Source organism: Aeromonas sp. s11, assembly GCF_040907945.1.
Lineage (GTDB): Bacteria > Pseudomonadota > Gammaproteobacteria > Enterobacterales > Aeromonadaceae > Aeromonas > Aeromonas veronii.
In genome coordinates, this window is the sequence record NZ_JBFOCU010000019.1 from 1 (window position 1) to 111,690 (window position 111,690).

The 111,690-nt window shown below is 59.8% G+C and carries 115 protein-coding genes, 1 tRNA gene and 2 pseudogenes (1 of these 118 only partly in view); 44 read left to right on the top strand and 74 right to left on the bottom strand.

Features of this window, described 5'->3' with window-relative positions:
- Positions 1-227: 227 nt before the first annotated feature.
- Positions 228-320, top strand: a pseudogene (locus AB5Y84_RS03750) (gamma carbonic anhydrase family protein); the annotation flags it as partial.
- Between the two features lie 250 nt (positions 321-570).
- On the opposite strand, the gene rplQ reads toward AB5Y84_RS03750, so the two are convergent.
- From rplQ to rpsJ, 28 genes are all read right to left on the bottom strand, one after another.
- The gene (gene rplQ, locus AB5Y84_RS03755) at positions 571-954 is read right to left on the bottom strand and encodes a 50S ribosomal protein L17 (RefSeq protein ID WP_005307999.1); all 384 of its coding nucleotides are present in this window, start codon (positions 952-954) and stop codon (positions 571-573) included.
- 43 nt (positions 955-997) lie between these two features.
- Positions 998-1,987: a DNA-directed RNA polymerase subunit alpha gene (rpoA, locus tag AB5Y84_RS03760; RefSeq protein ID WP_005307997.1), complete on the bottom strand. Its 990-nt coding sequence runs from the start codon at positions 1,985-1,987 to the stop codon at positions 998-1,000.
- A gap of 25 nt (positions 1,988-2,012) precedes the next feature.
- Positions 2,013-2,633, bottom strand: a complete 621-nt coding sequence (rpsD, locus tag AB5Y84_RS03765; RefSeq protein WP_005340600.1) for a 30S ribosomal protein S4 — start codon at positions 2,631-2,633, stop codon at positions 2,013-2,015.
- A 39-nt stretch (positions 2,634-2,672) separates the two neighbouring features.
- Positions 2,673-3,062 (bottom strand): 30S ribosomal protein S11, encoded by a 390-nt coding sequence (rpsK, locus tag AB5Y84_RS03770; protein ID WP_005307993.1) that lies wholly within the window; start codon positions 3,060-3,062, stop codon positions 2,673-2,675.
- Between the two features lie 14 nt (positions 3,063-3,076).
- The gene (gene rpsM / locus AB5Y84_RS03775; RefSeq protein ID WP_005307991.1) at positions 3,077-3,433 is read right to left on the bottom strand and encodes a 30S ribosomal protein S13; all 357 of its coding nucleotides are present in this window, start codon (positions 3,431-3,433) and stop codon (positions 3,077-3,079) included.
- A 139-nt stretch (positions 3,434-3,572) separates the two neighbouring features.
- Complete coding sequence (rpmJ, locus tag AB5Y84_RS03780; RefSeq protein ID WP_005319705.1) at positions 3,573-3,686, bottom strand: 50S ribosomal protein L36; 114 nt, start codon at positions 3,684-3,686, stop codon at positions 3,573-3,575.
- Positions 3,687-3,713: 27 nt separating this feature from the next.
- Positions 3,714-5,042, bottom strand: coding sequence for a preprotein translocase subunit SecY (secY, locus tag AB5Y84_RS03785; protein WP_005340602.1), 1,329 nt, complete (start codon positions 5,040-5,042; stop codon positions 3,714-3,716).
- An 8-nt stretch (positions 5,043-5,050) separates the two neighbouring features.
- The gene (gene rplO, locus AB5Y84_RS03790; RefSeq protein WP_005340604.1) at positions 5,051-5,488 is read right to left on the bottom strand and encodes a 50S ribosomal protein L15; all 438 of its coding nucleotides are present in this window, start codon (positions 5,486-5,488) and stop codon (positions 5,051-5,053) included.
- 2 nt (positions 5,489-5,490) lie between these two features.
- Entirely contained in the window at positions 5,491-5,670 is a 180-nt protein-coding gene (gene rpmD / locus AB5Y84_RS03795) for a 50S ribosomal protein L30 (protein WP_005307985.1), read from the bottom strand.
- Positions 5,671-5,676: 6 nt separating this feature from the next.
- Positions 5,677-6,177, bottom strand: a complete 501-nt coding sequence (gene rpsE / locus AB5Y84_RS03800; protein WP_005340605.1) for a 30S ribosomal protein S5 — start codon at positions 6,175-6,177, stop codon at positions 5,677-5,679.
- 14 nt (positions 6,178-6,191) lie between these two features.
- On the bottom strand, positions 6,192-6,545 hold the full coding sequence (gene rplR / locus AB5Y84_RS03805) for a 50S ribosomal protein L18 (protein WP_005340606.1): 354 nt from the start codon (positions 6,543-6,545) through the stop codon (positions 6,192-6,194).
- Positions 6,546-6,554: 9 nt separating this feature from the next.
- The gene (rplF, locus tag AB5Y84_RS03810; RefSeq protein WP_005340607.1) at positions 6,555-7,088 is read right to left on the bottom strand and encodes a 50S ribosomal protein L6; all 534 of its coding nucleotides are present in this window, start codon (positions 7,086-7,088) and stop codon (positions 6,555-6,557) included.
- 13 nt (positions 7,089-7,101) lie between these two features.
- On the bottom strand, positions 7,102-7,494 hold the full coding sequence (gene rpsH / locus AB5Y84_RS03815) for a 30S ribosomal protein S8 (protein WP_005307980.1): 393 nt from the start codon (positions 7,492-7,494) through the stop codon (positions 7,102-7,104).
- 21 nt (positions 7,495-7,515) lie between these two features.
- Positions 7,516-7,821 carry a 30S ribosomal protein S14 gene (gene rpsN / locus AB5Y84_RS03820; protein ID WP_005340609.1) on the bottom strand — a complete coding sequence of 102 codons (306 nt, stop codon included), beginning with the start codon at positions 7,819-7,821 and terminating at the stop codon, positions 7,516-7,518.
- Positions 7,822-7,831: 10 nt separating this feature from the next.
- Positions 7,832-8,371, bottom strand: a complete 540-nt coding sequence (gene rplE, locus AB5Y84_RS03825; RefSeq protein WP_005331162.1) for a 50S ribosomal protein L5 — start codon at positions 8,369-8,371, stop codon at positions 7,832-7,834.
- Between the two features lie 13 nt (positions 8,372-8,384).
- Positions 8,385-8,702, bottom strand: a complete 318-nt coding sequence (gene rplX, locus AB5Y84_RS03830) for a 50S ribosomal protein L24 (protein ID WP_005307977.1) — start codon at positions 8,700-8,702, stop codon at positions 8,385-8,387.
- Between the two features lie 11 nt (positions 8,703-8,713).
- Positions 8,714-9,082 carry a 50S ribosomal protein L14 gene (rplN, locus tag AB5Y84_RS03835; RefSeq protein ID WP_368176412.1) on the bottom strand — a complete coding sequence of 123 codons (369 nt, stop codon included), beginning with the start codon at positions 9,080-9,082 and terminating at the stop codon, positions 8,714-8,716.
- A 147-nt stretch (positions 9,083-9,229) separates the two neighbouring features.
- Complete coding sequence (gene rpsQ / locus AB5Y84_RS03840) at positions 9,230-9,478, bottom strand: 30S ribosomal protein S17 (RefSeq protein WP_005307966.1); 249 nt, start codon at positions 9,476-9,478, stop codon at positions 9,230-9,232.
- Positions 9,478-9,669 carry a 50S ribosomal protein L29 gene (rpmC, locus tag AB5Y84_RS03845; RefSeq protein WP_005307965.1) on the bottom strand — a complete coding sequence of 64 codons (192 nt, stop codon included), beginning with the start codon at positions 9,667-9,669 and terminating at the stop codon, positions 9,478-9,480. The genes rpsQ and rpmC overlap by 1 nt, the downstream gene beginning before the upstream one ends.
- On the bottom strand, positions 9,669-10,082 hold the full coding sequence (rplP, locus tag AB5Y84_RS03850) for a 50S ribosomal protein L16 (RefSeq protein WP_005340612.1): 414 nt from the start codon (positions 10,080-10,082) through the stop codon (positions 9,669-9,671). Before rplP ends, rpmC begins: the two co-directional genes overlap by 1 nt.
- 13 nt (positions 10,083-10,095) lie before the next feature.
- Complete coding sequence (rpsC, locus tag AB5Y84_RS03855; protein WP_005307962.1) at positions 10,096-10,809, bottom strand: 30S ribosomal protein S3; 714 nt, start codon at positions 10,807-10,809, stop codon at positions 10,096-10,098.
- Between the two features lie 3 nt (positions 10,810-10,812).
- Positions 10,813-11,157 (bottom strand): 50S ribosomal protein L22, encoded by a 345-nt coding sequence (gene rplV, locus AB5Y84_RS03860; RefSeq protein WP_005319741.1) that lies wholly within the window; start codon positions 11,155-11,157, stop codon positions 10,813-10,815.
- Between the two features lie 10 nt (positions 11,158-11,167).
- Positions 11,168-11,446 carry a 30S ribosomal protein S19 gene (gene rpsS, locus AB5Y84_RS03865; RefSeq protein ID WP_005307960.1) on the bottom strand — a complete coding sequence of 93 codons (279 nt, stop codon included), beginning with the start codon at positions 11,444-11,446 and terminating at the stop codon, positions 11,168-11,170.
- A gap of 22 nt (positions 11,447-11,468) precedes the next feature.
- Positions 11,469-12,290 (bottom strand): 50S ribosomal protein L2, encoded by an 822-nt coding sequence (rplB, locus tag AB5Y84_RS03870; RefSeq protein ID WP_005340614.1) that lies wholly within the window; start codon positions 12,288-12,290, stop codon positions 11,469-11,471.
- A gap of 15 nt (positions 12,291-12,305) precedes the next feature.
- Positions 12,306-12,605: a 50S ribosomal protein L23 gene (gene rplW / locus AB5Y84_RS03875; RefSeq protein WP_342690021.1), complete on the bottom strand. Its 300-nt coding sequence runs from the start codon at positions 12,603-12,605 to the stop codon at positions 12,306-12,308.
- Positions 12,605-13,210 (bottom strand): 50S ribosomal protein L4, encoded by a 606-nt coding sequence (gene rplD / locus AB5Y84_RS03880; protein ID WP_005340616.1) that lies wholly within the window; start codon positions 13,208-13,210, stop codon positions 12,605-12,607. The genes rplW and rplD overlap by 1 nt, the downstream gene beginning before the upstream one ends.
- Before the next feature lie 17 nt (positions 13,211-13,227).
- The gene (rplC, locus tag AB5Y84_RS03885; protein ID WP_005340620.1) at positions 13,228-13,860 is read right to left on the bottom strand and encodes a 50S ribosomal protein L3; all 633 of its coding nucleotides are present in this window, start codon (positions 13,858-13,860) and stop codon (positions 13,228-13,230) included.
- Positions 13,861-13,882: 22 nt separating this feature from the next.
- A complete protein-coding gene (gene rpsJ, locus AB5Y84_RS03890; RefSeq protein ID WP_005307944.1) occupies positions 13,883-14,194 on the bottom strand; it encodes a 30S ribosomal protein S10 in 312 nt (103 codons plus the stop codon).
- Positions 14,195-14,550: 356 nt separating this feature from the next.
- Here rpsJ and AB5Y84_RS03895 point away from each other — a divergent pair, with 356 nt between their 5' ends.
- The gene (locus AB5Y84_RS03895; RefSeq protein WP_368176413.1) at positions 14,551-15,465 is read left to right on the top strand and encodes a DMT family transporter; all 915 of its coding nucleotides are present in this window, start codon (positions 14,551-14,553) and stop codon (positions 15,463-15,465) included.
- 37 nt (positions 15,466-15,502) lie between these two features.
- Here the strand turns inward: AB5Y84_RS03895 and envZ are convergent, their stop codons facing one another.
- Both envZ and ompR read right to left on the bottom strand, forming a co-directional pair.
- Positions 15,503-16,813, bottom strand: coding sequence for a two-component system sensor histidine kinase EnvZ (gene envZ / locus AB5Y84_RS03900; protein ID WP_368176414.1), 1,311 nt, complete (start codon positions 16,811-16,813; stop codon positions 15,503-15,505).
- Positions 16,810-17,532 (bottom strand): two-component system response regulator OmpR, encoded by a 723-nt coding sequence (gene ompR, locus AB5Y84_RS03905; protein ID WP_005340625.1) that lies wholly within the window; start codon positions 17,530-17,532, stop codon positions 16,810-16,812. Before ompR ends, envZ begins: the two co-directional genes overlap by 4 nt.
- Before the next feature lie 248 nt (positions 17,533-17,780).
- Here ompR and greB point away from each other — a divergent pair, with 248 nt between their 5' ends.
- Together greB and AB5Y84_RS03915 are read left to right on the top strand one after the other, a co-directional pair.
- Complete coding sequence (gene greB / locus AB5Y84_RS03910; RefSeq protein ID WP_042081654.1) at positions 17,781-18,254, top strand: transcription elongation factor GreB; 474 nt, start codon at positions 17,781-17,783, stop codon at positions 18,252-18,254.
- Between the two features lie 201 nt (positions 18,255-18,455).
- Positions 18,456-20,765: a Tex family protein gene (locus AB5Y84_RS03915; protein ID WP_368176415.1), complete on the top strand. Its 2,310-nt coding sequence runs from the start codon at positions 18,456-18,458 to the stop codon at positions 20,763-20,765.
- A gap of 70 nt (positions 20,766-20,835) precedes the next feature.
- Here the strand turns inward: AB5Y84_RS03915 and AB5Y84_RS03920 are convergent, their stop codons facing one another.
- From AB5Y84_RS03920 to bioH, 4 genes are all read right to left on the bottom strand, one after another.
- Entirely contained in the window at positions 20,836-21,114 is a 279-nt protein-coding gene (locus AB5Y84_RS03920) for a hypothetical protein (RefSeq protein WP_005355353.1), read from the bottom strand.
- Between the two features lie 85 nt (positions 21,115-21,199).
- Positions 21,200-21,967, bottom strand: coding sequence for a putative metalloprotease CJM1_0395 family protein (locus AB5Y84_RS03925; RefSeq protein ID WP_368176416.1), 768 nt, complete (start codon positions 21,965-21,967; stop codon positions 21,200-21,202).
- Position 21,968: 1 nt separating this feature from the next.
- A complete protein-coding gene (locus AB5Y84_RS03930; RefSeq protein ID WP_005340632.1) occupies positions 21,969-22,202 on the bottom strand; it encodes a flagellar basal body rod C-terminal domain-containing protein in 234 nt (77 codons plus the stop codon).
- A 71-nt stretch (positions 22,203-22,273) separates the two neighbouring features.
- Positions 22,274-23,038: a pimeloyl-ACP methyl ester esterase BioH gene (gene bioH, locus AB5Y84_RS03935; RefSeq protein ID WP_368176417.1), complete on the bottom strand. Its 765-nt coding sequence runs from the start codon at positions 23,036-23,038 to the stop codon at positions 22,274-22,276.
- 38 nt (positions 23,039-23,076) lie between these two features.
- Between bioH and AB5Y84_RS03940 the strand changes: the two genes are divergently transcribed.
- Together AB5Y84_RS03940 and nfuA are read left to right on the top strand one after the other, a co-directional pair.
- Positions 23,077-23,805, top strand: a complete 729-nt coding sequence (locus AB5Y84_RS03940) for a ComF family protein (protein WP_368176418.1) — start codon at positions 23,077-23,079, stop codon at positions 23,803-23,805.
- A gap of 80 nt (positions 23,806-23,885) precedes the next feature.
- Positions 23,886-24,464: a Fe-S biogenesis protein NfuA gene (gene nfuA, locus AB5Y84_RS03945; RefSeq protein WP_005340636.1), complete on the top strand. Its 579-nt coding sequence runs from the start codon at positions 23,886-23,888 to the stop codon at positions 24,462-24,464.
- A gap of 69 nt (positions 24,465-24,533) precedes the next feature.
- Here the strand turns inward: nfuA and gpsA are convergent, their stop codons facing one another.
- From gpsA to AB5Y84_RS03960, 3 genes are read right to left on the bottom strand one after another with little or no spacing between them, the layout of a single operon-like run.
- Positions 24,534-25,538, bottom strand: a complete 1,005-nt coding sequence (gpsA, locus tag AB5Y84_RS03950) for an NAD(P)H-dependent glycerol-3-phosphate dehydrogenase (RefSeq protein ID WP_368176419.1) — start codon at positions 25,536-25,538, stop codon at positions 24,534-24,536.
- Positions 25,539-25,540: 2 nt separating this feature from the next.
- Positions 25,541-26,011 (bottom strand): protein-export chaperone SecB, encoded by a 471-nt coding sequence (gene secB / locus AB5Y84_RS03955; RefSeq protein ID WP_005340639.1) that lies wholly within the window; start codon positions 26,009-26,011, stop codon positions 25,541-25,543.
- 50 nt (positions 26,012-26,061) lie between these two features.
- A complete protein-coding gene (locus AB5Y84_RS03960; RefSeq protein ID WP_005340640.1) occupies positions 26,062-26,493 on the bottom strand; it encodes a rhodanese-like domain-containing protein in 432 nt (143 codons plus the stop codon).
- A gap of 246 nt (positions 26,494-26,739) precedes the next feature.
- On the opposite strand from AB5Y84_RS03960, the gene gpmM reads away from it, so the two are divergent.
- Both gpmM and envC read left to right on the top strand, forming a co-directional pair.
- A complete protein-coding gene (gene gpmM, locus AB5Y84_RS03965) occupies positions 26,740-28,269 on the top strand; it encodes a 2,3-bisphosphoglycerate-independent phosphoglycerate mutase (RefSeq protein WP_005356867.1) in 1,530 nt (509 codons plus the stop codon).
- 9 nt (positions 28,270-28,278) lie between these two features.
- Complete coding sequence (gene envC, locus AB5Y84_RS03970) at positions 28,279-29,631, top strand: murein hydrolase activator EnvC (protein ID WP_120416376.1); 1,353 nt, start codon at positions 28,279-28,281, stop codon at positions 29,629-29,631.
- A 131-nt stretch (positions 29,632-29,762) separates the two neighbouring features.
- On the opposite strand, the gene AB5Y84_RS03975 is transcribed toward envC, so the two are convergent.
- On the bottom strand, positions 29,763-30,413 hold the full coding sequence (locus AB5Y84_RS03975; RefSeq protein WP_368176420.1) for a Qnr family pentapeptide repeat protein: 651 nt from the start codon (positions 30,411-30,413) through the stop codon (positions 29,763-29,765).
- Positions 30,414-30,502: 89 nt separating this feature from the next.
- Between AB5Y84_RS03975 and AB5Y84_RS03980 the strand changes: the two genes are divergently transcribed.
- Positions 30,503-31,510, top strand: a complete 1,008-nt coding sequence (locus AB5Y84_RS03980) for a substrate-binding domain-containing protein (protein WP_076493932.1) — start codon at positions 30,503-30,505, stop codon at positions 31,508-31,510.
- Positions 31,511-31,594: 84 nt separating this feature from the next.
- On the opposite strand, the gene AB5Y84_RS03985 is transcribed toward AB5Y84_RS03980, so the two are convergent.
- From AB5Y84_RS03985 to AB5Y84_RS03995, 3 genes are read right to left on the bottom strand one after another with little or no spacing between them, the layout of a single operon-like run.
- A complete protein-coding gene (locus AB5Y84_RS03985) occupies positions 31,595-32,236 on the bottom strand; it encodes a bifunctional 4-hydroxy-2-oxoglutarate aldolase/2-dehydro-3-deoxy-phosphogluconate aldolase (RefSeq protein ID WP_005342660.1) in 642 nt (213 codons plus the stop codon).
- A 9-nt stretch (positions 32,237-32,245) separates the two neighbouring features.
- Positions 32,246-34,042 carry a phosphogluconate dehydratase gene (gene edd, locus AB5Y84_RS03990; RefSeq protein WP_021230776.1) on the bottom strand — a complete coding sequence of 599 codons (1,797 nt, stop codon included), beginning with the start codon at positions 34,040-34,042 and terminating at the stop codon, positions 32,246-32,248.
- Positions 34,039-34,548 (bottom strand): gluconokinase, encoded by a 510-nt coding sequence (locus AB5Y84_RS03995; RefSeq protein WP_005340649.1) that lies wholly within the window; start codon positions 34,546-34,548, stop codon positions 34,039-34,041. Before AB5Y84_RS03995 ends, edd begins: the two co-directional genes overlap by 4 nt.
- 245 nt (positions 34,549-34,793) lie before the next feature.
- On the opposite strand from AB5Y84_RS03995, the gene gntU reads away from it, so the two are divergent.
- The 4 genes from gntU (at position 34,794) to AB5Y84_RS04015 (ending at position 42,155) form a co-directional block, all read left to right on the top strand.
- Positions 34,794-36,134: a gluconate transporter gene (gntU, locus tag AB5Y84_RS04000; RefSeq protein WP_005355418.1), complete on the top strand. Its 1,341-nt coding sequence runs from the start codon at positions 34,794-34,796 to the stop codon at positions 36,132-36,134.
- Positions 36,135-36,284: 150 nt separating this feature from the next.
- Positions 36,285-37,634, top strand: a complete 1,350-nt coding sequence (gene pssA, locus AB5Y84_RS04005) for a CDP-diacylglycerol--serine O-phosphatidyltransferase (protein ID WP_005342654.1) — start codon at positions 36,285-36,287, stop codon at positions 37,632-37,634.
- 190 nt (positions 37,635-37,824) lie between these two features.
- The gene (recG, locus tag AB5Y84_RS04010) at positions 37,825-39,894 is read left to right on the top strand and encodes an ATP-dependent DNA helicase RecG (protein WP_368176421.1); all 2,070 of its coding nucleotides are present in this window, start codon (positions 37,825-37,827) and stop codon (positions 39,892-39,894) included.
- Between the two features lie 143 nt (positions 39,895-40,037).
- Positions 40,038-42,155 (top strand): AsmA family protein, encoded by a 2,118-nt coding sequence (locus AB5Y84_RS04015; protein ID WP_368176422.1) that lies wholly within the window; start codon positions 40,038-40,040, stop codon positions 42,153-42,155.
- A gap of 54 nt (positions 42,156-42,209) precedes the next feature.
- Here the strand turns inward: AB5Y84_RS04015 and AB5Y84_RS04020 are convergent, their stop codons facing one another.
- Positions 42,210-43,118 carry a bifunctional GNAT family N-acetyltransferase/hotdog fold thioesterase gene (locus AB5Y84_RS04020; protein WP_042081677.1) on the bottom strand — a complete coding sequence of 303 codons (909 nt, stop codon included), beginning with the start codon at positions 43,116-43,118 and terminating at the stop codon, positions 42,210-42,212.
- 51 nt (positions 43,119-43,169) lie between these two features.
- Between AB5Y84_RS04020 and AB5Y84_RS04025 the strand changes: the two genes are divergently transcribed.
- Entirely contained in the window at positions 43,170-43,850 is a 681-nt protein-coding gene (locus AB5Y84_RS04025) for a spermidine synthase (RefSeq protein WP_005340660.1), read from the top strand.
- Here AB5Y84_RS04025 and dtd read toward each other — a convergent pair.
- The 5 genes from dtd to AB5Y84_RS04050 form a co-directional block, all read right to left on the bottom strand.
- Entirely contained in the window at positions 43,839-44,276 is a 438-nt protein-coding gene (dtd, locus tag AB5Y84_RS04030) for a D-aminoacyl-tRNA deacylase (protein WP_005340662.1), read from the bottom strand. The genes AB5Y84_RS04025 and dtd overlap by 12 nt on opposite strands.
- Before the next feature lie 86 nt (positions 44,277-44,362).
- Positions 44,363-45,235 carry a virulence factor BrkB family protein gene (locus AB5Y84_RS04035; protein WP_005340664.1) on the bottom strand — a complete coding sequence of 291 codons (873 nt, stop codon included), beginning with the start codon at positions 45,233-45,235 and terminating at the stop codon, positions 44,363-44,365.
- A 176-nt stretch (positions 45,236-45,411) separates the two neighbouring features.
- Entirely contained in the window at positions 45,412-46,653 is a 1,242-nt protein-coding gene (locus AB5Y84_RS04040) for a malic enzyme-like NAD(P)-binding protein (RefSeq protein ID WP_139399975.1), read from the bottom strand.
- 254 nt (positions 46,654-46,907) lie between these two features.
- On the bottom strand, positions 46,908-48,134 hold the full coding sequence (locus AB5Y84_RS04045) for an aromatic amino acid transporter (protein ID WP_100652317.1): 1,227 nt from the start codon (positions 48,132-48,134) through the stop codon (positions 46,908-46,910).
- Positions 48,135-48,303: 169 nt separating this feature from the next.
- Positions 48,304-49,737 carry a DUF2867 domain-containing protein gene (locus tag AB5Y84_RS04050; protein WP_368176423.1) on the bottom strand — a complete coding sequence of 478 codons (1,434 nt, stop codon included), beginning with the start codon at positions 49,735-49,737 and terminating at the stop codon, positions 48,304-48,306.
- A gap of 310 nt (positions 49,738-50,047) precedes the next feature.
- Here AB5Y84_RS04050 and AB5Y84_RS04055 point away from each other — a divergent pair.
- Positions 50,048-51,108 (top strand): annotated as a pseudogene (locus AB5Y84_RS04055) (hypothetical protein).
- Between the two features lie 61 nt (positions 51,109-51,169).
- Here AB5Y84_RS04055 and priA read toward each other — a convergent pair.
- On the bottom strand, positions 51,170-53,377 hold the full coding sequence (gene priA / locus AB5Y84_RS04060; RefSeq protein WP_368176424.1) for a primosomal protein N': 2,208 nt from the start codon (positions 53,375-53,377) through the stop codon (positions 51,170-51,172).
- 147 nt (positions 53,378-53,524) lie between these two features.
- Here priA and rpmE point away from each other — a divergent pair, with 147 nt between their 5' ends.
- Entirely contained in the window at positions 53,525-53,740 is a 216-nt protein-coding gene (rpmE, locus tag AB5Y84_RS04065) for a 50S ribosomal protein L31 (protein ID WP_005340673.1), read from the top strand.
- A 100-nt stretch (positions 53,741-53,840) separates the two neighbouring features.
- On the opposite strand, the gene AB5Y84_RS04070 is transcribed toward rpmE, so the two are convergent.
- Positions 53,841-54,491 carry a chromophore lyase CpcT/CpeT gene (locus AB5Y84_RS04070; RefSeq protein WP_069527634.1) on the bottom strand — a complete coding sequence of 217 codons (651 nt, stop codon included), beginning with the start codon at positions 54,489-54,491 and terminating at the stop codon, positions 53,841-53,843.
- Between the two features lie 122 nt (positions 54,492-54,613).
- Positions 54,614-56,467: a methyl-accepting chemotaxis protein gene (locus AB5Y84_RS04075; RefSeq protein ID WP_103250823.1), complete on the bottom strand. Its 1,854-nt coding sequence runs from the start codon at positions 56,465-56,467 to the stop codon at positions 54,614-54,616.
- Positions 56,468-56,613: 146 nt separating this feature from the next.
- On the opposite strand from AB5Y84_RS04075, the gene rraA reads away from it, so the two are divergent.
- Positions 56,614-57,099, top strand: coding sequence for a ribonuclease E activity regulator RraA (gene rraA, locus AB5Y84_RS04080; protein ID WP_005340678.1), 486 nt, complete (start codon positions 56,614-56,616; stop codon positions 57,097-57,099).
- Positions 57,100-57,369: 270 nt separating this feature from the next.
- Here the strand turns inward: rraA and AB5Y84_RS04085 are convergent, their stop codons facing one another.
- The 3 genes from AB5Y84_RS04085 to AB5Y84_RS04095 form a co-directional block, all read right to left on the bottom strand.
- Positions 57,370-58,044, bottom strand: coding sequence for a 7-cyano-7-deazaguanine/7-aminomethyl-7-deazaguanine transporter (locus AB5Y84_RS04085; protein WP_005340680.1), 675 nt, complete (start codon positions 58,042-58,044; stop codon positions 57,370-57,372).
- A 159-nt stretch (positions 58,045-58,203) separates the two neighbouring features.
- On the bottom strand, positions 58,204-58,491 hold the full coding sequence (locus tag AB5Y84_RS04090; RefSeq protein WP_103250825.1) for a DUF3630 family protein: 288 nt from the start codon (positions 58,489-58,491) through the stop codon (positions 58,204-58,206).
- Between the two features lie 10 nt (positions 58,492-58,501).
- Positions 58,502-59,929, bottom strand: coding sequence for a YdiU family protein (locus AB5Y84_RS04095; protein ID WP_368176425.1), 1,428 nt, complete (start codon positions 59,927-59,929; stop codon positions 58,502-58,504).
- Positions 59,930-60,034: 105 nt separating this feature from the next.
- Between AB5Y84_RS04095 and AB5Y84_RS04100 the strand changes: the two genes are divergently transcribed.
- Positions 60,035-60,337 (top strand): cytochrome c, encoded by a 303-nt coding sequence (locus tag AB5Y84_RS04100; RefSeq protein ID WP_005340687.1) that lies wholly within the window; start codon positions 60,035-60,037, stop codon positions 60,335-60,337.
- A 67-nt stretch (positions 60,338-60,404) separates the two neighbouring features.
- Here AB5Y84_RS04100 and recQ read toward each other — a convergent pair whose 3' ends face one another.
- Entirely contained in the window at positions 60,405-62,240 is a 1,836-nt protein-coding gene (gene recQ, locus AB5Y84_RS04105) for an ATP-dependent DNA helicase RecQ (RefSeq protein ID WP_368176426.1), read from the bottom strand.
- Positions 62,241-62,373: 133 nt separating this feature from the next.
- On the opposite strand from recQ, the gene AB5Y84_RS04110 reads away from it, so the two are divergent.
- Positions 62,374-62,838 (top strand): thioesterase family protein, encoded by a 465-nt coding sequence (locus AB5Y84_RS04110; RefSeq protein WP_005355465.1) that lies wholly within the window; start codon positions 62,374-62,376, stop codon positions 62,836-62,838.
- A 124-nt stretch (positions 62,839-62,962) separates the two neighbouring features.
- Entirely contained in the window at positions 62,963-63,490 is a 528-nt protein-coding gene (locus tag AB5Y84_RS04115; protein WP_005356927.1) for a hypothetical protein, read from the top strand.
- Between the two features lie 259 nt (positions 63,491-63,749).
- On the opposite strand, the gene AB5Y84_RS04120 is transcribed toward AB5Y84_RS04115, so the two are convergent.
- From AB5Y84_RS04120 to AB5Y84_RS04160, 9 genes are all read right to left on the bottom strand, one after another.
- Positions 63,750-63,826: transfer RNA gene (locus tag AB5Y84_RS04120), tRNA-Pro, on the bottom strand.
- Between the two features lie 155 nt (positions 63,827-63,981).
- Positions 63,982-64,686: an MOSC domain-containing protein gene (locus AB5Y84_RS04125; protein WP_368176427.1), complete on the bottom strand. Its 705-nt coding sequence runs from the start codon at positions 64,684-64,686 to the stop codon at positions 63,982-63,984.
- A 45-nt stretch (positions 64,687-64,731) separates the two neighbouring features.
- Positions 64,732-65,574 carry an ABC transporter permease subunit gene (locus AB5Y84_RS04130; RefSeq protein ID WP_031227712.1) on the bottom strand — a complete coding sequence of 281 codons (843 nt, stop codon included), beginning with the start codon at positions 65,572-65,574 and terminating at the stop codon, positions 64,732-64,734.
- Positions 65,574-66,479, bottom strand: coding sequence for an ABC transporter permease subunit (locus AB5Y84_RS04135; RefSeq protein WP_005340703.1), 906 nt, complete (start codon positions 66,477-66,479; stop codon positions 65,574-65,576). The genes AB5Y84_RS04130 and AB5Y84_RS04135 overlap by 1 nt, the downstream gene beginning before the upstream one ends.
- On the bottom strand, positions 66,476-67,630 hold the full coding sequence (potA, locus tag AB5Y84_RS04140) for a polyamine ABC transporter ATP-binding protein (RefSeq protein WP_005340704.1): 1,155 nt from the start codon (positions 67,628-67,630) through the stop codon (positions 66,476-66,478). The genes AB5Y84_RS04135 and potA overlap by 4 nt, the downstream gene beginning before the upstream one ends.
- A gap of 78 nt (positions 67,631-67,708) precedes the next feature.
- Positions 67,709-68,794, bottom strand: a complete 1,086-nt coding sequence (locus AB5Y84_RS04145) for a polyamine ABC transporter substrate-binding protein (RefSeq protein WP_139463422.1) — start codon at positions 68,792-68,794, stop codon at positions 67,709-67,711.
- Positions 68,795-68,913: 119 nt separating this feature from the next.
- Positions 68,914-70,011 carry an extracellular solute-binding protein gene (locus AB5Y84_RS04150; RefSeq protein WP_368176444.1) on the bottom strand — a complete coding sequence of 366 codons (1,098 nt, stop codon included), beginning with the start codon at positions 70,009-70,011 and terminating at the stop codon, positions 68,914-68,916.
- Between the two features lie 53 nt (positions 70,012-70,064).
- A complete protein-coding gene (locus AB5Y84_RS04155; protein ID WP_058056392.1) occupies positions 70,065-71,426 on the bottom strand; it encodes an aspartate aminotransferase family protein in 1,362 nt (453 codons plus the stop codon).
- A 186-nt stretch (positions 71,427-71,612) separates the two neighbouring features.
- Positions 71,613-72,944 (bottom strand): glutamine synthetase family protein, encoded by a 1,332-nt coding sequence (locus AB5Y84_RS04160; RefSeq protein WP_013723370.1) that lies wholly within the window; start codon positions 72,942-72,944, stop codon positions 71,613-71,615.
- A 480-nt stretch (positions 72,945-73,424) separates the two neighbouring features.
- On the opposite strand from AB5Y84_RS04160, the gene AB5Y84_RS04165 reads away from it, so the two are divergent.
- From AB5Y84_RS04165 to malZ, 9 genes are all read left to right on the top strand, one after another.
- Positions 73,425-73,811, top strand: a complete 387-nt coding sequence (locus AB5Y84_RS04165) for a TraR/DksA C4-type zinc finger protein (RefSeq protein WP_005356952.1) — start codon at positions 73,425-73,427, stop codon at positions 73,809-73,811.
- A gap of 147 nt (positions 73,812-73,958) precedes the next feature.
- Positions 73,959-74,816, top strand: a complete 858-nt coding sequence (locus AB5Y84_RS04170) for a hypothetical protein (RefSeq protein ID WP_368176428.1) — start codon at positions 73,959-73,961, stop codon at positions 74,814-74,816.
- A 62-nt stretch (positions 74,817-74,878) separates the two neighbouring features.
- Complete coding sequence (locus AB5Y84_RS04175) at positions 74,879-75,325, top strand: DUF962 domain-containing protein (RefSeq protein WP_201944202.1); 447 nt, start codon at positions 74,879-74,881, stop codon at positions 75,323-75,325.
- A gap of 26 nt (positions 75,326-75,351) precedes the next feature.
- Entirely contained in the window at positions 75,352-75,846 is a 495-nt protein-coding gene (locus tag AB5Y84_RS04180; RefSeq protein WP_005355485.1) for a CreA family protein, read from the top strand.
- Between the two features lie 74 nt (positions 75,847-75,920).
- On the top strand, positions 75,921-76,910 hold the full coding sequence (locus tag AB5Y84_RS04185; RefSeq protein ID WP_005340720.1) for a 2-hydroxyacid dehydrogenase: 990 nt from the start codon (positions 75,921-75,923) through the stop codon (positions 76,908-76,910).
- A 92-nt stretch (positions 76,911-77,002) separates the two neighbouring features.
- Positions 77,003-78,364: a molecular chaperone gene (gene yegD, locus AB5Y84_RS04190; RefSeq protein ID WP_103250831.1), complete on the top strand. Its 1,362-nt coding sequence runs from the start codon at positions 77,003-77,005 to the stop codon at positions 78,362-78,364.
- 165 nt (positions 78,365-78,529) lie between these two features.
- On the top strand, positions 78,530-78,946 hold the full coding sequence (locus tag AB5Y84_RS04195) for an META domain-containing protein (protein ID WP_005340725.1): 417 nt from the start codon (positions 78,530-78,532) through the stop codon (positions 78,944-78,946).
- Between the two features lie 88 nt (positions 78,947-79,034).
- Positions 79,035-79,865 carry an HDOD domain-containing protein gene (locus AB5Y84_RS04200; protein ID WP_005355498.1) on the top strand — a complete coding sequence of 277 codons (831 nt, stop codon included), beginning with the start codon at positions 79,035-79,037 and terminating at the stop codon, positions 79,863-79,865.
- Between the two features lie 5 nt (positions 79,866-79,870).
- Positions 79,871-81,700: a maltodextrin glucosidase gene (gene malZ / locus AB5Y84_RS04205; protein ID WP_368176429.1), complete on the top strand. Its 1,830-nt coding sequence runs from the start codon at positions 79,871-79,873 to the stop codon at positions 81,698-81,700.
- A gap of 100 nt (positions 81,701-81,800) precedes the next feature.
- On the opposite strand, the gene AB5Y84_RS04210 is transcribed toward malZ, so the two are convergent.
- Both AB5Y84_RS04210 and AB5Y84_RS04215 read right to left on the bottom strand, forming a co-directional pair.
- Entirely contained in the window at positions 81,801-82,334 is a 534-nt protein-coding gene (locus tag AB5Y84_RS04210) for an ATP--cob(I)alamin adenosyltransferase (RefSeq protein WP_101530434.1), read from the bottom strand.
- Between the two features lie 89 nt (positions 82,335-82,423).
- A complete protein-coding gene (locus AB5Y84_RS04215; RefSeq protein WP_368176430.1) occupies positions 82,424-83,566 on the bottom strand; it encodes a DUF5610 domain-containing protein in 1,143 nt (380 codons plus the stop codon).
- A gap of 170 nt (positions 83,567-83,736) precedes the next feature.
- On the opposite strand from AB5Y84_RS04215, the gene trmA reads away from it, so the two are divergent.
- Complete coding sequence (gene trmA / locus AB5Y84_RS04220; protein ID WP_201954183.1) at positions 83,737-84,870, top strand: tRNA (uridine(54)-C5)-methyltransferase TrmA; 1,134 nt, start codon at positions 83,737-83,739, stop codon at positions 84,868-84,870.
- Positions 84,871-84,937: 67 nt separating this feature from the next.
- Here trmA and AB5Y84_RS04225 read toward each other — a convergent pair whose 3' ends face one another.
- The 6 genes from AB5Y84_RS04225 to AB5Y84_RS04250 form a co-directional block, all read right to left on the bottom strand.
- A complete protein-coding gene (locus AB5Y84_RS04225; protein ID WP_368176431.1) occupies positions 84,938-86,671 on the bottom strand; it encodes a methyl-accepting chemotaxis protein in 1,734 nt (577 codons plus the stop codon).
- A gap of 51 nt (positions 86,672-86,722) precedes the next feature.
- Positions 86,723-87,733 (bottom strand): galactose/methyl galactoside ABC transporter permease MglC, encoded by a 1,011-nt coding sequence (mglC, locus tag AB5Y84_RS04230; protein ID WP_005342585.1) that lies wholly within the window; start codon positions 87,731-87,733, stop codon positions 86,723-86,725.
- Positions 87,734-87,749: 16 nt separating this feature from the next.
- Positions 87,750-89,270, bottom strand: coding sequence for a galactose/methyl galactoside ABC transporter ATP-binding protein MglA (mglA, locus tag AB5Y84_RS04235; RefSeq protein WP_368176432.1), 1,521 nt, complete (start codon positions 89,268-89,270; stop codon positions 87,750-87,752).
- A gap of 53 nt (positions 89,271-89,323) precedes the next feature.
- Complete coding sequence (gene mglB / locus AB5Y84_RS04240; protein WP_005340747.1) at positions 89,324-90,310, bottom strand: galactose/glucose ABC transporter substrate-binding protein MglB; 987 nt, start codon at positions 90,308-90,310, stop codon at positions 89,324-89,326.
- Between the two features lie 276 nt (positions 90,311-90,586).
- Positions 90,587-93,646, bottom strand: a complete 3,060-nt coding sequence (locus tag AB5Y84_RS04245; RefSeq protein WP_368176433.1) for a beta-galactosidase — start codon at positions 93,644-93,646, stop codon at positions 90,587-90,589.
- 189 nt (positions 93,647-93,835) lie between these two features.
- Complete coding sequence (locus tag AB5Y84_RS04250) at positions 93,836-94,843, bottom strand: substrate-binding domain-containing protein (RefSeq protein ID WP_042081762.1); 1,008 nt, start codon at positions 94,841-94,843, stop codon at positions 93,836-93,838.
- A 202-nt stretch (positions 94,844-95,045) separates the two neighbouring features.
- Here AB5Y84_RS04250 and galE point away from each other — a divergent pair, with 202 nt between their 5' ends.
- The 5 genes from galE (at position 95,046) to bacA (ending at position 100,240) form a co-directional block, all read left to right on the top strand.
- Positions 95,046-96,059: a UDP-glucose 4-epimerase GalE gene (gene galE, locus AB5Y84_RS04255; RefSeq protein WP_368176434.1), complete on the top strand. Its 1,014-nt coding sequence runs from the start codon at positions 95,046-95,048 to the stop codon at positions 96,057-96,059.
- Positions 96,060-96,119: 60 nt separating this feature from the next.
- Positions 96,120-97,178, top strand: coding sequence for a UDP-glucose--hexose-1-phosphate uridylyltransferase (locus AB5Y84_RS04260; protein ID WP_368176435.1), 1,059 nt, complete (start codon positions 96,120-96,122; stop codon positions 97,176-97,178).
- Complete coding sequence (gene galK, locus AB5Y84_RS04265; protein WP_368176436.1) at positions 97,175-98,323, top strand: galactokinase; 1,149 nt, start codon at positions 97,175-97,177, stop codon at positions 98,321-98,323. The genes AB5Y84_RS04260 and galK overlap by 4 nt, the downstream gene beginning before the upstream one ends.
- The gene (gene galM, locus AB5Y84_RS04270) at positions 98,320-99,309 is read left to right on the top strand and encodes a galactose-1-epimerase (protein WP_368176437.1); all 990 of its coding nucleotides are present in this window, start codon (positions 98,320-98,322) and stop codon (positions 99,307-99,309) included. The genes galK and galM overlap by 4 nt, the downstream gene beginning before the upstream one ends.
- Before the next feature lie 115 nt (positions 99,310-99,424).
- Positions 99,425-100,240: an undecaprenyl-diphosphate phosphatase gene (gene bacA, locus AB5Y84_RS04275; RefSeq protein ID WP_021230740.1), complete on the top strand. Its 816-nt coding sequence runs from the start codon at positions 99,425-99,427 to the stop codon at positions 100,238-100,240.
- Positions 100,241-100,306: 66 nt separating this feature from the next.
- Here bacA and AB5Y84_RS04280 read toward each other — a convergent pair whose 3' ends face one another.
- From AB5Y84_RS04280 to AB5Y84_RS04290, 3 genes are all read right to left on the bottom strand, one after another.
- Positions 100,307-101,002 (bottom strand): ChrR family anti-sigma-E factor, encoded by a 696-nt coding sequence (locus AB5Y84_RS04280; protein ID WP_368176438.1) that lies wholly within the window; start codon positions 101,000-101,002, stop codon positions 100,307-100,309.
- Positions 100,995-101,564 carry a sigma-70 family RNA polymerase sigma factor gene (locus AB5Y84_RS04285; RefSeq protein ID WP_005355542.1) on the bottom strand — a complete coding sequence of 190 codons (570 nt, stop codon included), beginning with the start codon at positions 101,562-101,564 and terminating at the stop codon, positions 100,995-100,997. Before AB5Y84_RS04285 ends, AB5Y84_RS04280 begins: the two co-directional genes overlap by 8 nt.
- Positions 101,565-101,704: 140 nt before the next feature.
- Positions 101,705-102,271 carry an LON peptidase substrate-binding domain-containing protein gene (locus AB5Y84_RS04290; protein WP_100652269.1) on the bottom strand — a complete coding sequence of 189 codons (567 nt, stop codon included), beginning with the start codon at positions 102,269-102,271 and terminating at the stop codon, positions 101,705-101,707.
- Positions 102,272-102,581: 310 nt separating this feature from the next.
- Between AB5Y84_RS04290 and argS the strand changes: the two genes are divergently transcribed.
- The 9 genes from argS to cysG all read left to right on the top strand — a co-directional run.
- Entirely contained in the window at positions 102,582-104,327 is a 1,746-nt protein-coding gene (argS, locus tag AB5Y84_RS04295) for an arginine--tRNA ligase (RefSeq protein ID WP_368176439.1), read from the top strand.
- A 3-nt stretch (positions 104,328-104,330) separates the two neighbouring features.
- Complete coding sequence (locus AB5Y84_RS04300; RefSeq protein ID WP_005340771.1) at positions 104,331-105,176, top strand: SPOR domain-containing protein; 846 nt, start codon at positions 104,331-104,333, stop codon at positions 105,174-105,176.
- 29 nt (positions 105,177-105,205) lie between these two features.
- Positions 105,206-105,400: a DUF1737 domain-containing protein gene (locus AB5Y84_RS04305; protein WP_083243790.1), complete on the top strand. Its 195-nt coding sequence runs from the start codon at positions 105,206-105,208 to the stop codon at positions 105,398-105,400.
- Between the two features lie 186 nt (positions 105,401-105,586).
- Positions 105,587-106,120: an ATP-dependent protease subunit HslV gene (gene hslV / locus AB5Y84_RS04310; protein ID WP_005342555.1), complete on the top strand. Its 534-nt coding sequence runs from the start codon at positions 105,587-105,589 to the stop codon at positions 106,118-106,120.
- A 66-nt stretch (positions 106,121-106,186) separates the two neighbouring features.
- Positions 106,187-107,515, top strand: a complete 1,329-nt coding sequence (gene hslU, locus AB5Y84_RS04315; RefSeq protein WP_005340773.1) for an HslU--HslV peptidase ATPase subunit — start codon at positions 106,187-106,189, stop codon at positions 107,513-107,515.
- A 264-nt stretch (positions 107,516-107,779) separates the two neighbouring features.
- The gene (nirB, locus tag AB5Y84_RS04320) at positions 107,780-110,326 is read left to right on the top strand and encodes a nitrite reductase large subunit NirB (RefSeq protein WP_199765762.1); all 2,547 of its coding nucleotides are present in this window, start codon (positions 107,780-107,782) and stop codon (positions 110,324-110,326) included.
- A complete protein-coding gene (nirD, locus tag AB5Y84_RS04325) occupies positions 110,326-110,643 on the top strand; it encodes a nitrite reductase small subunit NirD (protein WP_042079916.1) in 318 nt (105 codons plus the stop codon). Before nirB ends, nirD begins: the two co-directional genes overlap by 1 nt.
- 57 nt (positions 110,644-110,700) lie before the next feature.
- Positions 110,701-111,513, top strand: coding sequence for a nitrite transporter NirC (gene nirC / locus AB5Y84_RS04330; protein WP_100644790.1), 813 nt, complete (start codon positions 110,701-110,703; stop codon positions 111,511-111,513).
- 12 nt (positions 111,514-111,525) lie between these two features.
- On the top strand, positions 111,526-111,690 hold the 5' portion of the coding sequence (gene cysG, locus AB5Y84_RS04335; RefSeq protein ID WP_368176440.1) for a siroheme synthase CysG. The gene runs 1,236 nt beyond the window's last position; only the first 165 of its 1,401 coding nucleotides appear in the window; it begins with the start codon at positions 111,526-111,528; its stop codon lies beyond the right edge, outside the window.

Here is a 111,690-nt window from a genome sequence, read left to right on the forward strand (position 1 = left end):
TTCAAAGGCTTTTCGAGGTTATCGACTTGGCTTTCTGCGTTGCCGCTTGCCCTGTCGATGGAGGCGCATTATAGGGAACAGATTCTTTCTGGCAACCCCTTATCGGCAATAAAATTGCAAAAAAGGGCACTTTTTTAGTTATTCATATCCAACCACAGCTTTTATACAAACTTATCCACAGAAACCGGTTCGAGATTGCTAGAATGGCCGAAAACAAGGAGGCCAAGATGGACTTGCGACTGAGACCCTACAAGGGAAAATGCCCGCAACTGGGCAAACGGGTGTATGTAGACCCCTGTGCAACACTGGTGGGCGATATCGGCTAGCCGACGACGTACGAATGAAATGAGCAGACAATTCACTATGTCGCCAAATTCAGGAACAACTCTTACTTCCTATATAGAAGAAGTTGAATAATGAGTTGAGGCAGTTGAGGCAGTTGAGGCAGTTGAGGCAGTTGAGGCAGTTGAGGCAGTTGAGGCAGTTGAGGCAGTTGAGGCAGTTGAGGCAGTTGAGGCAGTATCAGAATTCATTAAAAGAAAAGCCGGGACAAGCCCGGCTTTTTCTTTATCACTCAGCAGCTGCTTCAGCAGCGGCCGGGCGGTCTACCAGCTCAATATAAGCCATAGGGGCGTTGTCGCCTGCACGGAAACCGCATTTCAGAATGCGAGTATAACCGCCGGCGCGCTCCAGGTAGCGCGGGCCCAGTTCATTGAACAGCTTAGCCACGATCGCGTTATCGCGAGTACGGGCAAATGCCAGGCGACGATTAGCAACGCTATCAGTCTTGGCAAGGGTGATCAGCGGTTCAACTACACGACGCAGCTCTTTTGCCTTAGGCAGAGTCGTCTTGATGATCTCATGACGAACCAGGGAGCTGGCCATGTTGCGGAACATTGCCTGACGATGGCTGCTGTTCCGGTTCAGTTGACGACCACTCAAACGATGGCGCATGACCTTATCCTTCTAACTAAATCTGTGAAACCCGTAATCTGGATTACTCGTCAGCGATGCTGGCGGGCGGCCAGTTCTCAAGGCGCATGCCAAGAGACAGACCACGGGAGGCCAACACGTCCTTGATCTCAGTCAGGGACTTCTTACCGAGGTTAGGAGTCTTAAGCAACTCAACTTCGGTACGCTGTACCAGATCACCAATATAGTGGATAGCTTCTGCCTTCAGACAGTTCGCAGAACGAACTGTCAGCTCCAAATCATCGACAGGACGTAGCAGAATCGGATCAAACTCGGGTTTCTCTTCTTTCTTCTCGGGCACGCTGACATCGCGCAGATCCACGAAGGCTTCCAGTTGCTCGGCCAAGATAGTGGCAGAACGACGGATGGCTTCTTCAGGATCCAGGGTACCATTGGTCTCCATGTCGATGACCAGCTTGTCCAAGTCGGTACGCTGTTCCACACGTGCTGCCTCAACATTGTAGGCAATACGAACGATGGGGCTGAACGCGGAGTCCAGCAGCAGGCGACCAATAGGACGCTCTTCATCATCGTTGTGAACACGAGCAGAAGCAGGCACATAACCACGACCGCGCTGAACTTTCAGGCGCATGCTGATTTCAGCATTGGCACCTGTCAGGTGGCAGATTACGTGCTCCGGGTTTACGATCTCGACTTCATCACCGTGAGTGATATCACCAGCGGTAACGGGGCCTGTTCCAGACTTGGTCAGGGACAGAGTTACCTCGTCCTTGCCTTCCAGCTTCACAGCGATACCTTTCAGGTTGAGCAGGATTTCAAGAATGTCTTCCTGTACACCTTCTTTGCTGCTGTACTCATGCAGTACCCCGTCAATTTCGACTTCAGTAACTGCACAACCGGGCATAGATGACAGCAAAATACGACGCAGGGCGTTGCCCAGCGTGTGACCAAAGCCACGCTCGAGTGGCTCAAGAGTCACTTTCGCATGAGTCGGGCTAACTTGCTCGATGTCAACTAGCCGCGGTTTAAGAAAATCTGTTACAGAACCCAGCATTGTGTCCTCTCTTTAGAAGCTAGCTTTACTTGGAGTAAAGCTCGACGATCAGCTGTTCGTTAATGTCGGCAGACAGGTCGGAACGCTCTGGCAGACGCTTGAAAGCACCTTCCATTTTAGCGGCGTCAACCTCTACCCAAGTCGGCTTCTCACGCTGACCAGCAACTTCTAGGGAAGCTTTGATACGCGCTTGCTTCTTAGCCTTCTCACGAACGCAGATCACGTCCTCAGGGGAAACCTGGAAAGAAGGAATGTTCACAACGCGACCGTTTACCATGATGGCCTTGTGGCTCACCAGCTGACGAGATTCAGCACGGGTAGCGCCGAAGCCCATACGGTAAACAACGTTGTCCAAACGACCTTCCAGCAGCTGCAACAGGTTTTCACCGGTGTTACCCTTTTGACGGGCAGCGTCGCGGTAGTAGTTGCGGAACTGTTTTTCCAATACGCCGTAGATACGACGAACTTTTTGTTTCTCGCGCAGCTGAACACCGTAGTCGGACAGACGCGCTTTACGCGCACCGTGCTGACCAGGGGCGGTGTCAATCTTGCACTTAGAATCAATCGCACGAACACCTGACTTCAGGAAGAGGTCGGTGCCCTCACGACGGCTAAGCTTAAGCTTAGGACCGATATATCTTGCCATCTTCTTTCTCCAACAATCCTAGACCAAGTAGCTACAGCGTTATACGCGGCGCTTCTTGGGAGGACGACAACCGTTGTGCGGGATCGGAGTCACATCAGTAATGTTAGTGATGCGGAAACCAGCCGCGTTCAGGGCGCGGATGGAAGACTCACGACCGGGACCCGGACCTTTGACCATGACTTCCAGGTTCTTGACGCCATATTCTTTGGCCATCTCACCAGCGCGCTCTGCAGCTACCTGAGCAGCGAACGGGGTGGACTTACGAGAACCACGGAAACCGGAACCACCAGAAGTAGCCCAAGACAGAGCATTGCCCTGACGGTCAGTAATGGTCACGATTGTGTTGTTGAAAGATGCATGAACGTGCGCAATACCGTCGCTCACTTGCTTTTTAACGCGCTTGCGAGCACGAGTCGGAGTTTTAGCCATTTTCTACCTTCCCGTTACTTCTTGATAGCCTTGCGCGGACCCTTACGGGTACGAGCGTTGGTCTTGGTACGTTGACCACGAACAGGCAGGCTACGACGGTGACGCAAACCACGGTAGCAACCCAGATCCATCAATCGCTTGATGTTCATGGAAATCTGACGACGCAGGTCACCTTCAACGGTGAATTTACCTACTTGTTCACGCAGACTCTCGATCTGAGCTTCGTCCAGGTCTTTAATTTTCACATTCTCAGCGATACCGGCTGCGGCACAGATGGCCTTGGAGCGGGTACGACCGACGCCATAAATAGCAGTCAAAGCGATGACTGCATGCTTATGGTCAGGAATGTTAATGCCAGCGATACGGGCCACTATTCACTCCTACATATAGTAGATTACGACCACCACAAAGCCCGTGAGCGGATACGTGGCGGTCAACCAATACACAACAAAAGTTGGCTGGCTATATTAGCCAGCACAACTATTTGTTGCAAGTACTAACCGTAAAAAATTAGCCTTGGCGCTGTTTATGCTTTGGCTCGCTGCAAATCACACGCACCACACCGTGACGCTTGATGATTTTGCAGTTACGGCAGATTGCCTTAACGGAAGCACGAACTTTCATTGCTTAACTCCGTAACTACGCCGACCTTTAGCGGCCGTAGCCCTTCAGGTTGGCCTTCCTCAGGACGTCGCCATATTGATGAGACATCATATGGGTTTGTACCTGAGCCATGAAGTCCATGATAACTACCACGATAATCAGCAGCGAAGTGCCACCGAAGTAGAACTGTACGTTCCAGGCAGTCATCAAGAACTGGGGTACCAGACAGATAAAGGTTATATAGAGCGCACCTGCCAATGTCAGGCGAGTCATAACCTTATCGATGTAACGTGCTGTCTGCTCGCCCGGGCGAATCCCCGGGATAAAGGCTCCACTCTTCTTCAGATTATCTGCTGTCTCGCGGGGGTTGAACACCAGCGCGGTATAGAAGAAGCAGAAGAAGATAATGGCTGCTGCATACAGCATCTCGTAAAGAGGTTGACCCGGCTGCAGGACCATAGAGACCTGTTGCAGGATATCAGCTACTTTACCCTCGCCCTGACCAAACCAAGAGGTAATGGTCCCTGGGAAAAGGATGATACTGGATGCGAAAATCGCAGGAATCACACCAGCCATATTCACTTTCAACGGCAGATGTGTGCTTTGCGCGGCAAATACCTGGCGGCCTTGTTGACGCTTGGCATAGTTAACGACGATACGACGCTGACCACGCTCCACGAACACCACAAAGTAAGTCACTGCGAAAACAATCAAGCCCAGCAACAACAACAGCAGGATGTGCAATTCCCCTTGACGTGCCTGTTCGGCCGTAGCGCCAATGGCATGCGGCAGACCAGCAACGATACCTGTGAAAATAATCAACGAGATACCATTACCAATCCCACGCTCGGTAATCTGTTCACCCAACCACATCAAAAACATGGTACCGGTGACCAGACTCACAACCGCTGTGAAATAGAAGCCCAAACCCGGATTAGTCACGAGTCCATGCATCATATTCGGCAGACCGGTTGCAATACCAATGGCCTGGAAAGTTCCCAAAACCAGCGTGCCCCAACGGGTATATTGGCTAATCTTGCGACGGCCGGATTCACCTTCTTTCTTGAGTTCAGCAAGAGCGGGGTGAACCACTGTCAGCAGCTGGATAATGATCGATGCCGAAATGTACGGCATGATCCCCAACGCAAGAATAGAAGCACGCGAGAGTGCACCACCACTGAACATGTTGAACATCTCAATGATGGTGCCCTTCTGTTGCTGGAACAACTCGGCCAGTACGGCGGCGTCAATACCAGGAATCGGCACATAAGAGCCTGCACGGAAAACGATAATCGCCCCGAGAACGAAGAGCAGACGGCTCTTCAGTTCACTCAGACCACCCTGTGCTTTAACATCCAATCCTGGTTTCTTAGCCATTGTACTGATTATTCCTCGATTTTACCGCCAGCGGCCTCGATGGCTGCGCGTGCACCTTTGGTGACGGACAGACCACGAACGGTCACAGCACGGTCAATGTTGCCTGACAGAACAACTTTAGCGAACACGATGTTCTTAGTAACAACACCGGCTTGCTTCAGAGTGCTCAGGTCGACCACATCACCTTCTACCAGGGCGATTTCGTTCAGACGCACTTCGGCAGAAACCAAAGATTTGCGAGAGAAGAAACCGAACTTCGGCAGACGGATTTTCAAAGGCATCTGGCCGCCTTCGAAACCGTTGCGGACTTTACCGCCACCGGAACGAGAGGTTTGGCCTTTAACACCACGACCACCAGTCTTGCCCAGGCCGGAGCCGATACCACGACCACGACGTTGTTTTTCAGGCTTGGAACCAGCGGCCGGAGACAGAGTGTTCAGACGCATGCTTAGCCCTCCACCTTAACCATGTAATAAACCTGGTTGATCATGCCGCGTACGCAAGGAGTATCTTCCAGCTCAACGGTGTGACCAATGCGACGCAGACCCAGACCACGCAGAGTCGCCTTGTGCTTTGGCAGACGGCCGATAGAGCTGCGAGTTTGAGTTACTTTTACAGTGTTAGCCATGTCGCATTACCCCAGAATTTCTTCAACGCGCAGACCACGCTTGGCAGCGATCTGTTCCGGTGATTGACCGTGAACCAGAGCGTCTACAGTAGCGCGAACAACGTTGATTGGGTTGGTGGAACCGTAGGTCTTGGCCAGCACGTTGTGGATACCGGCAACTTCCAGAACAGCACGCATGGCGCCGCCTGCAATGATACCAGTACCTTGGGAGGCCGGCTTCATGAACACGGTGGAGCCAGAGTGAACACCACGCACCGGGTGGTGCAGAGTGCCGTTGTTCAGCTCAACCTTGTTCAGGTTACGCTTAGCCTGTTCCATTGCTTTTTGAATAGCAGCCGGAACTTCACGGGCTTTACCGTAACCGTAACCTACACGGCCGTTACCATCACCCACCACGGTCAACGCGGTGAAGGACATGATACGACCACCTTTAACAGTTTTCGAAACACGGTTTACTGCAATGAGCTTTTCTTGCAGTTCGCCGGCTTGAGATTCGACTTTAGCCATCTTCGACTCCTAGCTTAGAACTGAAGACCAGCGTCACGTGCGGCAGCTGCCAGGGCAGCGATGCGACCGTGATACTTGAAACCGGAACGATCGAAAGATACGTTCTGAACGCCTTTGGCAATAGCACGCTCAGCGATAGCCTTACCTACAGCGGTAGCAGCATCTGCGTTACCGGTGTATTTCAGAGCTTCACTGATGGCTTTCTCTACTGTGGAAGCAGAGGCCAGAACTTCGGAACCGTTGGCTGCAATAACCTGCGCATAGATATGACGCGGGGTACGGTGAACAACCAGACGGGTAGCTCCCAGTTCCTGCATCTTTTTCCGAGCACGAGTAGCACGACGGAGACGAGCTGCTTTCTTGTCCATAGTGTTACCTTACTTCTTCTTAGCTTCTTTAGTACGCACTTGCTCGTTGGCATAGCGTACACCCTTGCCCTTGTAGGGCTCCGGAGCGCGGTAAGCACGGATATCGGCGGCGACTTGGCCAACCAGCTGCTTGTCGACGCCACGCAGAACGATTTCTGTGGCAGTCGGGCACTCAGCGGTCACACCAGCCGGCAGCGCATGCTCTACCGGGTGAGAGAAGCCCAGAGCCAGCGCAACAGCATTGCCCTTGATGGAGGCTTTATAACCTACACCAACCAGCTGCAGCTTGCGCTCGAAGCCTTGGGTAACACCGATTACCATGTTGTTGACCAATGCACGGGCAGTACCGGCCTGAGCGTCAGCACCAGCGATGCTGCCGCGCGGGGCGAACTTCAGTACATTGTCTTCTTTGGTCACTTCTACACCGGCGTGAATAGAGCGAACCAGAGAACCTTTACCACCTTTGATGGTCAGTTCCTGGCCGTTCAGAGTCACCTCTACGCCAGCAGGAATAGTGACGGGTGCCTTAGCAACACGAGACATTTCCTACCTCCTATTAAGCGACGTAGCAGATGATCTCACCGCCCATGCTTGCTTTGCGAGCAGCACGGTCAGTCATCACACCTTTAGACGTGGACACGATAGCAACACCGAGACCGCCCATAACTTTCGGCAGATCAGTAGTGCGCTTGTAAATACGCAGGCCTGGACGGCTTACGCGTTGGATCAGTTCTACAACTGGCTTGCCCTGGAAATATTTCAGTTCAATTTCCAGTTCCGGCTTCACGTCACCAGCTACGGAGTAGCCAGCGATGTAACCTTCTTCTTTCAGCACTTTGGCGATAGCCACTTTCAGCTTGGAAGAAGGCATGGAAACCGCAACTTTGCTCGCCGCCTGACCGTTACGGATGCGGGTCAGCATATCCGCGATCGGATCTTGCATGCTCATAAGTCTAACTCCCGAGATTCGTTACCAAGAAGCCTTCTTCAGGCCCGGAATTTCGCCCTTCATGGCATGCTCACGCACCTTGATGCGAGACAGGCCAAACTTGCGCAGGAAACCGTGCGGACGACCAGTAATATTGCAACGGTTACGCTGGCGGGACGGACTGGAATCACGGGGCAGCTGTTGCAGTTGCAGTACAGCATCCCAACGCGCTTCTTCAGAAGCGTTCATGTCAACGATGATAGCTTTCAGCTCGGCACGCTTGGTCGCGTACTTGGCTACCAGCTTGGCACGCTTTGCTTCGCGCGCTTTCATGGATGTTTTAGCCATAACCCTAACCTTACTTGCGGAATGGGAAGTTAAAGGCAGCCAGCAGAGCACGGCCTTCTTCATCGGTATTCGCGGAAGTGGTGATGGTGATATCCAGACCACGGACGCGATCGACTTTGTCATAGTCGATTTCCGGGAAGATGATCTGCTCACGCACGCCCATGGAGTAGTTACCACGACCGTCGAACGCTTTAGCGTTCAGGCCACGGAAGTCACGGATACGCGGTACGGAGATGCAGATCAGCCGTTCCAGGAACTCCCACATACGCTCGCCACGCAGGGTTACTTTACAACCTATCGGGTAGCCTTCACGAATCTTGAAGCCCGCAACAGATTTGCGAGCTTTGGTGATCAGCGGCTTCTGACCGGAAATGGCAGCCATATCGGCAGCAGCATTTTCCAGCAATTTCTTGTCAGAGATCGCTTCACCAACACCCATGTTCAGGGTGATTTTCTCGATCCGAGGGACTTGCATGATAGTCTTGTAACCGAACTGCTTGGACAGTTCATTTACTACATCGGATTTGTAGTAATCATGCAGTTTCGCCATCGTTAAACTCCAATTACTTCACAAGTTCGCCGGTGGATTTGAAGAAACGGACTTTTTTGCCGTCTTCAATCCGGAAACCAACGCGGTCAGCTTTGCCAGTGGCAGAGTTGAACAGCGCTACGTTTGATACATCGATGGGGGCTTCTTTGGTGACGATACCGCCAGCCTGACCCAGTGCGGGTACCGGCTTCTGGTGTTTCTTCACCTGGTTGATGCCTTCCACGATTACCTTACCTTTTGCAATCAGGACTTGAGTGACTTTGCCACGCTTGCCCTTGTCTTTGCCGGTAAGAACAATCACTTCGTCTTCGCGACGGATTTTAGCTGCCATCGTTCGACTCCTTACAGTACTTCGGGTGCCAGGGACACAATCTTCATGAACTTCTCATTACGCAGTTCACGGGTCACCGGGCCAAAAATACGAGTACCGATTGGCTGTTGGTTGTTGTTAAGCAACACAGCCGCATTGTTGTCGAAACGGATGACAGAGCCGTCCGCACGACGAACGCCTTTACGGGTGCGTACGACCACCGCGTTATACACATCACCTTTCTTCACTTTACCGCGAGGAATGGCTTCCTTGATGGAAACCTTGATGATGTCGCCGATGCCGGCGTAACGGCGGTGCGAGCCACCCAGAACCTTAATACACATTACACTGCGAGCGCCGGAGTTGTCGGCAACACCCAGCATACTTTGCATCTGGATCATCTTAGTGCTCCGCTTTGTTTACTTCTTATCCCTAATGGGATCTGGCTGCCTTCAAAAGGCGCGAAACTATAACACAGGATTTTCAGAAAAGGTAGCCTAAAAAACAAACGGCCCCTGAAAGGGGCCGCTTGGACTACAAAGTACCGATTAGGCCTTTTCTACAACGGCAACCAGGGTCCAGGACTTGGTCTTGGACAGCGGGCGGCATTCGCGGATTTCCACGAGGTCGCCAGCTTTGCACTCGTTGTTTTCGTCATGCACGTGCAGCTTGGTAGTGCGCTTGATGATCTTACCGTAGATCGGGTGCTTTACCTTGCGCTCGATAGCAACAGTGATGGACTTGTCCATCTTGTCGCTGATTACACGACCTTGCAGAGTACGGATCTTGTCAGTCATTACGCACCTGCCTTCTCAGTCAGTACAGTCTTGATACGTGCGACGTCACGACGCACTTGTTTCAGAGTGTGAGTCTGAGCCAGCTGGCCGGTGGACGCTTGCATGCGCATGTTGAATTGCTCACGCAGCAGGCCCAGCAGCTCCTGGTTCAGTTCTTCGACGCTCTTTTGACGCAGATCTTGGGCTTTCATCACATCACCGTCTTAATTACGAAAGTGGTCTGAACAGACAGCTTAGCTGCGGCCAGGGCAAACGCTTCACGCGCCAGAGCCTCAGGTACACCGTCCATCTCGTACAGAACCTTGCCAGGCTGGATCGGGCAAACCCAGTATTCCACGTTACCCTTACCTTTACCCATACGAACTTCGAGGGGCTTTTCGGTGATGGGCTTGTCCGGGAACACACGGATCCAGATCTTACCTTGACGCTTAACGTGACGGGTCATGGCACGACGGGCTGCTTCGATTTGACGAGCAGTCAGTTGACCACGGGATGTCGCCTTCAGGCCAAAGGTACCGAAGGATACTTCGTTACCAGAGGTGGCCAGACCGCGGTTACGACCCTTGTGGGTCTTGCGGAATTTAGTACGCTTAGGTTGCAACATTTACCGAATCTCCTTACTTAGCAGCGCGGCGCTTGTTGTCACGCTTGGGCTTTGCAGGAGCTTGCTCTTGAGCAGCGGCAGCGTTAACAGCAGCCAGACCGCCCAGAACTTCACCCTTGAAGATCCAAACTTTAACGCCGATCACACCGTAAGTGGTGTGGGCTTCAGAAGTTGCGTAGTCGATGTCGGCACGCAGGGTGTGCAACGGCACACGACCTTCACGGTACCATTCGGTACGCGCGATTTCAGCGCCGCCCAGACGACCGGAAACTTCCACTTTGATGCCCTTGGCACCCAGGCGCATTGCGTTCTGTACGGCGCGCTTCATAGCACGACGGAACATTACACGACGCTCCAGCTGGGAAGTGATGCTGTCGGCAACGAGTTTGCCATCCAGCTCCGGCTTGCGGACTTCGGAAATGTTGATCTGAGCAGGCACGCCAGCAATAGTGGCTACAGCTTTGCGCAGCTTCTCAACGTCTTCGCCTTTCTTACCGATTACAACACCCGGACGAGCGGTGTGAATGGTCACACGGATGCTCTTGGCCGGACGCTCAATGGTGATCTTGGACAAGGACGCGTTTTTCAGTTCCTTGGTCAGGAACTGGCGTACTTGAAAATCGCTGTACAGGTTGTCAGCGAAGTCTTTGGTGTTCGCGAACCAGGTAGAATTCCAAGGCTTGGTAATACCCAGGCGAATGCCATTAGGATGTACTTTCTGACCCATTGCTTATCTCCCAGCCTTAGCGTCGGATACCACTACAGTGATGTGAGCGGTACGCTTGAGGATACGATCCGCACGACCTTTGGCACGCGGACGGATGCGCTTCATGGAGGGACCTTCGTCGACCATGATAGTAGCAACACGCAGCGCGTCGATATCGGCGCCTTCGTTGTGCTCAGCGTTTGCAATGGCAGATTCCAGCACTTTCTTAACCAGCACTGCAGCCTTTTTCGGGCTGAAGGTCAGGATGTTCAGAGCCTTGTCTACGGACAGACCACGTACTTGATCGGCTACCAGACGAGCTTTCTGGGCAGAAGTACGGGCATAACGGTGTTTAGCGATAGCTTCCATCATTTATCCCTTAGCGCTTCTTAGCCTTCTTATCAGCAGCATGGCCGCGATAAGTACGAGTCGGTGCGAATTCACCCAGTTTGTGACCGATCATTTCTTCGGTAACGAAAACCGGAACGTGCTGACGACCATTATGGACAGCGATGGTCAAACCGATCATGTTCGGGATGATCATTGAACGACGGGACCAGGTTTTAACCGGCTTTTTATCCCCGCTTTCCACCGCTTTCTCTACCTTCTTCAGCAAGTGCAGGTCAATAAATGGACCCTTCTTGAGAGAACGTGGCATGGTGATTCCTCTATGTTAACAATTACTTGTTACGACGACGTACGATGTACTTGTCGGTACGCTTGTTCTTACGGGTCTTGAAGCCTTTAGCCTTCTGGCCCCATGGGGACACAGGCTGCATGCCCTTGTTACGACCCTCACCACCACCGTGCGGGTGGTCAACCGGGTTCATCGCCATACCGCGAACGGTCGGACGAATACCACGCCAGCGGTTTGCACCGGCTTTACCCAGTTGACGCAACATGTGCTCGGAGTTACCGACTTCACCGATGGTAGCGCGGCACTCGGCCAGAACTTTACGTACTTCGCCGGAACGCAGACGCAGAGTTACATAGTTACCTTCACGAGCCAGGATCTGGATGAAAGTACCAGCGGAACGAGCCAGCTGGGCACCTTTACCAGGCTTCATCTCTACAGCGTGAACGGTAGAACCAACCGGGATGTTGCGCATCGGCAGGGCGTTACCTACCTTGATGGCTGCATCAGCACCAGAAGCGATCGCGTCACCAGCTTTCAGGCCTTTCGGAGCCAGGATGTAACGACGCTCACCGTCTGCATACAACACCAGAGCGATGTTAGCGGTACGGTTCGGATCGTATTCCAGGCGCTCTACTTTAGCCGGGATACCGTCTTTGTCGCGCTTGAAGTCGACGATACGGTAGTGCTGCTTGTGACCACCACCGATATGACGGGTAGTGATACGGCCGTTGTTGTTACGACCACCGGACTTGCTTTTGCTGTCCAGCAGAGCGGCGAAGGGCTTGCCCTTGTACAGCTCTTGATTGACGATCTTGACGACGTGGCGGCGGCCCGGAGAAGTAGGCTTGCACTTAACGATTGCCATTTTTGAGAACTCCTCTTACTCGGCTGCGCCCATGAAGTCGATGTCCTGACCAGCTTTCAGGGTCACATAAGCCTTTTTCCAATCGGAACGACGGCCTACGCGTGCACCTGCGCGCTTGGTCTTACCCTTCATGTTCAGGGTACGGACGGTCTCAACTTCGACCTCGAACAGTTTCGCAACTGCAGCTTTGACTTCCGCCTTGGTAGCATCAACAGCAACTTTGAACACGATAGTGTTCTGCTTTTCTGCAACCATGGTGCTCTTTTCAGAGATGTGCGGAGCCTTCAGAACTTTCAGCAGACGCTCTTCACGGATCATGCCAGCATCTCCTCGATTTGCTTAACTGCGTCAGCAGTCATCAGAACCTTGTCGAAAGCGATCAGGCTGACCGGGTCGATACCGGCAACGTCACGCACGTCAACTTTGTACAGGTTGCGAGCAGCCAGGAACAGGTTCTCATCGACTTCAGCAGTCACGATCAGAACGTCAGTCAGTTCCATTTCTTTCAGCTTGGCGATCAGTTCTTTGGTCTTCGGAGCTTCGATGCCGAACTTCTCAACAACGATCAGGCGCTCTTGACGTACCAGCTCGGACAGAATGCTACGGATAGCGCCGCGGTACATCTTCTTGTTTACTTTCTGGCTGTGATCTTGCGGCTTAGCAGCAAAAGTCACACCACCGGAACGCCAGATGGGCGAACGGATGGAGCCAGCACGGGCACGACCAGTACCCTTCTGACGCCACGGCTTTTTGCCGCCACCAGACACTTCAGAGCGAGTCAGCTGCGCACGAGTACCCTGACGGGCACCAGCGGCATATGCAACGACGACCTGGTGAACCAGAGCTTCGTTGAATTCGCGCCCGAAGGTAGTCTCGGAAACTTCAAGAGCGCTCTTGGCGTCTTTCATTACCAATTCCATTACTATCTCCTCAGACGTTACGCTTTGACGGCAGGTTTGACGATCACGTTGCCGTTGGTTGCACCCGGTACTGCACCTTTGATGAGCAGCAGGTTGCGTTCAGCGTCAACACGAACCAGTTCCAGGTTCTGAGTCGTTACACGCTCAGCACCCATGTGACCAGCCATCTTTTTGCCCTTGAATACACGACCCGGAGTCTGGTTCTGACCGATAGAACCCGGAACGCGGTGAGACAAGGAGTTACCGTGGGTCATATCCTGGGTGCGGAAGTTGTGGCGCTTAACAGTACCAGCAAAGCCCTTACCTTTGGATGTGCCGGTAACGTCTACCAGCTTAACGTCAGCGAGAAGATCTACTTTCAGCTCGCTACCAACAGTGAAAGTTTCACCGTTGTTCAGGCGGAATTCCCACAGACCGCGACCGGCTTCTACACCAGCTTTGGCGAAGTGGCCAGCTTCCGGCTTGGTCACACGGCTGGCTTTTTTGGCGCCAGTGGTAACCTGAATAGCGTTGTAGCCGTCGGTTTCTACAGATTTGACCTGAGTTACACGGTTAGCTTCAACTTCGATAACAGTCACCGGGATAGAAACGCCATCTTCAGTGAAGATGCGAGTCATACCCACTTTGCGACCTACAAGACCGATTGTCATTGTTATCAACCTCTTTCCGTAATTAACCCAGGCTGATCTGGACGTCTACACCAGCTGCCAGATCCAGACGCATCAGGGCGTCTACGGTCTTGTCAGTCGGCTCAACGATGTCTACCAGACGCTTGTGAGTGCGGATCTCGTACTGATCACGCGCATCTTTGTTGACGTGCGGGGAGATCAGGACGGTGAAGCGCTCTTTGCGAGTCGGCAGCGGAATAGGACCGCGAACCTGCGCGCCAGTGCGCTTAGCAGTTTCAACGATTTCCGCAGTGGATTGATCAATCAGGCGATGATCAAAAGCCTTCAGGCGGATACGGATTCTTTGGTTCTGCATTGACAGAGCTCCAATAGATAAAAGAACATAAATCAACACCGCCCGACCGAGATTTCTCCCGCCAGAGGTGTGATTTTTCACGTTTCCCCCCATATCGGGAGGACTGTATGGCTGGCTCCTGTAAACAGGAAACTCAGCAGCAGACATATCGTCTGGCTTACCTCATGGGTAAGCGGAGGGGATTATACGGATTTTTCAAATTTGCGCAAGGGAGAGCGAACAGATTATGCGCAGTTTTATGTGACAGATGGATCTCGCCTGCGGCAACACACTCTGCTGCCAATACCCAGGTAACGACAATGTTACAAGCAGACTGGTAGACTGTGTGCTTGCCTCTGTCAGTGGAACGACATCCCATGCTCAAAGATCAAAAGAAAGCCTATCAGTATGGCCTTTGCGCCGTTGCCCTCTGGTCGACGGTCGCCACAGCCTTCAAGATCTCCCTCGCCTATTTCGAACCTGTGCAACTGTTGCTTGTGGCCGCCTTCACCTCGACTCTCACGCTGATAGCCATCGTCGCCAAACAGGGCAAACTGTCGCTGCTGGGGAGCTACATCAAGGCCCGCCCTTTCTACTACCTGACTCTGGGCGTGCTGAATCCCTTTCTCTATTACCTGTTGCTATTCAAGGCCTATGACCTGTTGCCTGCCCAGCAGGCACAGACCCTCAACTACACCTGGGCCATTACCCTCACTCTGCTGGCCGTCCCCTTCCTCGGCCAGAAGCTGCGTCGGCGCGATGGCGTCGCTATCGTGCTGGGGTATTTTGGCGCGCTGGTGATCGCCACCAGAGGGGATGTATTTGGCCTCCAGTTCGACAGCCCCCTCGGCGTGACGCTGGCGCTGGTCTCGACCCTCATCTGGGCCAGCTACTGGATCCTCAACACCCGCAATCAGGGCGATCCCATTGTCAGCCTGTTGCTCGGCTTTATGATCAGCCTGCCTTTTATCGTCGTTGCAACCTGGTTGCTCTCCGATTTTGCCATGACCGCCTGGCAGGGATGGGCTGGTGCCATCTATGTGGGACTGTTCGAAATGGGCTTCGGTTTCGTGCTCTGGCTGATGGCGCTGCGCCATGCCACCAACACGGCCCCCATCAGCAACCTCATTTTCATCTCGCCGTTTGCCTCACTGGTGCTGCTCAATCTGCTGATCGGCGAAGCCATCCATCCAGCCACCCCCATCGGGTTGGCGCTCATCGTTGCCGCCCTGTTGATCCAGCAGCTCAAGTACGGCAAACGCTATCGAGCATCAGTCGAAACCAAGAGCTGACCATGCAGAAGGGCGTATCCACAGATACGCCCTTCTCTCAATCCATCCACTCCTGTGGCTGATGTTTCGGCAGCCGCATCTCGACCAACAAGCCGCCGAGATCCGAGCTTCCCAACCGGATAGTGCCATGGTGCTGGGCGACTATCTTGGCCACGATGGCCAACCCCAGCCCACTGCCGCCGACGGTCCGCGCCACATTCCCCTGAGTAAACGGCTTGAGCACCCGGGAATAGTCCTGCTCCGGAATGCCGGGGCCATCATCGGAGAGGCGCAAGCGCACCCAGTGCCCATCGTCCTTCAGCTCGGCATGCAAACGGCTCGCCCCATAACGCTGCGAGTTGCTTGAGAGGTTGTTCAACACCCGCCGGATACTGACCGGATTGCAGGCCACCCGCACCGCCTCTTGCGGCAGCGCCAGATCAACTTCCAATCCCTGCTCCGAGTAGATCAGCAAGGTATCGTGCACCAGCTGGGTCAGGTCGATCGGCTCCAGATCCTGGCCTTCATCCGGACGGATGTAATCGATGAACTGATCGATGATGGCATTGGACTCATCGATATCGGCGTTGATGCTCTCCTTGAGGTACTCGTCACCAGAGGACATCATCTCGGTCGCCAGCCGGATGCGGGTCAGCGGAGTGCGCAGATCGTGGGAAACCCCCGCCATCATCAGGTTACGCTCTTCGATCAGGCTCTTGATGGAGTGCGACATGTGGTTGAAGGTGCGGGTCAGTCGCCTTACTTCCCGTGATCCCAGCTCCCCCAGCGCCTCGGGGAAATGGCCTCTGGCCACCGCAACTGCACCAGCCTCGAGATCCTCGAGCGGGCGCACCAGCTGCCGGGCAAAGCGCCAGGCCGCAAACAGGGTGATCACCAGCAGCACGCTCAGATAGATGATGAGGGGTTCGATATCGTCATCTTCAATCTCGGTCAGCGGGATCCGCACCCAGATTTTGCTGGCCTGGGGCGGCTGGATCCAGATGATGTAGTGATCCTGGATCTCGACCCGTACCTTGGCCGGGCCACCCAGCTCGCGACTGATGTTCTCCTCCAGATAGAGGTACGGCTTGGCATCGTTGAAGCCATGCTGCACCGCCTCGCTCTGGGTATAGATGTCGGTACCGGTCGTCACATAGACCAGCGCCTCGGCATCTTCACTCAGCGCCAGTTGTTCAGTGTTGACCGGAAAGATCAGCTTGACCTGATTGGCCAGCAAGTGACTGATCTGCTTGACGGTTGGCGCCAGCAGATAGTTATAGAAGGTGACGTAGGAGACTGCTTGATAGACCACCAGAACGGCGGCCAGAAACCAGAGCATGCGTGAAAACATGCTGCCGACCTTTTTCATGCACCGTCACCATCTGGCACGAACACATACCCCAGACCCCAGACGGTCTGCAGGTAGCGGGGCTGGGCCGGATCCTGTTCCAGCAGGCGGCGCAGGCGAGAGACCTGCACGTCGATGCTGCGCTCGGTGGCGGTGTATTCACGGCCACGGGCCAGATTCATCAGCTTGTCGCGGGAGAGCGGCTCGCGCGGATGGCTGACCAGCACCTTGAGCACCGCAAATTCACCGCTGGTGAGCGCCATCGGCTCGCCATCCCGACTCAGCTCGCGGGTCGCGAGATTGAGTTGAAAAGCTCCGAAGTTGACCACCTTTTCTGCAGCAGAGGGAGCCCCCGGCAGCTCGACGGTATGGCGGCGCAGCACGGCACGGATCCGCGCCAGCAGTTCGCGGGGGTTAAACGGCTTGGGCAGATAGTCATCAGCCCCCATCTCGAGCCCGACGATGCGATCCACTTCATCTCCCTTGGCGGTGAGCATCAGCACCGGGATCTGGTTGCCAGCTTCCCGCAGGCGGCGGCAGATGGAGAGCCCATCTTCCCCCGGCAACATCAGGTCGAGCACCATCAGGCTGAAATTTTCACGAGTCAGCAAGCGATCGGCCTGCTCGCCATTGGCCACGCCGCGCACTACGAATCCCTGCTCGGTGAGATAGCGTTCCAACAGGGAACGTAATTTCAGGTCATCGTCCACGACCAGGACCTTGTATTGCTGCTGACTCATTGCTTTGCCTCTTCATTCTTTAGCTGCCCCCAATACTAGGGGGGGATATAGCGGGAGCAAAGCACAAATATGTTACCGGTTATTACCCGTCCCGAGAGCGTGACGGCCATCAAGTCAATGCGCTGGCCAGCGACTCCCTGAATGGCGCCAGCCGAGCCATCACGATTTCCCTCGACAGCAAGAGGACAAAAGCTAATATTCCCGAGCAGTTAGCGATGAATACCCCTCTTTGACAGGTCCGCATCACCATGAAGACAAAGCTGATCACCCGCGAAGGCTACAACAAGCTGAAAGAAGAGCTCGATTTCCTCTGGCGCCAGGAGCGCCCCGAGGTCACCAAGAAGGTGGCATGGGCCGCCAGTCTGGGGGATCGCAGCGAAAATGCCGACTACCAGTACAACAAGAAGCGGCTGCGGGAGATCGATCGGCGGGTGCGTTACCTGCGCAAGTGCCTCGAAGAGCTGGGGATCGTCGACTATGCCCCCGCGCAGGAGGGCAAGGTCTTCTTCGGCGCCTGGGTCGAGGTGGAAAACGATGAGGGCGAGACCAAGCGCTTTCGCATCGTCGGCTATGACGAGATCTTCGAGCGCAAGGATTACATCTCCATCGACTCCCCCATGGCCCGCGCCCTGCTCAAGAAAGAGGTCGGTGATGAAGCCATCGTCCGTACGCCAGTTGGTGACGTCTGCTGGTATATCAACGAGATCAGCTACCCCAAATAGCCGGACTACTGGTGAGCTGCTTGCCACAGGCACATCCTGAATCACAGGTGCAATGGCAAGATAAACGCTCTCCCCTGCGACTTATCAGTCTGACTGGTGCAGACCCCGGCGCAGGGTGGCATCCCGCAACACGACCCCATATAGTGCTCACACTTGGCGCCTGATGGCGCGGACTCGACCACAGAGGCCCTCAACAACATCATGATGCAAACCATAGAGAGACAGATTGCCGGTGAGCTCAATGCTCGCCCGGAGCAGGTGCAGGCCGCAGTGCGCCTGCTGGATGAAGGCTCGACCGTGCCTTTTATCGCCCGTTACCGTAAAGAGGTGACCGGCGGTCTGGACGACAGCCAACTACGTACTCTGGAGAGCCGCCTCGGCTATCTGCGTGAACTGGAAGATCGCCGTCAGGTGATCATTCGCTCCATCGAAGAGCAGGGCAAACTGACCCCCGAGCTGATGCGCGAATTGAATGGCGCCGACAGCAAGACCCGGCTGGAAGATCTCTACCTCCCCTACAAGCCCAAGCGCCGCACCAAGGGACAGATGGCGATCGAAGCCGGGCTGGAGCCGCTTGCCAACCAGCTGCTCAGCGACCCGATGCAGGATCCCGAGCAAGCGGCGGCCGCCTTCCTCAATCCCGAACAGGGCATTGCCGACAGCAAAGCAGCCCTCGACGGCGCCCGCTATATCCTGATGGAGCGCTTCGCCGAGCAGGCCGACCTGCTGGAGAAGCTGCGCGACTACCTGTGGCAGAACGCCACCCTGCGCGCCCGCGTGGTGGCAGGCAAGGAGCAGGAAGGGGCAAAGTTCAAGGATTACTTCGAACACGACGAACCGCTGCACAAGGCCCCCTCCCACCGGGTGCTGGCCATGTTGCGCGGCCGCAATGAAGGGATCCTCAATCTGGCGCTGGTCACCAGTGACGACGAGAGTGCCAGCCCCTGCGAAGGGATCATTGCCCACCACCTCAAGCTCAATCTGCAGAACCGCCCGGCCGACAAATGGCTGCAGGGGGTGGTGAGCTGGACCTGGAAGATCAAGTTGTCGCTTCAGATGGAGACCGAGCTGATCGGCCGTATCCGCGAATCGGCAGAGGAGGAGGCGATCAAAGTGTTCGCCATGAACCTCAAAGATCTGCTGATGGCGGCCCCGGCCGGCATGCGCTGCACCATGGGGCTGGACCCGGGCATCCGCACCGGGATCAAGGTTGCCGTGGTGGATGCCACCGGCAAGCTAGTCGATCACGCAACCATCTATCCGTTCGAACCAAAACGCCAGATTGATCAGAGCCTCAAGACCCTGAGCGAGTTGTGCCAGAAACACAAGGTCGAGCTCATCAGCATCGGCAACGGTACCGCTTCGCGGGAGACCGACCGCCTGGTCAGCGACCTGTTCGAGCGCTACCCCGCAGCCAAGGCGCAGAAGATAGTGGTAAGCGAAGCGGGAGCCTCGGTCTACTCCGCCTCCGAACTCGCCTCCCAGGAGTTCCCGGATCTCGACGTCTCGATCCGTGGCGCAGTCTCCATCGCCCGCCGCCTGCAAGACCCGCTGGCCGAGCTGGTCAAGATCGACCCCAAGAGTATCGGGGTCGGCCAGTATCAGCACGACGTCGGCCAGAGCCAGCTGGCCCGCCGGCTGGATGCGGTGGTTGAGGATTGCGTGAACGCGGTCGGGGTCGATGTGAACACCGCCTCGGTCGCCCTGCTCAACCGGGTTTCCGGCCTCTCCCAGACGCTGGCCCAGAACATTGTCGCCTACCGGGATGAGCACGGCGCATTCAAGAGCCGTCAGCAGTTGCTGAAAGTGAGCCGACTTGGCCCCAAAGCCTTCGAACAGTGCGCCGGCTTCCTGCGCATTCGCGGCGGCAGCAATCCCCTCGACAGCTCGGCGGTGCACCCGGAGTCCTATCCGGTGGTGGAGCGGATCCTCGCCAAGCTGGAGCAGACAGTGGAGAGCCTGCTCGGCAACAGCAGCATGCTGCGCAGCCTGAAACCGGCCGATTACACCGATGAGCAATTCGGTGTGCCCACCGTCACCGACATCATCGGCGAGCTGGACAAGCCGGGCCGCGACCCGCGCCCTGAGTTCAAAACCGCGACCTTCAAGGAAGGGGTGGAGCAGATCAGCGACCTGGTGCCCGAGATGGTGCTGGAGGGGGTGGTCACCAACGTCACCAACTTCGGCGCCTTCGTCGATATCGGTGTTCATCAGGACGGTCTGGTGCACATCTCCTCCCTGACCGACCGTTTCGTCAAGGATCCCCGTGAGGTGGTCAAGGCGGGCGACATTGTGCGGGTCAAAGTGCTGGAGGTGGATGCCCCGCGCAAGCGGATCAGCCTGACCATGCGCCTCGACGAAAAGGCAGGGCAGCCCGCCCGCAAGCCGGCTGAAGCGCGCAACAGCAGTGCCGGCAACGCCAAACCAAGAAATGAGCCGCGCCAAAGCGCCCCAATGGGTGGTGCCATGGGCAACGCCTTCGCGGCAGCGCTCTCCAAAGCGAAAAAGTAACGACACCTTTCGGAACGCCTCTAAATGCAAAAAGCCCCGCAAGGGGCTTTTTTACACGCGAAGCTCAGGATCACTGCGTCAGGGCAGCAAGAATGCTCTCGGGCTCTCCATGCTGGGCCAGCACCTCCCGCAGTCGGTTGAATGCCTTGCAGGCCTCTTGCGGATACTTGCCGTAAGAGACGACGCCGGTGTGGCTCCAGCCTGCCGCCAGCATCACTTTCTTCTTGAAACTGGTTCCTTCAGTTCCCCCTCCTCCGAGCTGCATCAGAAACTGCTCCATCTGCAGGTGGGGGGGCGGTACACGGGAGAAGGTGGTGAAATCTTCCGCTTTGACTTCATCGAAATGCATGACAGCTCCTGTGAAATTGGAATGGACCTGATCTTCAGGTTAGTTGCAAAACAGGCAAAGCAGCTGAAAGTTTGGCGAGGGTGACTCAGATATGCAGACTGAGGGACTGGGTCGAGGCCGGGCTGACAGCCTGTCGATAGTGGCCAGCGATGACGCTGTTGCGCTTGTCCATATAGGCACTCAGCACACCGCCCGATTTCGCGCTCTGCTCGGCCATCAGCTCTTTGCGTGCCTTGGTTTCACTCGCGGCGGCGCTGCGCGCGACGGCCAAATCCTGCGCAGAAGGCTCGGCAGGCGCCAGCGCTGCAGAGCGGATCTGCTGCATCTTGGCGATGGTAGCGGCAGGGTCACCGGGTACGACACTGGTATCGATCTGGACTTCGCCACCCGTCGCATAACGCTTGCCATCCGGCCCTTGCGTAAACTGATAGGTGGGCGAGCTGGCGTACTCTCCACCCGCAGACTGGTGCGCCTGCTCGTGAGTGCGCACCTCCTTGTCACGCTCGACAAGATCCTGAACCTGCTGCTCTTGCCGCTGTTGCTGCTCCTGCTGTTTGGGATCTTGCTGCTTGCGCTGCCCATCCTCACCGGTGGCCTCGACAAAGCGATTATCTGGCAGTGTCGTCGGGGCTAATTGCCCGGTTTCACGGCTGTTCTGGGAGGTCTGATTGCTGGAGGCCTGACCGGCTTTGGATTTCTCTTTCTGGGAGCCGACTTCAGATTCGGCAACGGAGGCTTGGCCCGCCCGGGCCTGCGGGATCAGTTCTGCCCGGCGATTATCCGTCCTCGCCGCTTCCACTTGGGGTTGCAGCTGTGTCGGGATAAGGGGAGGCAGACTGACATTGATGTTCATCTCACACCCGGATGTCGATCAGGGTTCCCATCATATCGCTGGCGGTCTGCACTACCTTGGCTGAAGCGCCAGCCTGCTGCTCGGCCACCTTGAGATTGACAAGCTCATCGGTCACTTGCACCTGATCCCCGCTGGGGGTGTTGAGGCGGGCGATCTGATTGGATGCCTTGTCGGCAATCTGCTCGGCTCGCTGAAATCCCTGTACCCCGCTGTTGAAAGCAGAATCAATACGCATGGTGTTACTCCTCTGGTCACAGCTTAATTATCCGCCAGACCAGAGGATTAATGAAGCTTGCAGGCTGTTTTTTAGCCAACAAAATCTCGAACGATTTCAATGAATTCGTCAGGATAGGAGATAAAAGGTGCGTGTGAGGCCTTACTGAGGGTCACGCTACGGCTGGCAGGGTAGAGACCATCCAGCAGGGGAATAGCCGCCTTGGGCACCAATGAATCCAGTCGGCCATAGATCCGCAACCAGGGCAGATCGAGCTCCTGAAGCGGTTCGCGCAGATCAATCTCGGCCAACAGCGTCAGTCCAGCCTCGAGTGCGGCAAACTCGGGCGCTGGCCGCTCGGCCAGCCAGTGGCGCAACTGACGGATATCATCCCGGGCATGTTCGCTGCCCATCGCCTGGATCGCCAGAAAGCGCTCTATGGTCTGGCGAAAATCCCCCGCCAGCATCTGGTTGAAGCCGGTCAGAATCTTGGGGGCGATCCCCGGCCACTCATCACGGGCCATGAAACAGGGGGAGCTGGCCACGGTGATCAAGGAGTGCAGCCGCTCGGGATGCGTCAGCGCCAACTGGCTTGCCACCAGACCGCCGAGCGACCAGCCAAGCAGATGACACTTCTGCGGCAAGATGGCGACCACCTGCTCGGCAAGCCAGGGCAGGCTGTAATCCACCTCGTCTGCCAGCAGGCTGTTGCCAAAACCGGGCAAATCCACCAGATGAACCCGATAGTGGGGCGCCAACTGTTGGGCAATGCCATGCCAGACCGCACCATTCATCCCCCAACCGTGCAACAACACCAGATCGGGCCCCTGGCCAAACTGCTCTACCGATATGCTCATCTAGACTCAAGATCCCTGTTCATGCTCTTGGGGTCAGCATGTTAAAGCGACTGCTCGCTAAAGCAAGCCCGCTGCTCGGCAGCCACGGTGACTGGCAAGGGAGTTGCCTCCTCTGTCATCAACCTTGCGACAACGAGCCCCTGCTCTGCAGCTGGTGTCGGCAGGCGCTGCACCAGTCACAGCCGAGATGCCGCCTCTGCGCCGCACCGCTGACTGACTATATAGAAGAGAGCATACCGGTCTGCGGCCGCTGCCAGCGCAGACCTCCCCCCTGGGATCGGTTGCAGGTGATTGGCGACTACCAGGCTCCCTACCCCATGCTGATCCCCCGGCTCAAATATTCCGGCCAGATCCTGCTGGCGCCGCTACTGGCACGCCTCTTGGCCGATCATCTGGATGGCAGCAATCCGCCAGAAGCGATCATTCCGGTTCCCCTTCACTGGTGGCGGCAGTGGCGGCGTGGGTTCAATCAGGCGGAGGAGATCGCGCAAGCCCTTGGCGAGTTCACCTGCATTCCCTGCGACAACACCCTGCTGCAGCGCATCAAGGCGACCCCGCAACAAACAACCCTGAGCGCCGGGCAGCGGCGGCGCAATCTGCGCGGGGCATTCCGGATCCGCCCCCACCACTATCGCCATGTCGCCCTGCTCGATGACGTCGTGACCACAGGCGCCACCGCCGGTCAGCTCAGCCGTTTGCTCCATGAGAGCGGCATCACAAAGGTGGAAGTGTGGGCAATCTGTCGTACCCTGCGGCACAGCAAGTAGCCATCGGCATGCTACCCAAGCATTAATAACCGCGTTATCATGAATACCCTAGTCGTACACTCAGGTTTATGAGGATAGTGATGATCAGCATTTCCGACGCCGCCCAGGCCCATTTCCGTAAACTGCTGGAAAAACAGCCTGATGGCACCAATATCCGGGTGTTTGTGGTCAATCCGGGAACCCAGAATGCCGAGTGTGGCGTATCTTATTGCCCGCCCGATGCCGTGGACCCGGAAGATCAACACCTGCCCTTCAGTGGCTTCGACTGCATGGTTGATCCCCTGAGCGCCCCCTTCCTGGTGGATGCCACCATCGACTTCGTGACCGATCAGATGGGCTCCCAGCTCACCCTGAAAGCACCGAACGCCAAGATGCGTAAAGTGGCCGATGACGCGCCGTTGATCGAGCGCATCGAGTACGTGTTGATGTCCGAAGTGAACCCCATGCTGGCCGGTCACGGTGGCAAAGTCACCCTGGTCGAGCTGACTGAAGACAAACTGGCCATCCTGCAGTTTGGCGGCGGTTGCAACGGTTGCTCCATGGTCGATTACACCCTGAAAGAGGGGATCGAGAAACAGCTGCTGGAGAAATTCCCGGGTGAGCTCAACGGTGTGAAAGATGCCACCGAGCACCAGCGCGGCGACCACTCCTACTACTGATTTGCAGCCCTTGCAGCAAAGAAAAGGCCCCGCCATCTGGCGGGGCCTTTTGCATGGGCAATCGGCAGATTACTCGTCCTTCTTGTCTCGCGACAGCAGGGCGATGGCCGCCTCTTTCGGGTTCTTACCCTCGTAGAGCACCTTGAAGATCTGCTCGCAGATGGGCATCTCGACGCCGCAGCGGGCCGCCAGCAGATGCACCTCTTTGGTGTTGCGATGCCCCTCCACCACCTGACCGATCTCGGTCATGGCGGTGTTCACATCCTTGCCAGCCCCGAGGGCCAGCCCGAAGCGACGGTTGCGCGACTGGTTGTCGGTACATGTGAGCACCAGATCCCCGAGCCCCGCCATCCCCATAAAGGTTTTGGCATCGGCACCCAGCGCCGCACCCAGACGCTGCATCTCCACCAGACCCCGGGTGATGAGCGCGGTTCTGGCATTGGCGCCAAACCCGAGCCCGTCGGAGAGACCGGCACCGATGGCGATGACGTTCTTCACCGCCCCACCCAGCTGCAGACCGACGAAATCCGGATTGGTATAGACCCGGAACGAGCGGCCACAGTGCAGCAGATGGGAGAGATCGTCGGCGAACTCGTCGTGAGTCGAAGCGACCGAGATGGCGGTCGGCAGACCGGCAGCCAGCTCCTTGGCGAAGGTGGGACCGGAGATCACCGCCAGCGGTATCTCGTCACCCAGCACTTCACGGGCCACATCCTGCAGCAGACGGCCACTGTCCGGCTCCAGACCCTTGGTGGCCCAGGCGATACGGGTATCGGGGCGCAGGAAGGGTTTGATCCGGGTCAGCACATCGCCAAATACATGGCTTGGCACGACTAGCAGCAGCACGGGGGCAGCTTGTACCGCACGTTGCAGATCCGCAGTCAGCTGCAGATCGGCGGGAAAAGGGACATCAGGCAAAAATGCCTTGTTGCAGCGGTCTTGTTCCAGCTCGGCGACATGAGCAGGGTCGTGACCCCACAGCAGGGTCGGATGACCGTTGCGCGCCAGAGAAATGGCAAGGGCGGAGCCATAAGACCCCGCCCCCAAGACCGAGATAGCGATCTGGTCAGCCATTATCAGGCTTCCGCAGTCGCCTGCTGGGCCTGTGCTTGCGCCATGTGCTGGGCAAACAGGGCATCGAAGTTGACCGGTGCCAGGTTCAGCTGCGGGAAGGAACCCTTGCTCACCATGTTGGCCACGGCTTCGCGGGCATATGGGAACAGGATGTTCGGGCAGAAGGCAGCCAGGCAGTGAGCCAGTTGCGGCTCCGGCAGGTTACCGATGGTGAAGATACCGGCTTGCTGTACTTCGCACAGGAAGGCAGTTTCGGTTTCCAGTTTGCAGGTTACGGTCAGGGTCAGGACAACCTCGTACACGTTCTCAGCCAGGATGTTGGTCTTGGTATCCATATCCAGCTTGACGTCCGGTTGCCACTCTTTCTGGAAGATGTGCGGGGTGTTCGGCGCTTCGAAAGAGACATCCTTGGTGTAAACACGCTGGATGTGGAATTCCGGTTGTACTTCCTGGTTGTTGATCTCGTCAGCCATTTCGTTTGATTCCTTGTTATATGGATAAGTGGGCTCAGGCCCTGCTTAAATCAGCGTTTCTTGGTTACCGGCAGATTTTCTGCACGCCATTGGGCCATGCCACCGCCGAGCACATAAACCTGCTTGAAGCCAGCTTTGCTCAGCTGACGGCCCGCGCCGCCCGCAGTCATTCCCGACTCGCACACCACTATGATGGGGGCATCTTTATGCTTTTCAACCGGGCCCAGATTATTGCTCTGGATCTGGGTCAGCGGCAGGTGCTGGGCACCGGCCAGATGGCCCTTGGCGTACTCTTCCTGACTGCGAATATCCACCACGGTGGCATTCTCGCGGTTGATCAGCAGGGTCGCGGTGTGATTGTTGACGGTTTTTACCGGGGACAAACGGGCACGCACAGTGGTGTAAACCAGGGTGCCAGCCAGACCCAACCAGGCTGCGGTCAGCAGCGGGTTACGGGCCGCAAAATCCAAATACTCTTGCATCTTCTACTATCCAGGGACCAAGACAAGGGCCCGAGTATACATGGGGGTATTGATAAGATCAGCCATCTTGGCGGCAAAGCGCGAGCAGGCTCCCATCATCATTGGGCTGCGAGCATGGCAGGAAAGGCATGGCTTGCGGGGCCGCAGGAGCACCCCTTGGCTATCAGGTGACTATTTCGGCAGATGTAGTAATATTACGCTAGTTTCATTTCCCGCATTTTTTCCAATCCGAGAGGACATAGTCTTATGTCAACAGCTAAGAAACCTTTGGTTCTGGTCATCATGGACGGTTGGGGCTACAGCACCAAGCAAGAGCACAACGCCGTCGCTGCCGCCAAGACTCCCAACCTCGATCGTCTGGCCCGTGACTACACCAGCACCCTGATCTCCGGCTCCGGTCTGGACGTCGGTCTGCCGGATGGCCAGATGGGCAACTCCGAAGTGGGCCACGTCAACATCGGTGCCGGTCGCATCGTCTATCAGGAGCTGACCCGCATCTCCAAAGACATCCAGGACGGTGAATTCTTCCAGAACGTCGAGCTGGCCAAGGCTGTTGACGCTGCTGTGACCAACGGCAAAGCCGTTCACATCATGGGTCTGATGTCCCCGGGTGGCGTACACAGCCACGAAGAGCACATCATGGGCATGATCGAAATGGCTGCCAAGCGTGGCGCAGAGAAGATCTATCTGCACGCCTTCCTGGATGGCCGTGACGTTCCGCCGCGCTCCGCCCAGTCCTCCATCGAGCTGTTCGACGCCCTGTTCGCCAAGCTGGGCAAAGGTCGTTTCGCCTCCATGATCGGTCGTTACTTTGCCATGGACCGTGACAATCGCTGGGATCGCGTGCAGCAAGCCTATGACCTGATGACCCAGGGCAAGGGCGAGTTCACCGCCGAGAGCGCCACCGAAGCACTGGCTGCCGCCTATGCTCGCGACGAGAACGACGAGTTCGTCAAAGCCACCCGCATCGGCGAAGCTGCACCGATGGAAGATGGCGATGCGCTGATTTTCATGAACTTCCGTGCCGACCGTGCCCGTGAAATCACCCGCGCCTTCGTTGACACCGACTTCACCGGCTTCGCCCGTGCAGTCGAGCCGAAGCTGAACTTCGTGATGCTGACCGAATACGCGGCCGACATCAAAACTGCCTGTGCCTACCCGCCGACCGCTCTGGTCAACACCCTGGGTGAGTGGCTGGCCAAGCAGGGCAAGACCCAGCTGCGCATCTCCGAAACCGAGAAGTATGCTCACGTCACCTTCTTCTTCAACGGTGGCGAAGAGTCCTGCTTCACCGGCGAAGATCGCGAGATCGTGGCCAGCCCGAAAGTGGCGACCTATGACCTGCAGCCGGAAATGAGCTCCGAAGAGCTGACCGACAAGCTGGTTGCGGCCATCAAGAGCGGCAAGTACGACGTCATCATCTGTAACTACCCGAATGGCGACATGGTTGGTCACACCGGTGTGTTCGATGCCGCCGTCAAAGCGTGTGAAGCCGTTGACCACTGCATCGGTCGCGTGACCGACGCCCTGGCCGAAGTGGGTGGCGAGTGCCTGATCACTGCCGACCACGGTAACGCCGAGAAGATGCTGGACGAAGAGACTGGTCAGGCCCACACCGCCCACACCAATCTGCCGGTTCCGCTCATCTATTTCGGTCGCAAAGCCGAGGTAGTTGAAGGTGGCAAACTGTCCGATCTGGCCCCCACCATGCTGACCCTGATGGGTCTGCCGGTGCCGCCGGAAATGACTGGCAAGCCCCTGATGATTCTGAAATAATCCTTCCCCATGCGGGGATGCGAAGTTATTTCACAGAAAACCAGTCGCGTCGGCCTGTTGGCCGGCGCGCTGTTTTTTTGCCTGTCATTTGGCGCCAGCACACCGGCTTTGGCCGCCAATCAGCAGCTGGGGACCATGCAGTCCCAGATCAAGGAACAACAGCAGACCATCAAGCTCAGCAAGCAGGAGCTTGCCAAGCTAAATACCCAGCTCAAGGCTGACGAGCAGGCCATCTCAGCCGCCGCCGCCAAACTCAACCAGACCAGGCAGCAGTTGAAGCAGAACCAGCAGACGCTGGCGACCCTGCAAAAAGACAAGCTGGCGCTGGAAGTTCAAGCCAAACATCAAAAGCAGTTGCTGGCCAAGCAGGCGGAGAGCGCCTTTCAAGCGGGCAACCACGACTACCTCAAACTGCTGCTCAATCAGCAGGATCCGGCCAAACTGAGCCGCTCACTCGACTACTACGACTACCTCAACAAGGCCCGTATCGAGGCCATCGACGCCCTGCGCGTCACCCGTGACAAGCTGGCGAAAAACCAGCAGGCAACCAAAGAGACCGAGACCAGACTGCAGACCCTGCTTGCCGAACAGCAGGAGCATCACCAGACCCTGCTGGCCAGCCAGCAGAGCCGGGCCAAGGTGCGCAACCAGTTGCAGCAGTCGGTACAGGATGACGAGCAGAAGCTCACCAAGTTGGTCAAGGCGGAGAAAGCGCTGAAAGCTCGGCTGGAGGAGCTGCGCCGCAAGCGAGAAGAGCAGGAACGCCGTGAACGGGCCGAGCGGGAGCGGTTGGCCAAGCTGAAAGCGGAGCAGGAGCGTCAGCGCAAGCTGGCCGAACAGCGCCGCGCCGAGCAACAACGACTCGCCGCCCAGCAGAACAAAACCGTCAAACCGGCAGAACCGGCCGAAGAGGTAGCCAGCAGCAAACCGGAGCGCGGCTCGGGCATCAGCAGTGCCGGTCACTACAGTGGTCTCAAGACCAATGGCAGCCTGCGCTGGCCGGTGCAGGGACCGATCCTCATCTCCTACGGTTCACCGCGCACCGCCCAGCTCAAGTGGAAAGGCACCCTGATCGGCGCCAGCGAAGGAACCCAGGTCAAGGCTGTCGCACCGGGACAAGTGGTTTACGCCGACTGGCTCGACGGCTTCGGTATGCTGCTGGTGATCGACCACGGCAAGGGCTACATGAGCCTCTACGGTCACAATCAGTCGCTGCTGCGCCAAGTTGGCCAGAATGTGGAACAGGGTGAGCCGGTGGCGCTGGTCGGTGACAGTGGCGGTCAGGACAGACCGGGCCTCTACTTCGAAATTCGCTATCAGGGCGAGGCGATCAACCCAACCAAATGGCTGGCCAAGGGTTGAGTCAACCCAGCCGACAAGCCATCACACGCTCACTAGCAAAAGCCTGCATCACGCAGGCTTTTGTCGTTTCAGGAGCGCCCTCCCCACTGTCGGCCCCATTTGATGAAAAATTACCTAATTTTTCGCTCGGCTCAGGGGAAGACAACCAGACCGATCTGCTCCAGCAAGGTCTGCTGCTGATCCTCGTTGATCTGCACCCCTTGCAGATCGACCCGGCGCAGATCCAGCCCCGGCAGGTCGCACTGGCGCAGATCGCAGCCCTGCAGCTTGAAGCTGGTCCAGTCAATCTGGCCAAACTCGGAGCCGCTGAGATCGGAACCCGCCAGCGAGGCACCAAACAGGTTGGCCCCCTGCCAGCGGTTGCCGGTCAGCTCGCACTGTTCCAGCAGGCAGCCCTCGAAGCTGGCGTAGCTGAAGTTGTTGCCGGTCAGATGGGCCTCGCAGAAGTAGCTTTTGGCGGTGATCTGGTTGGCGAAGCTGGCGTGGCTGAAGTTGATACCGACCGCCTGACAGTCGCGCATCTCCAACCCCAGACACTGGGTGCGGCTGCAATCGGCCATGGTGAGATCGCAGCGCAGGAAGCTGGCCTCGCGCAGATCGCAACCCTGCAACAGGCAGCCCCGTTCGCTCTCCCGATCGTAGAAGCTGCAGTCGATGAAGCGGCTATCGCTCAAATCCAGCCAGGAGAAATTGCAGCCGATAAAGCGGCACTCCGAGAACTGCTCCCCCTCCACATCCTGTTGCTCGAACCGGACATCCACGAACTGCTTGCCTCTGATCATCGGAAAACTCCTGCAAAAACGGCTTCATATGCTGACTTTATCCGCCAAAAACGGTAATGTTACATGTAACATCCACCCTGGACACCCCTATGAGCCCCACCCGCAAGCGCCGCCCCACCCTGCAAGATATCGCCGACCAGACCGGCGTGACCAAGATGACTGTCAGCCGCTATCTGCGCGACCCGCAGACCGTAGCGGAGGGGACCCGCGAGCGGATCGCAGCTGTAGTGGAAGAGCTGGGTTATATCCCCAATCGGGCGCCGGATATTCTCTCCAACGCGACCAGCAAGGCGATCGGCATCCTGATCCCCTCACTTTCCAACCAGGTATTCTCGGCGGTGATCCATGGCATCGAGTCGGTAACCCGACCGGCCGGTTACCAGACCTTGCTGGCCCACTACGGCTACAGCCCGGAGCGGGAGGAGGAGCAGGTCGCGTCCCTGCTCTCCTATCACGTGGATGGGCTGATCCTCTCCGACAGCCAGCACACAGAGCGCACCCGCAAGATGATCGCCACCGCCGGCATTCCGGTGGTGGAGACCATGGATCTACCGCAAACCCCCATCGACATGGTGGTCGGCATGGACCATAGAGCCGCGGCCCGGGCCATGGTAACAGAGATGCTGCGCCGGGGCCGACGCAAGGTGGTCTATCTGGGGGCACGGCTCGACGTGCGCACCCAGCTGCGGATGGAGGGTTACTATCAGGCGATGACCGACTTCGGCCTCACCGGCCAGCATCTGCTGACCGAACAATCCTCCAGCTTCACCCTGGGGGGCGAGCTGCTGGATCAGGCGCTGGTACGCTATCCCGACCTCGACGGCCTGTTCTGCACCAACGATGACCTGGCGGTGGGCGCCTTGCTGCAGTGTCAGGCAAAGTGGATCCCGGTGCCCCAGCAGATCGCCATCGCCGGTTGCAACGCTCTCGACATCGGCCACGCCATGACCCCCAAACTGGCCAGTATCGCCACCCCGCGGGAAGCGATCGGCCGGGAGGCGGCCACCATGCTGCTGGCGCGTCTCAACGGCCAATCCCAACCCGACACCCGCAAGGATATCGGCTTCTCCCTCTATGTCGGGGAGAGTCTGGGGTAATCCCTTCCCTCACCCACTTAAGTCACGCTGATAGCAAACAGGCCACCCGAGGGTGGCCTGTTTGGTTTTCTGCACAACTGACGCTTAGCGTTTAACCAGCTCAACCGCTTCGCGGGAGAGGCGGGTCACCTCTTCCCAGTTGCCGCTCTTGACCGCATCGGCCGGCAGCATCCAGGAGCCGCCGACGGTGGCGACGCACTTGAGCGCCAGATAGTCGGCCACGTTTTTCGGGCCGATACCGCCGGTGGGGCAGAACTTCACCTGGGGCAGCGGCGCGGCAATGGCGGAGAGCGCCTTGGTGCCGCCGTTCGCTTCGGCCGGGAAGAACTTCAGATGGTCATAACCCGCTTCCAGCGCCTGCATCACTTCAGACGGAGTTGCCACACCCGGGATCAGCGGTGCAGTGCTCTTGGCCGCGTGGGCCAGCAGTGCCGGGGTCATGCCCGGGGAGATGACGAAGCGGGCACCGGCAGCAACGGCTGCGTCAAACTGCTCGCAGTTGAGCACGGTACCGGCACCGACCATGGCATCCGGCATCGCCTTGGCAATGAGGGCGATGGCATCGAGCGCCACCGGGGTGCGCAGGGTGATTTCGAAGACAGAGATGCCGCCGTCGAGCAGCGCCTTGGCCATCGGCAGGGCCTGATCCAGCTCGTTGATAACCATCACGGGTACCAGCGGGGAGGCGGCAAACACCTCGGCCGGGGTCACTTTCCAGTTCTGCATAGCTCTTCCTTAGTCAAAGATGGTGGCGCCACACTCGGCGCTCGATACCGCGCGACGCATCACGCTGAACAGTTCACGACCCCACCCCTCTTGTTCCAGAGTGAGGTCAATCTCGGCCTGGGTACGGCCACTCAAATCGGTCAGGCAGTCGAGGCTGCCGTTTACCGCATCAACCCGCAGCAGATCGCCGTCGGCCAGCAGGCCAATGGCCCCGCCGTGCAGCGCTTCCGGGGTGACGTGGATGGCGGCCGGGATCTTGCCGGAGGCACCGGAGAGACGGCCATCGGTGACCAGCGCCACCTTGTAACCCGCCTTCTGCAGGTTGCCGAGCACCGGCATCAGCTTGTGCAGCTCCGGCATACCGTTGGCGGCCGGGCCATTGTGGCGCACCACGATCACGGCATCCTGATTGAGATCACCCGCCTTGTAGGCCGCTTCCACCGCATGCTGGGAGGAGAAGACCCGCGCCGGTGCTTCAATCACCCGATACTCGGGAGCCACGGCGGAGACCTTGACCACGGCGCGGCCCAGATTGCCCGCCAGCAGCTTGGTGCCGCCAGTGGCCTGGAATACGCTGCCGGAAGGCGACAACACGCTCGCATCGCCGCTCTCGCCCACCGGCTGCCATACCAGCTGACCATCGACCAGTGCCGGACGGCTGAGGTAATCCTGCATCTCGCCAAAGACCGGAGTGGCGTCCATGTGGATCAGCCCCTCTTGCGCCAGACGGCGCATCAGGCCGGGCACGCCGCCTGCCTGTTCGAAGGCGTTCACATCGGCCGGGCCGTTCGGGTACATGCGAACCAGCAGCGGCACCACGTCGGAGAGATCGCTGATGTCATCCCAGGTCAGTACCAAACCGGCCGCGCGGGCCAGCGCCACCATGTGGATGCTGTGGTTGGTACTGCCGCCGGAGGCGAGCAGGGCCACCAGACCGTTGACCAGCGAGCGCTCGTCCAGCACCTCGCTCAACGGGCGATAGGCCGGGGAACCCGGGATCATGGCACTGATGCGGCGGGCCGCTTCGGCGGTCAGGGCGCGGCGCAGCTCGCTATGCGGGTGCACAAAGGCGGAGCCCGGCAGCATCAGGCCCATGGCCTCGAATACCAGCTGGTTGGTGTTGGCGGTGCCGTAGAAGGTGCAGGTGCCTGCCGCGTGGTAGGCGCCGCACTCCATCTCCAGCAGGGCATCACGGCCCACTTCACCGGCGGCGTACTTCTGACGCACCTTCACCTTCTCGTCGTTGCTGATGCCGCTCGCCATGGGGCCCGCCGGTACGAATGCAGTCGGCAGGTGAGCGTGGGAGAGGGCCCCCATGATCTGACCCGGAGCAATCTTGTCGCAGATGCCGAGCAGCAGGGTGGCGTCGAAGGTGTTGTGAGAGAGCGACAGCGCGGTCGCCTGGGCGATCAGGTCGCGGGAGAAGAGGGACATGTCCATCCCCGGCTGACCCTGGGTCACGCCGTCGCACATGGCGGGCACGCCGCCGGCGACCTGGGCACTGTGGCCCAGCTCGGCCAGTACCGCCTTGATCTGATCCGGATAGCCCTGATAGGGCTGATGGGCGCTCAGCATATCGTTGTAGGCGGTGACGATGCCGACGTTGGCGCGGGTCATATCGAGGATACGACCCTTCTCGTCACTGCTGCAGGCGGCCACGGCGTGGGCCAGGTTGCCGCAGGCCAGCGCGGCACGGGTCTTGCCCTGCTCTGCCTGACGCTGGATACGGGCCAGAAATGCCTGACGACGGGCGACACTGCGCTCGCGGATGCGGGCGGTGACGTCGGAAATTACCTGATGAATCATTGGGCTTGCTCCAATGCTGTGACGGCGCGGTCAACCACCTGTTCGAAGGTGCCGTCTATATCAATGTGGAATACACCGGCTTCGCCATCCGGGCGCTCCAGAGTATCGAACTGACTTTGTACCATGCTTTCACGCATGAAATGGCCCTTGCGGGCACGCATCCGCTCGAGGATCAGCGGCTGGCTGCCATCGAGGAAGATGAAGCTGACCGACTCGTTGCCTTCGCGGATCTGGTCGCGGTACTTCTTTTTGAGGGCGGAACAGACAATGATGCCGGTCTCGTTCTTCTGCTCGAGACTGTAGGCGGCGTCGCGGATCCGCTCCAGCCAGGGGGCACGATCCTCATCGTTGAGGGGGTTGCCGCCAGCCATCTTCTGGATGTTGGCCTTGGGGTGCAGGTCATCACCATCGATGAACTTGGCGCCCAGCGCTTCGGCCACTTTCAGACCCACGCTGGATTTGCCGCTACCACACACACCCATCACGATAATACACTTACCCGCCATAATTTGACCTCTGTCCCACTTTTCAAAAAACCAGCTGTTGATGGGTTCTAATCTAACACGTTACCGGTAACATGTTACCGGTAACGATTGAAAATGTGAAGTCTGCCACAGACTGAGCAAACCCATAGTCACCTGGGCATATGATGTTGAGCCCTTGCCATAAATCTAAATAAATCATAAAGATATGGTTTGCCGACGGATCGGCAAGGTGTCACGACTGAACTTGGAAAAAGGAACGCATAACAATGTCTGACCTCTCCCTGATCATGACAGCCGCCGGCTCGATTGTGCTGCTGCTCTTCCTGGTGATGAAGGCCCGGCTCCACGCCGTGGTAGCCCTGATCCTGGTCTCCATGGTGGCGGGTCTCGCCGCTGGCATGAACCCGGCCGACATCGCCAACACCATCCAGAAAGGGATGGGCGGCACCCTCGGCTTCGTCGCTGTGGTGGTGGCGCTAGGCGCCATGTTCGGCAAGGTGATGGAAGTGACCGGTGCCCTCGACCGGGTGGCTCACACCCTGCTCGGCAAGTTTGGCGTCAAGCGCGCCAACTGGGCCATGGCCCTGACCGGCTTTGTCTGCGCCCTGCCGCTCTTCTTTGACGTGGCCGTGGTGCTGCTGATCGGCGTCGCCTTCGCCATCGTCCGTCGTGGCGGCGGCAGCGTGGTGAAGATCGGTATCGCCCTGCTGGCCGGTATCGCCACCTGCCAGGCCTTCCTTATCCCGGCGCCGGGCCCGATCCTGGTGGCATCCCAACTGGGTGCCGACTTCGGCTACATGATCCTGTTCGGTCTGATCGCTGCCGTACCGGCGCTGATCCTGGCTGGCCCGCTGTTCGGTGACTTCATCAGCAAGATCGTCGATGTACCGCTGCCTGCCGATGCCCAGAACAGCGTTCACGATGACAGCAAATCCCTGCCCTCCTTCGGGCTGGCCATGGGCCTCATCGGTCTGCCGCTGCTGCTAATCGGCCTCAAGACCATCGTCGGTCGCTTCGTCGAGGCGGGATCTACCCTGCACAACTGGCTGGAGTTCATCGGTCACCCCTTCACCGCCATCATGGTCGCCTGTCTGGCCGCCTTCTATCTGCTGGGTATTCGCCGTGGCATGTCCCGCGACGAGGTGATGAGCGTCTGCAACAGCGCCATCCAGCCCGCCGGTGTCATCATCCTGGTGACCGGTGCCGGTGGCGTCTTCAAGCAGGTGCTGGTTGATTCCGGCGTAGGCGCCGCGCTGGGCAACATGCTGGCCGACTCCGGTCTGCCCATCGTCGCGCTGGCCTTCATTCTGGCCGCCGCGGTGCGGGTGATTCAGGGCTCTGCCACCGTCGCCATGCTGACCGCCTGCGGTCTGGTGCTGCCGATGCTGGAGCCGCTCGGCCTGAATGGCGCCCAGCTGGCGGCCGTCACCATCGCCATCGGCGGCGGTGCCATCGTGCTCTCCCACGTCAACGACTCCGGTTTCTGGCTGGCCAACCGCTACCTCGGCCTGACCGAGAAGCAGACCCTGCAGACCTGGACCGTGATGGAGACCATCATCGGCACCACCGGCGGCGTGATGGCGATGATCATCTACAGCTTCCTCTGACAAGGGCGAAATGCTGACAAAAAGGCCTCACTCGTGAGGCCTTTTTCATCTTTCTGATGATTCTTTCTTTGGCTGAGAGGGCGAGATTGCTAGAATCGCCTATTCATCGCTCCGAGTGGAACGCTTAACCCCGTGATTTCAGGTTTATCTATGCATTCATCGGCCCATTATCGACAACTGCTGGCGCGCCTGCCCCAGATCGCCGTCGCAGCGGATCAGTTTGAAGTGCTCTACAGCGCCCAGGATTTCAAACGCCGCATTCTTGCGCTTATCGCCAGTGCCACCCGGCGCATCTATCTGGTCGCTCTCTATCTGCAGGATGACGAAGCAGGCCGGGAGATCCTCTCCGCCCTCTACGCCGCCAAGCAGCGCAATCCGGCCCTCGACATCAAGCTGTTCGTCGACTTCCACCGTGCCCAGCGCGGCCTGATCGGCAAAGGCAAGCAGGGCGGCAACCACCTGATGTATCAGGCCATGGCTGCCGAACACGAGCACCAGATCGAAATCTACGGCGTGCCGGTCAAAGGGCGCGAGCTGCTCGGCGTGCTCCACCTCAAGGGCTTCATCTTCGATGATGTGGTGCTCTACTCCGGTGCCAGCCTCAACGACATCTACCTGCACCAGCAGGATCGCTACCGCTTCGATCGCTATCACCAGATCACCAGCCCGGAGCTGGCCCGCAGCATGGTCAACTATGTGGATGACCTGTTCGTGAAGAGCGACGCGGTGCAGCGACTGGATCACAGCGATATCCCCAGCGCCAAACAGCTGAAGGGGCCGATCCGCCGCTTCAAGCAGAACCTGCGCCAGAGCCAGTACCGCTTCAGCACCATGCCGGTCAACACCCAGGAGGTGGCCGTCACCCCCATGGTGGGTCTGGGCAAGCGCAACAACCAGCTCAACCTGATGATCCGCAATCTGGTACGTGCCACCGAGCGGGAGATCTTCATCTGCACCCCTTACTTCAACCCGCCCAAGGAGTTGAGCAAGGATATCGAGGATCTGCTGCAGCGCGGTTGCAAAGTCACCATCGTAGTGGGCGACAAGACCGCCAACGACTTCTTCATTCCGCCGGAAGAGAAGTTCTCCACTATCGGTGGCCTGCCCTATCTCTACGAGACCAACCTGCGCAAGTTTGCCGAGCGCAACCAGCGTCACATCGATGACGGTCGCCTCAACCTGATGCTCTGGTGTTGCGAGCGCAACTCCTACCATCTCAAGGGGATCTTCGTGGATGACGAGTGGGCCCTGCTCACCGGCAACAACCTCAACCCCCGCGCCTGGGCGCTGGATCTGGAGAACGGCCTGCTGGTACACGATCGTCGCCACCTGCTGCGTCCCCAGTTCAATGCGGAGCGGGAGAACATCCTGACCAACACCAAGCGGATCAGCCACTTCGATCAGGTGGAACAGATCCAGGACTACCCGGAACAGGTGCGCAAGCTGCTGGGACGGATCCACCGGGTCAAGGCCCATTTGCTGCTTAAACGCATCATCTGACCTTGGGCGCCATGCGCCCGCACCTTGCCTGTTGGCAGCCGCACAAAGGCCTCCCGTTTTCGGCAGGCCTTTGTTATATCCGCCGTTTCCCCCGCCTTGACAGCCCTGCCAGCAGCAACTCGGCTTGCATCGGCCCCTCAACAACCCCTATCATCTGGACATATTTACAGTGTTTTCGGGCATCTAATTGATGAAATTGGATAAAATTCCTCTCGATAGCCTCAAGGGTGTCGGCAGCAAGATGCTGGAGAAGCTCGAGCGGCTGGGGCTGGCCACGGTACAGGATCTGCTGTTCCACCTTCCCTTGCGCTACGAGGACCGCACCCAGGTGTGGCCCATCAGCGATCTGCCGCCCGGCCTGCACGGCGCTGTCGAGGGCGAAATCCAGGACACTCAGCTGGTGATGGGGCGCCGCCGCATGATGGTCTGTCGCATCAGCGATGGCACCGGCACCCTCACCCTGCGCTTCTTCAACTTCACCGCCGCCCAGAAAAACAGTCTGGCGGCGGGCCGTCTGATCCGCTGTTTTGGCGAGGTGCGCCCCGGCAAATACGGGCTGGAGATGGCTCACCCCGAGTACAAGCTGCTCGGCGAGGAGCAGGCAGGCCAGACCGAAGAGGCGCTCACCCCCGTCTACCCGACCACCGAAGGGCTGCGCCAGCTCACCCTGCGCAACCTCACCGATCAGGCGCTGGCCCAGCTCGACCTCTACGGCGTCGAGGAGTTGCTGCCCGCTGGCCTCTATCCCCATCAGATTGAACTGGCCGCCGCCCTGAAGCTGCTGCATCGCCCGCCCCCCTCGGTAGCGCTGCCGCTGCTGGAAAGCGGCCAGCATCCGGCCCAGCAGCGGCTGGTACTGGAGGAGCTGCTGGCTCACAACCTCTCGGTACTCAAGGTGCGTGCTCAGGCGCAAACCCAGCTGGCCCGCGCCCTCAAACCTGCGCCTGCGCTGGTTGAACAGCTGCTCGGCGCCCTGCCGTTCAAGCCCACCGGCGCCCAGAGCCGGGTAGTAGCGGAGATAAGTAAGGATCTGCAACAAAGCCACCCCATGATGCGGCTGGTGCAGGGTGACGTAGGTTCCGGCAAGACCCTGGTCGCGGCGCTGGCCGCCCTGCAGGCTATCGGCAATGGCTGTCAGGTGGGCTTGATGGCGCCGACCGAGCTGCTGGCGGAACAACACGCCATCAACTTCGCCAAGTGGCTGGAGCCGCTCGGCATCGGAGTCGGCTGGCTGGCGGGCAAACAGAAAGGCAAGGCGCGGGAAGAGTCGCTGGCCGCCATCGCCGATGGCAGCGTCAAGATGGTGGTGGGCACCCACGCCATCTTTCAGGAGCAGGTAGTGTTCCAGCGCCTCGCCTTGGTCATCATCGATGAACAGCACAGATTCGGGGTGCATCAGCGCCTAGCCCTGCGCGAGAAAGGGGAGCGGGAAGGGGTGCATCCCCATCAACTCATCATGACCGCCACCCCGATCCCCCGCACCCTGGCGATGACCGCCTATGCCGACCTCGATACCTCGGTCATCGACGAACTGCCGCCGGGCCGAACCCCCATCACCACAGTCGCGCTGCCCGACAGCCGTCGCGGCGATGTAATCGAGCGGGTCAAACTCGCCTGCACCGAGGGCAAGCAGGCCTACTGGGTCTGCACCCTGATCGAGGAGTCGGAGGTGCTGGAGTGCCAGGCTGCCGAGGATACCGCTGCCGAGCTGCAGAACCTGTTGCCCGGTCTGCATATCGGGCTGGTGCACGGCCGGATGCGGCCGGTGGAGAAACAGCGGGTGATGGAGGAGTTCAAGGCAGGCATACTGCAACTGCTGGTCGCCACCACCGTCATCGAGGTGGGGGTGGATGTGCCCAACGCCAGCCTGATGATTATCGAGAACCCGGAACGGCTCGGGCTGGCGCAGTTGCACCAGCTGCGCGGCCGGGTTGGCCGGGGTGCGGTGGCCTCTCACTGCGTGCTGCTCTATCATGCCCCCTTGTCCAAAACGGCCCAGAGCCGGCTCGGGGTGCTGCGGGAGACCAACGACGGCTTCCTGATCGCCCAGCGCGATCTGGAACTGCGCGGCCCGGGGGAACTGCTCGGCACTCGCCAGACCGGTCTGGCCGACCTCAAGATCGCCGATCTGGTGCGGGATCAGCCGCTTATTCCGCAGGTGCAAAAGATGGCACGCTTCCTTATGGATAGGCATCCTAGTCATGTCGACCCCTTGATTCGCCGTTGGCTCGGCTTACGGGATCACTATTCCAATGCCTGATCGAGGTAGATGCAGAAGATGGGCACATCTCCTTATGGATAGGCATCCGAGTCATGTCGAACCCTTGATTCGCCGTTGGCTCGGTCTGCGAGACCACTACTCAAACGCCTGACAACCAATCCCAAAACAGGAGGAAAGCACTTATGAATTCCTGGCTACGCGGCCTGCTCTACACCTTCGCCTTCCTGCTGCTATTTGTCTGGGTTGCCCTCGGCCTGTTCGACGCCGAGCGCGCCAAAGGCCCCATCGCCAGCTGGATCAGCCAGCAGACCGGCGTGCCGGTCACCATAGGGCGGCTGGTATTCAACCCGCTTCACCCCTACACCCTGCTGGCGGAGCAGGTGCACTACGGCGATGCGGTCTCCCTCGACAAGATCTATCTGGAGATCGAGAGCATCGACTGGCTGAGCCGCGACGTGCGCATCGCCCATCTCGATCTGATTCGTCCCGCCATCAAGCTGCCGCTGCCCAACCAGCTGCCGAACCTGCCGGTGCACTCTCTCACCATCAGTGACAGCACCATAGACCGGCTCAGTCTGGAAAGCCCCGAGCTGACCCTGCGCGGTCTCAACGCCACCCTGAGCGACTGGGAGCTGATCGACCCGAAACGACAGCCACAGGCCAACCTGAGCCTCAATATCGGCCAGCTGGAGACTCCGCAGTTCACCTTCGCCCGTCTCAACCTGCAAGGACGGCTGGAAGGAGAAGTGCTGCGCACCGACAAGCTGGTGACCAACCTGTTCGACGGTCTGCTGGAGACCGGCATGGTGCTGGACTGGCCCGCTCGCACCCTGCAACTGCACGATCTCAAGGCGCGCGGCATGCGGGTGGAGCTGGGGGATCTGACACAGCAAGGCTTCCCGCAGCGCTTCCCGTTGCAAAGGGTGTCGCTGGATCGCGGTCAGCTGGACGGTGTCAGCCTCAACGACATCAATCAGGAGCTCTCCTTCAACAACTTCAGCGGCCAGCTCACCGCCTTCAACTGGCAGGCGGGCAGCCAGCCCACCGGCTATCTGAGCGGCACCCTGGGCGACATGGGCCGTGGCCTGTTCCAGCTGGAGGAGATCAAGGGCAAGCTCGCCTTCTCGCCCCAGCAGATCGACGGCGAACTGCAGGGCAAGGCCTATGAAGGGGAGTTCAATGTCGAGCTCTCCCTCGATAGCCAGCAGCAGAAGCTGACCCTGAAAGACGTGGCGCTGAGCGGCATGGATATCAGCCTGCCGCAGGGTTGGTGGCAGGATTGGCAGAGCTGGCGCCCGCAGCAGGTGGATATCCGCAAGCTGGCGTTCGACAAGCTCAAGGTGCTCTCCTTCGACGATACCCTGCCCCTGTCGCTGACCGGCTGGCAGCTCTATCTGAGCGATCTCGCCCTGCGCGATAACCAGCCCGGCCCGCTGCTCGGCCGCGCCCGCATCGAGAGCAAGTGGTTCGAGCTGGTGTGGGATGGCCTCAGTGCCCGTAACGGCGAGCTGGATGGGGAGCTGACCCCCAGCTCGTGGCAGTTGGGCAAACTCACCAGCTCGCTGCCGGATGAGGGCACCCTCAGCCTGAGTGGCCAGTGGGGCCGCGAGCCGGGCCAGAGCAGCCGCCTGCAGTTGCAGGCAACCAAGCTGGATCTGCAGCAGTGGGGCAAGATATTCCACTCTCCGGTCTCCTTCGCCGGCAAGGCGGATGTGAGTGCCGACCTGCAAGCCGAACAGGGCAAAACGGCGGGCGAGTGGCGCCAGACCCTGCAGGGCAGCTTTGCCCTCGATGCCGACGAGCCGTTCTGGGACAAGGTGAAGATAGATCCGCTGCTGGATGAGTGGTTCAAGGGGGCGACCCCGCCCACCCTGACGCCGGATCAGCTGTGGCAGGCGATGCAGGAGGGTGACACCCCCTTCTACCGCATCAAGCTGCAGGGCAAGATCGACAAGGGGCAACTACAAGTCGAGCAGGCGGGCGCCTCCACCATCACCCATCTGCTGGCGCTGCAAGGGGGGATCGATCTGGTCAACGAGCAGTGGCAGCTCGATCTGGGGATCCTCAATGGCAACCGCTGCGCCGAGCTGCTCGGCCAGTGGCGCGGGCCGCTGACGGAACCCACACTGGCCTGGAGCTTCCCGCAGAAGCAGGACGCCTGCGGCTGGGAAGTGGGAGTACGCTATCCGCCGCAAGGCAACAGCGCCCCGCTCTGGCGACCGGCTCCCGCAACGAAAGCCCAAAACCAGGCCCAAGTGCAGACCCAAACCGGGCAGACAAGCGACAGCCAGCAAGGGTAAAAACAGACAAGGCCTCATGATGAGGCCTTGTTGTTTGATGGGGAAACGACGCGGTTACTGGCCCGGACGGCGGGGCGGCTGCACCACGTAGTGACCGCAGAACTCCGCCGCCAGCTTGCTGCCGCTGAACAGCTGGATCTTGAGGCTGAAGGTGGCAGGCTCCCCCCGTTTGAGCGGCTGCAGCACGGCGGGCATCCCCTCGCGGGCCACCCGCGCCTCGGGCTCTTCATCGACCGGGCCATGATATTTGATGGTGCTCTCGGCCAGCACCGGCTCGCCCACCAGCCCCTCCTCTTTAAGCTGCAGCCAGATCAGCCCCCAGCCCGCCAGCACGCACTGGCTGTAGACACTGCCAGCGAACATGCTGCCATGCACGTTGAAGTTGGCCGCCAGATTGGCCTTGAGATGGAAGGTCTGGCCGTCGTAGTGGCTGATGTGCATCCCCATCTTCTCGCTGATGGGTACCCCGCGCGACCAGCGGGTGGTGAGATCCTGACACCACTCCGGCCGGTACTGGATAGTCTGCAACGGGCTCAGGGATTTGATCATCTGGCGATGGGGAATCCGGCCAAAGGAGACGGGGCCGCCCCCCACTTCGAGAAAGCCGCACTTGCGATAGAACTCCACCGCTTCCTGACGGGCGTTCATCACCAGCCGTTTCACCTTCTCGCTGCGGGCCAGCTCTTCGAGGTCCTCCACCATTTTGGCGCCCAGCCCCTGACCGCGATATTCGGGACGCAGCGCCATAAAGCGGATCTGCGCCTCGTCGCCGCCGATAAAGAGGCGGCCCACAGCGATGGGGGTGCCATCGGGTGCCAGCATCAGCCGGTGAATGGCGACCGTGTCGTATTCGTCCCGCTCGGAACCGACGGGCAGATTGAAGGGCTTACGCAGAAGCTCCCAGCGCAACTGGTAGTAGGCATCCAGCTCGGCGACTGTCTGAGGGGTGACTACCCGGTACATAGTTTCATCCTTGAGTTACACTGGTCGGAAACCATCTTGCCGTGCAAACTCATGGACTTCAATCTGCAAGCGTACCAAGCCGATCACTTGTTGCACCTCAGCGTCAAACCCCAGCGCCGCCTCACGGTACAGGAAAATGACCAGCACCGCTGGCTGGAGATAGACGGCGTGGTGCAATCCGCCATGTCGCTCGCCGACCCCGCGACCCTCTGTCTGCCCCATCAGCGGGTCATCGCCTGCCTGCTGCCGGAGCGGGCTGAGCAGATCCTCGAACTCGGGCTGGGTGGCGGCGATCTCACTCGCCATCTCTGCCAACGCTGGCCCGATGCCCGCCACGAGTGCGTCGACCTCGACGAAGAGGTGCTGACCGTTTATCAGCAGTTTTTCCAGCATCAGGAGAGCGATGAACGCGCCGCTCCGGCACTCCATCAGGCCGATGCCCTCGCCTTTCTCGAGCAGAGCGAACAGCAGTACGATCTCATCCTGCTCGATCTCTTCAGTCAGGATGGCAACCCGCTGCTGCTGTTTCAGGAGCGACTCTACCGGGCGCTGGCTCCCCGCCTCTGCGGCACGCTGGTGATCAACCTGCTGCCACGCACCGCGCTTGAGCTAACCCACGCCCTGACGCTGATCGAACAGTGGATTGGCCCGGCAACCCCCTATCCGGTAGCGGGGCTCATCAACGTGATCGTCCACGTCACACCGCGGGACGAAACATCCTCAGACCTGTAGCCAGAAGGTCGTCGGCCCCTCGTTGACCAGCGCCACCTTCATGTCGGCGGCAAAACGGCCGGTTTCGGTCGGGATGCCGCTGGCTGAAGCCTTGGCCACGAAGTAGTCATAGAGCCGCTCGGCCTCGCTCGGGTGAGCACCGCAGGAGAAGCTGGGACGCATCCCTCGCTTGGTATCCGCCGCCAGCGTGAATTGGGAGACAACCAGCAGACTGCCGCCGATCTGGCTGACATTCAGGTTCATCTTGCCCTCCTGATCCGGAAAGATGCGATAACCACTGACCCGATGCAGCAACTTGTCGGCCTTGGCCTCGTCATCCCCCTGCTCTACCCCGAGCAGTACCAGCAGCCCCTGACCGATGGCGCCGGTCACCTCCCCCTCGACAGTCACGCTGGCCTCGCTGACCCGCTGAATCAATGCAATCACATCCCTCTCCTTTGAAAACAGAACGACCGCCCCCTCGCAGGGGCGGTCGTCGATGCTACCAATAAACCGGTGGCCAAGGCGATGTCTTAGCCAAGCTCCTCACTCGCCGGTTTCTCGTATTCGCCGAGGCAAGCCGTAGTCTCAGCCCCCAGCAGCACCACCAGCCAACTCAAATAGACCCAGACAAACAGGATCGGGATGGTGGCCAGCGCGCCATAGATGGCCTGATAGGAGGGGAAGTTGGTGATGTAGATGGCAAAACCGCGCTTGGCCAATTCGAACAGGGTCGCCGCTACCAGCGCGCCGATAAAGGCGTGGATCAGCCGTACTTTGCAGTTCGGCACCACGGTATAGACCAGCAGGAAGGTGAGCACCGAGAAGAGGAACGGCAAACCGCGCAACAGCAGATAACCGATACCGAACAGGCTCTCGGCGCCAAACAGCCGCAACGAGAAGATGTAGGAGGAGATGGCGATACTGGCCCCGATAAGCACGGGCCCCAGGGTCAGGATCATCCAGTACATGGCAAACGCCTGCGCCAGCGGGCGGCCCTGGGTCGAACGCCAGATGTAGTTGAGGTTCTTGTCGATGGCGGAGATCAGCATCAACGCCACCACCACCAGCGCCCCGATCCCCACTGCCGTGGTGTTGGTGGCATTGGCGACGAAGCCGTCGATGTACTCCTTGAGCATGTCTCCCGCAGTCGGCACAAAGTTGTGGTAGACGAACTGCTCCATCGCCTGCTTGAGGCTCTGGAACACCGGGAAGGCGGACATCATGCCAAAGACCACGGCGATCATCGGCACCAGTGAAAGCAGGGTGACATAGGCCAGATAACCGGCGGTAACCGTCAATCTGTCCTGCTGGAAACGGCCCCAGACAAACTGGGCGAAGTGGCGACCATCATGGCGCAAGAAGGAGAGGGCGTGGGCCAAACGGCCGCTGACAGGCTGCTGCATCTTGATTCTCGTTAGCGTCATAGTGGCAATATTGTGTCAGAGGAGAGCGCTGTTTGACCACCTTTGAACCCGATTTGCCTCCATCTGCCCCAACCTGTCGCCCGGATGGCGTCTCTGGCTGTCGTCAGAAGCAGAAATCAAAACGGCCCCGCTATGGGGCCGTTTGCAACGCCGGATTACAGCATGTAGTCCGCGGGCAGCTCGATGCGGGCGACGCCGGAGGCCACCGCCGCCAGCGCCACGGCGCGGGCTACGCGCGGCAGCAGACGGGCATCCATCGGCTTGGGAATGACGTAATCCTTGCCGAAGGCGAGCTCGCTCACCCCGGCGGCGGTCAGCACCTCGGCTGGCACCGGCTCCTTGGCCAGCGCGCGGATCGCCTCGACCGCGGCAATCTTCATGGCATCGTTGATGCGGCTGGCGCGGGCGTCGAGGGCACCGCGGAAGATGAAGGGGAAGCAGAGCACGTTGTTGATCTGGTTCGGGTAGTCGGAGCGACCGGTACCCATGATGAGGTCGCTGCGTACGGCGTGGGCCAGCGCAGGCTTGATCTCCGGGTCCGGGTTGGAGCAGGCGAAGATCACCGGATTGGGCGCCATCAGGGCGACCGCTTCGGCGGGCAACACGTCGGGGCCTGAAACACCGACAAACACATCCGCCCCTTCGATGACATCCATCAGGGTGCGCAGCGGGGTCTCGTTGGCGAAACGCTGCTTGTACTTGTTGAGATCGCTGCGGCCGGTGTGAATCACCCCCTGACGATCCAGCATGAAGATGTTGTGCGCCCTGGCGCCGCACTTAATCAGCAGATCCATACAGGCGGTGGCGGCAGCCCCCGCCCCCATGCAGACGATGCGGCTGTCGCTGATGAGCTTGCCCTGGATCTCCAGCGCATTGAGCAGCCCGGCGGCGGTGACGATAGCGGTACCGTGCTGGTCATCATGGAACACCGGAATATCGCAGCGCGCGATCAGCGCCTCTTCAATCTCGAAACACTCCGGCGCCTTGATATCTTCCAGATTGATGCCACCGAAGGTATCGGCAATGGCCGCCACCGTGTCGATAAACTGCTGGCTGGTCTCGTGCTTCACCTCGATGTCGATGGCGTCGATACCGGCGAAGCGCTTGAACAGCAGGGCCTTGCCTTCCATCACCGGCTTGGAGGCGAGCGGCCCCAAATTGCCCAGCCCCAGAATGGCGGTGCCATTGGAGATGACGGCCACAAGGTTGCCCTTGCCGGTATAGCGGTAGGCATCGGCCGGGTTGGCAGCGATCTCGCGCACCGGCTCGGCAACACCCGGGCTGTAGGCCAGCGCCAGATCGCGGGCGGTTTCGGCAGGCTTGGTTAGGGCGATGGCAATTTTGCCCGGTACGGGCTGGGCGTGGTAATCGAGTGCTTCTTGACGCAGATCGGACATGGGGGACCCCGATGTGGTTGGTGCAAATGAGGTGCCGACAGGGGGCACACAGAAGGGCGGGGATCATAAAAGAAAGCGTTGAGCATGCCCAGCAGATCATGCTACTGCCAGCCAGATCAGACCAGTTATTTCAGCACCTTACCCCACTCACACCTACCACTTTAGTTATAGATCCTGCTGCGTGGGGTAAAAATGGCGCAAAAAGGGCGGCAAGTTGGCTTTGCCGCCCTTTCTGTCAGTGCTGTAGACCTGACTCAGTTGCCCAGATAGACCGGCAACAGATTTGCCATCGACAGGAAGTGGAACAGCGCGGTCGCCAATCCGAACAGGATCAGCAGCCAAGCCATCAGCTTGCCGCCTGGGGTGACGAAATGGGGGGTGACTTCGCCCCGCTCGGCCCGCGCCCGGGTGCGCAGCACCAGCAGTGCCGGGATAATGCAGGTCCAGATGGTGGCGGCGGCACCGGCATAGCCGATGGCCAGCAGGAAGCCAAACGGGAAGAGCAGGGAGAGCAGCAGCGGCGGCAGGAAGGTGACCGCCCAGGTCTTGCAGCGACCGGCGCGGCTGTTGTCGAACTTGAACAGATCAGCCAGATAGTCGAACACCCCGAGCCCCACCCCGATAAAGGAGGAGAGAATGGCCGCCATGGAGAAGCCGTTGATGGCGCTGGCCACCTTCTCCGATTCAATGACCCCGGAGAGGGCGGAGAGCAGCACGCTCACATCACCCCCCTTGGCAATCACGGGGGCAAAATCCTGACGGGGCAGGTTGCCGAAGATCCCCAGCAGCCAGAGCACGTAGAGCGCCAGCGCGATCAGGGTTCCCCCCAGAATGGCCCATCTGGCCTGCTGCTCGTTCTGGTAGTAGGCACGCAGGGAGGCCACCGAGTGGTGATAGCCGAACGAGGTGAGCGCTACCGGCAGCATCGCCATGGCATAGGGGGCGTAGCGGCTCTCGCTGCCCGCCAGATCGAGCAGGGTCGGCAGCTTGATACTGCCGAGCAGACCGGCCACACCGAGGGCGAAACTGAGGATCATAAAGGCGATCAGTACCACCGAAATACGGTCAACGGCGCGAGTCGAGTGCCACACCACCGCAGAGAAGAGCGCCACGAACAGCACGGATGCAAGCTTGCTGTCGATCCCCAGTATCCCCTGCAGGATGGCACCGGAGGAGGTGATATAGGCGTAAAGCAGAATGCCGCCAACAAAGTAGACCGAGAGGTTGTTGAGGAGATTGAGCTTCTCCCCCAGCAGCTCGCGAGTCACGGTATTGAAGGAGACCCGCATATCGTGGTGCTGGAAGGATTCCAGCAGCATCCAGCCGGAGAGGGTCATCATCACCATGGTGACGGTCAGCGCCAGCACCGACCAGAGGGTCCAGGCCCCCGCCCCCGAACTCGGCAGACCGAGCATACCGGCTCCCACGCAGACGCTGGCAATGATGCAGGCGCCCCCCAAAATTGACGGTTTTTTCTTCATAATCCCTTCTTTTTCTGACTGATTATCTATCCGCGGTAAACAAGACCGCGGCATGATGCCAGCCTTTGCCATGAGACGCCTACCACTATCTGCCATAACCGGGCATGGCCGCCGCATAAAAAGTGCCCCGAACGGGGCACTCTATCAGCGGGGATGGTGTGAAGAGGGGTTAATCCATCACCGGGATACCTGCCCTCGCCTCAGCCTGACGGGCGATGGCCTCGGTCATCCCCTGAAAGATAAAGAGGTGGAACGGCAGCATGGCGAGCCAGTAGGCCAACCCCCAGGCGCCCTGCGGGTGCCAGTGAGCGGTGACCCGGATGCGGGTCAACCCGGACTCCTCCGGCAGGATGTTGAACTCCAACCGCCCGACGCCCGGGGCCTTCATGTTGAACAAGAGATCGAGCCTGCGCCCCTCATCCACCCCGAGGATCTGCCAGGAGTCGAGCATGTCACCCTTCACGAAGCGATCTGGATTGGTGCGGCCACGGGTGCGGGCCGGGCCGCCGATCAGATGATCCATCCATTCGCGCACCACCCACAGCTCGTTCATGTAGAAGTAGCGCTGCTCACCCCCCAACTGCTGCAACACCTGCCACACCACCTCGGGAGAGGCGAGACAGATGGCCTCGCCGCTGGCGGTACGGTCATAGAAACCATATTCGGGATGGCGCCAGCGCAGGCCGAGCGGCGTCTCCTGCCCCTGCTGTTCGGCACCCAGCTTCTGCTCCAGCGCCAGACTCTCCGCCAGCGCCTCGTCGAAGCTGAGCAGAGTCTGTGGCAGCAGGGCCCGCAGCGGGCCATCATCGGCCGGAATATCGTGCTTGAGACCCCCCACCAGCGCCTTGGCCACCGGCTGCGGTACCGAAGTGACGAACTGCAGCCACCAGGCAGAGAGGCGCGGGCTCAGAAACGGGATGGGAATGATGGGGCAGCGCTTGCCGATATGGGCGGCGAACTTCTGCAACTGCTGCTGATAGCTGAGCAGCTCGGGGCCGACCGCATTGAAAATGCAGCCATCCACCTCGTCGGCTTCCACCAGCCCACCCAGATAGTGCAGCAGGTTGGACAGCGCAATCGGCGGCGTGCGCGAGCGCACCCATTTGGGCGTCACCATCATCGGCAGGTTGAACACCAGATCCCGCATCACCTCGAACGCCGCCGAACCGGGCCCGATGATGATGCCGGCGCGCAGCTCCACCGTCGGTACGCCGGATTCGCGAAACAGCTCGCCACAGTGGCGGCGGGAGTTGAGATGGCGGCTGTTGCACTGCTCGGGCTGGATCGCCCCGAGATAGATGATACGGCGCACCCCGGCAGCACGGGCGGCGGCAGCGAAGTTCTTTACCCCCTGCTGCTCCAACCGGTGAAAATCGGCCCCCGCCCCCATGGCATGTACCAGATAGAAGACGGTATCGATGCCCGCCAGCGCAGGCAGCAGTGTGATCGGCTTGAGGCTGTCGGCGAGGCGAAACTCCACCCCCTCAGGCAAGCGGCAGGGACGGCGCGCCCCGGCAATTACCCTGTAGCCCAGGGTTTGCAGGTGGGGCACCAGATAGGAACCGATATAGCCCGCCGCACCCATCACCAGACAGTTACGCATGCGTGCAACCCTCAACATCATTGATGCAAGGGGCGCCAGACAGGAATCCACCATAGCCCGCCACGTCCATCACCAGACAATTTCTCATGTAATTCTCCCTATCCTCACCGATGCCGCTTGTCAGCCAGCGTGCGCCGCGTTACCTGAAAATGTTCAACCACAGCGCCACCATCCAATCTCTTGCCATCCTGCCACGCCGCCACCTTGCAACCTAGTACTAACCACCTCCCTGATTAGTCCGATTTGGTGTTAAGCCCTGCTCATCAATTGGTCGATAACTGACCAGATGTATAGCGCCGAGGGCGATCATATGCGCATCGATCACTACGACCTCCAGGGGGAGGTGCAATACCGGCAACAACAGGCCCAGAGCCGCAAGGTGCGCAACCTCGGGCCAGTGCCACCCGCCGTCAATCCACCGGAGGACAACAACACGGCAGCGGCCGGCGAACGCAGCAGCACCCAGACCCTCACCAGCGCCCTGACGCTGCAAACCGCGAGGCAATCGGCCGCCAGCCAGCAGCACCTCCCGCCCCGCCCGCAGCGGACGTCGGCAAAGAGCAGGATGGTATTCCCGACGACGGGCTGGATAACCGCCAGCGACTGATCAAGCTGATGATTGATGCTATGCTGGGCCACGAAATCGAGCTGCCCAAGCCGATCAAGCCCACCGAAGAGGGGGGCGAAGGGGTGAACCAAGGAGAAGCCGCAGCTCAGGCCGCCGAGCCGGATCAACTGGTGGAGGTGACAGACACCCTGCTGCAACAGGAGCAGCTCAACGTGGTGGCATCGGCCAGCGTAGCGACTCGGGATGGTCAGACTATTCAGCTCGATCTCGGCTTTGTGCTCGACTGGCGCCAGCTGGAGGTGAGCCAGCGGCGCACTACCCTCAATGCCCTCAAGGATCCGCTGGTGCTGAGTCTGGATGGCAAGATTGCCGATCTGACCGAGGCACGGGTCACTTTCGATATTGATCAGGATGGCAAAGAGGATAGCCTGCCGGGCTTGAGTGAAGGCAGCGGCTTTGTGGCGCTGGATCGCAATGGCAACGACACCATAGACGATGGGGGCGAGCTGTTTGGTGCTCGCTCCGGCAATGGCTTCGGCGAGTTGGCCACCCTGGATGAGGATGGCAACGGGGTGCTGGATGAGGGGGATAGCCAGTTTTCAGCCCTGCAGTTCTGGCATCCGGAGCACGCACCTATCGCGCTGGTCGAACTGGGGATCGGCGCCATCCTGCTACGCCCCCTCGACACCCCCTTCAACCATCTGGGGGAGAGCGGCACTCAGGGGGTGCTGCGCCAATCCGGCCTCTATCTCACCGAACAGGGTAAAGGAGGCTGGGTGCAGCAGATCGATCTGCGGGTCTGAGCCCGGCACCCGCATGGCAAACCTGGTCGCTGACGAGGCCCGTCAGCGACCAGAACCTGACTCAGTTCAGCTCGGTGGGGTCAATATCGAGGCTCCAGCGTACCCGCTTGGTCTCGGGCCATCCCTCCAGCTCCTTCACCGCCCAATCGAGCAGTTGGGCCAGTGGCGCCCGGTTCGGCCCCTGCACCAGCAACTGCATGCGGAACTTGCCCGCCTTGCGCTCCATGAAGCCGCTGATGGGCCCCAGCACCTGAACGTGGGGATAGCGGGCGCTGCGCAGGGTATCGGCGAGGCGGGCGAGGAACAGCTGCACCTCGTCACGACCGTTGGCCTCGGCGCGGAACAGCCCCTGATAGCTGAACGGCGGTAGCCCCAACAGGCGGCGCTCTTTCAACGCCGTATCGGCGAAGTGGCCGTAACCATTCTGGGTCAGATCCTGCAGCAGGGCGTGCTCCGGATGATGGCTCTGCAGCACTACCAACCCGGGTTTGCTGGCGCGACCGGCACGGCCCGCCACCTGGGTGTAGAGCTGGGCCAGTTTCTCGGCGGCGCGAAAATCGGCGCTGAACAGGGCACCATCCACATCCAGCAGGCCCACTAGCGTCACATCCGGGAAGTGGTGGCCCTTGGCCAGCATCTGGGTGCCGATCAGGATCTTGTACTTACCCGCCTTGATGTCGCCGAGGTGAGTCTCCAGCTCCCCCTTGCGGCGGGTGTTGTCCCGATCGATGCGCACTACCGGATATTGCGGGAACACCGTGGTGAGCAGCTGTTCCAGCTGTTCGGTGCCCACTCCCGATCCGATCAGCTCGTTGCTGCCACATTCGGGGCAGTGGTGGGGCAAGGGGCGCACGCTGTCGCAATGATGGCAGTGCAGCCGTCGTCCGGCCTGATGCCAGGTGTACCAGGCATCGCAACGCTCACAGGCGGCGCTCCAGCCGCACTGGTGGCAAATCAGAGCCGGGGCATAGCCACGGCGGTTGAGAAACAGCATCACCTGATTGCCCGCCGCCAGATGCTCTGCCATCAGCTGCTCCAGCTGGGGCGAGAGCCCGGCCTGCAACCGCACGTTCTTGATATCCAGGATCACCTGACGGGCGGTCTGGGCGTTACCGGCACGGCGAGTCAGGGTGAGATGGTGATACTTACCGGTGCGGGCGTTGTGCAGCGTCTCCAGCGACGGGGTAGCAGAGCCAAGCAGGATGGGGATACCGGCACGATGAGCCCGCATCACCGCCAGATCCCGCGCGTGGTAGCGAAAACCGTCCTGCTGCTTGAAAGAGCCGTCGTGCTCTTCGTCGATGATGATGATGCCGAGGTTGTGAAACGGGGTGAACACCGCGGAGCGGGTGCCGATCAGGATGGCGGCGCCGCCGTCGCGGCAGGCGAGCCAGGCATCGAGCCGCTCCCTGTCGTTCATGGCGGAGTTCATCGCCACCACCGGCACATTGAAGCGGCGGCGGAATCGATTGATGGTCTGCGGGGTGAGACCGATCTCCGGCACCATCACCAGCGCCTGCTTGCCCGCCTTGAGCAACGGCTCGAGGATGCTTAAATACACCTCGGTTTTGCCGGAACCTGTGATGCCATCGAGCAGGAAGGCGCCGAACTTGTCGCTCTGGCTGGTAACGGCAGAGACGGCCAACGCCTGCTCGCCATTGAGGCGCAGCCCCTCCCCCGGCTCAAAGCGGGCAGCCCAATCGCCATCGTGGCTCGGCTCCAGCGAACGCTTCTCCAGCAGCCCCTTCTTCTCCAGCGCGGTGAGAGCTGCGCTCTGGATCTCCTCCTGCTTGAGAGCGGAAGGTGTCTGCGGCCCCTTGCGCAGCAAGGCGAGCGCTTGCTGCTGCTTGGCCGCCCGCTTGAGCTCGTTAAGGTCGATGGCCATGCCGGCCTCGGTAGCAAACCAGAACTCCAGCTCCCGATAGGCGGCTGGCTCCCCCTTGCGCACCAGCACTGGCAGGGCGTGAGGCAACACCTCACCCAGCGGATGCTGGTAGTAGCTGGCGCTCCAGTTCATCAGCGCCAAAATATCCGGCCCCAGCACCGGCGTCGCATCGAGTACTCGCTTGATGGGCTTGAGCTTGTTGCGGGGCACCTGGCTGTCGACCGGATGTTCCACCACCAGCCCGACCAGGGTCTGGGGGCCGAAAGGGATCTCGACCCGGCAACCGGGGGCAGGTAACGGCAGGGGAGAGAGATAGTCGAAGTGACGGCGTAACGGTACCGGGACAGCGACACGAACCAGATCCAGCGTTTGGGAAGAATTCACCAGGGGTTGCCTATTTTTTCTGCGAAGCCACTTGCCTGATCTCAGGCATTTCCTATATTATTCGCAGCCTTTGAAACTGTGTTCAACAATCGTGTGGTGTCCGACAAGAGATCGGATGGCGACACGGCCTATTAATTGAGGTTGTCCATGAAAGCTGGTATCCATCCTGACTACGTAGCCATCACCGCCAAGTGCTCTTGCGGTAACGTCATCAACACTTTCTCTACCATCGGTAAAGATCTGAACCTGGACGTGTGCTCCGAGTGCCACCCGTTCTACACCGGCAAGCAGAAAGAAGTTTCTAGCGGCGGCCGCGTAGACAAGTTCAACAAGCGTTTCGGTGCGATGACCACCAAGAAGTAATTTTACTTCTGAAGAATTCTGAAAAAGGCGCCCAATGGGCGCCTTTTTTACGATCCCTGTTTTTCATCCTTCATGTTCCCGCAGCCAGACGCACTCTCCCCTACTGGCCAAACCCTTTGGAACGACGCAAATAGACATACCCCTCACCCGGGCTGCCCCAACGCGGACTCCCTGCGTTGTCATAGGCGCGATCCAGCAATCTGACGCTGTCGGGGCCAATCCAGATATGCTGCACCAGCGTCGTGGCACCACCAAAATCGGTGGAGCAGTGGCCCACCCGGGTGTGGCCGGCATATTCGCCGGAGGGAGTGCGTGTCAGCCAGATCTCGCATCCGTGGCGCAAGGAGAGCTGCTGCGGGGTCAGGCTGTCGAGCAGGGCGGGATCATGCCAGGCACCGGCAAAATCGGTGGCACGGGGCATGGTCAGTTCGGCCATCAGGATCCGCCCGTCAGGGGCGGGTGAGAAGCGATAAATACGCTGGCGAAAGGGGCGGATGGAGCGCATGCTCAGATACTGCTCGGCATAGACCCAGCGATAGCCCTGATAGCCGGGCCAGATCTCCATCAAGCGCAGCTCGGCACTGGTAAAGCGGCTGTCGTAACTGGCCTGCTCCCGGCTCGTAAAGGCCCCGTTGAACCAGCTGAGTAGCGGCTCCATACCGGGCTTGAGTGGGGTAGCCTGAGGCGCCGATCCTGCCAACACCAGACAGGAACAGAGCAGCCCGAATACGGCCACCAGCAACTTTGCCATCGAATCCTTCCGAATCATCATAGTGGCGGCGATTATATGAGCGAATTTCCCCAATAACAGCCATTACGATCAAATCATTGCCACTCTGGTGCAAAAACCTCATAAGGATGCCAGTCCGCTCACTAAACCCGATATTTTGCCACCGCCTTGTTGAGCAGCTGGGCCTGCTCGTTGAGGCCCTCGCTGGATCTCGCATTTTCCTCTGCCATGATGCTCGACTCCTGGGCGATGTCGCGGATGTTGTTGACGTTGCGGTTCACCTCGTTGGCCACCAGACTCTGCTGTTCGATAGCCGCAGCAATCTGGGTGCTCATGTCCATGATGTTGGTAACATCCTGAGTGATCTGCCCCAGCAACTCCCCTGCGGTACTGGCCTGATCCGAGCTGCGGTTGCCCTGCTCGCGGCAGGTCGCCATCACCTCGACGATGCTGCCGGTCTGTTTCTGCAGCGAGCTGATGATGCCGGCGATCTCCTGGGTCGATTTTTGGGTACGGATGGCCAGATTGCGCACCTCATCGGCCACCACCGCAAAACCACGTCCCTGATCCCCTGCCCGAGCTGCTTCGATGGCTGCGTTGAGGGCCAGCAGGTTGGTCTGCTCGGCAATGCCGCGGATCACGTCAAGCACGGAGCCGATGGTCTCGCTCTCTTTTTGCAGCTGGCTTACCTCGCGGGATGAACTCTCCAGATTGCCTGCCAGCGAGCGGATCTGCTCGACAGTATTCTCGACCGCAGTCCGCCCCTCCATCGCCTTGTTGTTGGTCGCCTGCGCATTGTTGGCCGCCTGCTCGGTGTTGCGGGCGATCTCTTCGATGGTGGAGCCCATCTCGGTGGACGCGGTCGCCACCATGTCGGTCTCCTGCAGCTGGCGCGCCGCCCCTTCGCTGGTGCGTTTGACGTTGGCCGAGAGGTGATCCGCCGCTTCGGTCAGGGTGTGCACGCTCTGCTTCACATCGCCAATCAGGTTGCGAAACCCGCCCAGCATCACGTCGAGATTGCCTGCCAGCTGGGCCATTTCATCTGCCCCGCGCAGCTCTATCTTCAGGCGCAGGTCATTATCCTGGCGAATGCGGTTGACGGTATCATTCACCTGAGTAATGGGACGGTCGATGCTGCGCCCCAGCAACACGCTCATGATGCCGATCAGCACCACAATCACCCCGCCACAGACCAGCATCAGGCTGTTGAGGCGAGCGCTCTGCCGCTCCAGCTCAGCGACAATGTGCTGATCGACGGCGGCAAACCCCTGTTCGGTCTGATGCACCAGATCCCGCATCTGGTTGCGCAGCCCCTCATCCTCTTTCAGCCCCAGTACCTGCATCCCCTGCACCAGCGCCACAAAGTCCTGCCGGTACTGCTTGCTGGCCTGCTCCAACCTGCCGCGATCCCCCTCCGGCAAAGTGGCAAGGCTATCCTGAAAACTCTTGTGCAAGGTCTCGAAACGCTCCAGATACTGGATATCGGAACGCAGCATGAAGTCTTTCTCCGCCCGCCTCAGCTGCAACATGGTGATGAGTAGCCCCTGCTGATCCAGCTGCTTGAGCCCATTCTCCACCTCATGCACCGCCGCCCGCAGCTTGCCATAGAGCCCCTCCTCCGGCCCCAGACCAATCTTCTGCTGCTGGGCCACCAGATCGTTGAAGGCCTTGCCATAGCCGCTGATCTGCTGATCCAGTCTGGTCAGCTCCCCCTCGACGGCCGCCAGATTGTCATCGGTCACCAGCTCCCGGTTATGCTGGTGAAAGTCTGAGAGCCCCTGATTGAAGCGCTCGACGAAGGTCATATCCTTGCGGATCAGAAAATCCTTCTCGGCCCGCCGCAGGTTGAGCATGGCGATCTCCAGCTGGTCGATATTGCGCTGGGCTTCGGTCAGGTGACGGTGCACCTGGCTGGAGTAGATAAACAGGCCGCTCAGTACCAGCATGGCAACGGCAACCAGCACGGTATTCAGGATCAACTTATGACGGATAAGCACGATAGACCTCTCGCAAACTGGCAGTGAACTGCATTGAGCTTATGCAGAAAAGCGGCGACAGGTGATCTGTGCAAGGAATATTCATTGAAATGCCACACCCACTCCTTATACTGGTTGCACCTGTTTCCAGCCGTGGATTTGACACTATGGAATACAATACTTCTGAACTGTGCGACATCTATCAGGACATGGTGGATGTGCTTGAACCCATGCTCTGCTCCTTCGGCGGCCGCGCCTCTTTCGGCGGCGTCATCACCACCGTCAAATGCTTCGAATCGAATGGCCTGATCCGTGAACTCGTCAAAGAGAACGGACTGGGACGCGTCTTGCTGATCGATGGCGGTGGCTCCATGCGCCGCGCTCTGATCGACAGCGACATCGCCACAACAGCAGCAGAGAACGATTGGGAAGGGATTGTCTGCTACGGCTGCGTCCGCGAAGTCGATATTCTGGAAGATCTGGATATCGGCATTCAGGCACTGGCAGCCATTCCGGTCGGTGCCGACAGCAAGGATGTGGGGGAGACCGATCTGCCGGTCAACTTCGGTGGCGTGACCTTCCTGCCTGACGACCACCTCTACGCCGATACCACAGGGGTGATCCTCTCCCCCGAGGCACTCGATATCGAGTAAGCCACAGACAGCGTGACGACGGGAGCCTTGGCTCCCGTTTTTTATGCCTGCAACTTGCTGAAAAATGACAAAAAAAGAGGGCCAGATAAACTGGCCCTTAACTGGAAGCAATGTGAGCAATGTCGTGCCTTCACAAGAAGTCCATCACGTTGGAACGAATGAAGTCTTTCCCGGAAAACAAGTTAACAATAATCATTCTCATTTAACTAGGCAAGCGCTATTTGCAGAAAGTGCAAAAAAATTGACCACCGCGAAGGGTGGTCAATCTGGTCAGGCTTGCCGGGTGGCCGTTTGCAGGCTGGATAATCCGGCCTCGCCCACCAGCTTGCGGCTGAGGTAGCGCAACAAGACACCGTAGAGCGGCACGAACAAACCAAGGCTTATCAGCAACTTGAATACGTAATCGACGGTTGCGATCTCGACCCAGTGCTCTGCCATGAAAGGATCTGTGGTGCGCCAGAAGGCCACACTGAAGAAAGCGATGGTATCAACCAGATTACCGAACAGGGTGGAGGCCGCAGGTGCAATCCACCACTGCTTGAGCAGACGCAGGCGGTTGAACACCACCACATCCATGAACTGCCCTACCAGATAGGCCATAAAGCTGGCCAGCGCGATACGCGCCACGAACAGGTTGAATTCGGCCAGATGACCAACGCCCTGGAAGCTCCCTTCGAAGAAGAGCACGGAGAGCGCATAGGAGACCGCCAGTGCTGGCAGCATCACGGTCTGGATAATCTTGCGCGCCAGACCGGCACCGAAGATCCGCACTGTCAAGTCGGTCGCCAGGAAGATAAACGGGAAGCTGAACGCACCCCAGGTGGTGTGGAAGCCAAACACGGTGATCGGCAGCTGCACCAGATAGTTGCTGCTGGCAATGATCAGGATGTGGAACAACGATAGGCGAACGAGCGCCGTTTGGTACTGCGCAGGGGTCAGATTCATCTTGTGACCTTTTTGGTTAATGGGGTTAGGGAACCCATATCGCCACCATTGGCGATAATCGAGGGGCGAGATTATACGCCCCCAAACCGATAGTTCAATCTTTATGCGATTAGGCTCATCCAGGTTGGCCTGCGGCAGAGCAGGCCTTGTGGGCGATAGTCACACCTTGTGCTGTCTGGCGAGCCAGAGCAGCGCCTCCCGATCCGCCGGGCGTACCGCCTCCAGCCAGCAGCCGCTGTAATGTTCGTACTCCAGCCGAAACTGGCTTCCTTCAAACTCCAGCAACCAGCTATGGCGGTCGGCCCCCGCATCCTGCTCGAGCGGCTGCAGCTCCCACTCTCGCAGCAAGGCCTGCGCCAACAGCGGAAACGTGTCCCAGTCGAGCGCCGGACAATCCAGCGTCACCACGCCAGCTTCGTTATCTACCTGTTTGATTTGCCAACTCATTCCCTGTCTCTCAGCTGCTGCAGGAGAGCTCACCACCGCAATACCATGCCGGAGTCGGGGTGGCGAGATCCTCATATTCGGGTTGTTCATCATAGGGGCGCTGCAAGGCGGCGAACAGCCGCTCGAAAGGCCGCATATCCCCTGCGTCGGCGGCGTCGATCACCTGCTGGGCCAGCGCATTGCGCAGCACATACTTGGGATTGATGGCATCCATCTGCGCCTTGCGCACGGCATCCTCGCTTCCTTCGCGCATTAGCCGCGCCCGATAGCGCTCCAGCCACTCCTGCCAAACACCAGGTTCAGACAACAGGGCCAGCAGAGACGCAGGCCACGCCCCCTCTTGCGTTACCTCACCGAGACGACGAAGGAACAGGTGGTAATCCACCTTGTGGGCCGCCAGCAACCGGAACAACTCGCGGAACAGCGCCGGGTCATCCTCCTCCCACACCGCCAGCCCGAGTTTGGCCCGCATCAGTTCGGAGTAGTGCAGCATCAGCTGCTGCTCGTACTGGGCCAACGCAGCAGCCAGCGCATCACCGTCTACATGGCCAGCCAGCGCCTGCGCCAGCTTTTGCAAATTCCAGTAACCGACCGCGGGCTGCTGATCCAGCGCGTAGCGGCCCGCAGGGTCCGAGTGGTTGCAGACAAAATCGGGCACGTAAGCATCGATAAAGCCGTATGGCCCGTAATCCAGCGTCAAGCCGAGCAGCGACATGTTGTCGGTATTCATTACCCCGTGACAGAAGCCCGCCGCCTGCCATTTGGCAATCAGCCGCGCGGTGCGGCGCACCACTTCGGCAAACAGTTCGGCGCCATTCTCCAACTCGGGGAAGTGGTGGCGCAGCAGATAGTCGATGAGTGGCGGGATCTTCTCCCCCTGCCCGCTCCAGGCGAAATACTCGATATGACCGAAGCGCAGATGGCTGGGGGCGGTACGCAGCACGGTCGCCCCGGTCTCCACCTGCTCGCGATAAACAGGCTCCTGACTCCCCACCAATACCAGCGCCCGCGTGGTCGGGATGCCGAGGGCATGGAGCGCCTCGGAGGCGAGATATTCGCGGATGCTGGAGCGCAGCACGGCGCGGCCGTCGCCAAAGCGGGAAAACGGCGTCTTTCCTGCACCCTTCAGGTGCAGATCCCAGCGCTGACCATCAGGCGCCTGCTGCTCACCCAATAGCAGCGCGCGGCCATCCCCAAGCCGGGGGCTATAACCCCCGAACTGATGGCCGGCATAGACCTGCGCTACCGGCTGCATACCGGGCAGCACTTTTCCCTCGCCACAACAGGCGATCCAGTCAGCCTCGCTGACGCCTCCAAATCCCAGCTTATCCAGCAAAATCCGGTTGAGATGAAGCAACCGGGGTTGCTGCAGCGGCTGGGGGACCACGGGTTCACAGGCCCAAGGCAGCTCGGTCGCAAAAGTGTTGATCAACTTCATGGTTGTGCCATTCGTCCCTGCGTATGCTCGTGTCACTCTTTATACTGCCGTCAGCCATGCTTGCGCTAACTGGCGACCATCATTTTTCAATTCAAGGAGAAGAAGATGCAAAAATGGGTATATGCCCTGCCCTTGCTGGCACTGGCGTGGGGTCATCAGGCCAAGGCTGCAGATATCGAGGCAGGCAAAGCCAAGGCGGCGGTCTGTGCCGCCTGTCACGGCGTAGAAGGCAAGGCGATGATCCCCAACTATCCCCATCTGGCGGGTCAGAATGCCGCCTATCTGGTGAAACAGTTGAAAGCGTTCAAGGATGGCACTCGCAAAGAGCCCTTGATGGACCCCTTCATGGCGCCGCTGACCGATGCGGATATCGACAATCTGGCGGCCTTCTACGCCAGCCTGAAATAACCTCGCGTCTGACCCCAGGTTCTTCCGAGCCGCGCTTACCCTGGTCGATTAGGCTGCCTAATCGACCCTAACGACGGCAGTAGTCGATGATCAGGTTCATAAAGGCTTCGCCAAAGCGCTCCAGCTTGCGGTGACCGACACCGTTGATAGCCAGCATCTCGTCTTCGGTCATCGGCATCAGTTGAGCCATCTCAACCAGGGTCGCATCGTTGAACACCACGTAGGGCGGCACCTCTTCATCCTCGGCAATCTGCTTGCGCAGACCGCGCAGCTCCTTGAACAACCGCTTGTCATAGTTGGCATTGTCGAGCAGACCGTTGCGCTTCTCCTTGCGGCTGGAGATAGGCTGCAGGCGGGGTACCGCCAGTTCCAGCTTCACCTCGCCACGCAGCACGGGGCGGGCCGCTTCGGTCAGCTGCAGCACCAGATTGCGGGTGATGTTCTGGGTCAGCAGCCCCTTGTGGATCAGCTGGCGGATCACGCTCATCCAGTATTCGTGGCTCTGATCCTTGCCGATGCCGTAGGTCGAGAGCTTGTCGTGGCCGTGATCCTTGATACGCTGGTTCAGCGACCCGCGCAGCACCTCCACCACATAGCCCACACCGAAATTCTGCCCCACCCGCCAGACGCAGGAGAGCGCCTTCTGGGCATCTTCGGTGCCGTCATAGCTCTTGGGCGGATCGAGACAGATATCGCAGTTGCCGCACGGCTTGTCGTTGTACTCGCCAAAATAGTTGAGCAGCACCTGACGGCGGCAAGTCTGCGCCTCGGCAAAGGCCGCCATCACGTTGAGCTTGTACTGCTCCACCTGCAACTGCTGCGGGTTCTCGATGTTGTCGAGCAGGCGGCGTACCCGGCCGATATCGGCAGGATCGTAGAGCAGCAGCGCCTCGGCAGGGGTGCCATCACGACCGGCACGACCGGTCTCCTGATAGTAGGATTCGATGTTCTTCGGGATGTCGTAGTGCACCACGAAGCGCACGTTGGGCTTGTCGATGCCCATGCCGAACGCCACCGTCGCCACCACGATCTCGACATCATCCTTGAGGAAGGCATCCTGGGTCTGCTGGCGTTGCTCGAGCGGCAGCCCTGCATGATAGGGCGCCGCCTTGCAGCCGTGGCGGGAGAGGCGCTCGGCCACCTCCTCCACCCGATTGCGGCTGGAGCAGTAGACGATGCCGCAGTTGCCCTTCTGGCTCTGCACGTAACGCAGCAACTGCTCGGCCGCCTTGAACTTCTCCACCAGGCTGTAACGGATATTGGGGCGATCGAAGCTGGCGGTGTGAATGAAGGGATCGTTGAGCTCCAACCGGTGCAGCATGTCGCTGCGGGTCGCCTCGTCGGCAGTGGCGGTCAGTGCTACCACCGGCACCTGCGGGAACCACTGCTTGAGTCGCCCCAGCGCCGCATACTCAGGCCGGAAATCGTGGCCCCACTGGGAGACACAGTGCGCCTCGTCGATGGCGAACAGCCCGAGCGGCAGTTCGGCCAGCCGATCCATAAACTCGTGCTGCAACAGTCGCTCGGGGGAGACATAGACCAACTTGATCTCGCCACGGCGCATGGCGGCGAAGTTCTGAATCATCTCCTCCCGACTGAGGGCCGAGTTGATGTAGACCGCCGCCACACCGTTGGCGCGCAGGCTGTCGACCTGATCCTTCATCAGGGAGATCAGTGGAGAGACCACCACACCGAGCCCGGGCCGCAGCAGTGCCGGGATCTGGTAGCAGAGCGACTTGCCACCACCGGTGGGCTTGAGCACCAGCGCATCGCGCCCCGCGACGATCTGGTCGATGATTTCGAGCTGACCCGGCCGAAACTGCTGATAGCCGAAGACCGCCTGCAGCAGGGCAAGCGGACTCTCTGGCTGAGGATCTGGCAGGGTTTCGGCAATCGCGGTCATGGGCTCTCCTTTGGGGTCGCCATTCTAAAGCAGCCGCCGCCCACAATAAACCTGCCATTGCGACTGTTAAGGAACTGTTGCAGACTGGCTGGAGTTTTTACTCGGCTTTGATGACAAGGATTGGGATCAGAGAATGAAACAGATGCTCAAGAAGATGGCGCTCAGTGGCATTGCCAACCTGTTTGCCGAGAAGATGCCGTTCAACAAGCTGATCGGCATGCAAGTGACCCACTACGACTTCGACAAGGTGGAGCTGCGCATCAAGATGGATGAGAAGCTGATCGGCAACCCCTTCCACAACATCCTGCATGGCGGCGTCACCGCCACGCTGCTGGATGTGGCGGGCGGCATGATCGTCGCCGCCTCCTGCATCGACGAGCTGGAGGAGTTCTCCCCCAGCTATCTCAAGGAGCGCTTCGCCCGCCTCGGCACCATAGATCTGCGGGTGGATTACCTGCGGCCGGGGCGCGGCAACGAGTTTATCGCCACCGCCCACATCATCCGGGCTGGCAGCAAGGTGGCCGTCGCCCGGATGGAGCTGCACAACGAAGAGGGCACCCACATCGCCTTCGGCACTGGTACCTATCTGGTAGGTTGAACCAAGTTAGTGCATAAAAACCACGCGGCTAATCCACTTTTAATCATTAGATTCCTTACCCCCTCGGGCCGAACAAGGTCCATACTGATAGTCGGGATTGTGTGCAGAGGGAGGATTGCAGGCGATGAGTGCGAAACTGGCCATCAAACCATCCAGAGCCTTGTTGACACAGCTCGAGTCCATGCTCGACGAGGTGCAGACACCCGAGTGTCGCCACTGGTTGGAACAGGAGCTTGAGGGGTATTCTCTCTCCTCACCCCTGCCTTGGTATCGCATCGTTCCCTGTCGGCAACGCGGTCACTTTCTGGATCTGAAAACGGGAAAATATTTGACCTGTCACATCAACAGTCAAACGCTATGCCAACGCGATCTGGCCCAAATTCAGTTCATTTATGCCCGTGAACCCGCCGCCCACTATTTACTGCAACGCAATTCCGGTATTGAACCTTGGCCAGAACAGCTGCTGGAAGATTATCAGGAGCAGTTGATCCCCGGCCATTTATGCCTGCAAGCCTGGCATGAGCCCGTGATTTCATTACGTGCACAACTGATGGAGGGAATAGAGCATTTCATTAGTGAGTACCCCAAGCACGCGGCCTTGCTGCCTCAACACAGTTTCAAGGCTTTGCGGCATCAGCACTGGCATATCTGAGTAAGCGCCTGGCGCGCAAGGAGGGCACCATAGACAAGACCCATAGCGAGATTGCCACAATCTAGAGTGCCGGAGTCAGAATCAGACTCCACCGATGGGCCACCGAGCGGTGGCCCTTTTAATGTCTGTGGGCTTGCTTCGACCCTGCATACATCAAGTCAGATCACTTGGCCAGGTAACAGGTCAGCAGCTAATGAAAAACCTAGTAACTGGAAGGAAAATGCAAAAAGGCCGCTCTATTGAGCGGCCTTTTCAAATTTGGTCGGTGTGAGAGGATTCGAACCTCCGACCCCTTCGTCCCGAACGAAGTGCGCTACCAAGCTGCGCTACACACCGATGTCTGCGGGACGGGAATTTACCGAAAGCCCAGACCCGACACAAGCCTTTTTTGCATTTGGCAGGAAAAAAAGTGTCGTTCGCTCAACTATTCAGCACTCTTTTTATCCGTTTACCGGGCTGCAGCCAGCTGGTGACATTCCGGTAACCGGCCGTCAGGCCAGGCGCAGGGAGGCTGGCCCCAGCAGACGGCGCTGCCAGTCAGCCACAGTGCCATGCTCCAGCCAGTCGGCTGCATGCTGGCGCCAGTTGGGGGAGAGGGCCGGATTCTCCAGCAACAGCAGCAAGTCAGTCTCGTTGCGCACCTGATTGAACAGGATATCAGCCGTACGCTTCACCGTCAGCTCTGGGTAAGGCCTGTCCACCAGCTCCATGGCCGACTCCGGCGACACCATCCCCTCCTCCAGCACCCGCAGCAGCCAGCCACAACGGCCATTCAGTTGCATCACCAGGGACATCTGGCCATAGCCAAAGCGCTGGTTGAGCTTGAAGCAGGGGGATCTTGGCTGACTTATCTGGATCAGCGCCTCGTCGAGTCGATAGACATCGCCAATGCAGGCTTGCGCCTCGGTCAGCCCGATACCGGAGAGGTTCTCGCCAAAGGCGGCAGGTCGCCAGGGTGTACGTGGCGCAGGCAAGTCCAGCGCGGTTTGCCAGGTCTGCCACCAGATATAGTGATCGGCAGAATAGTAGTGGAGCGCCCGATCCGGGCCACCGTGGTGGCGCTGGTCACACTGTTCATCCCCTTCCAGACCGGCAAAGGTACAGCGAACTGGTGCAGAGATCGGTTGCTTGTGAATAGCGCTGGTGAGGCCGGGCACCAGCTCGGTGCCACGACCACTAAAAAGGGAGATCCGCATACTCATCCTCCAGGTTGACGAGAGTAGGCGGATCTTATCATGGCGTCAGACGACGGCCTGCATCTGGGTGGTCATGGCGATCTCGGCACGACGGCGCTTCTCCGCCCTGGCCATCAGATACCAGCTGCCGAAGGTAAAGAGCGATACCGACAGCAGGATCAGGCTGGCCACCGCGTTGATCTCGGGTTTAACCCCGAGCCGCACCGCCGAGAAGACCTCCATCGGCAAGGTAGTGGAGCCCGGGCCGGAGACGAAGCTCGCCAGCACCAGATCATCCAGCGACAGGGCGAACGACATCATGCCGCCTGCGGCCAGCGAGGGGGCGATCATCGGGATGGTGATCAGGAAGAACACCTTCCACGGCTTGGCGCCAAGATCCATCGCCGCCTCCTCGATGGAGAGATCCAGCTCCCGCAACCGCGCCGACACCACGATCGCCACATAGGCGGTACAGAAGGTGGTGTGGGCGATCCAGATGGTCAGCATGCCCCGCTCGGCGGGCCAGCCCACCAGCTGGGCCATCGCTACGAACAGCAGCAGCAGCGACAGACCGGTGATCACCTCGGGCATCACCAGCGGCGCCGTCACCATGCCACCGAACAGGGTGCGACCACGGAAGTGGGGAATTCGGGTCAGCACGAAGGCCGCCACCGTCCCCAGCGCCACCGCGGCGATCGCGGTGTAGAAGGCGATCTCCAGCGAGCGGAACACAGACCCGATCAGCTGCTTGTTATCGAGCAGGCCGAAATACCACTTGAGCGACCACCCGCCCCACACCGTCACCAGCTTGGAGGCGTTGAAGGAGTAGATCACCATGATGATCATGGGCAGGTAGATAAACAGCAGCCCAAGCCAGAGCATCAGCTTGGCAAAACCGAAACGTCTCATCATGCCTTGCCCTCCAGCTCTTTGGCCTGGTTACGGTTGAAGAGGATGATCGGAATGATCAGCACCGCCAGCATCACTACCGCCAGCGCAGAGGCAACCGGCCAGTCGCGGTTGTTGAAGAACTCCTGCCACAGCACCTTGCCGATCATCAGGGTCTCCGGGCCGCCCAGCATTTCCGGAATAACGAACTCTCCCACCACCGGAATGAACACCAGCATGCAGCCGGCGATGATGCCGTTCTTGGAGAGCGGCACCGTGATCTGCCAGAACCGGGTCAGGTTGCGGGCCCCCAGGTCGGAGGCGGCCTCCAGCAGGCTCTGGTCATGCTTGACCAGATTGGCGTAGAGCGGCAGCACCATGAAGGGCAGGTAGGAGTAAACGATGCCGATATAGACCGCCAGGTTGGTGTTGAGGATCTGCAGCGGTTCGTCGATCACCCCGATCCCCAGCAAGACGCTGTTGAGCAGGCCGTTGTTGCTGAGGATCCCCATCCATGCGTAGACCCGGATCAGAATGGCGGTCCAGGTCGGCATCATGATCAGCAGCAGCAGAACGGTCTGGGTCTCCTTGTTGGCCCGAGCGATGGAGTAGGCCATCGGATAGCCAATCAGCAGGCAGAGCAAAGTGCTGACGAAGGCCATCTTGAGGGAGCCCAGATAGGCTGCGATATAGAGCTCATCCTCTTGCAGCAGCAGGTAGTTGCCCATATTGAGCAGGATGGTGAGCTGATTGTCGGCCCAGCTCACCACGTCGGTGTAGGGCGGGATCGCCACATCCGCTTCCGCAAAACTGATCTTCACCACGATGACGAAGGGCAGCAGGAAGAAGAGAAACAGCCAGAAAAAGGGGATGCCAATCACCAGCCGGCGCCCCCCGACCCGCTTCAGTCGTTGCAAGAACTTCATGATTGCAGCACCACGCCGCTGTCATCTTCCCAGTAGAGGAACACCTGGTCATCCCAGGTTGGCCGCTTGCCGTGGCGTTCGGCATTGGCGATGAAAGCCTGAACGATTTTGCCCGAGGGCAGCTGGATGTGATAAACCGAGTGACCGCCCAGATAAGCGATGTCATAGACCTCACCCTTGGTCCAGTTGAAATCCGGGTGCTCGATCTCTTCCGGCTTTTGCAAACTCATCAGCAGTTTTTCCGGCCGCAGGGCGTAGGTCACCTTCTTGTTTTCGGCGCGGGAGCTGATGCCGTGGCCCACATAGATGGGCTGTTCCAAGTCGGCACAAGCGATGGTGGCGTGGTCCTGCTCATCCTCCACCAGCAGGCCGTCAAACAGGTTGACGTTGCCGATGAACTCGCACACCAGCCGACTGGCCGGGGTCTCGTAGATATCCATCGGGCTGCCGATCTGCTCGATGCAGCCGAGGTGCATGATGGCGATCCGCTCCGCCATGGTCATGGCCTCTTCCTGATCGTGGGTCACCATGACGCAGGTAACCCCGACCCGCTCGATGATCTCAACCAGCTCCAGCTGCATCTTGGAACGCAGCTTCTTGTCGAGCGCCCCCATGGGTTCATCCAGCAGCAACAGTTTGGGACGCTTGGCCAGGGAACGAGCCAACGCCACCCGCTGACGCTGGCCACCGGAAAGCTGATGTGGTTTGCGACGGGCATACTGGGTCATCTGCACCAGCTTGAGCATCTCCTCCACCCGGGCATCGATCTCGGCCTTGGGCAGGCCATCCTGCTTGAGGCCAAAGGCGATGTTCTGGGCCACCGTCATATGGGGGAACAGGGCGTAGGACTGGAACATCATGTTGATGGGGCGTTCATAGGGGGGCATGTCGGTGATGTCGACCCCGTCGAGGAACAGCCGCCCCTCGGTCGGGCGCTCGAAACCGGCCAGCATCCGCAGCAGGGTCGATTTGCCGGACCCGGACCCGCCGAGCAGGGCGAAAATCTCCCCCTTGTGAATATTGAGAGATACGTTATCGACCGCCAGCGTTTCGTCGAACTGCTTGCTTACCCGATCAATTTTCACCAGCACTTCTTTGCGCTGCTGACTGCCCTCGAGGGCTTTCTTGTAGGCACTGGAGGCTATCGCCATTACCAAACTCCCCAACGTGATACCAGCCTTGCGGCCGATCCATAAAAGCGATTTGGCGCCCCCGAACGGGCACCAAGGTTAGGTACCGGACTTGATCTTGGTCCAACTCCGGGTGATTAGACGCTGTACCGAGCGGGGATGTGCTTCCTGCACATAGAGTCGCTCCAGCACGGCCTGAGGGGGATAAACCTCCTCATTGTTGCGCACCGCCTCATCCATAAACTCGCCCGCCCTTGAGTTGGGATTCGCATAGCCCACATAGTCGCTGACCTTGGCGATCACTTCGGGCTGCAGGACGTAGTTGATGAGAGCGTGCGCCTCTTTGACATTGGTGGCATCGGACGGGATCGCCATCATGTCGAACCAGAGATTGCCCCCCTCTTTCGGAATGCTGTAGGCAATTTTCACCCCCTTGCCAGCTTCATCGGCGCGGGCAGCGGCTTGCAGGATGTCGCCGGAAAAACCGGCCGCCACGCAGATGTCGCCATTGGCGAGATCGCCGATGTATTTGGAGGAGTGGAAGTAGGCCACATAGGGCCGCACCTTGAGCAGCAGCGCCTCGGCCTGCTTGATATCCCCCGTCGCATGACTGTTGGGATCGAGTCCGAGGTAGTTGAGGGCAGCAGGGATCATCTCGTCGGCAGAGTCGAGGAAGGCGACGCCGCAGCGAGAGAGTTTCGCCATGCTTTCCGGTTCGAAGATGGTGGCCCAGGAGTCAATCTTGTCGACCCCCAGCACCGCCTTGATTTTGTCGACGTTGTAGCCGATGCCGTTGGTCCCCCACAGATAGGGCACCGCGTACTGATGACCCGGATCCACCTTGTCGAGCTGCTTGAGCAGCACGGGATCTAGGTTGGCCAGATTGGGCAGCAGGGATTTATCCAGTTTCTGGAAGGCTCCCGCCTTGATCTGCTTGGCCAGGAAATTATTGGAGGGCACCACCAAATCGTAACCGGTCCGCCCCGTCAGCAACTTGCCTTCCAGGGTCTCGTTGGAGTCAAACACGTCATAGACGGTCTTGATCCCGGTCGCCTGCTGGAAATCGCTGAGGGTGGTCTCACCGATATAATCAGACCAGTTGTAGAAGTGCAGCACAGGGGCAGCCTGGGCCACATTCGCCAATCCCATGGTCAGCGCTATGGTTAGCAATCTGGTTGTATTCACGGTGTCAGTTCTCCTGTTTCAGTGGTTGACCGTCTGCGCATCCATTCGCGCGGCCCATCCGGATGGATGGCATCACTACCCTCCCGGCCGAACTGCGGACCGGGAGGGGCATTCGTTACTTACTTGCCGGACTTGATCTTGGTCCAGCTGCGGGTCATCAGACGCTGCACCTTGGCCGGCAGATCCGGGAAGGTGTAGATCTTCTGCAGGGTCGCCGCATCAGGGTAGATACCCGGATCGGTGCGGATCGCCTCATCCACCAGCGGGGTCGCCGCCTTGTTGCCGTTCGGGAACTGCACCACGTTAGTGATATTGGCGATCACCTCCGGCTTCATCAGGTAGTTGATGAAGGTGTGGGCCGCCTCGACGTTCTTGGCATCCGCCGGAATGGCGATCATGTCAAAGAAGCTGCCTGCCCCCTCTTTCGGAATGGTGTAGGTGAGCGCGACGCCATTCTTGGCCTCGGCTGCCCGCGCCTTGGACTGCTGCAAGTCACCGGAGTAACCGACCGCGACGCAGAGGTTGCCGTTGGCCAGATCCGAGATGTACTTGGAGGAGTGGAAATAGGCGGTATAGGGACGGATGGAGAGGAACAGCTCCTCAGCCTTCTTCAGCTCGGCCGGTTTCTGGCTATCCGGTTTGAAGCCCAGATATTGCAGGGCAGCCGGCAGCATTTCGGTCGGTGAATCAAGGAAGGAGACGCCACACTCTTTCAACTTGGCCATGTTCTCCGGCTTGAACACCAGATCCCAGGAGTTGACCGGGGCATCGGCCCCCAGCACGGTTTTCACCTTCTCGGCGTTGTAGGCATAGCCGATGGTGCCCCACAGATAGGGGATGGAGTACTGGTTGCCCGGATCGCTCGGCTCGAGCGCCTTGAGCAGGTCGACATCCATGTTTTGCCAATTGGAGAGCTTGGACTTGTCCAGTTTCTGGAACACGCCCGCCTTGATCTGCTTGGCCAGGAAGGGGTTGGATGGCACCACGATGTCGTAGCCCGAACTACCCGCCAGCAACTTGGCTTCCAGTACCTCGTTACTGTCGAACACGTCATAGACCACCTTGATCCCCGTCTCCTTCTGGAAGTTATCCAGGGTATCCGGCGCTATGTAGTCGCTCCAGTTGTAGACGTGCAGCACCTTCTCTTCAGCCATTGCTCCGGCACTTGCCATGACCAGAGCCACAGAGGCAGCGATCACTCCTGTTTTGAAAGACATCATCCTTGTCTCCTAAGCAAATTGTATGCGCATGCCAACCTGCCCGACCTGCCTCAACCCTTCAGCTTTGCGGCTGTCAGATCCAGACTGCGCCTGGCCAGATCGACCAATTCATCAACCTGTTCCTCGGTGATGACCAAGGGGGGCGATATGATCATGGTATCGCCTACCGCCCTCATCACCAAGCCATTGTTAAAGCAGAACTCCCGGCAAGTCATCCCCGCATTTGCCTGAGCCGGGAAACGCCGGTTGGTCTGCTTGTCCTCAACGATTTCCAGCGCGGCGACCAATCCTTTGCCTCGGGTTTCTCCCACCAGCGGATGATCGGCCAGCTCTGCCCAGCGGCGCTGCAAATAGGGGCCGATAGTATCATGCACTCGCTTAACTATGCTCTCTTTCTGCATAAGCTGGATATTGGCCACCGCCACGGCGCAAGAGACCGGATGACCCGAGTAGGTGAAGCCGTGGTTGAACTCGCCCCCCTCCTCCACCAACCCCTTGGCAACCCGGTCACTGACCATCACTGCACCGAGCGGCAGATAACCGGAGGTGATCCCCTTGGCCAGACACATCAGGTCCGGCTTGATGCCAAACCCTTCGCTGGCAAACCAGTGACCGGTACGGCCAAAGCCGCAGATCACCTCGTCGGCGATCAGCAGGATCCCGTAGTGATCGCAGATGCGCTGGATCTCCGGCCAGTAGCTGTCAGGCGGAATGATGACGCCGCCCGCCCCCTGGATCGGCTCGCCGATAAAGGCAGCCACCTTGTCCACCCCCAGCTCCAGAATCTTCTGCTCCAGCTGACGGGCCCGCTCCAGCCCGAACTCGTGGGCACTCATCCCCTGCCCCTCACCGAAGTGGTAGGGCTGATCGATGTGCACTATGCCGGGAATGGGCAGTCCGCCCTGGGCATGCATCCCCTTCATGCCACCCAGACTCGCCCCCGCCACGGTGGAGCCGTGATAGGCGTTATGGCGACTGATGATCACCTGTTTGTCAGGCTGACCCTTGCTGGCCCAGTAGTGGCGCACCATCCGCAGCACGGTGTCGTTGCACTCGGAGCCGGAGCCGGTGAAGAAGACGTGGTTGAGATGGGCTGGCGTCACCTCGGCCAGCAGGGTCGCCAGCTCGATCACCGGCGGGTGAGCAGTCTGGAAGAAGAGGTTGTAGTAGGGCAACTGCTGCATCTGGCGGGTAGCGGCATCCACCAGCTCCTGGCGGCCATAGCCCATATTGACGCACCACAGGCCCGCCATGCCGTCGAGAATGCGTTTGCCCTCGGAATCCTCCAGATAGACGCCGCTGGCTTTGGTAATAATGCGCGAGCCCTTCTTGTTCAGGGCCTGAAAGTCGGTAAAGGGGTGCAGGTGGTGGCTGGCATCCAGTTGTTGCCACTCACGGGTTGTCTGCTGCATTTGTTGCTCCTCGGTTCCTTCGATTTAGCAATATTCAGTCGTCAAATAGTCAGGTGGGTAGTCAGGCGGGCTTGCATGCTCGCAGCCACAACCACTCACAGGTGGCTGCCGCCACCTGACTCGCGTTCCGGTCTCTTCGATACAGGGATCGGGGAGACCGACTCCGGCCTCCCCGTTACAGGGGGATCAAACGTTCAGCAGCAGGAACTCCCGCTCCCAGCGACTGATCACCCCGAAGTAGGTCTCGTACTCTTTACGTTTGACCGCGACAAAGGCGCGAGTGAAGCGCTCACCCAGCATCTCCTTGATGGGCTCGCACTGTTCGAGATGGCTGAGCGCCTCTTCCAGCGAGCGGGGCAGGCTGTAGGGCAGGTCATAGGCGCTCGACTTCATCTCCGGCAGCGGCTCCAGCTTCTCCATCATGCCGAGATAGCCACAAGCCAGAGTGGCGGCCAGCGCCAGATAGGGGTTGGCATCGGCACCGGCGAAGCGGTTTTCCACCCGCCGCGCGCTCGGGTCGGAGAAGGGCACCCGCAGGCCGCAGGTGCGGTTCTCGACCCCCCACTGGACGTTGCGCGGCGCGCTCTCGCCAAAGGTGAGGCGGCGGTAGGAATTGACGTTGGGGGCCAGCAGGGCGGTCACCGCCGGGGTGTATTTCTGCAGACCGGCGATGAAGTGCATGAACTGTTCGCTGTTGCCGCCGTTCGGAGTGCCGAACAGGTTGTGGCCGTTCACATCTTCCAGACTCTGGTGGATGTGCATGGCCGACCCCGGTTCATCGCTCATCGGCTTGGCCATAAAGGTGGCATAGATGCCGTGGCGGTGAGCGGCTTCACGCATGGTGCGCTTGAACAGGAACACCTGATCCGCCAGATCGATGGCATCACCATGCAGGAAGTTGATCTCCATCTGGGCAGCGCCCGACTCGTGGATCAGGGTATCCACCTCCAGCTCCTGCGCCTCGCAGTAGTCATACATGTCTTCAAAAATGGGGTCGAACTCGTTGACCGCATCGATACTGAACGACTGGCGGGCGGTCTCCGGGCGACCGTTACGGCCGACCGGCGGCACCAGCGGATAGTCGGGGTCCTCGTTGCGGGTGACCAGATAGAATTCCAGCTCGGGCGCCACCACCGGCTTCCAGCCCTGCTTCTCGTAAAATGACAGAACCCGACGCAGCACGGAGCGCGGCGCGATGTCGATCAGCTTGCCGTTGACGTCGAAACAGTCGTGGATCACCTGGGCAGTGGGCTCCAGCGCCCAAGGGACAAAACGGATGGTGTTGGGGTCGGGATAGAGCTGCATGTCCCGCTCCAGCGGGTCGATCATGCTGTCGTCATCCGGATATTCGCCGGTCACCGTCTGGGTGAAAATCACCTCGGGCAGACGCATGCCCCCTTCGCGCAAAAACTTGTTGGCTGGGATGATCTTGCCCCGGGCGTTGCCGGTGAAATCCGGGAACAGGCACTCCACTTCCGTGATGCGATTGCTCTCCATCCAGCCTTTGATACTGTCCATGTTAAACCCCGACTTTACGGTTGCCATTGGCAAGGGTGTCTAATATATGGAACACCCTTGTTATAAAATTGTAATCAACATCACCATAAAAGCCCGCCATCAAGGGCAATGTCAAGCGGGCGTGTTTAAAAAACTATAAATAACGGCGTATATAATGACCAAGGCGGCACCAAATACTAAACACTCAAATCCGTACGAAGCCCACCCTTCTCATCGTTGCAAAGGCGATGCCAACAGAGGGTGAAGCGGACGCCAGATCCCGACCAATCCCCCGCAGGAACGGACCATTTTTTTGCAAGGGCGCACAATCCTTATCCTATTTGCTTTGCTTGGCTGCATTTTTTTGGTACAAGGCCCGCCCTGATTTGCACTCTCTTGCATGAAACAGGTGCAAATCGGGATACAAGGGCTTGGTCTGTAGGCAGACAGCCCCCATAAACAGGGATAATTGGGTTAGTAAACTGACTGGTAGTTAATCGTATGTGTGATTTCATGACTGAAGACCAACTGGCCTTTTACAAGGGGCAGATCGAGCGACAGATCGTCGAGCTCGAAGAGCGCCTGAACTCCCAGGCCAGCCAGGCCATCGCCACCGACACCAACGAGATGGCTGATGAAATTGACCGTGCCAGTATCGAGGAAGCCCGCCGTCTGGAGCTGAACCGCATCGAGCACGACAAGCTGCACCTGCGCAAGCTGCGGGGCGCATTGAAGCGCATCAGCGAAGGAGATTTTGGTTACTGCGAATCTTGCGGTGACGAGATCTCCCTCAAGCGGCTGCATGCCCGTCCGGAATCCCGTTTCTGCGTCGAATGCCAGAGCACCAAGGAATTTAACGATACCCACGTGTTCCGTCGCGTCGCCTGATTCTTCGAAGAACCGTCACCATTCTGGTGCAACAGACGCCAGCAAGGCAGGGCCCCGCGCTCAAACCTTGCACAACGACTCGCAGCAAGATGGTGACAAGTTCTGTTAGACTCCGGACACCTTCCGGAATCTACAGGAGAACAGAGAGTGAAATGGCTCATCAAGCTGTGCTTGTGCCTGCCACTGCTGGCACAAGCACAGGTTCTGACGGTCAAGGTCCCCAGCCGTCCCGTCAACAATCTTGACCAGGAGTACCAGTACAAGCTGCTGGAACTGGCCCTGACCCGCTCCGGGCAACTCTTTCGCATCCAGCCTGTCGAACTCGACTTCAACCAGTTCACCCTCCAGCAGCAGCTGAGCAAGGGCAAGACCATCAACGTCTTCTGGATGGGCACCTCCAGCGCACTCGAATCCTCCCTGATTGCCGTCCCCATTCCGCTGTTTCGCGGGCTGGAAGGATTGCGACTGTCCTTCATCCACGCAGATGCCCAAGAGAAGTTCAACCAGATCAATACCCTGGCCGACCTCAAACAGCTGAAAGCGGCGCAAGGGGTCGGTTGGGCCGACAACAAGATTCTGGAAAATGCGGGCATTCCGACCTTCTCCGGCCGATACAGCAGTCTGTTTCGCCTTATCAACGACGGCGACAAGATCGACTTCTTCCCGCGCGCCCTGGTGGAGATCTTCGCCGAGCGCAGCGAGCTGGTGGCGCAGTATCCCAACCTCGCCATCGAGCAGCATCTGCTGATCCGCTACCCCTTCGCCCAGTTCTTCTTCGTCAGCCCCGAATACCCCAAGCTGGCCAAGGCGATTCAGACCGGGCTGGAGCGGGCCTATGCCGATGGCAGTTTTATGAAGTTCTTCAATGACAATCCCAAGATCCGCGAAGCGCTCGCCAGCGCCAACCTCGATCAGCGGGTCACCATCGCCCTGCCCAATCCGGATATGACCCCGTTGCTAAAATCCATTCCGGCCCAATATTGGGAGTATCCACCGCAGGGATAAGCATCCCGAGCGCCTGACCATGAGGGTCGGGAAGCGAGAACACAGTGCGCCAGGGAGGTGTCATGAAGGGAATCCAAGAGTGGTTTGAGGAATACGGCCAGAGTCATTGCCATTCGGCCAACGTCGCCATCCACAAGCTGGCGGTGCCGGGCATCTATCTCTGCTCGCTGGCGCTGCTCTGGTGTCTGCCACAAGGGCCCTTGCCAGAGCCCCTCAACTGGGCGGCAGTGGCAGCCATTCCGGTGCTGCTGTTCTATTTGCAGCTGTCGTTTTCGCTGTTCGCGGGGATGGCCGGGCTGACCGCACTGGGACTGTGGATTTGCTACCAATGGCAGGGGCCGCTGTTGTGGCCCGCCGTGGCAGCGTTCGTGCTGCTCTGGATAGCCCAGTTTGTCGGCCACAAGATCGAGGGCAAGCGCCCCTCCTTCCTCGCCGACCTGCAATTTCTGCTGATAGGCCCCGCCTGGGTGCTTGCCAGCCTCTATCGTCGCCTGGGCATTCCCTATTGAGGAGTGCCGGGCCAACAGGAGAGACCATGACACATAACCACACGCGACATAACGCCCTGCGCCGCGCCCTGCCCCTGCTGCTGGGGGCCCTGTTTGCCGGCCCGGCGCTGGCTGACAAGGCCGACCCGGTCGGTGAAGTGAGCACCGCCTTCAAGCTGTTTGGCCCGAACCACAAGATCCTGGTGGAGGCGTTCGACGACCCGCGCATCGACGGCGTCGCCTGCTATCTGGCGCGCCCCAAGACCGGTGGTGTAAAAGGCGGGCTGGGACTGGCGGAAGATCCCTCCCACGCCTCCCTGTCGTGCCACCAGATCGGCCCCATCACCCTGCCCGAAAAGCTGAAAGCGGGGGAAGAGGTGTTCGATGTCAGCACCTCGCTGGTGTTCAAGGAGCAGAAAGTGGTGCGTTTTTACGACAAGAAACGCAATGCACTGGTTTACCTGACCTACAGCACCAAACTGGTGGATGGTTCGTACAAGAGTGCAGTCAGCGCCGTTCCCATTATGCCCTGGGGACAATAACCAGCCGGTTTGTCCGGTGATAGCTGACCCATTTTGTTGTAATTTGACGACACACACGCTGCGGAGCAAATACCATGAAAGTCGCCGTATTCAGTACCAAGAGCTATGACAAAGAGCATTTCAACCAGGCCAACAGCCAGTACGGCTTCGACCTGGAGTTTTTCGATGTACGGCTGGAGGCCAAAACGGCCCGACTGGCTCACGGCTTCCCGGTGGTGTGTCTGTTCGTCAATGACGATGCCGACCGCGAGGTATTGACCGAACTGGCTGCCAACGGCACCCAGGTGATTGCCCTGCGCTGCGCCGGTTACAACAACGTGGACCTGGCCGCCGCCAAAGAGCTGGGGTTGAAAGTGGTGCGGGTGCCCGCCTACTCCCCCGAGGCGACTGCAGAACACGCCGTCGGCATGATGATGTGCCTCAACCGCCGCATCCATAAGGCTTATCAGCGCACCCGCGACGCCAACTTCTCGCTGGAAGGGCTGGTCGGCTTCAACATGCATGGCAAGACCGTTGGCGTCATCGGCACCGGCAAGATCGGTCTGGCGGCCCTGCGCATCCTCAAGGGCTTCGGGGTTCGCCTGCTGGTCAACGATCCTTACCAGAATCCGGCAGCCATCGAGCTGGGAGCCGAGTACGTGGATCTCGATACCCTGTTCCGCCAATCCGACATCATCAGCCTGCACTGCCCGCTGTTCAAAGAGAACTACCACCTGTTGAACAAGGAGGCGTTCGCCAAGATGAAGGACGGGGTGATGATCATCAACACCAGCCGTGGCGGCCTGCTCGACTCCAACGCGGCCATCGAGGCACTCAAGACCTCCCGTATCGGCGCGCTGGGGCTGGACGTCTACGAAGAGGAAGAGGATCTCTTCTTCTCCGACAAGTCCAACGAAGTGATCACCGATGACGTGTTCCGCCGTCTGTCCGCCTGCCACAACGTGCTGTTCACCGGCCATCAGGCGTTCCTGACCCGCGAGGCGCTGCACGCCATCGCCGATACCACCCTCGGCAATATCCGCGCCATCGAGAGCCAGGGCCGCTGCGACAACGAAGTGGAATAAGGGCTCGCCCTCTCTTCGTCACGCGCCGGGTTGTGAGACCCGGCGCCTTCGGGTAGGCTAGCCCCCCTTTTTTATTCAGGAGTCTGGCGCCCATGTTTATCGGATTTGATTACGGCACCTCCAACTGTGCCGTGGCCGTGATGGAACAAGGTAGCCCCAGGCTGCTGAATCTTGGCGCATCCCGCTATCTCCCCTCCACCCTGCATGCCCCCCACCGGGATGCTATCGCCGGTCTGTTGGCCGAAGGGCTGGCCCCCGCCCAGCAGGCGGAGTACCTCAAGCTGCGTGGCCCCGTGGTCACCCGCGCCCAGACGGTTCGTCGCCAGATGCGCGAAGAGGGACTGATCGACGAGCTGAGCTTTGGCGGTGCCGCGCTGGAGCGCTATCTGGAAGAGCCGGACGACGGCTACTACATCAAGTCACCGAAATCCTTCCTCGGGGCCTATGGCCTCAAGGCTCCCCAGATCGCCCTGTTTGAAGACATCGTCTGCGCCATGATGCTCCATGTCCGCCAGCAGGCGGAGCAGCAGCTCGGAGCCCCTATCCGCCAGGCGGTGATCGGCCGTCCGGTCAACTTCCAGGGGCTGGCGGGGGAAGAGAGCAACCAGCAAGCTATCGCCATCCTGACCGAGGCGGCCCGTCTGGCCGGTTTCGAGCAGGTGGAGTTCCTCTATGAGCCGGTGGCCGCCGGGTTTGAATTCGAGGCGCGCCTCACCGAAGACGCCGTGGTACTGGTGGTGGATATCGGCGGCGGTACCACCGACTGCTCCATGCTGCGGATGGGCCCGAGCTACCGAGATCAGCTGGATCGCAGCGGCGATCTGCTCGGCCACAGCGGCCAGCGGATCGGCGGCAACGACTTCGATATCCGCCTGACGGTGGAGGGGATGATGCCGCTGCTCGGCATGCACGAGACCCTCAAGACCGGCAAGCCGCTGCCCCACCCGCTGTTCTGGGATGCGGCCGCCATCAACGACGTCAGCGCCCAGAGCCGCTTCTACAGCCTCGACACCGCCCGCCAGCTGCAGGATCTGCAGCTCGACAGCCAGCCCGGCAGCAAGTTGGGGCGTCTGGCCAACCTGCGGGCCCACAAGCTGAGCCACCAGCTGGTGTGGCGTGCCGAGCAGGGCAAGATCGCCCTCTCGGAGCAGGAGCTCAATCGCCAGTCGCTGGCCGAGCTGGAAAAAGGGCTGGAAGCGGAACTGACCCGCGAACAGCTGGCCAACGCCTCGGCCCTGCTGCTGGAGAAGATTGGCGAGCTGATGGACGAAGCGATTGCCGCCGCCGGTGTGCAGCCGGATCGTATCTTCGTCACCGGCGGTAGCGCCCGCTCGCCGCTGATCGCCAGCTTTATCCGCCAGAAGCTCCCCTCCATCCCGCTTGAGGGTGGCGATGACTTCGGCTCGGTGGCCGCGGGTCTTGCACGTTATGCCGAGCGGCTGTTCGCCAACTGATCCCTGAGATAGCGTAAATTGATGTCAACATCACCCGTGTGTTGCCATTAAGCGACAGTCGTGCGGGACAAGGGGCGACAGAAGCGGTCGGTCGTCCCCTCTCCCGCCCTGCTCCCGACTGCCCAAAAAGGGTATTCTTGACACTCCCCCAACCGGAGCCCCCTCATGCCCAGATTGCCCTTTTTGCTGATCCCCCTTTTACTGCTCGCTGGCTGCAGCTCGACCGCCTTTGTTCAGCAAGATCTGCAACACCACCACTGGGTACTGAGCAAACTGGATGGCGAACCGATCAAGGCCCCCCGCGACAATCCCCCCGATTTCGAGATCGGCGAGCACTTCACCGTCAATGGCATCGCCGGTTGTAACCGCTACTTCGGTCAGGGCCATCTGGAAGATGACAAACTGTGGGTCACCAGTCTGGGCAGCACCGAGATGGCCTGCATGCCGCCGCTCGACACTATCGAACAAGCTGTACTGACCACCCTTACCGAGGGTGCGACCCTGAGCGGCACCAGTCAGAACCTGATCTTGCAGGGCAAACAGCACCGTTTGGAATACACCTTGCGCGACTGGGTGTTCTAGCGCTCACAAAGCCGCATCACAAACAGGAACATGTTGTCCGGCTGTGGCACAATATGAGGCAGAGTTCGCAACGGAGGCTGCCTCAGCCATGTCGATGGATCGCCTGTTTGACAAGATCAAACAACTCCCCACTATTCCCAAGCTGCTGCACGAGTTGATGCAGAGCTTCAACGACGAGAATGCCCGCATCGACGAGATTGCGGCCAAGATCGCCATGGATCAGGTGATCAGCGTCAAGGTGCTGCGGATGGCCAACTCGGCCGCCCTGCGCCGGGGCAACGAAGTGACCTCCATCGAACAGGCGGTGATCCGGCTCGGCTTCAACCGGCTGCGCTCCGTGGTGGTCGCCTCCGGCATCATCGGCACCTTCAAGGCCCCGCCCAGCTTCGACAAGAACAAGTTCTGGACCGAGACCTTCCAGGTCGCCACAATCGCCAAAACCCTGGCCCAGGAGGCCAAGGTGATGGATCCCGAGACCGCCTTCACCTGCGCTCTGATCCACAACATCGGCGAACTGCTTATCCAGAGCACCTTGCCGGAAGAGGCCGAGCTCATCAACATGGCGATCCAGAACGGCAGCAGCCGGGTCGAGGCACAGCGGGAGATGCTGGGCTACGACTATGCCCAGCTTGGTGCCGAGCTGGCGCGGCGCTGGAACCTCTCCGAGGCCTTCGTCGATGCCATCTCCCAACAGCTTGACCCGCTCTCCCACGATCCGGTCAGCAAGGAGGCGGTGCTGATCCGCCTCGCCGTGTTTATCTCCTTCGCCTGGAACGCGGGCGTGCCTGCCCAGGCCATCATCGCCCGCTTCCCCAAACCGCTCGCCGACCAGTTGGGACTGGATCCCAAGTCGCTGGCAGGCCAGCTCGAAACACTGCATGAACAGGGTAATGCCCTCGCCGATCTTCTGACTCAATAAGCATCATGACCCATCCGTTTCTGTTTCATCCCCAGGTGGCGCCCTGGTTCAAAGAGAGCGCCGACGCACTGCAATTGACCCTTTTTAGCGAGCTGGATGCGCCGATCCGCGAGGTGTGGCTGCGCCACGAGCCGGATAACGAGGAGTACCTGATCCCGATGACGGCGGTCTCCACCCGCGATCGGCTGCAGGTGTGGCAGGCGGCCCTGCCGCTCATCAAGGGACAGGATATCCACCTCTACAGCTTCAAGTGCCTCACCGATGAGGAGCAGTGGTGGCTGCACGGGGCGGGCGTCAGCGCGTCCATGCCGCCACGGGAGCAGCATTTTCGCTTCAACAGCCTGCACCAGCCACCGGCCTGGGTGCAGGATCAGGTGTTCTATCAGATCTTCCCCGACCGCTTCTGCAACGGCGATCCGTCCCTCAGCGTCAAGCATCACGAGTACGAATATCGCGGCAAGGCGGTGATCAGCAAGGCGTGGGGCGAGCCGGTCAGCCGCCACGAAGAGGGCCACGGCGCCTGCGAATTTTACGGCGGCGATCTGGCGGGCATCGATGCCAAGCTGCACTATCTGCAATCTCTCGGGGTGACGGCGCTCTACCTCAACCCCATCTTCGATTCGCCGAGCAACCACAAGTACGACACCCAGGACTACTTCAAGGTGGATGCCCACCTCGGCAGCAACGAGCAGTTCGCCGAGCTGACCCGCAACCTGCACCAGCGCGGCATGAAGATCATCCTCGATGCTGTGGTCAACCACACCTCTACCGAGCACCCCTGGTTCTGCCCGCCACTGGGCGCCCAGCGCAACCCTGATTCGCCTTGGCGCAGCTTCTACACCTTTGATAAAGAAGGGGATTACGTCAGCTGGAAGGGCATTCGCAGCCTGCCCAAGCTCGACTTCTCCTGCGAGAAGGTGCAGGACGCCGTCTATCGGGCTGACGATGCCATCCTTCGCTACTGGATGCGCGCCCCCTACCAGATCGACGGCTGGCGCTTCGACGTCATCCACATGCTGGGTGAGCGCGGCACCGCCGAGGGCAACAGTGGTCACGTGCGCGCCATTCGCGGGGCAGTGAAGCAGGAGAACCCGGACGCCTACGTGCTCGGCGAACACTTCTTCGAGGCGAGCCAGTGGCTGCAAGGGGATCAGGAGGATGGCGCCATGAACTACTATGGCTTCGCCCACCCGATACGCGCCTTCCTGGCGGGGCAGGATATCGCCTACCACCCCATCAAGATCAGCGCCGAAGAGCTGGATCGCTGGCTCAAACTGGCGCGGGCCCACATTCCGTTCAAGAACCAGCTGGCCCAGTTCAACCTGCTGGACAGCCACGATACCGCCCGCTTCCTCCACCTGCTGGGTGAAGACAAGCAGCGGATGCAGCTGGCCGCCACCCTGCTGCTCACCTATATCGGTGTGCCGTCCATCTACTACGGCGATGAAGTGGGGCTCTCCGGCGGCAACGACCCGGACTGCCGCCGCTGCTTCCCGTGGGATACCACAGACTGGGATCATGTGCTGCACGACCACTATCGTCGGCTGATCCAGATCCGCCGCCAGCGCCCCTCCCTGCGCCGTGGCGATATCCAGACCCTCTACGCCGGGCCCCACAGCTATGTGTTCGCCCGTACCCTGCAAAGCGATCAGGTGGTAGTAGCCTGCAACCGCCACCCGAGCGAGCCGCGCACCATCAGCCTGCCCCTGTGGCAAACCGCCAGCCCCGCCAGCCGTTTCACCGATGCTTTCAACGGCGAGAAGTTTGAAGTGGTGCAGGGCGAGGTCCAGCTGACCATTCCGGCCAACTCGGCCCGGGTGCTGATCTCCAGCTGAGCGAGCAACTGACGCGCTGAAAAACAAAACCGGAGCCCAAGGCTCCGGTTTTTTTATTCCGTTCAATCCACCATGACGTCTGGCCCCTAGCCAACCACCATCAGTAGTTGATGCTGACGTAGGGCACTTCCGGCACCTGCCAGCGCTGCTTGAGGTAGACGGTAAGCACGAAGAAGAAGTTGGCCAGCAGGTTGGCGAAGCGATAGAGAATGGGATCGAAGGCCACCCCGCTCTCTTCCAACCTGACCAACAGCCGCACCACCTTCTTGCTGCCGCAGCGGCACAGATGGAGGGTGGGAATGGGCTGTGGCCCCTGTGGCAGCACAAAACCGGTGACGCTGCCGCGACTCGCCTCGTTGTAGTGGTCGTAACGGGCCTTGAGCCACTCAAGATCTGCGTCGAAGATCCCCAGCTTGCCGCGCACCGAGCCGTTGAGGTTGTAGATAAGCCGCTGCAACGCCGCGAGATCCGCCAGCATGGGCTCGGTATCGGCATCCGGTGCAAGGTGCGACAGCACAGCCCCGACCTGACAGCAGAGCTCGTCGGTGGCGATTTCAAAATCACATTTGAACGAGGTTTCGAAGATAAAGGGGTAGCAGAGCTCGCGCTTGTCTCTTGGCTTCTTGGGGTTCATGGGGCAACCGGATTGGAGAAAAGGCCAGTTTGCCAGCCCCGAGAAGGGCTGGCAAACGGCAGCTCATTACTTGCGTTACGCGCTGTGGCTCAGGCGTTCTTACTGGCGGGCTCGGTGGAGGGCTGGAACTGGTTGATCATCCGCAGCGCCTCCAGCATCCGCTGGTTGAAGCTGGTGAAGCGATCGACCTGCGCCGGTTCCTCTTCTCCTCTCGCGGCCAGCACGGCCGGGGTCAGCGCCTGTTGCTGGGATGGTGGCAGCAGGGTATCCGCCTGTTTCTGCACCTGATCCAGCTTGGGCAGGTAGTCGGCAAACGGCTTGATCAGATCCTGCAGGGAGCTGGCCCCCTGATAGGTCTGGCTCAGCTTGACGCTCTGCTTGAGCTTGAGGGAGTAGGAGGCCAGCTGGCTGTCATCCAGTTTCAGCTCGCCCGCCTTGTCCAGCAGATCCTCGAAGTTGCCGGAGAAGAAGTTCCCCGCCAGCTCGTCGATCCCCTTGACCAGCTTGCCGATGGACTCCATCTCGTCACTGTTGAGATCCCCCTCCAGCGAGAAGCTGAAGCTCTGGCTCGATTTGAGGCTGAACTGGCTGCCGCTCTCGCTGCTCTGGGACTTGGTCTGCCAGCTATCGTTGAAGCGCAGCACCACCTTGTCGCCATCCTTGGTCTGGATCTCCAGATACCCCTGCTGGCGACTGGCCATCTCGGCCTGTCCCATGTCGGTCGGAGAGACCTTGCCGAAGAACTCCTTCTCGAACTCCTCGAGCCCTTTCTGGATCAGCTTGTAGCTCTGATCGATACCGGTTTTGATATCGTCGTTGTCAGTCGCCCACTTACCGAGCTGCTTCTTCGCCTCGTCAAAGCCCTTGTCGACCCCCTTGCGGGCCTGCTCCATCATCCCGGTCAGGTCGTCGTCGGATTTGCCATCGGCGCGCGCGGCACCGAGCCGTCCGGTCACGAACTGCAGCACGTTGTCCGCCACCGACTGGAAGTCGAACAGGGTCTCCGGCGTGATCTCCTCGGGTTCTTTCACCTTCGGAGCCTGATAGCCCTGGCCGTTGATCTCCAGCGAGAACTGCAACGCCTGCTGGATCAGCACCTGCGCCCACTTGGGCGGCTTGTGCAAGGAGACCTCCTCCTCGCTCTTGACCTGTTTCTGCTCCGCCTGTTGGGGCGATTTGGGAGAAACACCCACTCCCTTGGGTTGGGCTGCGCCCACGCCTTCGATCTGCATAATGTGTCCTCCCACCATGCCTGTAGATCAGCTATCGGCCTGACTGAACACTTCTTGACCACAAAATGCTGGACAATCTGCGGCTGGCTTTTAAAATCGGGCCCCTTTGGGTGGCCTGTTGCCTTCCCCCGATTTCGACCCGGCCCGGCCGGTGTGCATGTGAGGTATTTATGACCCAGTCCCAACAGCCTTCCGCGAACGCTCCGGCGCCTAGAACCGCGGCCGACTATCAGGCCCAACTCGACGAAAAGCGCGCTCGCCTCACCGAGCTGTTTGCTGGCTTCACCCTCCCGGCGCTGGAAGTGCACAGCTCGCCGGCGGAGTACTACCGGATGCGCGCCGAATTTCGCATCTGGCACGAAGGGGATGACCTCTTCCACTGCATGTATGCCCCGGCGACCAAAGAGATCATCAAGATAGACCACTTCCCCACCGCCAGCCGTCTCATCAACCAGTTGATGCCGCTGCTGCTGGAGGGGCTGCGCCCACACCCGGTGCTGCGCCGCAAGCTGTTCCAGATTGACTACCTCTCCACCCAGTCCGGCCAGATCATTGTCAGCCTGCTCTATCACCGCAAGCTGGAGGCCGAATGGCAACAAGCTGCCGAAGTGCTGCAGGCCGATCTGCGCGCCAAGGGGTTCGAGCTGCAATTGATTGGCCGCGCCCACAAGCAGAAGATCTGTCTGGGGGATGACTTCGTCATCGAACAGCTCAACGTGGCGGGTCGCCAGCTCACCTATAAACAGGTGGAGAACAGCTTCACCCAGCCCAACGCCGCCATCAACGAGCAGATGCTGGCCTGGGCGCTGGATGTGACCAAGGGGAGCGAAGGGGACCTGCTGGAGCTCTATTGCGGCAACGGCAACTTCTCCATCGCGCTGGCGCAGAACTTCCGCAAGGTGCTGGCCACCGAGATCGCCAAGCCGAGCGTCGACTCCGCCCAGTTCAACATCGCCGCCAACGGCGTCGACAACCTGATCATCCTGCGCATGTCGGCCGAGGAGTTCACCATGGCGATGCGTGGCGAGCGGGAGTTCAACCGCCTCAAGGGGGTCGACCTCAAGAGCTACCAGTGCAACACCATCTTCGTCGATCCGCCACGCGCCGGTCTCGACGATGCCACCGTCAAGCTGGTGCAGGAGTACGACAACATCCTCTACATCTCCTGCAACCCCGAGACACTGCAGGCCAACATGGCCGTGCTGGGCGAAACCCACGAAATCGCCCGTTTCGCCCTGTTTGACCAGTTCCCCTGGACTCATCACATGGAAGCCGGGGTCTATCTGCGCCGCAAGGCCGGTTGATTCAGGCAGACAGGAAAACAACAACAGGGCCGGATGGCCCTGTTTTGTTATTGGCTGAACATCGGCCTCACTCCAGCCGGAAGTGACCCACGATCTCCCGCAGCCGGTCGTAGGTCTGCTGCATCGCCACGGAGCTGGCGACCGTCGCTTCGCCATTGTGGGTCAGCTGGCGGATCACTTCGGCGATGGCGCTCATGTTGCGGTTGATCTCTTCGGCCACCGCGCTCTGCTGCTCCGCCGCCGTGGCGATATGGCTGATGAGATCGTTGATCTCCACCACTTCTCCCGCCATCAGATCCAGCGACTCGTTGACCCTGGTAGTGTTCTCGGCCGCCCCCTGACAGCTCTGCTTGGTGTTGCCCATGGCCTCCACCACAGTTCGGGTGCCCCGCTGCAGACTGGCCAGCATGGTCTGGATCTCGGCTGTGCTCTGCTGGGTGCGGGCCGCGAGGGAACGCACTTCGTCTGCCACCACCGCAAAGCCACGCCCCTGTTCACCAGCGCGGGCCGCCTCGATGGCGGCGTTGAGGGCCAGCAGGTTGGTCTGTTCGGCAATGCTGCCGATCACCCCCAGCACAGAGCCAATCTGCTGCACATCCTGCTGCATCGCCTCGATGGAGCGGGCAGTGGCTTCCACTTCGTCCACCAGCGCCATCACGCTGGCCATTGCCTGATCCACCACCTGACGGGACTGGCTCGCCAGCTGCTGACTCTGACCGGTGAGCTGGGCGGTGCTGGCCGCACTCTCGGAGACGGAGACCGCGGTGCGGCTCATCTCGTTGATGGCGGTCACCACCTGCTCGGTCTCGCGTACATGATCCGCCAGCAGGGACTGGGCGGCGCCGGTCTGGTTGGCCAGCCCCTCGATGCCGCTGTTGAGCTGGCCGCTCGCCTGTCGCACCTCCCCCATCATCTCCTGCAGCCGCTCGATAAAGCGGTTGATGCCGGCCGAGATCTGGCCCAGATCATCCTTGCTGGTTACCGTCAACCGGCGGGTGAGATCGCCGCTGCCGCGAGAGAGCTCCAGCACCAGATCCCGCAGCGAGAGGATGGGGCGATAGGCCACATTGAGCGCCAGCATTGCCAGCACCATCACCACGATCGCCACGCCGCACAGCGCCATGATGATCTGGCCGTTGAGGGCCCGGGTCATGGCACGGATGTAATCGAGGTCGATGTAGCCGGTCAGCGTCCAGCTGCTGCCACGAATACCCAGCTGGTTGGGGCGCGCTTCGCTCTCCCCCTGCGGCTTGCTGTCATAGAGGCTGTTGCCCTGACTGTCGGCCAGCGAGAAGTAGCGGCCATCGCCACTCATCTTCTCCAGCAGGCTTTTGAACTCGCTCATGTCGAGGTAGTAGAGATAGGCGGAATCGGCACCGCGCGGCACCAGAATGGTGATGACCGGCTTGCCATCCACCTGTTGCAGCGGGCTGACGGTGATCTGGTTGTTGGCGGCGGGGATCAGCTTGCGCAGGGCATCGACTTTGGCGTTGTCATTGATGACCCCGTTCACATCGAAGGCCATGTCGCCGATCACCTTGACGATGTTGTGAAAGCCGGTCTCTTGCAGGGTCTTCTTGACGTTGGTCACCCCGAAGTTGAGGTTGGCGGCCAACAGGATCTTCTGATTGATGTCGCTGGCCAGCTTCTCTTTGACCAGAGTTATCTGCTCGGTGATGTTGTGGGTGGCCTGAGTGCGAATGTAGCCACTGATGAAGTGGTTGACACTGAGCCCGGCGGTGCCGATGGTGACCAGAATGACCAGTAGCAGCAAGAGGTAAATCTTGACCTTGAATGGCATGGGTTCCCTCCAGAAGAGAGGGCTGGCAACGCCAACCCTCCCTGCCAATCGTTATTTCTTCTTGGCGTACTTCATGGAGTCCAGGGCCACCGCCAGAATGATGATGCCGCCCTTGATGATGAACTGCCAGTAAGGGCTGACCCCGATATAGGTCAAGCCATAGTTGATCAGGGTGAAGATAAGTACGCCGGTAATCACACCCGCGACCGTTCCCACCCCGCCAGCAAACGACACCCCGCCCACCACGCACGCCGCGATGGCATCCAGCTCGTACATGAAGCCGAGGTTGTTGGTGGCGCTACCGATCCGGCCCGCTTCCAGCATGCCGCCGAAAGCGTAGAAGACCCCCGCCAGCGCATAGATCATCACCAGATTGACCGCCACATTGACGCCGGAGACCTTGGCAGCCTCGGGGTTACCGCCGATGGCGAAGATGTTTTTGCCAAAGCGGGTCTTGTTCCACAGCACCCAGACAAAGACGCTGGCGATGGCTGCATAGAAGGTGAGATAGGAGAGCTTGAATCCTCCTATCCGGATAAAGCCCTGCGCGAAGCTGGAGAAGCGGGGATCAAACCCGGCCACCGGCGAGGCCCCTACCGAGTCAAAGTAGAGGGAGTTGATACCGTAAACGATGATCATGGTGCCCAGGGTGGTAATGAACGGGGTGACGTTCAGGTAGGCCACGATCAGACCGTTGACCAGACCAATCAGCGCCCCCACCACACACACCAGCAGGATCACCGCAGGAATGGGCACCTCCCCCAACGTCGGGAACACCTTGTTGACGTTGGTCAGCGCCTGCAACATGGTTGCTGCTATGAGTGCCGCCAAACCGACCTGACGACCGGCCGAGAGATCCGTCCCCTGGGTGATGATGATGCCCGCCACCCCCAGCGCTATGATGACCCGCACCGAGGACTGGGTCAGGATGTTGCTGAAGTTGGTGAGGCTCAGGAAGGAGGGCTCCTGGATCACGATGACCATGAGCAGCACCAGCAGCACCAGATAGATGGCGTTTTCCTTGAGCGCCTGCATCAGATTGAAATTTTTAGCCGACTCCATAAATGTCTTCCTGTCTCTAGAGGTACAGAGATGCCAGGCGCAGTATCTCGCTCTGGTCAGTTTCTTTGGTCTTGACGATCCCGGCGACCCGGCCATTGCTCATCACCATGATGCGGTCGGTGATCCCCAGCAATTCCGGCATCTCTGACGAGATGATGATGATCCCCTTGTCCTTCTTCGCCAGCTCCAGGATGAGCTGGTAGATCTCGAACTTGGCCCCGACGTCGATGCCGCGGGTGGGCTCGTCGAGCATCAGGATCTCCGGCTGGGTCAGCAGCCAGCGACCGATGATCACCTTCTGCTGGTTACCCCCGGAGAGGGAACCGATCTGGGTCTGCTGGGTCGGCGTCTTGACCCGCATGGAGTCGATCACCCACTGGGTATCGCTCTTCATCTTGTTGTCGCTGAGCAGCCCCATGGAGCCCTTGTAGCTGTCCATGTTGGCGATCAGGGAGTTGAAGGCGATATCGAGCCGGGAGTAGATACCGGTGGAACGGCGCTCTTCCGTCACCAGCGCAAAGCCGTTGCGGATCGCTTCGTGGGCGTTGTGGTTGGCCACCTCTTTGCCGTGCAGCTTGATGCTGCCCTGACTGCGATCGCGAATACCGAACAGGGTCTCGACGATATCGGTGCGCTTGGCCCCCACCAGCCCGGCGATGCCGAGGATCTCCCCCTTGTGCAGGTTGAAGGTGATGTCCTGAATGGAGGGCTGGTTCTTCGCCGTCAGGTGTTCGATCTCGAGGATCACCTCTTTCGGCTGGTTGGTCTTTTCCGGGAAACGCTGGGTCAGTTCACGGCCGACCATCATGCCGATGATCTGATCCATGGTCATGCCCTTGAGCGGCTGGGTTGCCACCCACTGGCCATCCCGCAATATGGTGATCTCGTCACAGAGCTGGAAGATCTCCTCCATCTTGTGAGAGATGTAGACGATGCCGCACCCCTTATCCTTCAACTTGTTGATGATCTTGAAGAGGTGGTTCACCTCTTTCTCGGTCAGGGAGGAGGTAGGTTCGTCCATGATGACGATCTTGGCATCGTAGGAGAACGCCTTGGCGATCTCGATCATCTGCATCTGGGAGACCGACAGGGTCGCGACCTTCACCTTGGGGTCGATGTCGATATCCAGCTCATCGAAGATGCGCTTGGTGTCGTCATACATCTTGCCGTGGTCGATAAACCACCCCTTGGTGGGGTAGCGGCCGAGCCACATGTTGTCCATCACGGTACGCTGCAACACCAGGTTGAGCTCCTGATGCACCATGGAGACGCCATTCTCCAGCGCCTCTTTGGAGGAGGTGAAGTTGATCTCCTGCCCCTTGAAGAAGATCTTGCCCTGATCCTTCTCGTAAATGCCGAACAGGCACTTGAGCAGTGTGGATTTTCCCGCTCCGTTCTCGCCCATCAACGCATGCACAGAATGAGGACGGACCCGTAAATTGACATTATCGAGTGCCTTGACGCCGGGAAAGCTCTTACTGACGTCAATCATCTCCAACAGCCATTCTGATTGTTGCTGTGTTGTCATATCAGCCATCACATCTGGTTGAAAAAAGGGCAAGGGGATCTCCCTTGCCCTGAAGGAGGGAATTACTCGAATTGGGACAGGTTGTCTTTATCCACACCGACGTAGGCAACACGTACTACCTTGTCGACGATATTCCACTTGGTGCCTTCACCGGCCGGTTTGCCTTCAGCCAGGTTCTTGGTCAGCTCGAAGGTGGCTTTAGCCTGGTTGGCCGCATCGTTCAGCACGGTACCCGCCATGGCACCGCTCTTGACCATGGCCAGCGCTTCCGGCAGCGCATCGACGCCGAATACCGGAATGGCAGTCTTACCCTGGGCTTTCAGTGACTCGACTGCCCCCATTGCCATGCCGTCGTTGTTGGCGATGACCACTTCGATCTTGTTGGCGTTGGGGCCGGAGATCCAGGCATCCATCTTGTCTTTCGCCATAGCGGTATCCCACATACCGGTATCCATGTGCAGTTGCTCGGTCTTGACGCCGCCATCGTTCAGGGTCTTGACCACGTAGGAGGTGCGCGCTTCGGCATCCGGGTGACCCGGCTCCCCTTTCAGCAGCACGAACTGGATCACGCCATCCTTGTTCAGATCCCACTCCGGATGGGCTTTCCAGTGTTTGGCAATCAGCTGACCCTGGATGATCCCTGACTCCTTGGAGTCGGTGCCCACGTAGTAGGCCTTGTCGTAGCTGGCCAGATCGGTAGCGCTCGGCTCCTTGTTGTAGAAGACCACCGGGATATCTTCGCCACGGGCTTTCTCAATCACCACCGGTGCCGCAGCCGGGTCTACCAGGTTGATGGCCAGCGCCTTCACCCCTTTGGCCAGCAGCACGTCGATCTGGTCGTTCTGTTTGGACTGGTCATTCTGGGAGTCGTTCATCAGCAGCTCCACCCCCGGAGTGGCTGCCGCCTCCTTCTCGATGGCCTTGCGCACGACCGCCATGAAGTTGTCGTCGTATTTGTAGACGGTTACCCCGATACGGGTGTCAGCCTGGGCATTGGCTCCAGCCATCATGCCCATCAGCAGGGCGGCAACTGTGGTCAGTTTTTTCATTATGTGTGCTCCGATGTGTCTATCTGTGTTGTAGGGTGGCGAGCAATTGAGCAAGCGCCAATCAATGTAATCAGTTTGTTGTCATTTCTTCTGTGATCATGACGACAAAATGAAAACGTTTACACTCTGTTACATTGAAACTTTATATTTATTTTTCAAATACATATAAATAAAAATCAGATTTGAGACTCAATCTTTCCCACAGCATTGAGGCTAGTCGTTACTGGTCTGTTGTCAAAATGGCGCACTAGCTCGACAGTCGCTTCAATAGCTGGATTAACGGAGAGTGCAGCCCCAACGGTAACGACGCTCAAGCAGTTGATACTCGGGACGCACGCTCTGGCTCCAGGAGTCATCACCGCCCACCCCCATGTGGGCGCCATCGAGACAGACCCACAGCCCCTCTTCAGCCACCAGATCGCTCTGGTGACGGGCGGCGGCCAACTGCTGCTGACTGAAGCGGCTGGCACTGAAATGGAAGCTGCCGTTCACCGTCGTGCTGCCCAGCTGCAACTGGCGGGTATCACAGCGCAAGCCGTTGTCACTCGGGAAGATGTAAGGGGTGTGCATGGCCTCCAGCGGCAGACTCCAGCGCCCAAGATCGGCACCCAGCAGGCGATCCGGATAGTTTTCGTGCGGGCCACGCCCCAGCCATTCGGCTCGCGCTGGCACCTCGGCCAGATGAAGCAGCAGGCCAATCCGCGGCAGCGACGGCAGCACCTGTGCCAGCTCGGTTTCTATCTCCAGGCTCATGGCGCCATCGTCGGTAAAGCGGTGATGCCAGTGACTCACCAGCAGCAGCTCATCGTGGTGGAAGTAACCATGGCTGACCCGGATATCCCCTCCAGCGACCGCAATCCCCAGACAACGGTGCTGCCACTGACCGAGACCACACACCTGCCAGCGAGCAATCCAGGAGCTAGGGTCGGCGTGATCCGCTTCGCTGGCGCCGATGTCGTTGTCGAGTGGCGCCCGGTAGAAGTGATCCATGATCGGCGCCAGCAACTGCTCCTGCCCCGATTTTTGCCAACTGGTGATGCGACCGCTCTGCTTGTCGAGCCGCCACTGACTGTTTGCGGTGGTGACCATCCAGCTATCCGGCTGATCGCTCAGGGTAGCGGCAGCGACGGGCGCAGGCAGAGCAAGGGGAGTCGGCAGGGTGAACTGCTGACGGGCGACCTTGTGATCTGCCTGCGACCAAGGGGTGGCCTGGGGCTGAACGATGGCCAGATCTAGCCAGGCCAGTGAGCCTGCCGTAAAGGGAGGCAGCCTCTCGCTCAGGGTCAACTCGACCACCCCTTGCGGCTCCAGCATGAGGGAAACCTCCCCCTGCTGCTGCACATGGCCGTTCTCACACAGCTGCCAGCAAAGCCGCTCGTTATCGGTTTCCCGAAACAGGTATTCACTCTCGATCCTCACCCGCAGCGGGGTGTGCTCAAGCAGAGTGAAGCGGAACGGCTGCTGGGCCCGCTTTGCCTCGAACAGGGTGGGATGGGGGGTGCGATCAGGGAACAGCAGACCGTTGCAGCAGAACTGGCGATCGTTTTGCACATCACCGAAGTCGCCGCCGTAGCCCCAGTAGTGGCGACCATCGGCGGTGTATTTGTCGAGCCCCTGATCGACCCAATCCCAGACAAACCCGCCTTGCAGGCGTGGATGATCGCGAAACGCCTGCCAGTAGTGGGCGTAGCCCCCCAAACTGTTACCCATGGCGTGGGCATATTCGCAGAGGATCAGCGGCCGGTGCTCGTCGGGCAGACCGATCCACTTGGCCAGCGCCCACTTGGGCACCGCCGGGAAGGGCTGATCCTGATGGGTTCTGGCATACATGGGGCAGATGATGTCGGTCGCCGGGGTATCGGCCCCGCCCCCCTCGTACTGCACCGGACGGCTCGGATCGCTGCGCTTGATCCAGCCATACATGGCATCGTGGGCCGGGCCGTAACCCGACTCGTTGCCGAGCGACCAGATGATGATGGAGGGGTGGTTGAAATCCCGTGCCACCATGCGGGTCGCCCGCTCCAGAAAGGCATTGCTCCAGGCGGGATCCCGCGCCAGCCGCCCCATGGGGGTCATGCCGTGGGTCTCCAGATTCGCCTCGTCCACCACATAGAGACCGAGCCGATCGCAGAGGCGATAGAAATCGGGGTGGTTGGGATAGTGGGAACAGCGCACCGCATTGAAGTTGTGCCGCTTCATCAGCAGCAGATCCCGCTCCATGGTGGCGCGATCGATGGCATAACCCTTGGCGGGATGGTGTTCATGACGGTTGGCACCACGAATAAGCAGCGGCTGACCGTTGACCCGCAGCAGGCCACCACGGATCTCCACCACCCGAAAGCCCACATCGCACGCCTCACTCTCGATGGCGCGGCCCTGCTCGTCCAGCAGGGTCAGGGTCAGGCGATAGAGATGAGGCGTCTCGGCGCTCCACTTGCGCGGCGCAGCCACGTCGAGCCAGAACTCGGCGCGATCGTCATACGCCCCTTTTTCATCAATGGCTTGGGTGCCGATCGGCTGGCGCAGGGTCGCAACCCGCTCGCTACCGTAATAGAGATTGGCCTCTACCGACAGACCGGCCCCATTGGCGACTTGCAGGGCAATCTTGAGACGGCCATCCCGATAGCAGGCATCCAGCTCAGGGGTCACCCGCATATCCATCAGATGGCGGGACGGTTTGTGCAGCAGGCTGACGGAGCGGAAGATCCCCGACAGCCACCACATATCCTGATCTTCCAGATAGGAGCCGTCGGACCAGCGCAGTACCAGCACCGCCAACCGGTTGCGACCGCTCTGCAGATAAGGAGTCAGATCGAATTCGGCGGGCAGCCGGCTGTCCTGGGAGTAACCGACCCAGCGGCCGTTGCAGAAGAGGTAGAAGGCGCTGCTCACCCCGTCGAAGATGATCCGGCTCTGGCCACTGGCCAGCCAGTCGGTAGGAAGTTCGAACTCGCGTGAGTAGCAACCGGTGGGGTTCTCTGCTGGCACTCGGGGCGGATCGCAAGGAAAGGGGTACTTGATATTGGTATAGATGGGGCCATCGGTGGGCGGCCGCGCGGCCGGATAGGCGGCATCCAGCTGCCAGTTACCCGGTACGGTAATGGGAGTGGCATCCACCATATCCTGCGCCAGCCAGCTCTCGGGCACCAATTCGGGAGCGGCAAAGAAGGAGAAGCGCCACTCGCCATCGAGCAAGAGACGGGAGGAAGAGGCCAGATCACCCCTGGCATCCGCTTCGCTGCGCCAGCTGAACATGGGGGTATGGGCTGCCAGCCGGTTTACCGACGTAATAGCCTGAGTCTGCCAATCCTGACGCGCCACTATCTCCCTGAGCATTCACTCTCTCCCTGCTGATTGGAAAACGTATTCAGTCTAGAGAAGTATGACGCAGGGAACGGCGATCTCGCTCACACAGATGTAAACGATTACACTAATTTTGTTAAGTAAAGCGGAGTAAAAATGATTAAAAATAGGTAAAACAATAACTGTGCAAGAAATGGCCCCGAACAGGGCCGCAAAAGGGGGCTATCCGGCCCGAACCGGTGCCACCGAGTGGCGATTGATCAGGGTGGGGGTATAGATCCTGCTCTGGGTCGCGTCACTCTCCCCCGCCGCCAGCTGAATGGCCAGCTTGGCCGCCTGGGCCGCCATCAACTCGATGGGATAGCGCATGGTGGAGAGCTTGGGCCTCAGGTATCTGGCATAGATGATGTCATCGAAGCCCACCACCGAAACCTCCTCCGGCACTCGCAGGCCGTTGTCCGCCAGCACCGAGATGGCGCCCGCCGCCATGGCATCGTTATAGGCCACCACGGCGGTCACCTTGAGCCCCTTGGCCAACAGGTTGAGCATGGCGCGCTCGCCCCCCTCCTCGTTCGGGGTGCCACTCTCGATAAGCTCGGGATCGGCTGCCAGACCGGCTTCCATCAGCCCATCCTGATACCCCTGCAGACGCAAGGTGGCATCCTCGATGGCGTGATCCGAGCTGATAAAGGCGATATGGCGGTGACCCAGTTCGATCAGGTGGCGAGTCGCCGTAGCCGCCCCCAGCCGGTTGTTGAGAGCGATGCAGCGTCCCCTGAGGGCCGGAATATCGCGGTTGATCAGTACCATACCGGGCACCCGCATGGCGTAATCGTAAAGTTCCTCGTCGCTCAGCGCCTTGCTGTGCACCACCAGCGCCTCGCAACGCTTGCCGATCAGCAGCTCGATCGCTTCACGCTCCTGACGCGCCTTGTGAAAACCGTTACCCATCAGCAGGTGAAGGTTCTGCTCGACGGCCACGCCGGAGACCCCCTTCACCAGTGCACCGAAGAAGGGATCGGCTACATCACCGACCACCACCCCCATGGTGTCGCAAGTCTGGCTCACCAGTGCCCGCGCGTTGGCGTTGGGGGTGTAGCCCAGTTCGGCCATGGCCTTCTGCACCACTTCGCGAGACGCGGCACTGGCCTTGGGGGAGTTGTTCATCACCCGTGAAACCGTTGCCACCGACACATTGGCCAAACGGGCGACATCCTTGATGGTGCTCATGCTGTTTTCACTTCTTTCACTGTGCAATAGAGCGCCATTATACCCAGCAAACCCATTGAAAACAGGGGTGAAACGCATATCTGCCGTCAGGATGACCATAAAAACAGTGTAATCGTTTACACTATTTTGCAAGCAAGCTCACAGTTTGGTCGCCACACCCTCGGCTAGACTGCTTCCAGACACTTTTTCAGTGGAGAGCAAGATGAACGTTCTGGTCACCGGCGGTTGCGGATATATCGGCAGCCACACCTGTCTGGCCCTGCAAGCGGCAGACATGAATCCCGTGGTGGTCGACAACCTCGGCAACAGCAAGCGCAGCGTGCTGGCCCGAGTCGCCGCCATCAGCGGCCTGCAACCCTTGTTCTATCAAGGGGATATTCGCGATGGGGCTCTGCTGGACCGGATCTTCGCCGAGCAGCAGATCGACGCGGTGATCCACTTTGCCGCCCTCAAGGCGGTCGGTGAATCGACCCGCATTCCACTGGATTACTACGAGAACAACCTCGGCGGCACCCTCACCCTGCTGCAGGCGATGAAGCGGGCTGGCGTGCACAATCTGGTGTTCAGCTCTTCGGCCACCGTCTACGGCGATCCCGCCAGCCTGCCGATCCGCGAGGATTTCCCTCGCAGCGCCACCAACCCTTACGGGCGATCCAAGCTGATCATCGAGGAGATCCTCGAAGATCTGCAGCTGGCCGAACCCCACTGGAGCATGACCCTGCTGCGCTACTTCAATCCGGTCGGCGCCCACGAATCGGGCACCATGGGTGAAGACCCGCAAGGCATTCCCAACAATCTGATGCCCTACATCACTCAGGTCGCCATCGGCCGTCGCGACTGCCTGTCGGTCTTTGGAAACGATTACCCAACTGTTGATGGCACCGGCGTGCGCGACTACATCCACGTGATGGATCTCGCCGAGGGGCACGTCAAGGCGCTGCAACACTGTGCCGGCAAGGGTGGCGTGCACACCTACAACCTGGGCACCGGCGAGGGCCAGAGCGTGTTGCAGCTGGTCGCCGCTTTCTCTGCAGCCTGTGGCAAGCCGCTGCCATTTCGCATCGAACCGCGCCGCCCGGGCGACATCGCCGCCTGCTGGGCCGATCCGGCCAAGGCGCAGCGTGAACTGGGCTGGCAGGCGACCCGCAACATCGACGCCATGTGCGCCGACAGCTGGCGCTGGCAATCCGCCAATCCGAGCGGTTACGAGGAGTAGGCCTGCCTGCTCCCCGGTAATAAACGACTCTATTTTTCAATACCTTACTCAGGAGAGATGATGTTCAACCCCGTCGATCATCCCCATCGCCGCTTCAACCCGCTGACCGGCCAGTATGTGCTGGTCTCCCCCCACCGGGCCAAACGCCCCTGGCAGGGACAGGTGGAGAAGGTGAGTCAGGCCCCCAAACAGGCCCACGATCCCGACTGCTTCCTCTGCGCGGGCAACACCCGGGTCACTGGCGACATCAACCCCGACTACAAGGGCACTTTTGTCTTTACCAACGACTTCGCCGCTCTGATGCAGGATACTCCGGCCGCCGATAGCGCCAGCGATCCCCTGCTGAAACTGGAAGCCGCCCGCGGCACCAGCCGGGTCATCTGCTTCTCGCCGGACCACGGCAAAACCCTGCCCGAACTGCCGCTGCCCGCCATCGAGGGGGTGCTCACCACCTGGATGGATCAGGTCGCCGAGCTGTCGGCCCAGTGGGAGTGGGTGCAGGTCTTTGAAAACAAAGGGGCCGTTATGGGCTGCTCCAACCCGCACCCCCACGGCCAGATCTGGGGCAGCGACTTCCTGCCCAACGAAATCGCCCGTGAAGAGCAGCACCAGCGCGACTGGCTGGCCGAGCATGGCCGCCCCATGCTGTTGGAATATGTGGAGCGGGAGCTGGCGGATCGCTCGCGTATCGTGGTGGAGACCGAGCACTGGCTTGCCGTGGTTCCCTTCTGGGCCGCCTGGCCGTTCGAAACCCTGCTGCTGCCCAAAGCGCACGTCCCCTCCATGCTCAATATGACCCAGGCCCAGCAACAGGATCTGGCAGTGGCGCTCAAGGAGCTCACCAGCCGCTACGACAACCTGTTCGAGTGCAGCTTCCCCTACTCCATGGGCTGGCACTTTGCACCGCCCAAATCGGATTGCCCCGAGGCGTGGCAGTTGCATGCCCACTTCTATCCGCCACTGCTGCGCTCCGCCACCGTGCGCAAATTCATGGTCGGCTTCGAGATGCTGGCCGAAACCCAGCGCGACCTTACCCCCGAGCAGGCTGCCGAGCGGCTGCGTGCCCTGAGCCCCGTTCACTACAACCAGACCAGCCACACCAATGAGGAGGCCCTATGACTCCCAGCCAACGCGTCAGCACCGTTTTTGCCGAGCAATTTGCCAAAGCGCCCGATCTGCTGGTGCGCGCCCCCGGCCGCGTCAACCTCATCGGTGAACATACCGACTACAACGACGGCTTCGTGCTGCCCTGCGCCATCGACTACGAGACCTGCGTCGCCATTGGCCTGCGCAATGACAGGCAAGTGCAGGTGATCGCCGCCGACTACGACAACCAGCGCGACCAGTTCGACCTCGACCAGCCCATCGAGCACCACCCCAGCCAACGCTGGAGCGACTACATCCGCGGCGTGGTGAAATATCTGCAAGAGCGCGGCTATGCCCTGCACGGCCTCGATCTGGTGGTCTCCGGCAACGTACCGCAGGGAGCAGGCCTCTCCTCCTCCGCCTCGCTGGAAGTAGCCATCGGTCAGGCCTTCAAAGAGGCGCTGGGGCTCGACATCAGCCAGGCCGAGATCGCCCTCAACGGTCAGCAGGCGGAGAACAAGTTCGTCGGCTGCAACTGCGGCATCATGGATCAGATGATCTCCGCCAGCGGCAAAACGGATCATGCCCTGCTGCTCGACTGCCGCTCGCTGGAGACCCGTCTCATCCCCATGCCTGCGGATCTGGCGGTGCTGATCGTCAACTCCAATGTGCGTCGCGGTCTGGTGGACAGCGAATACAACACCCGCCGCCAGCAGTGCGAAGCGGCCGCCCGTCACTACGGAGTCAAGGCGCTGCGCGACCTCGACCTGACCGGACTGGAAGCGGGCAAGGCCGGGCTGGATGAGGCCTGCTATCGCCGTGCCCGCCACATCGTCGGTGAAAACGCCCGCACCCTGGCGGCGGCCGATGCACTGGCAAGCCACGATCTGACCCGCCTCGGCGAGCTGATGGCCGAATCGCACGCCGCCATGCGCGATGACTTCGAGATCACAGTGCCCGCCATCGACGGGCTGGTGGAGATCATCAAGGCTAAAATCGGCACCGATGGCGGCGTGCGGATGACTGGCGGCGGCTTCGGCGGCTGCGTGGTCGCCCTGCTGCGCCCGGAGAAAGTGGCCGAGGTGATTGCCGCCGTCGAGGCGGAGTATCCGGCCATCTCGGGCCTCAAGGCCGACTGCTACGTCTGCCGCGCCAGCGCCGGTGCAGGCAAGCTATGAGCAGCGCCATGACCCCGTTCGAGCTGGAAAATGAAGAGGGGCTGCGCCTGCGCGGCCTCGACTTCGGCGCCACCCTCACCTCCCTCACCCTGCCGGTGGCGGGCAAACGGCGTGAAGTGCTGCTGGGCTGTGCCGACGACGCCTATCCCACCCAGCAGGTGTGGCTGGGTGCGGTGGCAGGACGCTTTGCCAACCGCATCGGCGGTGCCGAGCTGGTGCGGGATGGCGAGCACTGGCCGCTGAATGCCAATCAGGCACCCAACTGTCTGCACGGCGGGCAGGCTGGCTTTCATCGCCAGCGCTGGCAAATCAAGGAGCGGGAAGCGGATCGTGTCAAGCTGGCGTTGCTCTCCCGGGCGGGGGATCAGGGCTTTCCCGGCAATCTTCGGGTCACCCTGGAGTACCGGCTGGAGCAGGGCGATCTGGTGGTGGATTTCATCGCCAGCACAGATGCCGCTACGCCGGTCAGCCTCACCAGCCACGCCTACTTCAATCTCGATGGGCAAACCGATGGCGGCGATATCCGTGACCACCTCATCAGCATCAATGCCGACCACTTCCTGCCGACCGACCCGAGCGGTTTGCCGATCACCATCACTCCGGTGGAGGGGCCATTCGATCTGCGCCAAGAGCGCCTTGTCGGGCAGGATTGGCTGAGTCATCCCCAGCAGCAACAAGCCAAGGGGTACGATCATGCCTTTGTGCTCAACGGCCCAACGCAAGTGTGGGCTGCTCGCGTGGTATCAGGGGACAGGCAGCTGGCGATGGAGGTCTACACCAACCAACCCTCGCTGCAGTTTTACACCGGCAACTGGCTGGCCAATACCCCGAACCGCAGCGGCCTGTCGCACCGGGATCACGACGGCTTCTGTCTTGAGGCGCAACAGCTGCCGGACAGCCCCAATCGCCCCGAGCTGGGCAACCCCTGGCTGATGCCGGGCGGGCGTTATCACCACCAAACCCGCTACCGTTTTATCCGCGACTGACTTAAAGGTTTCATGATTTTTACATAGCCTCGGCAGTCACTATCGAGCAAGATAAGCCGCCCCGAGACCCTCCCGGGGCGTTTTTACATCAACGAAGTTAAGGATTGTTTGTTCGATGACTGACACCTATAGCCTGCTGGTCGCCTTTATTCTGGGCGTCGTCGAGGGGCTGACCGAGTTCCTCCCCGTCTCCTCCACCGGCCACATGATTATCGTCGGCCATCTGCTGGGCTTTGAAGGGCCCAAGGCTGCCACCTTCGAAGTGGTGATCCAGCTTGGCTCCATCCTCGCCGTAGTCGCCGTCTTCTGGCGCCGCCTGTTTGGTCTGATTGGCATCCACTTTGGCCAGAAGCCGTCCCGGGATCACGCCACCCTATCGCTGATCCACGTCATCCTCGGCATGATGCCCGCCATTGTGGTCGGTCTGGCCATCCACAGCTGGATCAAGGCCAACCTGTTTGGTCCGCAGACCGTCATGTACGCGCTGGTCGCGGGGGGCATCCTGCTCATCATCGCCGAGAAGTTCCGCCCTGCAGTCACAGCCGAAACCCTGGATGACATCAGCTACAAGCAGGCGTTCGGCATCGGTCTGTTCCAATGTCTGGCCCTGTGGCCCGGCTTCTCCCGCTCCGGCGCCACCATCAGTGGTGGCATGCTGATGGGGATCAGTCGTCACGCCGCCGCCGAGTTCTCCTTCATCATGGCGGTGCCCATGATGGTGGCAGCCAGCGGGCTTGATCTCTACAAGAGCCGCGATTTCCTCTCGATGGCCGACTTCCCGATGTTTGCCGTGGGCTTTATCACCGCCTTCGTGGTGGCGATGTTTGCGATCAAGACCTTCCTGACATTGATCCGCCGCATCGACTTTATACCGTTCGCCATTTACCGCTTTATCGTGGCATTCGCCGTCTATCTGGTGTTTGTCGCCTGACCGGCAGCCAGCAATGAAATGAAAAAAGGGACCAATCTGGTCCCTTTTTCTATGGCGTCATGGTGCTCAGTAGAGGTGCTGGCTGATGCCGTTCAGCAGCCGCGACAGCCCCTTGGTGAACTGCACCGGCGCATCCTGCACGGTGTAGCAGAGGCAACCGTCCGGCGTATGCGGGCTGTGAGAGTGGCTGGCATCGCGCCAGATGAAATCTCCCGCCTTGTAAAGGGTATCGCCATCCTGAATATTGCCCGCCAGCAGCAAGGTCAGCTCATAGCCCTGATGGGTGTGCTCGGGGATGCGGCCGCCCGCTTCGATATGGAGCAGGCTGGCGCGTGCCCCCATCTCGTCCAGCGGCAGACTCTGCTGACGAATGGCCCCGATATGGCGCCACTTGGGCGAACGGTAGCGGGCCAGCACCCGTGGCAAACGGTAGGCGTGACCGGCAACCTCCAGCTCGCCGTGCTGCGTTCGGGGCTGGTCATGTGTTGGCTCGGAGAGGGGCTCTGCCAGCGGCTGCGCCAGAATATCCGCCAGCATGGCGTCGAATCCGGCGTCCAGTCCCGCTTCATCGCGGGAGTCCAGCTCGGGCTCTGCTGGCGAGGCAAGATATTGCTGCGCCAGCTCCTCTTCGAATGTCTTCAGTCGGGCAGCACAATCGGGGCAGAGTTCACAGTGGGCGGAGAGCCCCACCGCCAGCGGCAGAGGGAGCTCGTCGGCGGCGAAGGCGCGCAGCATAGGGTCGGTCGGATGGGCTTTAATCATGGCCTTGCTCCACTTGCTCTTTCAGTTTCTGTAACGCCAGCCGGAGGCGGGACTTGATGGTACCGAGCGGCACGCCGAGTCGCTCCGCCAACTCCTGCTGGGAGAACTCCTGCAGATAGATGCCGCGCACCACCTGCTGTTGCGGCTCCGGCAGGGTGCCCAGATAGTGGGCCATCTGACGGGTCAGCACCGCATCCTCACCGCCGCTCAGGTGCTCCTCCTCGGCCTGAAACTCCAGCACCGGCCACAGCTCCTCGGCACAGAGATCCTCCTTGCTGGCGCGACGACGGCGCAGCATGTCGAAGCACTGGTTGCGCATCACGGTGTAGATCCAGGTGGTCGGCGCCCCCTTCTCGGGGTGGTAGAGGCGCGCCTTTTGCCACACCAGCAGCATGGTCTCCTGCACCAGCTCCATGGCGTTGGCTTCGCTGCCGAGGTGGCGCAGGCCGTAGCTGCGAATACGCGGCGCAAAGTGTTGGAACAGGCGGGCAAAAGCAGCCTTGTCGGCCTGCTCTGCCACCCTGATCAGCAGAGATTTGAGGTCGCCATCCGGGTTATCCATCACGGGCGAAGTCCTGCGTATGGTCGAGTGTGGTTGGCCAGTATATGCCATTGCGCCATCCCTTTGGTGTGCTGTCGAACATGCTGTGGTGATGACTTGTACGACGCTGCGGCAGTGGCGGATCAGCGGGTCAGAAAAAATCAGTGACTGGCCACCAGTACCCCCTTGAGCAGGGCGATGGCGGGCTGATTGTCGGCAGCGGCCAGCAGCAGCTGCTTCTGTTCGGGGGGGATCGGCAGCACCTCCAGCCAGCGCTGGGCCACCCAGTTGCCATCGTCCCAGCAGGGGGCGGGATAGAGGGCGGCGTAGTCGGGATAGTCGGCAAACACCTCTCGCAATGCCTCGACCAGCGGTTGCTGATCGGGATGGAGCCGGCGGGGCGGCCAAGCCGTCAGCGGCGTCACCTCGCCGATACGCAGGCCATCCTGCTCCTGCCACAGATCCTCTATCTGCACCCGCTCCATCCCCTGCACTGTGATCCCCAGCATGCCGTCCGGCAGCCGGTCGAAATCGATGATGGTGACCCGGGTGGCGATGGGCAGCATGTTGCGCAAGGCGTCGGGCTGGCGAGGGTCCACCATGCAGAGGGCAAAGCCGGACTCCCCCGCCTCGGCGATCATCCGCTGGTATCTCGGTTCGAAGATCCTCAGCGGCATGATGCCGCCGGGCAGCAGGTGGGCAGATAGGGGAAACAGCGCCAGTCGCATCGCAAACTCCTCGGTTGGGAACCCCTGTTGATACGCCGGGCCAGAGGGAGGAGATCATTCCCGTCATCGGAAAGGAAAAACCCTTAACAATCAGGGGAAAATAGCCTGGACAAGCCGCTTCGATATGCAGTAGAAATGGATAAGCACCGTAATTTCCGCCCAATATTCTGGAATATGGCGCTAAACGCAGTGAAATATCCGCCCGACAGCGAGCGGCGGGTCATCCCTATAGTTTTCTCGGGCCGATGCGGGTAAAATTCACGCCCTTATATATCAGTCATTTTTCGACGCGCAACCTTGGTGGTCAGTTATGAAAGAGCATATTCATCATCTACTTGAACAAACGGTAGCCAATCTCAAGTCAGCAGGCGTCCTGCCGGCAGACCTGGAAGCCCGCGTGCAAGTAGACCGATGCAAGGAAAAAGCTCACGGCGACCTGGCTACCAACCTGGCCATGCTGCTGGCCAAACCAGCCCGCAAGAATCCCCGTGAGCTGGCGGCTGCCATCATCGAGCACCTGCCTGCCTCCGACCTGATCGCCAAGGTCGAGATCGCCGGCCCCGGCTTCATCAACTTCTTCTTCGACCAGCGCTGGCTGGCCGGTCAGGTCGAAGCCATGGTGACCTCTGCCAACGCCAACGTACGGTTGCCCGCGCCACAAACCGTGGTGGTGGACTACTCCGCCCCTAACGTGGCCAAAGAGATGGCGGTGCACCACATCCGTTCCACCGTACTCGGTGACGTAGCTGCGCGCGCGCTGGAATTCCTCGGCCACAAAGTGATCCGTGCCAACCACATCGGCGACTGGGGCACCCAGTTCGGCATGCTGATCGCCTACCTGGAGAAGATGTCCAACGAACACGCCAGCGACATGGCACTCAAGGATCTGGAAGCCTTCTACACCCAGGCCAAGCGTTGCTACGACGAAGACGAAGCCTTCGCCGAGCGTGCCCGTAACTACGTGGTCAAGCTGCAGGGCGGCGACGAGTACTGCCGTACCATGTGGAAGAAGCTGGTCGACATGACCATGGAACAGAACCAGATCAACTATGACCGCCTGAATGTCTCCCTGACCAACAAGGACATCATGGGCGAGTCCATGTACAACGACATGCTGCCGGAGATCGTGGCCGACCTGAAAGCCAAGGGGCTGGCGGTCGAGAGCGAAGGCGCTACCGTTGTCTTCCTGGACGAGTTCAAGAACAAGGATGGCGAGGCCATGGGCGTCATCATCCAGAAGAGCGATGGCGGTTTCCTCTACACCACCACCGACATCGCCTGTGCCAAATACCGTTATGAAACTCTGGGCGCCGACCGTGTCATGTACTTCATCGACTCCCGTCAGCACCAGCACCTGATGCAGGCCTGGACCATCACCCGCAAGGCGGGTTATGTGCCGGAATCCGTGCCGCTCGAGCACCACGCCTTCGGCATGATGCTGGGCAAGGATGGTCGTCCCTACAAGACCCGTTCCGGTGGCACCGTCAAGCTGGTTGACCTGCTGAACGAGGCCGAAGAGCGCGCCGCCGCCCTGCTGGAGAGCCGCAACAGCGACCTCTCTGCCGAAGAGAAGGCCAACGTGGTCAACGCCATCGCCATGGGCGCGGTCAAGTATGCGGATCTCTCCAAGAACCGCACTACCGACTACATCTTCGACTGGGATCTGATGCTGTCGTTTGAAGGCAACACTGCCCCTTACCTGCAGTACGCCTACACCCGTATCCAGTCCATCTTCCGCAAGACCAACATCGATGCCGAGACGCTGACCGGTAACGTGACCCTGAACGAAGAGGCCGAAGAGGTGCTGGCCCAGAAGCTGATCCAGTTCTCCGACGCGGTCAACGGCGTGGCCGACAAAGGTATGCCGCACCTGCTCTGTACCTACCTGTACGAGTTGTCCGGCAACTTCATGACCTTCTATGAAGCCTGCCCGATCAACAAGGATGGCGTGGACGAGGCAACCCGTCAGAGCCGTCTGCTGCTGTGCGCCGCCACCGCCAAGGTGCTGAAACTGGGCCTCGGCGTACTGGGCATCCATACCCTGGAGCGCATGTAATAGATGGCAACCCGGGATTATGTCGGCAGCCGCCCGCGACGTCGGGCGGGTGGCCGCAATACCAAGAAAGCGGCCCCTCGCCGCTTTCCTGTTATTCCAGTGCTGCTGGTCGTGGCACTGCTGGCAGGCTTTGGTGGCTTCCTTTACATGATCAATGGCAAGGGCAACGACGCCCCCACCATCGAGGAGCAGGTAAAGGCCAACAAGCCAAAAGCGCAGAATAACGGGCTGCCTCAGGAGAAGTGGAGCTACATCGAACGGCTTGAGAACAAGCAGGTCGATATCATAGAGCCGCCGACCCAGCCAGGTGTGCTGCCGCCACCACCGGCAGATACCATGACCCTGCAACCGGAAAAACTGCCGCAGCCGGTGCCGACCGACATTCCCCAACCGGGAACACCTATCGGCCAGCCCAAGCCCTATCAGCCCAATCCGGCGACCACCCCTTCCACCTCCGGTGCACCGGTTGCCAGCGCGCAAGAGCAGGTGATCGACCGCAAGGCAGAACGGGAACGGATGGAGCGAGAGATCCGTGCCGAGCTGGAACGGGAGCGCGCCGAAGCGGCCAAGGCCAAAGCGGCGACCCCGCCAGCCCAGACCGCAGCCGCCGACAGCGGTCGCTACATGATGCAGTGCGCCGCCCTGCGCTCGCAGGATTCCGCAGAGTCGCTCAAGGCGCGTATCGCCTTCACCGCCGGCCTCTCTTCCAGCCTGCAGGTGATCAATGGCGCCAACGGCACCGTCTACAAGGTGATGGTGGGCCCCTTCAACGGCAAGGCGGCCGCCGACGCGGCCAACAGCAAGCTGCAGAGCTCCGGCATCAGCGGCTGCATTCCCAAGAAGGGTTAGCATACTGTCACCAGCAGGAGAACCAGAGCATGACAAATTCGAAACAGCCACCAAATGGCCTTCCGGTTTACCGCTTAATTACTGGGCCTGATGACGCGACATTTTGTTTTCGTGTCAGCGAGGCACTAGCTCAAGGCTACACGCTGTATGGTTCTCCCTCGGCGACGTTCAATGGCCAAACTGTGATCGTGTGCCAAGCGGTAGTCTGGTCTGAAACAAAATAATGCGGATAGTTTGCAGCTGGGCCGGGTGGCAACACCCGGCCCTGTTCTTTTGGTGTCACTCGCACCCACGCTCTTTATTACCCCGTTTATCCCGACCAAAGGCAGGGTTGAAAAGCCCGTTTGCCATCCCCATCTTTCTTGCCATGCACAGTCAGGCCGTCATTCGGCTCAAGCGAGGTAAGTAAAGTGACTACCATAGTTTCAGTTCGCCGCAACGGTCAGGTCGTCATCGGTGGCGATGGCCAGGTCTCTCTTGGCAACACCGTCATGAAGGGCAACGCCCGCAAGGTTCATCGTCTCTACAACGGCAAGGTGCTGGCCGGTTTCGCTGGCGGTACCGCCGACGCCTTCACCCTGCTCGAGCGTTTCGAAGCAAAACTGCAGGCCCATCAGGGTAATCTGGAGCGCGCCGCCGTGGCGCTGGCCAAAGATTGGCGCACTGATCGCGCCCTGCGCCGTCTCGAAGCGCTGCTGGCCGTGGCCGACGAACACAAATCCTTCATCATCACCGGCAACGGTGACGTGGTGCAGCCGGAGCACGATCTCATAGCCATCGGCAGCGGCGGCAACTTCGCCCAGTCCGCCGCCATCGCGCTGCTGGAAAACACCGAGCTGGATGCCAGGACCATTGTCGAGAAGTCCCTCAAGATTGCGGGCGACATCTGCGTATTCACCAACGGCAACCACACCATCGAAGTGCTGGACTACGCTGCCAAGTAAGGCCGCCAGCCAAACCCTATTTCCCAAGGGGCGGGCACTGCCCGCCCCGGATACAGGAACACCATCATGTCCGAGATGACCCCGAGAGAAATCGTCCACGAGCTGGACAGACACATCATTGGTCAGGCCGATGCCAAGCGCGCCGTTGCCGTTGCCCTGCGCAATCGCTGGCGCCGGATGCAGCTCAACGAAGAGATGCGCCATGAAGTGACCCCGAAAAACATCCTGATGATCGGCCCGACCGGTGTCGGCAAGACCGAGATCGCCCGTCGTCTGGCCAAGCTGGCCAACGCCCCCTTCATCAAGGTGGAAGCGACCAAGTTCACCGAAGTGGGCTATGTCGGCAAGGAAGTAGACAGCATCATCCGCGATCTGACCGATGCCGCCATCAAGCTGGTGCGCGAAACCGAGATGGAGAAGATGAAATATCGCGCCGAGGAAGCCGCCGAAGAGCGCATCCTCGACGCCCTGCTGCCCAACCCGCGCAACACCTGGGGTGAGGAAGAGAAAGCCGACAACTCCAACACCCGTCAGATCTTCCGCAAGAAACTGCGCGAAGGTCAGCTGGATGACAAGGAGATCGAGCTGGAGCTCTCCGCCTCCCCGATGGGCGTCGAAATCATGACCCCGCCGGGCATGGAAGAGATGGCCAACCAGCTGCAGGGGCTGTTCCAGAACCTGGGCCAGAACCAGAAGAAGAAGCGCAAGATCAAGGTCAAAGAAGCCATGAAGGCGCTGATCGAAGAGGAAGCGGCCCGTCTGGTCAATCCGGAAGAGCTGAAGCAGAAAGCGATCGCTGCGGTCGAGAACAACGGCATCGTCTTCCTCGACGAGATCGACAAGATCTGCAAGCGTGGTGAGAGCTCGGGCCCCGATGTCTCCCGTGAAGGGGTACAGCGCGACCTGCTGCCGCTGGTTGAAGGTTGCACCGTCAACACCAAGCACGGCATGGTCAAGACCGACCATATCCTGTTTGTCGCCTCCGGCGCCTTCCAGATCGCCAAGCCGTCCGACCTCATCCCCGAGTTGCAGGGCCGTCTGCCGATCCGGGTCGAGCTGACCGCCCTGACCACCGATGACTTCGAGCGCATCCTGACCGAACCGAACGCCTCGCTGACCGATCAGTACAAGGCGCTGATGGCCACCGAAGGGGTCAACATCGAGTTCACCAAGGATGGCATCCGCCGTCTGGCCGAAGCGGCCTGGCAGGTCAACGAGCGTACCGAGAACATCGGTGCCCGTCGTCTGCACACCGTGATGGAGCGCCTGATGGAAGATATCTCCTATGACGCCTCCGAGAAGTCCGGCGAGACCTTTGTCATCGACACCGACTACGTCAACGCCCATCTCGGTGCGCTTGTCGAGGATGAGGATCTGAGCCGCTTTATTCTGTAAGCGCAGTTCTGTTTGTAAAAAAACGCCTCCAGAAATGGGGGCGTTTTGCATTTTAAGACCCAGCGCCCTCCTCTCTATATCCCACTCGCACCCAGCAGCAAGACACTCAACTGGTATACCTATTTTTGTATATCTTTGAATTTTATCGAATTACCCCTGACGAGATATATAAATAGACACTTGATTTGCATCAATTGCCCGCCCCGACTGACTGGGTAGCCTAGCCCCAGAATGATGTTTTATTACTCCAAACTAGAGGCAATCATGAGCAAAGTCAGACTGGTCGTTGTGGGCAACGGCATGGTGGGGCACCGCTTCATCGAAGAGTTGATCGAGCGGGCCGAGCCGGGCCGCTACGAGATCACCGTCTTCGGTGCAGAACCCCGTCCCGCCTACGATCGCGTCCATCTCTCCTCCTACTTCTCCCATCACACCAGCGAAGATCTCTCCCTCGTCAAACCCGGCTTCTACGACAAGCACGGCATCCGCCTGCTGCTCGGCGAAGCGGTGAAAAAAATCGACAGGGCCAACCGCGAAGTGCACTCCAACAAGGGCACTGTGGTCGGGTACGACAAGCTGGTGCTGGCCACCGGCTCCTACCCCTGGGTGCCGCCCATTGCGGGCAGTCAGCACCACGAGTGCTTCGTCTATCGCACAATCGAGGATCTGAAAGCCATCCGCAGCGCCGCCAAGAGCGGCAAGAGCGGGGTGGTGATCGGGGGCGGTCTGCTTGGCCTTGAAGCGGCAGGTGCCCTCAAGGCACTGGGTCTCGAGACCCACGTGGTGGAGTTTGCTCCTGTGCTGATGGCCGAGCAGCTCGACGGTCAGGGTGGCCAGCTGCTGCGCCGCAAGATTGAATCCATGGGCGTGCAGGTACACACCAGCAAGAGCACCAGCGAGATCCTGATGCATGGCGGTGAGCAGGCGAAGCACCGCCTCGCCTTTGCCGACGGCAGCCAGCTGGAAGTAGACGTAGTGGTCTTCTCCACCGGCATTCGCCCGCAAGATACCCTGGGCCGCTACGGTGATCTCGTCATCGCTGAGCGCGGCGGTATCGTCATCGACGATCACTGCCTCACCTCCGACCCCGACATCTATGCCATCGGCGAGTGCGCCGCCTGGCAGGGCCGCTTCTTCGGGCTGGTGGCGCCGGGCTACAAGATGGCCCAGATCACCGTCGACCACCTGCTCGGCGGCGACAGCCGTTTCGAGGGGGCGGACATGAGCGCCAAGCTCAAGCTGCTCGGCGTCTCCGTCGGCTCCATCGGTGATGCCCATGGTCGTACCCCGGGCAGCCACAGCTATGTGTTTCAGGACGATCAAGCCGGCGTCTACAAGAAGATCGTGGTGAGCGAAGACAACAGCCGATTGCTCGGCGCCGTGCTGGTGGGTGACGTGGAAGATTACGGCAACCTGCTGCAGATGATGCTCAACGCCCTGCCGCTACCGAGCCACCCGGACACCCTGATCCTGCCCGCCTACGCCGGTGCCAAGCCGACGCTGGGGGTGGATGCCCTGCCGGAAAGCGCCCAGATCTGCTCCTGCTTCGACGTCTCCAAGGGCGACATCGCCAAGGCGGTGGCCGAGGGTCACACCACCCTTGCCGCCATCAAGCAGCAGACCAAGGCCGGTACCGGCTGCGGCGGCTGCGTGCCGCTCATCAGTCAGGTGCTCAACGCCGAGCTGGTTAAGCAGGGCATCGAGGTCAACAACCACCTCTGCGCCCACTTCCCCCACTCCCGTCAGGAGCTGTTCCATCTGGTCAAGGTGGAGGGGATCAAGAGCTTCGACGAGCTGCTGGCCAAGCACGGTCAGGGCTATGGCTGCGAGGTGTGCAAACCGACCGTCGGCTCCATCCTCGCCTCCTGCTGGAACGAGCATGTGCTGAGCCCGCGCAACATCCCGCTGCAGGACACCAACGACATCTTCCTCGGCAACATGCAGAAGGACGGCAGCTACTCCGTCATCCCGCGCATGGCCGGTGGCGAAGTGACTCCGGAAGGGCTGCTGGCGGTGGCCGAAGTGGCCCGCGACTACAAGCTCTACACCAAGATCACCGGCGCCCAGCGCATCGGCCTGTTCGGGGCCCAGAAGGATGATCTGCCGGCCATCTGGCGCAAGCTGCTGGCGGCCGGATTCGAGACCGGTCAGGCCTACGCCAAGGCGCTGCGCATGGCCAAGACCTGCGTCGGCAGCACCTGGTGCCGCTTCGGCGTGCAGGACAGCGTTGGCCTCGGGGTCTTCCTCGAGAACCGCTACAAGGGGATTCGCACCCCGCACAAGATGAAGTTCGGCGTCTCCGGCTGTACCCGCGAATGTGCGGAAGCGCAGGGCAAGGATGTCGGCATCATCGCCACCGATGCGGGTTGGAACCTCTATGTGGGCGGCAACGGCGGCATGAAACCGCGCCATGCCGACCTGCTGGCGTCTGACCTCGACCGCGAGACCCTCATCAAGCTGATCGACCGCTTTATGATGTTCTACGTCACCAGCGCCGACAAACTGCAGCGCACCTCGGTCTGGCTCGGCAATCTGGAAGGGGGCGTCGACTACCTGCGCGAGGTGATCGTCGACGACAAGCTGGGACTGGCCGACACGCTGGAGCGCGATATCCAGACTCTCATCGACAGCTACGAGTGCGAATGGTCGCGCACCCTCAACGAAGAGGAGGCGCTCAAGCGCTTCAGCCACTTCATCAACAGCGACAAGCGCGATCCGGACGTTCAGTTCGTTGCCGAGCGCGACCAGCACCGACCGGCGACCCCGGCCGAGCGCATCCCCGTCTACCAGATCGAGGTGGAAACCAAATGATGAAATTAGCCTGCCAACTCAACGATATCCTGCCGGGAACCGGTGTCTGCGCTCTGATCGAGGGGCGCCAGATCGCCCTGTTTCGCCCGAACGCGGCGGCCGAGGTGTTCGCCATCGACAACCGGGACCCCTTCTTCGCCGCCAACGTGCTGTCGCGGGGCCTGATCTGCGAACACGACGGCGAACTCTGGGTCGCCAGCCCGCTCAAGAAGCAGCGCTTTCGCCTGAGCGATGGCCACTGTTTCGACAATCCTGCGATGTCGGTGCAGAGCTATCCCGTTGAAGTGCGCGACCAGCAGGTCTGGGTCGCCGTCTAAAGCCGATTTCACTCTCTTTCGGGCTGCCTGAGGGCAGCCCTTTCAAGGACTCACAAGATGTACACGGAAACCATCAACAAGTGCGCCGCCAACGCGGCACGCATCAACCGCTTCGAGCGCAGCGACAAGCTCGGCTTCTGGCTCAGCTCCGCCATGGCGGGGGCCTATGTGGGCCTCGGCATCATCCTCATCTTCACCCTCGGCAATCTGGTGGATCCCGCCATCCGGCCGCTGGTGATGGGGGCCACCTTCGGCATCGCCCTGACCCTGGTGATCATCGCTGGCTCCGAGCTCTACACTGGCCACACCATGTTCCTCACCTTCGGGGTGAAGGCGGGCAAGATCACCATGGCCGACCTGCTGCGTATCCTGCCGCAGACCTGGGCGGGCAACCTGATTGGCTCCATCGTGGTGGCGCTGATCTACTCCTACGGCGGCAGCCTGCTGCCGGACGCAGGCAGTCTGGCCCACAAGGTGGCGCTGGCCAAGACCCAGGCACCGGCGCTGACCCTGTTTATGAAGGGGATCCTCTGCAACTGGCTGGTCTGCCTCGCCATCTGGATGGCACTGCGCACCGAAGGGGCCGCCCGCTTCATCGCCATCTGGTGGTGCCTGCTGGCCTTTATCGCCTCCGGCTACGAGCACTCCATCGCCAACATGACCCTGTTCGCCCTCTCCTGGTTCGGTGCCCATTCCGAGGCCTACACCCTGGGCGGCATCGGCCACAACCTGCTGTGGGTGACCTTGGGCAACACCGTCTCCGGCGCCCTCTTCATGGGCCTCGGCTACTGGTATGCCACCCCCAAGGCTGAGCGCCCGGTCGCGATGAGCGAGACCACCAGCACCGCCAGCCAGACCCAAACCGCCTGATCAGGAGGCCCCATGGACTACTTGCCCATCTTTTGCCGACTCGACAACAAACCCGTGCTGCTGGTCGGCGGCGGCGAGGTAGCGGAGCGCAAGGCGCGCCTGCTGCTGGATGCCGGTGCCCAGCTCACAGTAGTCGCGCCCGAGCTCGACCCCGAGCTGGCGGAACTGGCTGCCAAC

Excerpts from the sequence above, each read along its gene's own strand:
- bacA (WP_021230740.1), top strand. The coding sequence starts at position 99,425 with ATGACTGACACCTATAGCCTGCTGGTCGCCTTTATTCTGGGCGTCGTC.
- malZ (WP_368176429.1), top strand. The coding sequence starts at position 79,871 with ATGACCCATCCGTTTCTGTTTCATCCCCAGGTGGCGCCCTGGTTCAAA.
- AB5Y84_RS04285 (WP_005355542.1), bottom strand. The coding sequence starts at position 101,564 with ATGGATAACCCGGATGGCGACCTCAAATCTCTGCTGATCAGGGTGGCA.
- AB5Y84_RS04110 (WP_005355465.1), top strand. The coding sequence starts at position 62,374 with ATGAAACAGATGCTCAAGAAGATGGCGCTCAGTGGCATTGCCAACCTG.
- rpmJ (WP_005319705.1), bottom strand. The coding sequence starts at position 3,686 with ATGAAAGTTCGTGCTTCCGTTAAGGCAATCTGCCGTAACTGCAAAATC.
- rplR (WP_005340606.1), bottom strand. The coding sequence starts at position 6,545 with ATGGACAAGAAAGCAGCTCGTCTCCGTCGTGCTACTCGTGCTCGGAAA.
- AB5Y84_RS04020 (WP_042081677.1), bottom strand. The coding sequence starts at position 43,118 with ATGTACCGGGTAGTCACCCCTCAGACAGTCGCCGAGCTGGATGCCTAC.
- AB5Y84_RS04135 (WP_005340703.1), bottom strand. The coding sequence starts at position 66,479 with ATGAAGTTCTTGCAACGACTGAAGCGGGTCGGGGGGCGCCGGCTGGTG.
- greB (WP_042081654.1), top strand. The coding sequence starts at position 17,781 with ATGAAGACAAAGCTGATCACCCGCGAAGGCTACAACAAGCTGAAAGAA.
- AB5Y84_RS03980 (WP_076493932.1), top strand. The coding sequence starts at position 30,503 with ATGAGCCCCACCCGCAAGCGCCGCCCCACCCTGCAAGATATCGCCGAC.
- rpoA (WP_005307997.1), bottom strand. The coding sequence starts at position 1,987 with ATGCTGGGTTCTGTAACAGATTTTCTTAAACCGCGGCTAGTTGACATC.
- AB5Y84_RS04225 (WP_368176431.1), bottom strand. The coding sequence starts at position 86,671 with ATGCCATTCAAGGTCAAGATTTACCTCTTGCTGCTACTGGTCATTCTG.
- AB5Y84_RS04040 (WP_139399975.1), bottom strand. The coding sequence starts at position 46,653 with ATGTCCGATCTGCGTCAAGAAGCACTCGATTACCACGCCCAGCCCGTA.
- AB5Y84_RS04300 (WP_005340771.1), top strand. The coding sequence starts at position 104,331 with ATGGCAACCCGGGATTATGTCGGCAGCCGCCCGCGACGTCGGGCGGGT.
- AB5Y84_RS04025 (WP_005340660.1), top strand. The coding sequence starts at position 43,170 with ATGGACTTCAATCTGCAAGCGTACCAAGCCGATCACTTGTTGCACCTC.
- recQ (WP_368176426.1), bottom strand. The coding sequence starts at position 62,240 with ATGACCGCGATTGCCGAAACCCTGCCAGATCCTCAGCCAGAGAGTCCG.
- AB5Y84_RS04085 (WP_005340680.1), bottom strand. The coding sequence starts at position 58,044 with ATGAATCTGACCCCTGCGCAGTACCAAACGGCGCTCGTTCGCCTATCG.
- edd (WP_021230776.1), bottom strand. The coding sequence starts at position 34,042 with ATGATTCATCAGGTAATTTCCGACGTCACCGCCCGCATCCGCGAGCGC.
- argS (WP_368176439.1), top strand. The coding sequence starts at position 102,582 with ATGAAAGAGCATATTCATCATCTACTTGAACAAACGGTAGCCAATCTC.
- rplB (WP_005340614.1), bottom strand. The coding sequence starts at position 12,290 with ATGGCAATCGTTAAGTGCAAGCCTACTTCTCCGGGCCGCCGCCACGTC.
- rplE (WP_005331162.1), bottom strand. The coding sequence starts at position 8,371 with ATGGCGAAACTGCATGATTACTACAAATCCGATGTAGTAAATGAACTG.
- AB5Y84_RS03940 (WP_368176418.1), top strand. The coding sequence starts at position 23,077 with ATGTTAAAGCGACTGCTCGCTAAAGCAAGCCCGCTGCTCGGCAGCCAC.
- secY (WP_005340602.1), bottom strand. The coding sequence starts at position 5,042 with ATGGCTAAGAAACCAGGATTGGATGTTAAAGCACAGGGTGGTCTGAGT.
- AB5Y84_RS04115 (WP_005356927.1), top strand. The coding sequence starts at position 62,963 with ATGAGTGCGAAACTGGCCATCAAACCATCCAGAGCCTTGTTGACACAG.
- AB5Y84_RS04165 (WP_005356952.1), top strand. The coding sequence starts at position 73,425 with ATGTGTGATTTCATGACTGAAGACCAACTGGCCTTTTACAAGGGGCAG.
- AB5Y84_RS04130 (WP_031227712.1), bottom strand. The coding sequence starts at position 65,574 with ATGAGACGTTTCGGTTTTGCCAAGCTGATGCTCTGGCTTGGGCTGCTG.
- AB5Y84_RS03925 (WP_368176416.1), bottom strand. The coding sequence starts at position 21,967 with ATGAACATCAATGTCAGTCTGCCTCCCCTTATCCCGACACAGCTGCAA.
- rplN (WP_368176412.1), bottom strand. The coding sequence starts at position 9,082 with ATGATCCAGATGCAAAGTATGCTGGGTGTTGCCGACAACTCCGGCGCT.
- rpsD (WP_005340600.1), bottom strand. The coding sequence starts at position 2,633 with ATGGCAAGATATATCGGTCCTAAGCTTAAGCTTAGCCGTCGTGAGGGC.
- rplP (WP_005340612.1), bottom strand. The coding sequence starts at position 10,082 with ATGTTGCAACCTAAGCGTACTAAATTCCGCAAGACCCACAAGGGTCGT.
- AB5Y84_RS04175 (WP_201944202.1), top strand. The coding sequence starts at position 74,879 with ATGAAGGGAATCCAAGAGTGGTTTGAGGAATACGGCCAGAGTCATTGC.
- rplC (WP_005340620.1), bottom strand. The coding sequence starts at position 13,860 with ATGACAATCGGTCTTGTAGGTCGCAAAGTGGGTATGACTCGCATCTTC.
- AB5Y84_RS03995 (WP_005340649.1), bottom strand. The coding sequence starts at position 34,548 with ATGGCGGGTAAGTGTATTATCGTGATGGGTGTGTGTGGTAGCGGCAAA.
- AB5Y84_RS04090 (WP_103250825.1), bottom strand. The coding sequence starts at position 58,491 with ATGAGTTGGCAAATCAAACAGGTAGATAACGAAGCTGGCGTGGTGACG.
- rplO (WP_005340604.1), bottom strand. The coding sequence starts at position 5,488 with ATGCGTCTGAACACTCTGTCTCCGGCCGCTGGTTCCAAGCCTGAAAAA.
- AB5Y84_RS03930 (WP_005340632.1), bottom strand. The coding sequence starts at position 22,202 with ATGCGTATTGATTCTGCTTTCAACAGCGGGGTACAGGGATTTCAGCGA.
- AB5Y84_RS03915 (WP_368176415.1), top strand. The coding sequence starts at position 18,456 with ATGATGCAAACCATAGAGAGACAGATTGCCGGTGAGCTCAATGCTCGC.
- nirC (WP_100644790.1), top strand. The coding sequence starts at position 110,701 with ATGTACACGGAAACCATCAACAAGTGCGCCGCCAACGCGGCACGCATC.
- rpsH (WP_005307980.1), bottom strand. The coding sequence starts at position 7,494 with ATGAGCATGCAAGATCCGATCGCGGATATGCTGACCCGCATCCGTAAC.
- rraA (WP_005340678.1), top strand. The coding sequence starts at position 56,614 with ATGGAATACAATACTTCTGAACTGTGCGACATCTATCAGGACATGGTG.
- nirB (WP_199765762.1), top strand. The coding sequence starts at position 107,780 with ATGAGCAAAGTCAGACTGGTCGTTGTGGGCAACGGCATGGTGGGGCAC.
- secB (WP_005340639.1), bottom strand. The coding sequence starts at position 26,011 with ATGGCTGACGAGATCAACAACCAGGAAGTACAACCGGAATTCCACATC.
- AB5Y84_RS03975 (WP_368176420.1), bottom strand. The coding sequence starts at position 30,413 with ATGATCAGAGGCAAGCAGTTCGTGGATGTCCGGTTCGAGCAACAGGAT.
- envZ (WP_368176414.1), bottom strand. The coding sequence starts at position 16,813 with ATGAAAAAGGTCGGCAGCATGTTTTCACGCATGCTCTGGTTTCTGGCC.
- rpsS (WP_005307960.1), bottom strand. The coding sequence starts at position 11,446 with ATGCCACGTTCTCTCAAGAAGGGTCCATTTATTGACCTGCACTTGCTG.
- AB5Y84_RS04095 (WP_368176425.1), bottom strand. The coding sequence starts at position 59,929 with ATGAAGTTGATCAACACTTTTGCGACCGAGCTGCCTTGGGCCTGTGAA.
- nirD (WP_042079916.1), top strand. The coding sequence starts at position 110,326 with ATGAAATTAGCCTGCCAACTCAACGATATCCTGCCGGGAACCGGTGTC.
- gpsA (WP_368176419.1), bottom strand. The coding sequence starts at position 25,538 with ATGGCTGACCAGATCGCTATCTCGGTCTTGGGGGCGGGGTCTTATGGC.
- AB5Y84_RS04305 (WP_083243790.1), top strand. The coding sequence starts at position 105,206 with ATGACAAATTCGAAACAGCCACCAAATGGCCTTCCGGTTTACCGCTTA.
- mglA (WP_368176432.1), bottom strand. The coding sequence starts at position 89,270 with ATGGCTGATATGACAACACAGCAACAATCAGAATGGCTGTTGGAGATG.
- rplX (WP_005307977.1), bottom strand. The coding sequence starts at position 8,702 with ATGGCAGCTAAAATCCGTCGCGAAGACGAAGTGATTGTTCTTACCGGC.
- AB5Y84_RS03920 (WP_005355353.1), bottom strand. The coding sequence starts at position 21,114 with ATGCATTTCGATGAAGTCAAAGCGGAAGATTTCACCACCTTCTCCCGT.
- rpsC (WP_005307962.1), bottom strand. The coding sequence starts at position 10,809 with ATGGGTCAGAAAGTACATCCTAATGGCATTCGCCTGGGTATTACCAAG.
- rpsK (WP_005307993.1), bottom strand. The coding sequence starts at position 3,062 with ATGGCTAAAACTCCGACTCGTGCTCGCAAGCGCGTTAAAAAGCAAGTG.
- AB5Y84_RS04070 (WP_069527634.1), bottom strand. The coding sequence starts at position 54,491 with ATGGCAAAGTTGCTGGTGGCCGTATTCGGGCTGCTCTGTTCCTGTCTG.
- gpmM (WP_005356867.1), top strand. The coding sequence starts at position 26,740 with ATGTCAACAGCTAAGAAACCTTTGGTTCTGGTCATCATGGACGGTTGG.
- AB5Y84_RS04215 (WP_368176430.1), bottom strand. The coding sequence starts at position 83,566 with ATGCAGATCGAAGGCGTGGGCGCAGCCCAACCCAAGGGAGTGGGTGTT.
- rplQ (WP_005307999.1), bottom strand. The coding sequence starts at position 954 with ATGCGCCATCGTTTGAGTGGTCGTCAACTGAACCGGAACAGCAGCCAT.
- AB5Y84_RS04150 (WP_368176444.1), bottom strand. The coding sequence starts at position 70,011 with ATGTCTTTCAAAACAGGAGTGATCGCTGCCTCTGTGGCTCTGGTCATG.
- AB5Y84_RS03985 (WP_005342660.1), bottom strand. The coding sequence starts at position 32,236 with ATGCAGAACTGGAAAGTGACCCCGGCCGAGGTGTTTGCCGCCTCCCCG.
- mglB (WP_005340747.1), bottom strand. The coding sequence starts at position 90,310 with ATGAAAAAACTGACCACAGTTGCCGCCCTGCTGATGGGCATGATGGCT.
- AB5Y84_RS04200 (WP_005355498.1), top strand. The coding sequence starts at position 79,035 with ATGTCGATGGATCGCCTGTTTGACAAGATCAAACAACTCCCCACTATT.
- rpsQ (WP_005307966.1), bottom strand. The coding sequence starts at position 9,478 with ATGACTGACAAGATCCGTACTCTGCAAGGTCGTGTAATCAGCGACAAG.
- galM (WP_368176437.1), top strand. The coding sequence starts at position 98,320 with ATGAGCAGCGCCATGACCCCGTTCGAGCTGGAAAATGAAGAGGGGCTG.
- pssA (WP_005342654.1), top strand. The coding sequence starts at position 36,285 with ATGCATTCATCGGCCCATTATCGACAACTGCTGGCGCGCCTGCCCCAG.
- AB5Y84_RS04250 (WP_042081762.1), bottom strand. The coding sequence starts at position 94,843 with ATGAGCACCATCAAGGATGTCGCCCGTTTGGCCAATGTGTCGGTGGCA.
- rpsJ (WP_005307944.1), bottom strand. The coding sequence starts at position 14,194 with ATGCAGAACCAAAGAATCCGTATCCGCCTGAAGGCTTTTGATCATCGC.
- AB5Y84_RS04260 (WP_368176435.1), top strand. The coding sequence starts at position 96,120 with ATGTTCAACCCCGTCGATCATCCCCATCGCCGCTTCAACCCGCTGACC.
- trmA (WP_201954183.1), top strand. The coding sequence starts at position 83,737 with ATGACCCAGTCCCAACAGCCTTCCGCGAACGCTCCGGCGCCTAGAACC.
- AB5Y84_RS04290 (WP_100652269.1), bottom strand. The coding sequence starts at position 102,271 with ATGCGACTGGCGCTGTTTCCCCTATCTGCCCACCTGCTGCCCGGCGGC.
- rplV (WP_005319741.1), bottom strand. The coding sequence starts at position 11,157 with ATGGAAGCTATCGCTAAACACCGTTATGCCCGTACTTCTGCCCAGAAA.
- rpsE (WP_005340605.1), bottom strand. The coding sequence starts at position 6,177 with ATGGCTAAAGTCGAATCTCAAGCCGGCGAACTGCAAGAAAAGCTCATT.
- galE (WP_368176434.1), top strand. The coding sequence starts at position 95,046 with ATGAACGTTCTGGTCACCGGCGGTTGCGGATATATCGGCAGCCACACC.
- rpmD (WP_005307985.1), bottom strand. The coding sequence starts at position 5,670 with ATGGCTAACACTGTAAAAGTAACTCAAACTCGCAGCTCTATCGGCCGT.
- AB5Y84_RS04045 (WP_100652317.1), bottom strand. The coding sequence starts at position 48,134 with ATGAAGAAAAAACCGTCAATTTTGGGGGGCGCCTGCATCATTGCCAGC.
- AB5Y84_RS04125 (WP_368176427.1), bottom strand. The coding sequence starts at position 64,686 with ATGCGGATCTCCCTTTTTAGTGGTCGTGGCACCGAGCTGGTGCCCGGC.
- potA (WP_005340704.1), bottom strand. The coding sequence starts at position 67,630 with ATGGCGATAGCCTCCAGTGCCTACAAGAAAGCCCTCGAGGGCAGTCAG.
- AB5Y84_RS04195 (WP_005340725.1), top strand. The coding sequence starts at position 78,530 with ATGCCCAGATTGCCCTTTTTGCTGATCCCCCTTTTACTGCTCGCTGGC.
- AB5Y84_RS04035 (WP_005340664.1), bottom strand. The coding sequence starts at position 45,235 with ATGCAGCAGCCTGTCAGCGGCCGTTTGGCCCACGCCCTCTCCTTCTTG.
- AB5Y84_RS04155 (WP_058056392.1), bottom strand. The coding sequence starts at position 71,426 with ATGCAGCAGACAACCCGTGAGTGGCAACAACTGGATGCCAGCCACCAC.
- ompR (WP_005340625.1), bottom strand. The coding sequence starts at position 17,532 with ATGAGTCAGCAGCAATACAAGGTCCTGGTCGTGGACGATGACCTGAAA.
- gntU (WP_005355418.1), top strand. The coding sequence starts at position 34,794 with ATGTCTGACCTCTCCCTGATCATGACAGCCGCCGGCTCGATTGTGCTG.
- AB5Y84_RS04160 (WP_013723370.1), bottom strand. The coding sequence starts at position 72,944 with ATGGACAGTATCAAAGGCTGGATGGAGAGCAATCGCATCACGGAAGTG.
- AB5Y84_RS03895 (WP_368176413.1), top strand. The coding sequence starts at position 14,551 with ATGCTCAAAGATCAAAAGAAAGCCTATCAGTATGGCCTTTGCGCCGTT.
- hslU (WP_005340773.1), top strand. The coding sequence starts at position 106,187 with ATGTCCGAGATGACCCCGAGAGAAATCGTCCACGAGCTGGACAGACAC.
- bioH (WP_368176417.1), bottom strand. The coding sequence starts at position 23,038 with ATGAGCATATCGGTAGAGCAGTTTGGCCAGGGGCCCGATCTGGTGTTG.
- AB5Y84_RS04280 (WP_368176438.1), bottom strand. The coding sequence starts at position 101,002 with ATGATTAAAGCCCATCCGACCGACCCTATGCTGCGCGCCTTCGCCGCC.
- mglC (WP_005342585.1), bottom strand. The coding sequence starts at position 87,733 with ATGGAGTCGGCTAAAAATTTCAATCTGATGCAGGCGCTCAAGGAAAAC.
- yegD (WP_103250831.1), top strand. The coding sequence starts at position 77,003 with ATGTTTATCGGATTTGATTACGGCACCTCCAACTGTGCCGTGGCCGTG.
- envC (WP_120416376.1), top strand. The coding sequence starts at position 28,279 with ATGCGGGGATGCGAAGTTATTTCACAGAAAACCAGTCGCGTCGGCCTG.
- galK (WP_368176436.1), top strand. The coding sequence starts at position 97,175 with ATGACTCCCAGCCAACGCGTCAGCACCGTTTTTGCCGAGCAATTTGCC.
- AB5Y84_RS04185 (WP_005340720.1), top strand. The coding sequence starts at position 75,921 with ATGAAAGTCGCCGTATTCAGTACCAAGAGCTATGACAAAGAGCATTTC.
- recG (WP_368176421.1), top strand. The coding sequence starts at position 37,825 with ATGAAATTGGATAAAATTCCTCTCGATAGCCTCAAGGGTGTCGGCAGC.
- rplD (WP_005340616.1), bottom strand. The coding sequence starts at position 13,210 with ATGGAATTGGTAATGAAAGACGCCAAGAGCGCTCTTGAAGTTTCCGAG.
- rpmC (WP_005307965.1), bottom strand. The coding sequence starts at position 9,669 with ATGAAAGCCCAAGATCTGCGTCAAAAGAGCGTCGAAGAACTGAACCAG.
- nfuA (WP_005340636.1), top strand. The coding sequence starts at position 23,886 with ATGATCAGCATTTCCGACGCCGCCCAGGCCCATTTCCGTAAACTGCTG.
- AB5Y84_RS04100 (WP_005340687.1), top strand. The coding sequence starts at position 60,035 with ATGCAAAAATGGGTATATGCCCTGCCCTTGCTGGCACTGGCGTGGGGT.
- AB5Y84_RS04180 (WP_005355485.1), top strand. The coding sequence starts at position 75,352 with ATGACACATAACCACACGCGACATAACGCCCTGCGCCGCGCCCTGCCC.
- AB5Y84_RS04245 (WP_368176433.1), bottom strand. The coding sequence starts at position 93,646 with ATGCTCAGGGAGATAGTGGCGCGTCAGGATTGGCAGACTCAGGCTATT.
- rpsN (WP_005340609.1), bottom strand. The coding sequence starts at position 7,821 with ATGGCTAAAACATCCATGAAAGCGCGCGAAGCAAAGCGTGCCAAGCTG.
- rpmE (WP_005340673.1), top strand. The coding sequence starts at position 53,525 with ATGAAAGCTGGTATCCATCCTGACTACGTAGCCATCACCGCCAAGTGC.
- AB5Y84_RS04050 (WP_368176423.1), bottom strand. The coding sequence starts at position 49,737 with ATGCGTAACTGTCTGGTGATGGGTGCGGCGGGCTATATCGGTTCCTAT.
- AB5Y84_RS03960 (WP_005340640.1), bottom strand. The coding sequence starts at position 26,493 with ATGCAAGAGTATTTGGATTTTGCGGCCCGTAACCCGCTGCTGACCGCA.
- rplF (WP_005340607.1), bottom strand. The coding sequence starts at position 7,088 with ATGTCTCGTGTTGCTAAGGCACCCGTCACTATTCCTGCTGGCGTAGAG.
- AB5Y84_RS04015 (WP_368176422.1), top strand. The coding sequence starts at position 40,038 with ATGAATTCCTGGCTACGCGGCCTGCTCTACACCTTCGCCTTCCTGCTG.
- AB5Y84_RS04210 (WP_101530434.1), bottom strand. The coding sequence starts at position 82,334 with ATGAACCCCAAGAAGCCAAGAGACAAGCGCGAGCTCTGCTACCCCTTT.